Below are 115,343 nucleotides of genomic sequence, written 5' to 3'. Positions count from 1 at the left end.
ATAAAATCTTTTCCTAAACCTGCAAAAGAAGAACTTTCGTCTTTTAAAAGATCTAATACATTTTGAAGCAGTTCTGATGCACTTCTAGAATCAAATCTAGAAACTCCACCCGTTCTTAATACTGCATTTCCTTCTTCAATAACACCATCTTTAAATTCTTTTATTTCGTAATGATTATTGAATCCATCGACAACAGTATCAACATCCAAATAGATATTATTGTCTGTTTCCAAAGCGATGTACGACAAGAAATTACCAAGTGTTTTATTTATAATGTGCTTCTTTTTGTTAATTACTGGAAAGCAATTTGCGGTAAAAGAAACATTATCTAATATTTGAGGAATTAAAGATTCTGGAAAAACCATTTTTACCCAAATAATAGGATTATCATTTCTATTTGTTATCGCTTCAAAACATTTGTACTCTTCACCATATTCACTAATAGGCTTATGTTTTAACGCTCCTTTTAGTGTGTAAAAGTTATCAAAATAGAACTCATTTACCTCCTGCATTATCTCGCTCAAATGCGTGTAATTGCGGTTTATAATGCTTTCTATATCAATATTGTTTATAGGAACATTATATCCCTCTTCTACCGTGATTTGTACATCATCCTGAAAACACTTCATTTGCTTCAGGTAGTAATGAAACATCTCTTTCTGATGCGTGTTTTTAATATCGATGTACAACATTAAATCTTCCAAATCCAACACTTTTGGATTTTTTAATTCAATTCCCATAAACACAATACCAGAAGGAAGAGAATGTTTATAATCACGAATAGCATCTTTATAAAAAAGATTCGAAATTTCGAATAAGTTTCTCTCGTAAGCAATATACTTTACCTCAGCAGACGCTAATTTTACTTCTAATGTCGGTGAAAGTGCAATTTCTTTGGTTATTGGAGCTAAAGGATTATAAATATTATGAATTCTTCTACTTGCCGACATTTGATTCTGCAATGAAACTTTCATATTATTATCTATTGGCAAAGCATGCAAAATAGCTCTTGCTGGCTTTACTCCCGCCGTAACTTCTGGAAACATAATTTCCAAAACCCTTTCTACAACTCTTGTTTTAGAGTCTTCAAGTTCATGGGCTACTTTCTCCAGTTCGTAAGACAATGCATTAAGCATCATTGACACCACAGGATCGAAAGATGTTTCCATCTCAACATCTGAAAAGCCCCATGACCTAGCTGCTCTTTTTAGCACTCTGTCTTTTATTCGATCTTGTCTCATGGTATTATTTTAATTCTACTTTTCTAATAAGCACAAAATTTAAGCAGGATCTGCAAAGAGAGACATTTTAAAATATAAAAAATCTATTTAATTGAAAATGTATATTTATAACGTTTCGATTTTAAACTGTCAACCCTTTCTCTACTATAATATGAAAAAACCTCTATATTGAGACTATCAATACATTCTTTACTTTTCAATTTTTTATTGATTATTTTATTTATTGAATTTATATATCTGTCTAATATTTTTTTTGATTGTGTTATTGAATCTTCTGATATACGAATAGTCATTTCTTGGTTTGCCTTGCATTTTTCAAGGTCAATTTTTGAAATCTCATAAAATATCACTTCAATTTTATCATTTTCTATATCTTTTTTTAATTCTTTCAACTCTTCAGCGACTTCTATAGTCTGCATTCGTTGTGAGCCAGCAGAAATAATTAAACCATATATAAAATAAATTATGACACTTACTGCTATTACAGAAATTATAATTACAAATATTTTTTTCATTATTTTATTTCAATTAAGGGAGGACAATTCGTAAGAATATACTCATCGTTAACCCGATAGCGCGGATTTGCAATCCGTGCCCGCAACAGTTTGACAGAATAAAGATCACTAAAACAAATTATAAACAATTCTTTGTGGGCACGGATTACAAATCCGCGCTACCGTTTCGGAGATAAATCTGCGCGATCGGGTTATCCCCCGCTGGTGCCAGCGTCTCGCTCATGAGTGCAATTAAGTTATTCTTAACAAATATCACGAGCGAGATGCTCATATTATGAAGAGTCTTAGTTTTTTACAACATCAATTCTTCCTGTTTCAGAATCGATCTTTGCTAAATATGCTAAGTGAGGATTTTCAACCCCTCTCTTATCTAAAATAGTGGCATAGCCAATATAATATGATTTTCCTTGAATATAGATTACTTTATTATAATGCTTAAAAAAATCTTCATTAATTTTTAATTTCATTAATTTTTCAAAATTTTCGTCATAAAGCTTATTGGCCATATCAACTTTTATTGAAAAATTTGTTTCAATATCTTTAAAATTTGAATCATTAGGATAATACCTTTTATCATTACACCCAAAAAGTGAAAATATTCCCATTAGAATTATTATTTTTTTCATATCTATCCTTTAAAATCTGTCGATTCTTTTTTTATTACTGAAACTTTCGCCAATTGTCCTAAATGCTCTTTTGAAGTACTAGTAAAAGCTCGTAAATCTTCTAGCAATCCTGAGGGTTTTTGTGTAGTATCTGGTATATTATTTCCTCTAATAATATTAAACGGAAAGGCTTCCTGAATAGCTGTTTTAACCGTCGTCGTGCACTGTTCACCTTTCCAAGGATATGCACTATAAATTTTAAGGTGTTTATATCTCTCCTCCCACCATTTTAACATTTTATTTGCTTCATGTTCTTTTACATAAAATTCTATTTTATGAACTTCCCCATAAATATAAGTACCATAATGTATTATATTTCCATTAACATCTTGAACATCTTTCCACGATAACTGAATATGTTTAAGAGCCATATCTAAAGTGACTTGTTCCGGTTTTATTTTTTTTCTATTTGCAATATGAGTACCCCACCAAGGTTGCCCTGGAGAATTTTTATAACTAGGACGGTCTAAAAACACATTGTCATTTTTATCTCCATCATTATTAAAATCAACATCATATTCATTTTCTGAATATGTCCCAGGGGTATTATTTGGTCCATAATCAAAGTATCTCTCCCCAATAGCCATGGCAGAATGTCCTGCCATACCTAATGCACTCACCGGGTCATTAAAAATTGTATAATACGAATGTGGTAATTCAATGATAACGGTTATTAAAACTTCTTTCTCAAAAATAATTAAATAATCGTCCATATTATAAGGTAACTCAATAACTTCTCCTTTATAAGAACAACTTACATACAATTCTACTTCAGCATCTCCTTCTTCATCAATTAATTTTTGTGTTCCACTCCCTGTTGTCCATTCAATTATTCCTTTGTTGCCTTTTATTGTTAATTTATTATATGGATTTGAAGTACCTTTTATAATTAAATTAAGTTTATCATCAAGATTTAACATTCCATCCCAATCATAGACTGTAAAATTAACTTCTTCACCGTCCTTTATATCTTTTGTTTCCAAATGGAATCTAATTGTATCACCAATATAAGCTTTTTTTATCGGCTTATCTTTGTCATCAGTCCACCAGCCTTTTATAAAATGCGTCCCAGCCGGTATTTCTTCCCAATTCCCTACATAATGCTGTTCCTCAGCATTGTAAACTACTTTCGTTCCCGCAGAATGTGTTATTTCATTAAAGTTCTCTAAATAAGTTTCACTATGAGAAGTAAAACCACCAGACGCAACACGAGTAATAATTCCTCCAGCCATAGTTTAATAAAAGTTAGATTTATCCCCTGAATTACTTTTCATTTGTGATTTGGTATTGAATTTTGTTTCTTTTTCGGTAGTAGAACTTTTAGAACTCCCAATTTCCATCAAATCTTTAGCTTTTGATTTTTTTTCACCTTTAGCCTCTTCAAAAATATTTGCCGCAGATAGAGTATAATCAGCACCCGCATTTTGAGAAATCAAAGCACCTGCACTTTGAAAAATATCTACTCCAGCACTTTCTGTAATATTCATTCCAGCACTTACACTAATATTTTGCGAAGCATTAAAATTGATATTTTGTGCGTTAAGATCAATCGTATTGTTTGCTGTAATACTAATATTACCGCCAACAGTATCCATTACTATCTCGTTACCATTTTTATCGGCAATTATGATGCTTTCGTCTTCGGTAAATTTTATTATGTGTCCGCTTCTGGTATGAATTGCTTTTATATTATTCTGGGCATCAGCATAACCGCTTGAATCTTGTCCGTTATATTGCGCACCAATTACGTAAGGATTTTGGACATTATTGCCTTCAAAACCAATTAAAACTTCTTCTCCGATTTCGGGAACAAAATAAAATCCTTTTCCTGGTCCAGAATAAGGCTGTACCATTCTTATCCAATCTGTAACTGCTGTACCGCTTGCACCATAAAATTCTACTTGTACACGTCCTAATCCTTCAGGATCATTATTATCTTTTACCTGTGCAGGCTGTGTTTCTGCTTTACCGTATACAAAAACATCTGTATAATGTGGAGCCGATACATCGGCAGGAATTGCTTTAAATTCGCAAGAATAATTTCCGTGAACCTGAGAATGGTGTACAACTTCTATAGCAATTAGCTCATGCACTACAGTTTGGTTTACTATTGTAAAAACCTGCCCAAGACCAATTGGAAAATAAGAAATCCCGCTATAATATACACTGTTGGCATCACTACCCGCAGTTTGCAGTTTAATCATTTCCTCTAGTTCTTCTTTATTTGTAGCATTTGCAGTATAAGCACCATTATTTAAATCAGAATTTGCAACCGTTCCCTGATTATAACCTACAATAGCGGCAAAACTATCTTTACTTCCAGAGGAAGTCTTAGCGGCAGCATCACGAAAGGTTGCTACATTTTCATAATTATAACCATTCAGCGAAATTTTATGTGAGCTCATATTAGCTTGTATCTTAAAACTATGTAATGAAGCCCCGTTAATTAACTTGGTCTGACTACTTTTTGTTTGTCCGAACTGCATACGCATTCCGTCAAAATAAAACCATTGCCCATAACGCTTAGCAACTCTTTTTAAGAACTCAAAGCTAGTTTCGTTATATTGCAAAAGGTTTCTAAATTCTCTAAGATAGGTTGATTTAATAGAATCTCTTTGATAAAATTCTCCAGGTCCTTCAGCAAAAATTCCCAGTACGATATCATCCATACTGCGATCTTTAAATGTTCTTGACTTTTTCATATCGTCAATTACAATACTGTGGCTTACGCCAGAAACGTGTAATCCAGCTGGGCTTCCATCAAGATCAATAGAAGAAAGTTCCGTAATGATTCCTTTACTCATTAATCTTATTCCAGTAAGACTTTTAAAGGTAAAAATCACCTCATCACCAAGATAGGTTCTAAGTGCTTTTGCCTGATCGGCCGGATTAATTACTGCTCTACCCGTGTATTGCCAAACAAACGAAAAATGATGATGATCGGCCATTTTTTGAGATAGCTTTAAATCATAATAAACAACGTTTTGGGTAAAACCTCCTATAGTTATATGTACTTGTTCTGAAAAATGTGCCATAATAATGTGTCCTTGTTTTTTAATGAGCTTTTAAACAATTAATCTAACGCAATCCAATTATTTGAAAATTTAGCGTCTCCAAAAGTCAATTCTTTTGCCACTAATTCCATAGTAATTCTCATTGGGATTTCGGTAGTGCTTGTAAATTGCTCATCGTAACCAATACAAAATGCTTTAGTAAACGAAAGCTCTTTCATTTTACTTAATGCATCTCTTCTATAAAAAACAATTTTACCGTCTTTGGTTAAATCTCCATTTAACATCCAAGACAAAAAATGACTATTTTGACTTGCTTCGATAATCATTTTTATAACTCCGCCTTTAGCGTTTCCTGTAGGCTTACTTGTTGTGTCAATTTCTTGTTTGAAACCAATATTAAATTCAAGAACATTATATTCTTCGCCGTCTATATGTAATTTAGATAAAAAACTCATTTGTAGATTTGTTTAGATGATTAATTTAGGAAGTGCGAAAATCCAGCAAATCAAGAATTGAAAACCGGATATTCTAAAAAAGAAAACAAAAAAGGAAGTCCACTTATCGGACTTCCTTTTAGTTTAATTAAGATTGATAAAGTCCAAAGGATTATACCCAAGCATTATCAAATTCTCCTCCACCCATCGAAATTTTACGAGCAGAAATCATAAAAGTTTCAGTTAATGGATTTTCACTGTTATGATCAAAGTTTTCTTTGTACTTAACCATGTAAGCTTCTGTAAACTTTAGCTCTTTTAAAGTAGCATTTGAATCACGTTTGATGAATTTTACTGACCCGTCTTTTCTTTCGAAATTGTTAGTCATCCATTCAAACAATTCAGTACTTCCAGTTGATTCAACCTCGATCATGATTCTTCCTCCACGTGTTACTGTAGATGGGCGCCCAGAAGCATCTGTTTCTTGAGCTAAATCATAACTAACGTTTAATACTTTGTAATCTTTTCCTGCTACTGTTAATGATGTTAAAAACGACATAATGAAAAATTTTTAATTATTAATTTATTTATTTATGCTGTAAATATATAAATAAAATCTTATTATAATAATTTATTTAATAAAACTTTTTTTACAATATATAATTATCAAACTATCAGATATTTAAAAACTAAAAAACATACCATTTTAGCTTATTGAAATAAAAATCGCACTAAAAAAAGCTATTTATAAGATAGCGGTCCAACAAAAAAGTACCCTCTAAAGTCAAAATCACGATTTGTACTTTTAATTGTTGCTTCAATTATTATATCGACTTTCTTTTTTGATCTGCTCACATCATCAACAAAATACATCGTTTCAGATAATTCAACTTTAAGTTCGTTTACTTTTATTCTCTTTTCATGAAAAGCCAAAGACTGTTTCATTGTTTTTGAAATGATTTCTTTTAACGTATTTTCATTCATCAGCAAATCAAAGTCGATTTCCCAGATTTTTGAACCAAACGTTTCATCAAACTTGCACTCACCAAATGTGGTAGTAGCCAGTAAAATGATCTGTTGGGCGATAGAATGCTCAATCGAGGTTTTTTCTAACTCTTTTTTTTGCATTACGCTGTTAAAATCTATTGGAAGTTTGTAAAATGCTCCTTTCATAATTTTGCTTCTTAAATATAAATCAACTTATTAGCTTGGCCTTTTTTATCTGTTTCCATTTCTTTAGAAACTCGTCTGCGTTTAATGATATGCAGTTTAACTGATGGTGTTAGTTTTAGAAATTTTTCTCTGTATAGTATATCGCCAATGAATCTTTGTCCTTTTTTCTCATCAACAACTACAAAATAGCTTATTCCCTTCTCTACTTTTAGCGTATTAATATCACCAGCAAAAAGCTGAATATTTTGTTCTCCTTTCTGAAAACTATAAGTCAGTTTATCTTGATCTAGCTTTCTGTATTTTGAAATTTCATAGGTTTCCATTTCTTCTTTTAAAGGTTCGAAGGGTATATTTTCAAAAAGAAAGTTATTGGGAGCTAAGAATTTTAAACCCAAAAAGCTCCACAATCCTTTTTTCTTTGTTTGCTGTTTATAGAAAAAAGTATCGCGGGTAACTTTATAGATTTCTTTTTCGTTTGTTTTATCATCTGTAACAATCATTTGATAAACAGGAATTTCAATTTCAGCAGGAATTTCGACATCTTTTAAATGTGTATTCAAATAAACTGATCCCACCTCTTGTTCTGAAATTGTGATATTGATACTATGCTTTTTTAAAGCAGAATCTGTTTTTACAATCACTTTCCCTTCTCCGCTTCCTGCATAGAAAACAGAACCGTCGTTATCTGTAAGTCTTAATGAAAGGTTCAATTCTGGAAATGGCATATCTTGATTTTTTATTAGAGATTATATTTGGGTTTGGTCAAATTATGTCAATCGAATTCTATTTTTTCTTTCTCACTTTATAAAGCTTTAAACAGTGTAGATAAAACCTTATATTTTGATTATCAGCTTCTGTAGGACTAAATTCATAGTCTTTTTTAAGTGTGAAAAATTTTATTGTATTGATACTATTTGACATTAATTTCTTGATGTCTCTTCGTGAAAGTTCAAGAGCTGCAGTTCCATCACAATTTACCTTGAAAGTGTTTTTGAGAATATACATTTCTCCATTTTTAAAATAGAGTTCCAGCGGCTGCTCTTGTTTTACACAGACATTATCTGTAAAAATTTTAAAGTATAAATAAATGCTGCCTCTCCTTTTTCCTAACTGAAAAACAGCGTATTCATAATCTTCGTTGTAAACACGAAGTAAAATTGGGGTCGCACTTGCAAATAACTTTCCTGAAAGCAATAAATCGTTTTGCGTAATAGGGCAACTTAAAGTATCAATTTGTTTTACTTTTTGTGCTTTAATCGAACTTGATATGGAAAACAAACCGACTAAAAGTAAAATTTTAAGTACGTTCATGAATTTGAATTATTTGGTTTGATCATTCAAAAGATCAATGTTTTGTTGAAAAAGGAAGCACAATTTTATGTGCTTCCTTTTTTTATTTACTGTACAATTATTTTTGCTCGTAATCTGTATCCCATTCTGTTCCGTCATCTCCTTTGTGTCCATCCATTTTAATAAGGAAGTTTTTAGCAGGGAAATAAGGTTTCATGTGTATATCCATATAAATTCTGTCTTTTTGAATTGGATCTTGCTCGAATCTGCGGATTTCAAAATTCTCGATCAATTTATCTGGACCTGTGATTCCGTCAAGGAAAGCCACAATCTGGTTCATAATCTCTTTACGTGTTTTAGCCGTAAAGTTTTCGAATGCACGACGATTAAGGAAATCCATTAATACTTTAGTTACATAATCAAAAACACGAACTACAGAGTAAGTCTGTAAACCTAAGTTGTCTCCGCTGAATAGTGTTTTAGCAGAAAATGCCATAACTTTTCCGTACTCGTTTACCATTGGAACCAAACCTAAGTTTTCAAGATTTGCGATTTCGCTTTTCTTAAGATCAAATTTTACTCCGTCAACTTCATTAATTCCTCCAAATTTCTTACCTGCAGTAACTTGAGACATTAATGTTTTGTAAATTTTTCCTGCTAATGCTGCAGAAGGCGCAACGTGTAAATCTTCGCTTTCTCCAATTTGATCAAATCTACCACGTCCAACAAGCCAGTTACACGTCATGATTACGTTAGAACGGTAAACATCTCCTCCTGTTAAAGAAGCAGCGTCAAACATTTCCATTACATCATCCGGTTCATCTAAGTGTTCGAAATCTGTAACCAACATTACTTTATTTTCATGCGCAATTTTTGCCCATTTTTCAATCACTTTATTAGAACCTAAATATCCAGGAATTACCAAAATTCCGTAGTTATTTTTAAGGTCTAAACGATCATAATTATCCACTAATTCTGAGTGAATTGCATCAATAAAACGTGTATTGTCAAGATCTTTTAACTGATCAAGTTCAGCATTTACAATCGTAACATTTTTTACTTTATCTGTTTCTGTATTTTTAAAGAATAAAGCTAAAGTTCTGTAAGCCGCTTCAATCTCTCTTGTATCTTCAACAGATTTTGCAAGATTTTTTTGTAACAAAGCTTCAGATTCTTTGCATTTGTCTTCACTTTGTGCTACCATGTCAGTCAAAGCTTCATTATTGCTTAAAACCGAAGTCCAAAGTTCTAATGTCTTTAAAAGCGTTTCTCTTTCTTTGGCTTTGTTTACTTCGCCTAAAAAGATTTTTCTTCTTGCTTTTCTCTCTGGATTAAGATTTTGAACTCCTTCAATCGACATTTCCAGTAAATCAAAACCACCGTATTTAGCTAGTTTTTCAACATTTTTTTCAATCGAAATTCCTTTTACTGCTTTAGGTTCTAATACCGCTGTATCAAGATCTCCTTTATATGCTTCTTTATTTGACATATCTAAAATATTTTAAGATTCTTATTTGTTCTCTTTTAACTCATTGATCAATGCTCCAAGACTTTCTAATAAAGCTTGTTTTGCTTCTCCGTCTTCTAAAGCCGCTTTTAAAATCTTATTTGATTTTAACTGACGGATAATTTTTTGATATTGATCCTTTTCTGTCTCAAGATCAGATAAAAAACTACTTTGTGTAGTAATTCCTTTTATTCCAAAATCTCCTAAATTTTTAAAGTTTAAAGCTTCTACTTTAGTAGCTCCGTCAACAGTTTCAAAATTTACTTTTACTTCTGGTTTAAAGTGTTCAAATGCTTTTTCGATACTTGTAATTCCTTCTACCAATTCAGGTTTTACTGGAGCATCAACTGTTAACTTCTGAGCAACAAGTGTTCTGTTTTGAGGGATTGCAGTGATTGCTTCATCTGCATCTATTTTTACTTCGTTACCTCCAATTCCATAATTTGACAACATAATTTAAATTTTTTAAATGATTGGTTTATTATTTTTTACTCTTATTTCTGTTTATTGATTTTGATAAATCTGACGACATACATCTAAATCTCTGCTTACTTTTTCTAATTCTTCTTTGTATGTTTTGGCCGATTGGTTCAAACTGTCTATTAAGTGAGAATTGTGCGTAAGACTTCTGATCTGCTTTTTGTAATCAATAATATTCTTGTAGGCCAGAATAACATTGTTGTATAATTTTTTATTCTCAGTCGTATCTTTTGGTACTTTCTGATAAATATTCGCAATCATAACATTTGCCAGACGCTGCTGAAAATCGTTATCTACTTTTGGTGAATTAATAGAATCGATTGTCATTCTAATACTATCGATTTTAACCGAAAAGTTAGTCTGATAATCGTATTCTCTTTTCATCATTTCATTCTCTGCTTTCAGCATTTTATTTTCTGCTACTGGCATATAAAAGTTGAACGAAACGGCAAGCAGCATAACGCAAAAAGTGAGGATAAAGGCAATTAAAAAAGCGATAAAGGCTTTCTGGCGTTCTTGTTTATTTAATACTTCCATAATTTATATTACTATTTTACTTTTTAATCTTTGATAAAGAAACCGTGACGTTTTGGATTATGAACGATATCTTTTTTATCTGTTTCTGCCACAAACAATTCGATGTTTTCTTTCTTCTTGCCTATGTAATCCAGTTTGTTTAATGTTTCAAATAACTTCTCTATTCTCGCCAAAGCGTTCATTACCAACGAAGCTGTTTTATCGATATGCACGTGATCGTAACCTGCATTAATAAGAGTGGTAAACATGATCTCCAAATCTCCCTGTGAAATATCGCACCACTCAGCAAAATAATTTAGCAACTCTTCTTTTCCTGCTCCCGATTTCGAGTCGATAAAATTCTTCATCACTCTCGCAAACGATACTACCGAGCCTAGCATTGAAGCTGGATGCTGATGCAGTGAAAACCAACGAAATTGTGTTAGAGTACTTCCCAAATAATATCCGGTATTGTCTGCCAGCTGCATTACAGTCTGCGGTAAAACTCCTGCCTGTTGCCCTCTGTTTATTTTTTGAGAAATCTGAACAGCATAAATTTCAATCTGTCCAAACGAACGGGCGATCTGCGCCTGCATGTCAACTAATTTTGGATGACACGCCACTGTCACTGATGGCGGAATATAATCTTCATCTAAAACTGTAGTGTCTCCAATAAGGACTTTACCAATTGCCAAGTAAAAACCTCCATACCCAATTCCTGAACGGAATTCTTCGGCTTTAATTAAATGCAATTTGTATTCTGGCTGTGTATACGGATATCTTGGCGGAACCTCATCTGGATCTGGCTCTCCAAAAGGGATTCTCTTTTTAGAATTAACCGATATACAGGCTAATAAAACCAATTGTTCTCCGTCTTTTATTTCATAAGTATCTTCTGGATACGGAACCTGAAGATCTAATGTGTCGGTATTGCTTTTACTGATTTCGATTCTTGATCCGTTGGGTGTTATAGCGTGACACTCTTCTACTCGAACACGAAGCAGTTTGTGATTGTCGATTCCTAAAGTAATTTTTGTGGTTTCTTTATTTTGGTTTCCAGAATCCAACAACCCATAACTTATTGGTGTGGTATGAATACCAATTGCATCATTTACCAACTCAGAAACGTTGTCCTGAATAGATAAAAAATGACTCTTATTTATCTTCATCCCATCAATCCAGTTTACGGGAAAATGACTTAATTTTTCTATCATAATTCTATTAGTTTTTATTTTGAAAATGAGAATCTTTCGTTTCTCTTTTGTTTGGTTAGATTTTGATTATTAATGTTGGATTATATTATAACAAGATTTTACGGGTTAAATAGATACAATTGTGCGCAATGAGCCAGGTTTTGAAGACCTGCTTTCTTATATTCTGTCCAATTGACTTGGCATCTTACTTAATTGAATTATCATGTATAAAATTTCAAGGATATGATTTTGAAACAAATCTTCCATTATCAAACTTCTTTATTACATCTACGGGACCTTCGGGAGAATAATTCCAATCACCATCTCTTAATCCATTGACATAAAATCCATCTTGAATTACACTTTTATCATATTCAAATGAATACCTTTTCTCAACCCAGTAACCATTTTTTAAATGATTATTTGTTTTTCCTTTCAATAGATATTTAAAAATTCCTTTTAAACCTAAAATTTCCTTTTCACCCCATTTTTCATCAACTACTTGATTGTCAAAATAATCTAAAAACATACCGTCTTTTAATTGAAAAAATAAGTTTTCGAATGGATTAGGACTTTTAAAACTAATATAAAGTTTGTCTGCTTTTATTTCAGTGATTCTCGAATACTTTACTTCAGAGTTTAATTCTTCATAAACTATCATACTATTATATTCGACATTCAAATTTTCATTTACCAATAAAATACACTTAAAATCAGCATCTTCATAATCTATTTTTATAAAATATGATTTAATTTTAGTTGCATTAATTTCAAAAAATTTATAATCATAAAATTGCAATAGAGTATCATTACTTGAAACAAAAATATCGAACATATAGGGTCTCTCTATTTGTCTCTCTAAGGAATTTTTCAATATGCTTTTTAATTCCTTAATCTTATTCAATTCCTTAATCTTCTCACCAATGGCACTTTTATCTATCGAATCTACTGAATAATTTTCTTGAGTTAACTTTTCGACTTTTACATCATTATTTGATGAATCTTTTGACTTAATATTGGTTTCGGATTTACAATTTTGAAATTGAATAAAAAAAACCAAGTATAATAAGTATTTCATTTTAAATTTCTTTTAATGTTGGCGAATATCCTTGTATATGTAGATGGTCGTTATGATCATTATCTATGTCATTAGTACATTTATTATTCTAATGTTTTCTTTTCTTTCCTAAGATCTATTATAAAAAAAACTTCATTTAGGTTTAGGTTTTATGTGATAAGACATTTAGTAGTATTATCACATTTTATAAATTCAGTTTTTTTTCGACATAAACATATTTTAAATCACTTTTCAAATCAGGGCTAGCTGTTGAATATTTAGCTATTTTATCTTTTTTAAACTTAAATACTAATGTTCCGTTACTTAAAAAAATACTTAAAAAATCTTTTATCTGAGTTATTTCTGAATTTGATCTAGGTTCTTTAATGTAAAATTTATCAACTAAATCATTTTTATTTAATATTATTAAATAATACCAATTTGTACCAATATCTGCTAAAGCTTCAATGATAATTATTTCTATATCTTTATTCATGCTAGATTCATAAGAATATATAGAAAAACCAGGCCCTTCATAATTTGTTCCAGATAAATCAACATCGGTAATTCCAAAGTCTTTTTTTGTTAGCATAAAGCTATTATCTGTCTTATAGGTTAGCCTTGTATCAAAACATATGTAAGATTTTTCAGAAGCGTCTTCTTTAAAAGAGTGTATGATGTCAAATGAAATCTCTTTTTTTACATGAATACTATCCTTTTTTTCAGCAATTGAAGAGACCTTTGTAGAATCATCCAGTTTAATAATTACTTCATTTTTTTTTGAGTAAGATTGGTTCTCCTGCTTACAACCATTTACTATTATTCCAAAAAGTATAAATGATTTTAAAAAAGTTTTGTACATGCAATTTTTCATTTTTTTTTCATTTAATTCCCTCAGCTAACAAAAGCATTGCGCTTTTGCTAGCTAGGGCTTTTCTTTTCAATATGTCAAGAAGCTTAAATATATATTCACTTAAAAACTATTCTTCACATTTTTTTAAACGATTGGATTTTATCATCGCTTTATAATTTTCCCATCATTTTTAATAGTAAAATTTTGCAATGAAGAAGAATTTCCTGTTTCAGTTTTAACAATCAGATTATAATCTTTATCAATTGAAAAAGTAGTCGTCTCTTTGTTTTCTTCATCTTCGGGTTCGTACCATTCTCCTTCTACATATAGATTATCAATTACCCTATTGTTCTTTATTGTGAGTAAATAATATCTGTAATCAAAATCTCCACAATCTTGGGGCACTAAAACAACGTTCACGTCTTCTCTATTAGGTAATGAGATATATCTAAGTTTTTCAGAATTACAATTATATTTTTCAATTCCACTTATAGAATTACAATCGAGAAGATTATATTTCAAAATCTTGGTATCTCTAAATATATAAGGTAATTTAATTTTACTTTCTTTAAAACAGGTTTCAGAAGACTTTATCTCTAAATTTTTATTCTTAATTAAATCAATACTAAATTTTTTAAAAGATTCTTGTGCATCGGGCAAAAGATTCTCTAAAACATTTTCATTTTTGCCTTCAGGTTGTATTTTTATTATATTATTTGAAGTATCATATTTAAAAACATAAACTTCATAATATGTGTCAGATACTTTTTCATTTAAATACATCTCAACCTTGAACTTAACTTTTATTATAGGAGCTTCTGACTGAATACTTTCTGCTGTATAATTCATAGCACATCCTGATCCACAACTTATAACAAAAGACTTATTTATGATATTTTTTGTTTCCTTTGTGTCAGATAGAATTTTAGAATTGTTAATCTTAAGGGTATTCTTTAAATTCTTAGAATCGTGGTTTGATGTATTCTCTTTGCATCCTATAATTAAGATCAATAAGAGACCTAATACTAGATTTTTACTTATTTTCATTTTTTATTGATTGATTAACTTCTAACTTAATTTCTTTTGCTTGAGAATTATATACACTAAAGCTTTACAATAAAAAACGTTAAAAATAGCATTTGTAAAATTTTCATAATTTTTTATTTTAAAATTCCCTCAGCTAACAAAAGCAAAAAACTCTTGCTAGCTGGGGCTTTTCTTTTCAATATGTCAAGGAACCTAATGTTCATTTTAAAAAACTCTCAACCTTTTATTGTATAATTATTTCTTATCGATTTAGAATCTTTATCATAATTAACTTTTAGAGATTATTACCAAAATAGTTTATATGTATCCATTTTAGCTTCTTTTGATTCATCAAGAAAATAAAGAGAATCCCTTTTTATGCTACCATCTTTTTTTACATCGTTATTCATGTACAAGATAATTTCAGTATCAGTTGCAAAATACTTTAGTTGCCAAATTTTATTGTTTTTTACATCCAAATATGAAAGACAAGTATAATTTGGAATTTCTTTATCAACTGTACTTCTATAGAATTCAATAGAATCCTTCTTTTTATCATTTAATAAAGTATATAGAATTATTCTATAATCATTTTTACTTTTCAAAATTTGTTTTACAAACTGATACTTTGCATTGATTACATTGGATTTTTCAAAAGATGAAAATCGGCTTTTATATAAATTATTTTGCTTTTCTAGTACTGAAGAACCATCCTGTTTAGTAATTGACTTAAAATATTTTTCCTTGCCCAAACCTATTGTTGAATCTCCTAAAAAAACATTAATTTGCTCATAATCATCATCTAAAGATTTCTCATTTGCATTCTGAGACAAAACATTACTCTTATAGTATTTGAAATTTTTCCCATTATCTGAAGATGTTTTAATTAGAAGAACATCATTTTCACCCCATGCGATTTGATAAATATTGAAATTTTCAGATATCAGACTTCTGTATTCTTTTAATTTATTCTTCTCATCAAACTTCAATATTCCTAAAAAGCTATTATTAGCTGTATAAACTTGATTATCAAAATATGCTAAATATTGCTTTTTTGAAGACGGTATTGGGTTTTCTATTCTATCATCACCAGAAGAAATTATATTTAATATTTCTCCGTTTGATTTATTCATTAACATAAATTGACTGAAATCTAAACTTTCACTAACCGAATTTCTAGAAAATGCATACATATTTAAAGTTGGATAAAATCCTAAAAAATCATACCAGTTAACTGCACTACCATTTGATTCTACTTTCTTTTCTCTTCTTAACTGAACAATTTTATCATTCGTTTCTACACTATAATATTTTGTATCATAATTTAGAGGAATTTGGATAAGAGATTTTTTTGTTACACTTAATCTCTTGTATTCACTAATAGAAATTTCCTCAATATCTAATTTTGGGAGAGCCTCATATTTATCAGAGAAACCAACTGATTTCTGTTCTATCTTATCAATATTTATAATTGTTTTACTATTACTGTCTTTTTTCTGACAATTAATAAAGTTTAAAAACAGTATTGATATAAGTAATAAGTTTATTTTTTTCATTCTTTTATTATTTTTATAAATTCCCTCAGCTAGCAAAAGTCTAAAACTCTTGCTAGCTGGGGCTTTTCTTTTCAATATGTCAAGGAACCTTGTTATATATCAATATTTGATTTAAACTTTTAGCCTATAATCTCTTTCAAGATTACTTACTTTGTAGATCTTCTAAAAATGTTGGACTAACATTTTCTAGTTTTACAATACCAAAATCTTTTTTAAACCATTTTTTACTTGGAATATTCTCGTCAGGATTATTTTTACTTGTATACTCAATACTATATTGATGAAGATAAAATACTTTATTTTCATATTTAAAGGTTAAATATTCATAAGTAGAATAATCGCTATTGTTCCCGTGTTGCTCTATTGTAAAAAAATTATTTTTAAAGACTATCTTTTCAAATGCAGAATATGGAGAGTTCTTTTTAGCTAGTCTTACTATATTTTGTGTCTCAACTTTATTTTGTTCTCCAGCTATGACTAAAAAACCATAATTAAAATAACCTTCTTCTTCTTCATTAGAAGAGATAATTGAATCGTATAAAACTATTTTCAGTTTTTCCATTGGAGTCGGGCTAAAATACCAAGAATCAATCTCTTTTGTCTTTTCACTTATTTTTACAGAATCATATGAAAGGAGGTTTGAGTCTATAGTTTCTTTACTATCTACGCTTTCTATTGTACTTTTTTTCTTTTCAGAAGTTTCTTTTAAACCTTCGTTTTTTTTACAGCTAATAAAAAAACTAACTAAAAATAAAAGCATAAAACCATTAATGTTTCGAATCATAATTTCCATTTTTTTTATCCCTCAGCTAACAAAAGTCTATAACTTCTGCTAGCTGGGGCTTTTCTTTTCAATATGTCAAGGAGCTTAAATACCTATAATCAAATTTTTAATATTTTACCTGATTCATTAATTTTATAATTAATCACCGTCTCCGATTTAACTTTTCCTTTTACTTGCTCTATTGTTTTCACTTGTATGATATAATTTTTATCAATACTAAAGTTTGTCAATTCTACATTTTCAGGATTTTCAGGATCGTATAATTCACCTTCAACATATAAGTTTGAAACAACGCTATTATCTTTTATCGTCAATAAGAAAAATCTGTATGGATTATCTCCACAATCCAGAGGAACCATAATAAAATTAACGCCTTTAAATTCAGGTAAAACAATAAATCTCAACATTTTACCATCACAAGAAAAATCCTCAAGTCCTTTAACTTTACTTATTTCCATTTCCTTATATGATACGTTTTTAATGTCAATTTTCTCACTATAAGGCAATTGTATATTCGTTGTTTTTATATCATTATCAATTGTTTCAGATACATCTTCATTTGGAATGAAACAGTAATAGCCTTTATCATAAAAAAACAAATGATTATCCACAATAAACATGTTATTGAATGGGAATAGACATCCTTTTTCTGCTAGATCACCGTAAATATTAGATATTTCAATTATATCATTGCCGAAATTAAAATTATAATCTTTTACTAGTTGCTCTCTATTCAGATTTCCATTCTTTGCACTTTTAAAATATTCTGTAAATGTGCTTTTTTTCTGTAATATTTCTCCACTACAAATTAGCTTATTCCCGTTTATAACTTTAATAGAATCAGCACTAATAGAAATTCGAATATCTTTATATGTACTATTATTATTTTGAGAAGAAAAAAACCAAGTTTTGTATTGTGAATTTTCTTTACTACCTACACTTTCTATTGTATTTTTTTTCTTTACAGAAGTTTCTTTTAAGTCTTCGTTTTTTTTACAACTAATAAAAAAACTAACTAAAAATAAAAGTATAAAACCATTAATGTTTCGAATCATAATTTCCATTTATAAATATTTCATAATTTTGTTGTCTCCTTTTTTTGTTCTCTATATCAAGGAACTCTTTTGCTGCCTCTTCGTATTTCTCCTCTAATAAATTTTTATAAAGTTTAGGTGCTTTATTCAAACTTAAAAAATAAGGGCCACAATTAAATAAAAGATCGACTAGAGCATCAAATTCTCTTTGATACAATTTTACAGTAACATCTTTTTGAACAGCTTTTTCAAATACTTTTAAATCTTTTCTAAAAAGCTCTTTTGCTTGTTCTTCCGAAATTCCATTTTTAAATTCGTCTGGAATTGTAATTTGTTCACATTTTTTCTTTTCGATCAAATGCCCATATCCGATAGTACAAAAATCTTTAGAATCATTATAAGGCATTCTTTTATACTTCTCCCAATCTTTCATAAATTTAATTAGTTCATCACTCGCTTTTAATGTTTTAGGATCTACCCTGTTTTTCTCAGAAGTTGATTTTGAACTATTTGAATTGTTAGATATTAAAACTGCTTTACAATTACATGTATTTAAATACCCCGATTCTTTAGCCACTTCGACTATACTTTTACCGTTTAGAGCATTTAAACTTTTGCAAAAATATTTATCTTCAAGATATTGACTATCAAATTGTCTCACATCAACATGTAACCAACTAAACGTGTAATCATATCTTAAAGATCCATCTGGATAATATAATAGATCAATAGGCTCAGTAGAAAAAAGATTGCTATCAGGCCAATTCTTTTGAGCTCCTAAATATTTTATATAAAATTCATCTCGAATATCCCTTAATTTTTGCAAATTTGCTCTTACAGGCCCTCTAATTTCAGTACCGCTCTTGCTAAATTGTATATCAATCGCTTTTCCTTGGTGATTAGTGGTTTTATAGTTTTTAAATCGACATCTATACCCAGATGTCACTTGATCCATTGTGTAAACAGTCTGTTTACTAAAATAAAACTGCAATGCTTTAACACCAAATAATAAGGATCTATGAATACCAGGATATTCATAATTGTGATTTGCTTCATTATGTGGTGAGTCTTTATAAGTTGATTTTCCTGTATGATCTCCAAACCCGCTACACAAATTAGTTTCTCTTATACGTCTCAATTTACTTGTGGTAATCTGCCCTTTTTTACTACAATCGCATTTCATTTGATTCCAAAATCTTGTTGTAATATCAAATTTTTTAGAAAAATCATCTATTGCTAAAAGAACATTTCCACATACTTTACCTGTTTCAGGAACCTTCATATAATCACGCTGAAATTGCTTGATCATTTTTTCTGTTCTATCTGTAAATTTATCGGTAGGAACATTTCCTCCAAATCCAGCCAACCGAATGTTTATTTCTCTTATAAGCTCACTAGCAGGAGAATTTTTATTAATACAATGCTTCTCGCCACAATTTTTTCCGTCATTTTTATCACCTTCACCAGTTTTCGCAACCTTATTCGTAACTTCAACAGGGTCTGGTTTAAAAACTTTAGCATCTACGTCAACTACTTCACTTTTGCTATGTATACTAGTTTGTATAACTTCAACATCAGCAAACAATTCCTGCTCTGCACCTTCTCCAGAAATTCCTCCTTTACTTCTTAATATTTTGTCTAAGTGCACAGTAATTGGAAATATATCACCAGTAATCTTAAATTTTTGATCAACTAATAAATCATTACTTAAATAATCTTCATCGTATAATTTAAAACGAATCTCTTTTCCAATAAGCCCTTGTGAGTCAACCCAAACGATAATTTCTTTTTCCTTATGAGTTCCTTTTATAGGCTGTTTAGCAGAGTTTGTGATATGTACTCTGGTAATTTCTGCTTTAACTTTTGGCGCTGATGAAGATCCCGTGGCTGGTGCTTTAGTTTTTGGCTGTGTCGGTTGTGGTAGAGAAGCTTTGGGTTTAGTAGGTGCTTGCTGCTGTACCGGAACTTTACCTTTAAATGGTGCTACAGGAGTTTCAAGATCATTTACGTTTACATTGTTACTTGCAATTTTATCTTTATTAAAATCTGTTGTAACATAGTATTCATGAATTTTACCCTCATCCTTACTTTTATTTGCAATTTTAGCAAAACTTGGTTTTAGCAAAAAGTCAACGTCTGCTTTACCATTTTTAACAACTCCTGAAAGTGTTTGTATTATATTTTTTTCATTTGCTTTATTATGTCCAGCACCAGCTGCGTCATCTTCCCACAATGTAACAGATACTTTGTGTTTTTCCATATGAAGACAATGAACTCTTGCTTTTAGAGTTTGCCCGTATGAAAGCGCTTTTTTTGGTTTCTGTCCGTTTTTATCAAGCAGTTCTATACTCTCTATTTTTGGTTTTTCGGCGGGATGTGTCGTTACATTAAAACGTGCCACATCTTCTCCTCTTCTTGCCAAAATACGGATGCCTTTTCTTTCTAAACTTTTTTGAAGAAAGGTATAAGAAATTCTTTTTCCTGTTTTATCATTTTCTTTTGTCTTGCGCCATCTTCCATTTTCGAGAATATATATTTCCCATTTTACAGGCTGTTCAAAACTATTACTAGAAGCTGAATTTTGAAAAGGCAGGATACTCGGTAAAAAAGTATTTACTGAATAGAATTCTTCCTTACCTACAACAGGATCCGGATTTCCAATTATTTTAAAATCTGACATACTATTTTATTTTATTTACAAATAGAATCACTCTCTTCTAAACTCTCTTGAAATTTTGATGTATTAACCAGTGGATTTAACTGGTTATTTACTTGCGGTTTAGCCTTTTTCGCATTTTGTTTGCTCCCTTCTGCTTTTTGACCGTGTTTGTCTACTTCTATACAATCTGGCCCTCCAATCGGGCAGGTTCCTTTACTATCTTCAAGCAGAATTTTTCCCTGATTGCTTAAAGTTACTTTTTCGTAAAAAGCACTCCACTTTGTAATTGTGGCCTGACAAGGTAAATAATCACCGCTTCCGTTAGGTTGCATTTTACATTTACCGAAAGTATTTTTCTCTAATGTCTGCCCAATTTCTTTATCAGTAGCAATGAGTTTTTTCTCTGCATCTTTGTCATTAGCATAATGCTTATCCTGCGATTTTACTTTTAATATATCTGTTTTTGGTTCTACGCTAAATTTACATTTTAGTGAAGCTCCCTGAACTACTATATGTTTCTCACTCATTGCCTTACCATTTATGAATATTACATTCGCTAACTACTCTATTTTTAACTCTTTAATTTTGAGTTTCTTCATTCTTTAAAGATTCAATTTGTATGATAACTTTTATTGGTTCATCATACTCGATATTGCATTCTAAATTTATCTTTTCGATACAATAACTATGTTCATCAAGAAAATACGAAGTGTTGATTTTTCCTTTCCAGGGATCAAATCCAAAACTGGCTTCTCCTCCAGAATCTACATAATCTCCTTTTTGTTCTACTTTTACAAAATTTGATTCATCTAAAATCGAATCTATCTTTTGCTGTACCGCAAACTTCGATTCTTCATCTTTTTCTAATGGAAAAAAGACTTCATTTTGAAATGAATAATTTGATGTATAACCAACGTAAATGCCGTTAAAAAAAGCTCTCAAAAAATAATCTGAAGCAAGAGAATCAAATAATGCTTCAGAATTTTCTAAAGCATATTCCGTATGTTCAATATAATTTTCTGCAACCTCACCTTCAAAATAATCCAGAACTTCTTCTTTAGTCTCCTTCCATCGATTTTCTATTTCATCATAATTGTAAATACCAACCCACTTACCAGATTCATCTACCACTATTTTTAAGGGATATAAAACAGCTGCCGTTTTAGCTGCCAGTTCATCCATGATTGTATCTGGTATAATGTTGTTTACATAAATAGATCCTTTATTTATTTCAAACAAATGAAAACTGTTTTTATCCGTTGCTAGCCATTTTACGCTAACTTCCATTTCTATAGTATCAACTTGATCCCCAAAGACAGTTGTATACTGAACTTTATAATCCTTATTAATTCTGTCTGCAACAAAAGGCAATATATGATTACTCGCTAAGGTTACTTTTTGTGCCTTTTTCTCTTCTTTTTCTTTTCTTTCTTCAATATATTTTTCCGGAGCCAGAATCAAAAACTGAGAATAACTTTTAAAATCAGCTTCTATTAAATCTTGAATCTCACAATACATATTATGATACCACCTAAGCTCATCGGCCTCAACGCCAAGATCTCTAGCTACGCTTGCAAGTGTATCTCCTTTTTTGATCTTATAAGTACGGAACTTACCGTATGGGGATTCTTCAGGTTTGTCTTCGTAATACATATTTTCTCAGCAACATTAAACTTCAACCTCTTTTTCTTTATTTTCCATCTTAGGTTCAAACATAAAGTCTTTACCTTTTCCTTCTTTTTTTGTTTGAGTAATTTCTTTCACTCTTTGTCTTTTACAAATAATGACTGAATTTTCAGTGATGCCGTTCATCCCTAAAGTATATTTCGCATCCACATATTTCGCTGTCTGATACCATTTAGGCTGTAAAAAGAAAACCCAATTGTAATTTTCTCCATTATGCTTTAAATCAATTTTACTTTCTGCATTATGCTCATTATATCCTGAAACGGTATGATAAAATAGAGCCCCAAAATCAATTCTAACCGGACCTTTTGATCTAATTGAGGTATATTTTGTATCGCTTTCTTTTTTCTGAATCAATAATGTTATCAGTAGTAAATCCTTCATTTGAACGTTTTCTATCTCAGGAAAAGGATTTTTTCTTTCGGGTATTCTCCAAGTAACATACTCTTTAGGAGGTATCTGCATCATATAATTAAATACCGCATAAACTCCTGTTGGAACGATAAATACCAAGAAGTGAGAACACATTAAAAAAGTCAAGGCAATGCCGTTTAATGCAGTGTAGATAATGACAAATAATACACTTGAGTAAAGTGTTATTAGTAAAGAAAACAACAATTCTATGCCAACAGATCCTTTTTTATTGAATTCATTAAAGTACCATCTGTACAGGTAAACATTAAGGATTCCGAATAAAAGTGATGCTATTTGATAAAATCGAAATTCGTCTGATAACTCTGTGAATAATTTGTTATACCCCAAAAAACCAACAAGGGCATATATCAATACAAATGAGAAAACATAGATGTAAAATTTTCTTTTATACTGTACTGCAAATTCTTTTATTTTATCGCTGAATACCATCGTAAGTATAAAACTCACTGCTATAATCGCTACTAAAAATACAATAAGCCTAATATCAATAAGGGCTAATAAATGCTTTTTTACCATTACTAAATTCGTGTTGTGTACCCTAACACAGGTTCTTTACTAAAATTAAACTCTTCGGTTTCTTCATTAATCAATAAAACTGTTTTTACTTCTACTTCCATCGGAAAGAAATGTTCGCAAAAACAATCTATAAATATTTTTATCTCGCCGTTTTTAAGATAATGCTGATACGGTTTATTCACTATCGGGCCTATTTTTATGGTTAAATTCATCGAATAATCCATGTAATCTTTCCCGGTAATAAAATCAACTCCTAATCTATTTTCGCCTAACTTAATCTGCTCTCCTTCTTCACTATATTCTTTCGAAGTAGTCGTTGTATAAGTTACTTTTTCTTCAATAATACTAGACAAACAATGACAAGCCAATTCTATATCTCCCACTATTTTATACGCGTATGGCAAAAGCTGAATAAACTTTGAAACTAAAATTTCTGGATAAATGTGCGACAATCCCCAAAAATCATAGAAAAATTCCAATGGCTTACTTCCGTTGAGCTGATACAAAAAATTTCTTTCAACACTTTCAATTTTAGTTCGATAATGAAAAATCTCATTCTCAAAAGGAGTAAAAAAAACACGAGCTTCTGCTTCTTGCTTTTTCTGGTGTTTATGCTCCTTAATCATCTGTTTTACAGATTTATCCGCATTATTTTCAGTCAAACTATGAACAAAACCCTCAGGTAATGCATCATACATACTATCTCGCGACAGCCTAATATTAAGATACTCCTGTTTGTCGTAATTATCGTCCTGAATTCCTGCTCCTAGAATATCACTTCTGTAGGCTCGTGAAAACTGTCCATGGTTCGAAATCGTGATTTCGTCTTGTGCCACGGCTTTATTTTCAAGAAGTTCATTAGCAACAACTTCTGCCCTTATATCATAGGAAATACTCTCTATTTCGTACGCAAGCTCCTCAAGACTTTTTTTACTTTTTCTTTCCATCTTCGTTGATTCGTCCTGCGCCTATATATCGTAACTGAAAGTATTCATCATTGAAATTATATATTGCCAAACCCTTGTCTGTACAAGCCAGAATTCGGTCATTATGCAGATACAAGCCAACATCAGATATTGGATGATCTTTATCGTATCTAAAGAAAACTAGATCGCCTTCGGCAAGAAAACTCCTCCCAGTAAAAATCTGGATCGATTTAGATTTCCACATCCCTGCAGGATCTTTAGGAAGAGTAACTTTGTAAACATCACTGTATAAAGACTGTAGAAAATACGAGCAATCGATTCCTTTTTTAGAAAAGCTTTTCTCTTTATACGGGGTGTTCAACCAAGGATCTATGTACGAGTATAATTTATAATTGGTGATTTTATTTGGCATTACAGCCAAAATAATAGAGTATTTCTCTTTGAGAGCTAATACTTCGTCGCTTAAATTCTCGGAGTTATCATTTACGACTGTTTTATTCTTTAAACCTGTTTCGGTCATTTGAGCCTGTTTTTTTAACAGCTCCAGAGAATAATCATATTTGAAGGGAATTTGGGAAATATATTTTTGAGCATGGCATTCTGTAAATAAATGCATCATAAGAATCATTATAACAATCTGCCTCATAAAAAATAATATTAATACGCTCTTTTTAGATAATTAAAAAATAATTGACTTCCCAAAATGGGTCTTTTTTAAAATTTCAGCAACATTAAAAACAAACTTATCGCTCATTTTTCCTTTTTCAACCTTGAGAAAATTCTCATTTTTGGACGTAACTCGTTTATTATGAATTTATTTACATTTTGGAACGAGGTGGTTACAAACCTAACAAAATATTTTGTAAGAATACAAATCTTTTTTGTAAAATTTATAGTATAAAATATAAGTTTTTTAAAATAATAAAAACTACATTTGCTTCCGTTTTTTGTTAAAATTATCTTACATAGTAAAATATTCCAAAATTTAAAAATGAATCAAAAAAATATCGATATTAGGATTGTATTTTTTTTTACCATCCTGTTATTAGCTGGAATCATTGCCTTTATAGTTCAATTTTTTAATCATGTCGATTGTGAAGACGCAAAATTTTACATCTTTTCAGACCAATCGCAATCAGAAGAATCTATAGAATTTTATGATAAAACTCCTAATGCAAAATCATGGGTTTGGGACTTTGGAGACGGATCAGAAAAAGATGTCAGAAAACATACTTTTCACATTTACAAAAACCCAGGGAAATACTATGTTACACTAACAATAAACGGGGGTTGCACCCATACAAAAGAGCTGGTTATAAAAGACAAATTTGCTGCCGATAAAATAGGCACACCAAAGATTATTGCACCTAAAACGATCACCGTTGGACAGCCTGCCTATTTTAAGTCAATTTCTGAAGATGCTAAGACTTGGGAATGGGCATTTGGTGAAAACAAAGGCATAGATGAAACTTCTTCAAACCCAGTCTACAACTTCATTACTCCTGGTGAAAAAACAATTACGTTGGTCATAAATGGCGATTTTAGCCGTGTCGCAAAAAAGATAATTTATGTGCATCCAAGAGTTATAAAAAAGACCAATCCGTTGGATGTTAGTTCGTATGAATTTGAGAAAAAAGCAGAAGCTTTTGCGCTTCCTCGCGGTTCTGTAAAAAAAGATCCTCTGGAAGAAATGTTGCAATACGTACCTGTTGCTCCTAAAGCAAAAACAATAAAAGACAGTACTGCCACAGTCAAAAAAGCACCTAAAATGTCTGAAGATCAGTTTGAGATTTTATTTAAAAAAGTGGCAGAAGGCAGTAAAGTAAAAGATGATTTTGCCGAATTTTTATGTGACGATCTTGATATTCCAGTTGTAAAAAACGACGCAGATTTATTGACTTTTGCTCAATTATGCGCCTCAGTTAAAGGAAAGAAAATTAAAATCGAATCAATACGCTTAAACAAAGACAAACAAACTAACTGCATTAAAGGATTAAATATCAGCTACAAAGTAAAAAAGTATTTGATATGGTCTAAAGATTAAATTGGGTATGGAAGAAGAAAAAAACATTTTCAGTACAGAGCTGTTAAGCGCATTAGAAATTGCCAAAAAGATTGCTAAAACCAATTCAAACAAGTATTACTCAGCTGCTCATTTGCTAAAAGCTATTTTAAATAGAGATTTATCGCTTTTAAAACGACTTGAAGCTATGGGTAAAGATGTGTATTATCTTGATGAATGGGCTGAAGTACGAATTGAAGAAGAGCCTAAAACTGCTAATGTTTTTGATGCTGAACCACACAATCTCATTGACGAAATTATAAAAGAAGCTGAATCTGTTCGAATAGCATTAAATGAAGACGAAATTAGTCTTTATGCTGTTGTAATTGCGATCAGTTCGCCTGGTGTAGCTTTCAATTTTGACCAGATGAAATCTTATCCTATTTCTAGAAATGAATTACTGGAGGATCAGATTGTTATCCCACAAAATAATAACACGGTCAAACAAGAAGTTAAAAAAGGCTTTTTGGGTAAATACTGCATTCATAAAAATCTTGAAAAGAACAAGAAAAGAATACCTGCAATAGGCCGTGAGGCCGAATTAAATACTATTAAAGAAATTTTATGCCGTTTCTCTAAACCAAATGTATTGCTAATTGGTGATCGTGGCATTGGAAAAACCATTTTAATTGATGCTCTGGTCGAAAATGTCATTAATAATAAAATTCCAGACGTATTAGACAAAGTGCAGTTATTCGAACTGGATTTATCTTCTTTAATTGCTGGCGCTTCGTACAAAGGAGAAATTGAAGACCGTTTAAAAAACTGTATTCAGGAGTTAAAACAGTATCCAAAAGCAATTTTAATTATAGAAGAAATACATACTCTTTTAGATAAAAATGGTGGAGATTCTGGAGTTTCTAATGTTTTAAAAGGTGAATTGGCAAAAGGTTTAAACATTATTGCAACCTCGACAATTGATGAATTTACAAAAAGAATCGAAAAAGAGCAAGGGCTTTCAGGTATGTTTGAAATTGTGAAACTGGAAGAATCGGATGATGAAACCTTGTTTCGAATGATTCGTGAATCAATAAAAACATATCAGGAACATCATAAAATACAAATTGATGACGAAACGATTTCTGAATCTATTCGATTATCTAAAAGGTATTTAAAAGAAAAAAGTCTACCAGAATCAGCTATAAATCTGATTGACCATACAATGTCTGTTCTAAAAACTTCTGGTGAAACTTTTTTAAAAGAAAAAGCTGCGCTTGTTAGCAAACTGGAAGCTCTTAAACAAAATGAAAAGGGCTTATCTGAAGAACAATTAATTAAAGAATGCAATTGGTTTTTAACCGATTTAGCAAACAAAACTGCTTTTTTAATGCTTGCTGATGAGGAGAACAATTCTAAAATATTTGAATCTTCTGATGTTATCATCGCTCATATTGAAAACCTTTTGCAAATAATCGAAAAGAGAGCTTTAGACAAACGTGTTCATATTGAGCCTTTTGATTTGTCTCTTATAATTGCACAAAAAACCGGAATTCCGGCAGGCAAGCTAAACGAAGAAGAAAAAAATAAACTTAACACAATTGAAGAGGTTTTAAGCAAAAGAGTGATCGGGCAAGATCATTGCATTGCCACGGTTGCAGGTTCTATTTTAGAATCAAGATCAGGTTTAAGCAAAGCAGGTCAGCCCATTGCATCTTTTTTCTTCTTAGGTCCAACAGGAACTGGAAAAACAGAATTAGCCAAAAGTTTAGCTGAATTTCTTTTTCAAGATGAAAATGCAATTATCAGATTTGACATGTCTGAATTTAAAGAGGAACATTCTGCAGCTCTTCTATACGGTGCGCCTCCAGGATATGTGGGTTATGAAGAAGGTGGTTTGCTGGTCAACAAAATTAGACAGAAGCCCTACTCTATTGTTTTATTTGATGAAATTGAAAAAGCGCATCCATCTGTTTTTGATGTCTTCCTACAGGTTATGGACGAAGGTAAACTTCACGATCGTTTAGGAAAAGAAGGTGATTTTTCGAATGCTATTATACTTTTTACATCGAATATTGGAGCAGATCACATTGTAGAAACCTTTAACAGCGGCGAAATTCCGAGTTCAACTTCTTTAATGGAAATTATGGCAAATTATTTCAGACCTGAGTTTTTAGGACGATTAACTGAAATTATTCCTTTTGCCCCACTTAGTAAAGAAAATGCACTTAAAATATTTGAAATACATCTTAAAAAAGAATTCACTGACTTATTGAAAAACATCAATATCGAAGTCGAAATTCCGATTGAGACTAAAACTTATCTCGCCGAAAACGGATTTAATGCTAAATATGGAGCAAGACCCATTAAAAGCATTATTAGAAGCCACTTGAGAAGACCTTTGGCAAAGAAGCTAATTTCTGGAGAAGTCAAAGATGGCGATATCGTTACGGTAATTATTGAGAATAACGAAGTGAAATGGATTAAAGAAGAAATTGTTCCCGTTGAAAATTAATCGAAGAATCTATCTATAAAAAAACGCTAAGAATTAATTCTTAGCGTTTTCATTTTTTATTCTAAAACCAAGCCTATCTGGCCATCGTCATCTAATTCTGTTTCGACTGGATCGTCTTCTGAAATTTCTGGTCTTTCAGGAACTTCTTCAACAGGTTCTTCATAAGGAAGCGGATCTAATAAGTTTACTTGTTTTAGTTTATCTGTTGTCAACTGATTTCCTAATGCTTTGAAACCTTTTACGGCTATAAAGTCTTCCACATCAATATGTAAATCATCTTTTTGAACCCCTTTTACTTTGGCAAAAACCAATTGTGCAACCGGACGATAATCTGTTGAAACAATCTCTAACTGCGAATTCGGGTGATCGGTAATAAAACTTTCTTCCTTACCTTCGTTTTCTACAAGGAAACGTTTCAAGAAATAGCGCTCTTTTTCTCCATCATAATAAATTGCAGAAATTGGTTTTTTAGGTTTCCATTTTTCCAAAACGATCATATCTTCATCAAAATGAGTCGATAATTCAGGAATAATAACCTTTAATTTACCCGATTGACTAATTACCAATATTTTATCACTTGGTTTAAATTCGCCTAATAATTCTCCTCTTGCATCAACATTTAAACGTTTTACCGTATCATCAAACCAAACTTTTCTTGGCAATAAAGTCGAAATTCCTTTTTCTTTTAATTCAATTTTCTTAATTGGATATTTGGTAACCAAGTTTCCTTTAGAACCACGTCCTTTAATCGCTAAATTAGCAAAATCAATATCAAATTTCAATTTTTTAATCGTTCCAACTTGACGAAGCAAAATAGTCACAACCTCAGCTTCTCCATTTGGATTATGTGAAAAATAAACTACCTGAGAACCGTTTGTTCCATTAGTTAAATCGTAAGCTTTATCACGTGTTACACCCGTAACATTAAAACGTTTTATATAAGATGGCCCCGATTTACCATCGCGGTACATCATATTATAAATGGTGCGTTTATCGTTTTTATCAAAAACTGCGGCGTGTATAATGTCTTTTCCGATAAATGTTTTGGCATCTACTTTTGTGATCATCAATGTTCCGTCTCTTAAAAACACGATAACATCATCAATATCAGAACAATCGCCCACATATTCGTCTTTCTTTAAACTTGTTCCAACAAATCCCTCTTCGCGATTTACGTAAAGTTTTGTGTTTCTTAAAACAACTTTTGTAGCTTCAACGTTATCAAAAACACGAAGTTCTGTTTGGCGTTCACGGCCTTTTCCGTATTTCTCTTTTAATTTCGTAAAATAAGCAATTGCAAAATCTGTTAAATGTTCCAGATTATGCTCTACTTCTTTCATCTCATCTTCTAACTTAGCGATTAAATCATCCGCTTTATCAGAGTCGAAACGCGTAATACGAATCATCGGGATTTGAGTTAATCTCTGTAAATCGTCGTCATTGATTTCTCTAACGAATGATTTTTTGAAAGGCTCAAAACGATCGTATAAATATTTGTAAAGTGATTCTCTGTCTCCGTATAATTTGAAGTCAATATACATTTCTTCACGAATGAAGATTTTCTCCAAAGTAGAAAAGTGCCACTTATTTTTTAATTCTTCTAACTGAATTTCTAATTCCTGACGAAGTAAATCGACTGTTCTTTCTGTTGAAATTTTCAACATTTGAGAAACACCGATAAACAACGGTTTATTATCTTCGATAACACACCCTAAAGGCGCTACAGATGTTTCACAAGCGGTAAAGGCAAATAAAGCGTCAATAGTTTTATCTGGCGAAACACCTGGGAAAAGGTGAATTAAAATCTCAACATCAGCAGCTGTATTGTCTTCGATTTTCTTGATTTTGATTTTACCTTTTTCATTGGCTTTCAAAATACTATCAATTAAACTCGATGTATTGGTCGAAAACGGAATCTGTGTAATCACCAATGTATTTTTGTCTAATTGCGAAATTTTAGCACGCACACGCACACGTCCGCCGCGCATTCCATCGTTATAATTAGAAACGTCGGCAATACCTTGCGTCATGAAATCAGGATAAAGCGTAAACGGTTTTCCCTTTAAGATTTTAATCGAAGCGTCAATTAACTCGTTGAAGTTATGAGGCAAAACTTTTGTTGATAAACCAACTGCGATACCTTCTGCCCCCTGCGCTAAAAGCAATGGGAATTTTACCGGAAGATTGTTGGGTTCTGCACGACGACCATCATACGAAACTCCCCAATCGGTAATTTTTGGAGAATATAAAACCTCCAAAGCAAATTTAGATAAACGTGCCTCAATATAACGCGAAGCTGCTGCTCCATCGCCTGTTAAAATATTACCCCAGTTTCCCTGACAGTCAATTAATAAATCTTTCTGACCAATTTGCACCATTGCATCACCAATACTCGCATCTCCGTGTGGGTGATACTGCATGGTGTGACCAACAACATTGGCAACTTTATTATAACGACCATCGTCCAACTCTTTTAAAGAGTGCATAATACGACGCTGAACAGGTTTAAATCCGTCCTCGATAGCAGGAACTGCACGTTCCAAAATTACATACGAAGCGTAATCCAAGAACCAGTCTTTGTACATTCCGGTTACTTTTGTAATAACGTCTTCGCCTTCTTCATCCTGATTTTCGTAAAAATGCTGCCCTTCAAAATGTTTAGCATCTACGTCAATAATCTCATCGTCATCTCCATTTTGATTGTCATCAATTTGGTTTTCATCCTGATTATTCTCGTCGTCGTTTGGAATTATGTTATCGTCTTCTTCGTCTTTCATATATTTTGTTCAGTATAACTACTAAAAAATTCTTCTTCTTTAATCTTAAACTTCCTCAAGCTCATCAATCTCCACCTTCAAATTCTTGATAATAAACTCTTGTCTGTCTGGTGTATTTTTACCCATATAAAAAGACAATAATTGCTCGATTGAAGTATGTTTATCCATCATAACCGGATCAAGGCGAATGGTGTCTCCAATGAAGTTTTTAAACTCATCTGGCGAAATCTCTCCCAAACCTTTAAATCGGGTGATTTCTGGCTTTGGTTTCAGTTTCTCAATAGCATCTTTTCTTTCTTCTTCAGAATAACAATAAATCGTTTCTTTTTTATTACGAACCCTAAAAAGCGGTGTTTGTAAAATATACAAATGCCCTTCTTTTATTAATTCTGGGAAAAATTGTAAAAAGAACGTAATCAACAGCAAACGAATGTGCATTCCGTCGACATCGGCATCGGTTGCGATTACGATGTTGTTGTAACGTAATTTTTCTAATCCGTCCTCAATATCTAATGCTGCTTGCAGTAAATTGAATTCTTCGTTTTCATACACAATTTTTTTCGTCATTCCGTATGAATTCAAAGGCTTACCACGCAAACTGAAAACCGCTTGTGTATTCACGTCACGCGACTTTGTAATCGACCCAGAAGCCGAATCTCCCTCGGTAATAAAAAGTGTACTTTCTAAGTTTCTTGGGTTTTTGGTATCCGGAAGATGCGCACGACAATCTCTTAATTTTTTATTGTGAAGATTGGCTTTTTTAGCACGATCTGTTGCCAATTTTCTAATTCCAGATAATTCTTTACGCTCACGTTCTGCCTGAAGAATTTTACGCAATAAAGCTTCGGCAGTTGTTGGATTTTTATGAAGGTAATTATCCAGTTTCGTTTTGATGAAATCGTTAACGAAAGTACGAACAGAAACTGCTGGAGTTCCATCATCAGAACCCATATCTGTAGAACCTAATTTTGTTTTGGTCTGAGACTCAAAAACTGGTTCCATCACTTTAATACTAATCGCACTTACAATAGATTTACGAACATCTGATGCTTCGAAATTCTTATTGTAAAACTCACGAATTGTTTTTACAACAGCTTCACGGTAAGCCGCTAAGTGCGTTCCTCCTTGTGTTGTGTTCTGACCGTTTACAAAAGAGTGATATTCTTCGCTGTATTGCGTTTTACTGTGTGTAAGCGCAACCTCGATATCATGCTCCTTTAAATGAATAATTGGGTATTCTAAATCGTCTTCATTAATCGTTTCTTCTAATAAATCACGAAGTCCGTTCTCTGAATAGTATTTTTCTCCGTTGAAAATAATAGTCAAACCATTGTTCAAATAACAATAGTTTTTGACCATTTTGATTACATATTCTAAACGGAATTTATAGTTTTTGAAAATCGTTTCGTCTGGCGTAAAAATTACTTTTGTTCCTTTACGTTTTGTTGTATCGATAACGTCTTCTTCTAGAACCAAATTTCCGGCAGAGAATTCAGCAGCTTTTTGTTTGTCATCACGCACCGATTCTACACGGAAATAATTAGACAAAGCATTTACTGCCTTTGTTCCGACACCATTCAAACCAACCGATTTCTGGAAAGCTTTAGAATCGTACTTTCCACCAGTATTCATTTTCGAAACTACATCGACTACTTTACCCAATGGAATTCCACGTCCGTAATCACGAACAGAAACTGTTTTGTCTTTAATACTTACCTCGATAGTTTTTCCGGCACCCATAACGAACTCATCGATACAGTTGTCTAAAACCTCTTTTAAAAGAATATAAATACCATCATCTGGTGATGATCCGTCCCCTAATTTCCCGATGTACATACCCGGACGCATACGAATATGTTCCTTCCAATCGAGTGAACGAATATTATCTTCGTTGTATTGATTTTGCTCTAGCATAAATGAATTTAGGATTTTTGGCTAATGTACCATTTATCGGTAAAAAATAAAAGCGTATTTCTTTTTTGTTATGAATAATAACAGTTTAAATTCTATTTAAATTGATTTTAAAATAAAACGAACACTAAAAATATAAAAAACTGCTTTTTTAGCAAAAAAATGCTATTTGATTCCCAACACTTGTTTTGCCAATGCAATCATTTCGGGCGTTCCCGTGTTTTTATTTTTTTCGTCAGAAAGTTTAACAACTCCCTGCCAATGTATGTTGTCAGGTTTTGTATCGGTTAATTTTATAACCATATTCATGGCTGGAAGACCAACATCGTTGGTGAAATTTGTCCCGATTCCAAATGACATTTTTATTTTGTCCTGACAGAAATCGACAATCTTTTTTACTTTATCGTAATTTAAAGAATCTGAAAAAACAATAACTTTTGATTTGGGATCAATTCCCATTTTGGTATAATGAGCAATTACTTTTTGGGCAAACTCAATTGGATCGCCGCTGTCATGTCGAACACCATCAAAAAGCTTAGAATATTTTTTATCGAATTGGTTGAAAAATATTTCTGTAGTATAAGTATCCGTTAAAGCGATTCCGAGATCACCGCCATAAACTTTTGTCCAGTTTTCGAGACTTATAAAATTCGCGACCTGAAAACCATATTGCGCGGCATGAAACATAAACCATTCGTGCGCATGTGTTCCTAAAGGACGCTTATTATTGACCATTGCAAAATGCACATTGCTTGTTCCAATAAAACTTTGCCCACCATAAGTGCTCAACGTTTTATTTACTAAGTCGTGAACTTCATAAGAATGGCGACGTCTTGTTCCAAATTCTAAAACTGAAACTCCTAGTTTATTATAGTTTTCAATTTTTTCTTTCGTAAGATTCTTTATGGCTTCATCATTTAAGCGAATCAGATGGCTCGCTTTATAAAACAGTTCTGAAATCAATGCCATTAGTGGCACTTCCCACAAAATTGTTCTATACCAAAATCCTTCTACGGTAACACTGATTTCGGACCCTTCTTGACTGATTTGCACCTCAGAAGGATCAAAACTATATCCCTGGAGAAAATCTAAATAAGTGGGATCCAAATAAGGGCAATAATGGGCCAGATAATTTTTTTCTTCTTTTGTTAAACGAAGATCTGCCATTGCATCTACAGAAACGCGAAGTAGATCTGCAAAACCTTCTGGAAAAATATGTTTACCACGATTTATGAATCCGTAACGGACTTTTGCCTTTGGAAAAAGCTTTATTACAGCATGCTGCATTGTAAATTTGTAGAAATCATTATCTAAAATTGATTTCAAAAAAGTTGTTTCCATAGCATCAAATTCTTTTCATTTCCTGCTAAGATACGGCAATTTCAGAAAAGATAAAATATTGAAGAACTCTAATTTTCTAGACAATTTTAAAAGACACAATACTATCGGTGTCAACAAAAATCGTGATATAATTACCAACATTGCTGTCAATAAGAATTTGAAACTCTAAGCCTCCTCTTTTTTTCTTTGAATTTTGAACTTTAACTGGTTGATTCTTTTTGTTTAAATAAAAAACCTGATTGGATTTGGAAACATTTTTAATTTCGACAGTTATTTTATCTCCATTTTTCACTTCGATTATTCCGGAACTTGGAGTTTTGATTTTATAATCATTTTCGATCGTTTTATTATAAATCAAAGGGCCGTTTAAGAAATCATCTTTGCTTAATCGATCTCCTAAAAATGATCCAGAATCTGGAAAATGTTTGGCAAAAAAATAGTCAGGATCGGTATCAAAATAAATCGGATTAAAATCATTAACCATTCTTCCTTTATTACTATCATAATACCCTTGACCCCAAGTTACATCGATCAAGCGCCATTTTTTATTAATCAAAACCATATTCCAAGCATGGTTTGACGAAGTGTTTTTTCTTCCAATATCAGCCAATCTTGTTTTAGAATCTCCTTTAACAATTTCGCATTTCAAGCCAACTTGTTCTGCCAAATTCTGATACAAAGCAGTAAAGCCTTCACAAACCGCTTTTTTAGAGTTAAAAGTCTTTTGAATAAGGTTATCATTCAATTGTTTTATTTTTCGCTGTTTTTCGGCTTCGGTAGAATAACTGAAACCCTGCACTCTTGGCGGATTCAAATAGGCGTTGTAATCATATCTTATATTAAAAGCAATCCAGCTATAAATAGCGCGTGCACGCTCGGCATCCGAATCAAAATCTTTCTCGATTCTGTCGGCTAGTTTTTCGGTGCTGTCAAAATTTTTTGGATATTTTGCAACTATTTTATCAACTTCGCTAATCTTTTGAGCGAAAGTAAAATTGATAGAAAAAATATTTAATAAAAGGAAAATAAGGGCAATCTTTTTTTGTGGCATTTAAAAATTTGATTTAATAATGTTTTTCAATTCATTATCTAACTCAACGTTAGAAATTTTATTTTCCTGTAAATCAAAATTCGAGCCAAATGCTGGCAATGAGAAACTTCCCTTAATTTCTGCGCCATAACGCGGGAAAAGATTCTGAGCAATTCCTAAAACAGATGCGCCTCCTCTTCCGCCTGGAGAAGTTGCTAATAATAACATTGGTTTATGTTGAAAAACATCTTTTTCAATTCTAGAACTCCAATCGAAAACATTTTTGAAAGCAACAGAATAGTTCCCGTTATTTTCTGCCATTGAAACAACCAGAATGTCAGCTTCTTTAAGCTTTTTTAAAAATGCTTGCGCCACTTCATGCTGACCAATTTCTTTTTCAAGATCTACACTAAATACAGGCATTGCAAAATCGTTAAGATCTAGAACTTCAACGTCTGCATTTTCAAACAAACTTGACGCATAAGTAGCTAAATGTTTATTGATTGACTGTTTGCTGTTACTTCCTCCAAAGGCTATAATTTTCATGGTTTCTCGTTTAGTTATTTTTCTTCAATTGGTTCTTTTTTTGGTCCGTCGATTTCATAAATCTCCTTTGCAATTTCTACAGAATATTCGTTAGGATAGATTTTTCCTCCGTAAGACTTTGCATAGACCTTCGTAAATTCTGCTCCAAAATACAGAATTATTGCCGAATAATAAACCCAAACCAGAATAATAATCACAGAACCCGCTGCACCATATACAGACGCTACTGTCGAACTGCCTAAATAAAATCCAATGGCAAATTTACCAATCATAAAAAGTATTGCCGTAACTCCTGATCCTATAAAAGCATCTTTCCATTTTATTTTTCCGTCTGGTAATGTTCTAAAAATTATAGCAAAAAGCAGTGTAATACTGGCTAAAACAATGACCACGTTCACAATGTAAAATAAGTACACGGTACTTTCTGGAAAATAGACTTTTAAACGTGCACTAAGTAAATCTAAAGTTGTACTTATAAAAAGACTGACCAGCATTAAAAACCCAACTGAAGCAATCATAGAGAATGACATTAATCGATTTTGAATAAATTTCTTAATTCCTTTATCTGGTTTTGCACGAAGTCCCCAAATAAAATTAATAGAACTTTGTATTTCGGCAAAAACTCCCGAGGCTCCAATTAATAGCATTACGATTCCAAAAACGGTTGCAAAAACATTATCGCCAGATAATTGCACATTTTTAATAGCTTCCTGAATTTGAGTAGCAGCGCCATTACCTACCAAACCATTAATTTGTCCGTACAATTCTCCAGTCACCGCTTCTTCTCCAAAAAAGAAACCGCAAATTGTGATAATAATAATTAATAAAGGCGGCAATGCAAATATCGTATAGTACGCCAATGCAGCGCTTAACTTAATGGCATTATCATCGTTAAATTCTAAAAAGGTATTCTTTAAGAGAAACCAAGTTTTGGAGAATATATTTTTGATTTTCATTTGCTGCTTATTTGATATTCTCTCAAATTTACGCAATAATGAAAACTCTTTAATTCTTGCTTTTTAATCGAATTTTACATTTTTTCCATGTCTTGTTTTGAAACTTTTTTATATTCCTGATCATATCCTAGATTTCTAATTTTTAAAATATTTTTAAATTCTTTCTTTGTTGGTTTGATCAAATAAGAAAGTGAATCTAGCATTTTTGATTTTATGGCAGTAACCGAGTCGAATTTCTTCAAGTCTTCTTGTAAATAGAAATTTTTGATTTTAAGAATATCCTTTTCTAATGTAATCGTTTTTATCTTCCAAAAAACAGAATCTCTTATACTTAATACTAACTGGCCGTTAATACGCTTTAATTTCTGATTATATGACAATCTGAATAATGTATCCGTATCTCTTTGAGACAATTCAATAGAATCGCCTTTTTTAAGCACATCAAATTTATCCTTTCTATCTTTAGTAATTAATTTCCCATCGATGAGGTCATATTCAGATTTTAAAGAATCTAATTTTTGTCTGTGAACCTTGAATTTAAAATAATATTCTCTAAAGATTCCATTATCGTCAATTCTTAAAAAAGTAGAATCTGGATTCATATATAGTCCTTTAAATTTAGAGGGAAAGCTATTTAGTTCAGAATCATCAATCGGTTGAGGATTCTCAAAACAAAATGTCAAACCACCAGATTCTGCAGTTGCATCAGCCTTTTTGCAGGAAACAATTAATACAGTTATTGCTATAATTAAAACTGCTTTCTTCATCCCAGGATCATTTATAATGATAGAAAATTCCCTTATCATAAACCGTCCACAAACTCGCTTTTTGATTGGCTGCTTTTAAAGCATTATTTGCCCAAGTGTTGCAAGTATAGAAAAGGCTATAACTTCCTTTGGCTTCATAAAAAGCATCTTTTTTGCCGTAACTGTGACCTTCAATCCATTGTGGATGAGCTGGATCGCTGAAACTATTGGAAATATAATCCACTAAATTTTGATAATTCTCTTTAGAAACTAAAATACGTTTACAATCATCGCCTTCTCTTAATTGCTTAAAAAATGTAGCATGCACCGCAGATGAACTGATTCCGAAAGCAGCTTTGAAGGCTGTGCTGGCTTTTAAATCTGACCATCCTGGTGTTTCGAGATAAAATCCTTTATCACCCCAGCCAAAAGCAATATAATTCATTAACGAATCTTTTGATTGAGTTTGACTGAATTGAATTTCGTTTCGCCAATCTTTAACTTCGTTTTTAATTGGAACTACAATATCGGTATGCACTCCGTTTGAAAGAATGTAAATTGGAATAGCATTTTGTTCTTCGACTTTTGATATATCTGAGTTCACTGTAATTTTAGAAATAATTAAAACAGAAGTAATGTAAAGAGCAAGAAAACTGAAAATTCCGAAAAGTGTCCAGCCTAGAATTTTAAATGATTTTTTTAGCATTTTTATTGGTTGATTTTAGATTAGTAATTGGTTAATTTTTCTCTAACCAATTTTTGAGCCAAAAATTTTGTTTTCTGAAAATGGTAAGCGGATTTTACGGATTCGCTTTCGCGAAAGCGCGAATTTAAACGGATTTTTTATTCTTATTTTTGTCATCCTGAGCGAAGTCGAAGGACATACAAGAAGCTCCGAAAAGTATCAAACAATCTTTGCGTGGGCTTCGACTTCGCTCAGCCTGACAAAACAGAACTTTGATTTTTGGGTATAAAAAAACTGCTGAATCTCTCCAGCAGTTTTAGTCTATTCTCTTTATTCTTTACTCTATTTTCTAAAGAAAAAAATTAAACGTTAAAACGGAAATGCATTACATCACCATCTTTTACAATATATTCTTTTCCTTCAACTCTGAATTTTCCAGCTTCTTTTGCTTTTGCTTCAGAACCGTATTGAACGTAATCATCGTATGAAATTACCTCTGCACGAATAAAACCTTTTTCGAAATCAGTATGAATAACTCCCGCTGCTTGTGGTGCAGTTGCTCCAATATTGATTGTCCAAGCACGAACTTCTTTTACACCAGCTGTGAAATAAGTCTGCTGTTTTAACAACTTATAAGCTGCACGAATTAAAACTGATGCTCCTGGCTCTTCCAATCCCATATCTTCAAGGAAAACCTGACGCTCTTCATAGCTTTCTAATTCTGTAATATCTGCCTCCGCTCCTACTGAAAGAACAATAACTTCAGCTTCTTCGTCTTTTACTAATTCACGAACTTGATCTACATATTTGTTCCCATTTACTGCAGAACTTTCGTCTACGTTACAAACATATAAAACTGGTTTTGCTGTAATTAATTGGAAAGCTTCCATCAAAACTTCTTCATCATTGTTTTGAGGAACAATTGTTCTTGCAGATTTTGCTTGTAAAAGAGCTTCTCTGATTCTATTTAGCAAAGCCTCTTCAGCTTGAGCTTCTTTATTTCCTGTTTTTGCAGCACGTTTTACTTTTTCTAAACGTTTTTCAACAGTTTCTAAATCTTTTAACTGCAATTCGATATCGATAGTTTCTTTATCACGAATTGGATTTACATTTCCATCAACGTGTACAATATTATCATTATCAAAACAACGTAAAACGTGAATAATAGCATTACACTCTCTAATGTTTCCCAAAAACTGGTTTCCAAGACCTTCCCCTTTACTTGCTCCTTTTACCAAACCTGCAATATCTACGATATCTACAGTTGCCATTTGAACGCGCTCTGGTTTTACCAATTCTTCCAATTTGTTAATTCTTGGATCTGGAACGTTTACAACACCAATATTTGGCTCGATTGTACAAAACGGAAAGTTAGCACTCTGCGCTTTTGCATTAGATAAACAATTAAATAATGTTGATTTTCCAACATTTGGCAATCCTACAATTCCTGCTTTCATCTGTTTGTTTCTATTTATTTATTCGACCTCTTAAAAAGGTCTTCAACATTAAACCCTGTTATTTAATGTATTATGATTTACGTGTTTTTCTTTATTTCTGCCAAAATGATATTTTTTGGCTTTAAAATTTTGCAAATATAAGATTTAATAGCTCTTGCACGAAGTAAAAATGTTCAATAATATAATTTTAGCCCTAATCTTAAAAATTTTTAAACACTTTACTAATTTTTTGTTAAAAAAAAGTACTTTTATAAAACTAATCAACAAAAAACAAACCAAAAAACCAAATGCCATGAAAAAGATTGCATTATTACTATTTCTGCTGAATTCAGCGTTTCTTTTTGCACAAAAAGAAGTCTCGGGTATTGTAAAAGACAAATCCGGCGCACCGCTTCCTGGTGTAAATATTGTCGAAAAAGGAACTTCAAATGGTGTTTCTACCGATTTTGAAGGTAGCTATAAAATAAAAGTAAAAGAAGGCGCTACTTTAATTTTCAGTTATGTAGGATTCGCAACGGTCGAAAAAGCAGCTTCTGCCGACAAGATAAACATTGTTTTAGGCGAAAGTGAAGGTCAAGTTTTAAGTGATGTTGTCGTTACAGGATCTAGAAGCACCAAGAGAACTGTTGTAAATTCTGCCGTTCCCATTGACGTTATTAGCGTAAAAGATGTTACAACACAAAGCGGTAAAATTGAAATTAATCAATTACTCCAATATGTTGCTCCGTCTTTTAATGCCAACAAACAATCGGGTTCTGATGGTGCCGATCACGTAGATCCTGCTTCATTAAGAGGTATGGGACCAGACCAGACTTTGGTTTTAATTAACGGAAAAAGAAGGCATCAATCGTCTTTAATTAACTTATTTGGAACAAGAGGTCGTGGAAACACAGGAACAGATTTGAATGCAATTCCAGCTGCTTCTATCAAAAGGATCGAGATTTTGCGCGACGGCGCTTCGGCACAATATGGTTCTGATGCCATTGCTGGAGTAATCAATATCATTACAAACGATAATGTAAACGAATTAACAGGATCTATAACCTACGGTGCTTTTAACACAAATGCAAAAGGCGATTTTCTTCCTGGTACACCAAATACAAAAGGTTTTAGACTAGATAAAGATGGAAACGGAAATTCATACGGAAAAGATCAGGATTTTGATGGTGGTTCTGTAAGAGTTGCTGCTAATTACGGAGTTGCTTTAGGAACTAAAGGCGGTTATGCAAACTTTACAGGTGAGTTTTTGAACAAAAATAAAACCTTAAGACCTGCTTATGATTTTAGAAAAGGTTTTGGTGACGCAAGTATGCATGGAGTAAATTTATTTGCCAATCTTTCTATTCCGATTGCAGACAAAACAGAATTCTACGCTTTTGGAGGAAGTAATTTCAGAGATACAGATGCTTATGCTTTTACCAGAAATGATGGAGAAAGAGTGGTAGAATCAGTTTATCCTGGAGGCTACACGCCAAGAATTACGTCAAAAATTAATGATAATTCAGTTGCTGCCGGAATCAAAACAGAATCTACTGGAGGATGGAAATTTGATTTGAGTAATACTTTCGGAAAAAATAAATTTCAATACGATATTAAAGGAACAATAAATGCTTCTCTTGAAGAAAAATCTCCCCATGAGTTTGATGCTGGAGGACATAGTTTGCTTCAAAACACCACTAATTTTGATATTTCTAAAAGTTATGACAGTGTTCTTGAAGGCTTTAATATTGCTTTTGGAACCGAATTTAGAGTGGAAAAATTTGAAATCTTTGCTGGTGAAGAAGGATCATATACCACTTACGACACCAACGGACAACCTATTACTGATCCTACCACTCAAAGTGCGCCAATTGATCCTATCTCGGGAAATCCTAGACCTGGAAGCTCGCAAGGTTTTCCTGGTTATAGCCCTGCGAATGAAGTAAATGAAAGCCGTACCAACTTCTCTTTATATGCTGATGGAGAATTGGATATCACTAAAGATTTAATGGTAAATGCAGCCGTTCGTTTTGAAAATTACAGTGATTTTGGAAGTACAGTAAATGGAAAATTAGCCTCTAGATTAAAACTCGGCGAACACTTTAATTTAAGAGGTTCTGCAAGTACAGGTTTCCGTGCTCCATCATTAGCACAGATTTATTATAATTTGCGTTTCACCAACTTTAATGCAAGCGGTGCAACTGAAGTTTTATTGGCACCAAATGACAGCGAAATTACAAGAGCTTTCGGAATTGGTAAATTAAACGAAGAAAAAGCAGTAAATGCATCTTTAGGTTTTACAGCATCTTTTGGCGATTTCACTGCAACAATTGACGGTTACTATATTCAGGTAAAAGATCGTATTGTACTTACTGGATATTTTGATGCAAGTGCTTTAAACCTTGGCGTTTCTGAAGCACAGTTTTTTGCCAATGGTGTAGACACGAGCACCCACGGACTTGATGTAGTTTTCTCTTGGAAAAAAGGATTCGATTTTGGCCAGCTTAGTGCCACTTTGGTTGGAAACATCAACGATATGAAAATTGACAAAGTTAAAAACGGCACTCTTGATGAAGCAACTTTCTTCGGAAAACGCGAAAAAGCCTTTTTATTGGCTTCTGCTCCAGACAACAAATTCAGTTTAAACCTAAACTATGCTAAAAACAAATTTGACGCCGGACTAGCTTTTACTCGTTTCAGCAAAGTTGTTTTGGTAGATTATGCAGACGAAGATGATGTTTACAACCCGAGAGTGGTAACCGATTTAACAGTTGGATATCAGTTCACTAAAAGTTTAAAACTAACTATCGGAAGCAACAACTTATTTAACGTATATCCGTCCAAACAAGATGAGCAAGGAAACACAGAAGCTGGAGGATATTGGGATGCTGTACAAATGGGATTCAGTGGTGCTTATTACTATGCAAGACTTGGTTTTACTTTTTAATAATTAACAACGGGCTTCGACTTTGCTCGACCTGACAATTAAATGAGTTCTTTTTTTGTCTTCCTGAGCGAAGTCGAAGGACACGCAAGAAACTCTACAAAGTACATCTCAAATTATATTGGGCTTCGACTTCGCTCAGCCTGACAAACTTTATAAAACAAAAAATCCTGAGTATAACGCTCAGGATTTTTCTTTTCTATTTATTTAATTACAATTTAAACTCTAATGATGCAATAATAGCTTTTTCTTGCTCTGTTGCTGTAAATCCCGAAATATCCCAATAATTGGTCAGGATTTTGTTTTTCTTGTTAAAAAGCGATTTTTCTTTAAAAACATCACTTTCATTATACGTGAAATTTTGTTTGTTGAAACCTGTTGTAACAAAACTATTTCGTACTTGAACATTTTTTGTTTTATCTTTCAAAACAACATTATATCCAATTTCTTCATTCGAACTCAATAAATAATAATCAGTTCCGTCCCATCTATAATTTACTTTGACAAACGATTTTGTAATATTCTTTTCGCCTTCTTTGGTCTTCTCTTCCACTTTATCCAATGTTGCTGGCGTAACTGAAATTGTAAATTCTATTATAATTTTTTTCTCAGGATCGTAAATAATTTCAAAATTATCAATTGCCTCTTTTGCTTTATCCAGCGGAACAACTGACATTATATAATAATCTTTATTTTTTGAATGTCCTTTTGTTGTAAAATCATATTCCTTTTTCGCTTTTGCATCCAACAGCGGATCCAAATACTTAAAGTTAGAGTAATTTTCCATGATATCATTCAAGTCATATCCTTTCAAATCAGCACTAACATCTGTATCTATCAATCCATAAGAACGATTTTGTTCTACTAATAACGTAGTTGTATTGTTTTTATTGAATTGAAAGTTAACTAATCCATCATTATAATAAGAATATTGATTGTCTAGCATGAAAAATTCACGAACATATACTTTTAATCGATGTGCAACGCTAATTTTTTGTTTCGAATTTGAAACTACTTTCTGAAGCATTTTTTGAGGATTTTCCTTTGAGACTACAACTTCGTCTAAGTTTTCCTTTTTATTTTTAAGATAAACTACAAATCCACTTTCTTTTAAAGCGGCCCAACGAACAGTCAGATTTTCATAATTCATTTCTGAAACCTGTATGTTTGATCCTCCGCTCAAAACAAAAGTTATTTTACCATCTGCATTAGTCATTAAAACCTGTTTCGTTTTTAAGACCGTTACAGTGGCATTCTCAATAGGCTGTAGGGTTTCAATGTCTTTTACATAAATAGAATATTCATCATTTTGTGCAAAAACATTCAACTGAAATAATACGACAAATAAAAGTAGCAGTTGCTTCATAGGCGTTGTTATATTTTCAACTAAATTATTGTTTTTTTAACAATAAAGCAACACCTGAAAAAATAAAACATTAGTTACCAACAAACTAACTTTTAAAAATACCTGATATCAGGGGGCAAAAAAAATCCTGAGTTTTACAACTCAGGATCCTATTTTATTTAGTTATTCAGAAATAATTATTCGTTATGCAAAAACGCTTGTCTTTCTAACAAAGTTTCTTCGTCTTCCACATGATTATCATCTGGTACACAACAGTCAACAGGACAAACAGCAGCACACTGCGGCTCATCATGGAAACCTTTACATTCTGTACATTTTCCTGGTACTATATAGTAGATTTCGTCAGAAATTGGAGTTTGAGCGTCATCTGCGTCAACTTCAGTTCCGTCAGGTAATACAATTTTTCCAGAAAGACTTGTTCCGTCTTTATATCTCCAATCATCTGCTCCTTCATATATTGCTGTATTAGGGCACTCTGGTTCGCAAGCCCCACAATTGATGCATTCGTCAGTTATAATAATTGCCATCGTTTATTAGTCTTAAGGTTAAAAGTCTTAAAGTTCTAAAGTCAAAATAAAGGCAAGCATAGCTTTTGACTTTATGACTTTTGACTTTCGACTTAATTATGCTTATTTTTGTGCAAAATTACAATCAAAACAATTCATAAACAAACATTATGACATTAGAAACAAAAAAAAGTGTTTTTGTTGAATTAGGAAAATTTTTAAGTCAGTTTTCTGAAGGTGCTTCTGTGCAAAAATCCGATGTCTTATATAATGATATCTTTTTTGATGATTTCAATAATCTGATTCATTTATCGCAATCTCATAATGGATGGTATACCCCTGAACAGGTTTATTTTTCTATACAATCTTGGGCTGAAGCTTTAACCACTGAAAATATTGACAAATGGCTTTCGGCTTACAAAATAGATCAGAAAGGCGATGCAAAAACTGTTGCTTTGATTTTAGCTGGAAATATTCCGCTAGTAGGCTTTCATGATTTTTTATCTGTTTTAATTACAGGCAACAAAGCTTTAATTAAAACTTCGTCAAACGACCAGCATTTATTGCCATTTTTGGCTAAATACTTAATTGCTGTTGATGAAAATCTGAAAGACAGCATCACTTTCGTGGAAGGAAAACTAGAAAATTTTGATGCCGTAATTGCCACAGGAAGCAATAATACTGCTCGTTATTTTGAATATTATTTTAAAGATAAGCCTTCAATTATTCGTAAAAACAGAAATTCGGCCGCTATTTTAACCGGAAAAGAAACCACTGAAGAATTGGAAGCGCTTGGAGAAGATATTTTTAGATATTTTGGTTTAGGATGCCGAAATGTTTCCAAACTTTTTATTCCGAAAGACTATTCTTTTGACACTTTTTTTCAAGCAATATTTAAATACCAAGACGTTATCCATTACGAAAAATACGCTAATAATTATGACTATAATAAAGCGGTATTTTTAATGAGTAATTTCAAATTATTGGACAACGGATTCTTGACTTTAAAGGAAGACTCAAGTTATGCCTCTCCTATTTCGAGTGTTTTTTATGAATATTATGAAAGCTTAGAAGAACTTAAAAAACGCCTTCAGGACGACACAGACCAAATTCAATGCATTGTTAGCTCCAATCTAACTGCAGATAGTATAGCATTTGGAGAAACGCAAAAACCGCAATTGTGGGATTACGCAGATAATGTCAATACTATAACGTTTTTGTTAACAACAAAGTAATAAATTGTTTAATTATTTCGAATATTTTAACGCTTTTTCGGCTCTTATTACCGAAATTTGCGTCTTTAAAATTTTCGACTATTAACAACAACCATGAAAAAACACAACTACAGCGCAGGACCAAGTATTTTACCTCAGGAAGTTTTTGAGAAGGCATCAAAAGCAATTTTAAATTTTAATGATTCAGGGTTATCGATCCTTGAAATCTCGCACCGAAGCAAAGATTTCGTTGCAGTTATGGAGGAAGCTCGTTCCCTTGCTTTAGAATTATTAGGACTTCAAGGAAAAGGTTATCAGGCTTTATTTTTACAAGGCGGTGCAAGTACAGCATTCTTAATGGCACCCTATAATTTAATGAAAGAAAACGGAAAAGTGGCTTATTTAGATTCAGGAACGTGGGCAACTGCGGCGATCAAAGAAGCTAAACTTTTCGGTGAGACTGTTGTCGTAGCTTCTTCAAAAGAAGACAATTATACTTATGTTCCTAAAGGTTACGAAATTCCAGCTGATGCTGATTATTTCCACTGCACAAGTAACAATACCATCTTTGGAACTCAAATGAAAGAATTCCCAGCAACAAATGTTCCTGTTGTTTGCGATATGAGTTCTGATATTTTTTCACGTGAATTAGATTTCTCTAAATTTGATTTAATCTATGCTGGTGCTCAAAAAAATATGGGTCCTGCAGGAACTACTTTAGTAGTCGTTAAAGAAGAAATCTTAGGCAAAAACGGAAAAACTATTCCAAGTATGCTAGATTATGCTAAACACATTAAAGGAGAAAGTATGTACAATACGCCACCTGTATTTGCTGTTTACGTTTCTCTTTTAACTTTACAATGGATCAAAGAAAAAGGCGGAATTGCTGCTGTTGAAAAATTAAACAACGCAAAGGCAGAATTACTTTATGCTGAAATCGATAGAAACCCATTGTTTAAAGGTGCTGCTGCGGTAGAAGATCGTTCTAACATGAACGTAACGTTCTTATTGAACAATCCTGAACACACTGAAACTTTTGATGCTTTATGGAAAGCGGCAAATATTTCTGGATTGCCAGGACACCGTTCTGTAGGTGGTTACAGAGCTTCTATCTACAACGCTATGCCTATCGAAAGTGTTCAGGTTTTAGTGGATGTAATGAAAGCATTGGAATCTAAAGTTTAGTTTTTTTTCGGTTAATCGTTAATTTGTTTAACTGTTTAATCGTCAAAAAACACCTCCTTTAAAATATCAAAAAAGAAAAATCAAATAGCTGGTTTATCGATTAAACAATTAAACGATTAACCAAATAAACAATAAATACAATGAAAGTATTAGCAAATGACGGAATTTCTAAAAGCGGAATTCTAGCCTTAGAAAAAGGTGGTTTTGAAGTTATCACAACAAAAGTAGCTCAAGAACAAGTAGCTAACTATATAAATGACAATAACATTGACGTAATTTTAGTTCGTAGCGCAACTAAAGTTCGTAAAGATATTATCGATGCTTGTCCTGGAATCAAAATCATCGGACGTGGTGGTGTTGGTATGGACAATATCGATGTGGATTATGCTAAAAGCAAAGGAATTCATGTAATTAATACTCCAGCTTCATCTTCAGAATCTGTTGCTGAATTAGTATTCGGACACTTATTTTCTGGTGTACGTTTTTTACATGATTCTAACAGAAATATGCCTCTTGAAGGAGATTCAAACTTTGATGGTTTGAAAAAAGCTTACGCTAACGGAACTGAATTAAGAGGAAAAACTTTAGGTATTGTTGGTATTGGTCGTATCGGACAAGCTACAGCAAAAATGGCTCTTGGCTTAGGAATGAAAGTTATCGCTGCCGACAGTTTTATTCCAGAAGTAGATGTAAAAGTTGAGTTTTTTGACGGACAATCTATCACAACTAAAATCGTTTCTCAATCTTTAGAGTCTTTATTTAAAGAAGCAGATTTCATTACATTACACGTTCCTGCACAAGATGGATACATCATTGGAGAGAAAGAATTTGAAATCTTGAAAGATGGTGTTGGAATTGTAAACTGTGCTCGTGGCGGTGTTATTGATGAAGTGGCGTTAGTTAAAGCTTTAGATTCAGGAAAAGTTGCTTTTGCTGGTTTAGACGTTTTTGAAAGCGAGCCAAAACCAGAAATGGCAATCTTAATGCACTCTAAAATCTCTTTGACTCCACACATCGGAGCTGCTACTGGAGAAGCGCAAGATAGAATTGGTACTGAATTGGCATCACAAATTATTACTTTGTTGAGCTAGTAAAATAGATTAAATTAGATTAAAGGGATTTACTACAGATAAGTAGTAAATCCCTTTCTTTTTTATACTTTCGCGGACACTTAAAGTATAACTATGAATATACATAAAAAAAGCTCTAGACGTAAATGGATCATTCGACTGATTCTAATGGCAATTGCAATTGCTTTGTTCTGCACTTCTATCTTTGGCAATATATTTTCGCTTATTATTGAAAAAGAATATTTTATACCTGAGCAATCTTCCATTTTTACTTTTAATGAAACAGCTGGCAATGAAGGCTCAAGCGATGTGTGGAGATATGGAGAAGATTACAGCAACTATTACTTCAACCTGAGTACATTTGATAATGATGTGTTATTTTTTCCTAAAAAGAACATTAGTAGTTGTCCTGGATTTAATCCTAAAGATGTTACAACCTGGTGCAAAGTAAAAGATACAAATACTAAGTTTTAAGAATGTCTTTAATTTAAGTCAATATAAATAAGGTTTTAGCGAATTTCTTGAATTTGCCGAACCAAGTAATTAAAAAATAAAGTATCTTTAAATGGATTATTACTGCATTTGTAGTAAATATCTTTCTTTTTTTTATTAATTTTGGCGTGTAATTTTAAACCTTAAATATCATGTTTGAACAATTAACCCAATTAGTACAGCAATACGGAGGCGACGCTGTGGTAAACAATAACGCTGTCCCAAACGAACATAATGAAGCCGTAATAAACGAAACAAGCAGTTCTATTTTTGAAGGATTAAAAAAGATTGTTTCTGAAGGCGGAACAGAGCAAATTGCCGGATTATTTAACGGAAAAACGCCCATTGACAACTCAAACCCTGTTGTACAGCAAATTCAACAGCAATTAAGCGGAAGTCTTGGTCAAAAATTCGGATTAAGCAGCGCCGATTCAAGCGGAGTTGCTTCCAATTTGATTCCACAGATTTTAGGCTCTTTAGTAAATAAAGCAAAAGATCCAAACGATAGCAGTTTTCAAATTTCTGATATTATAAATTCCATTTCAGGAAACAGCGGACAAGCTTCTGGAATTATGGATACTATTTCTAAATACGGAATGCAATTTGGCCTTGACCAAAACAACGACGGAAAAGTTGATGTTGCAGATGTATTAGTAGTTACCAAAAGCAAAGGAGGGATCGCTGGTTTTATTGGAAAGCTATTTGGAAGCAAGTAAGTTTTTCAGCTACAAAGTTACATAGAGTTGAAAGCAACAAAGGCTTTTAAGAAATACTCTAAAAAAGGATTACAAAATTGTAATCCTTTTTTATTTTTATTAGCAAGAAGTTAAACCTTTGTTACTTTGAACCTTTACCCCTCTGAACCTAAAAAAATATTCGTAAATTTAGGCTATGAAAAAATGCATTTCCATATTAATTGTTCTACTTACCATTGTTGCATGTTCTACAGCTTCGCAGAATATTTCCAGCACTGATACTGTATCTGCATCAAATAAAAAGGTAAACGATACCATTAGAATTGCAAACGATTCATTAGAATACGAAGTCATTATAATCGATAACGGATTCTCAACCTGGCTTGCCTCTCGAGCCTATCCACGAAACTATTACTCCTTACAATACCTTGAAAACAAAAACTATTTGTATGTAACAGAATGGAATAATCGTGTTTTACAGCCACAACGTTATAGCCCAAGTCTATACGAAATGTCTATTGATTATCGCCCAGACATTCATTATGGCTACGAAGTAAATTACTTAATTTACAATTACATGATTTATTTTCAAAATACTTACAAACAAAAGCTTTGGGGTTATGTTCCCTCAAGATAATATATTATATTTGTAATCATTACAAATAGCAATGAACAGATTAAAAAAACGCTGGGGAATTACCTCAAATTTACAAGCCATAATTATATTTATCGTTTTTGCCATCACAGGATCGGCATCTGCGTGGCTTTCTAAACCTTTCTGCGTTTGGCTGGGTATTACTAAAGAAGATTTTGGTGGCTGGTTTACACTCATTCGTCTTATTATTATCTTTCCTATCTATCAAGTTTTACTAGTTGCGATTGGAACTATTTTTGGGCAATTTAAATTCTTTTGGAACTTCGAAAAGAAAATGCTTAAAAATATGGGGCTAGGATTTTTATTCAAAGAATAACTTTCCTTTTCATCCTATTTAATTTAAAAACCGTTCTGGTTAAGATAGACTCTTAATCTAAAAATTCTATTTAATTTCATCTTTCCAATCCTTTCTTATTTTTGAAACTGCAGATTAATCAATCCCTGCATTTATCAAACATTACATATTTAAAAAATTGGCATAAAAAAAATAAATAACATTTTTTTTATGCCAATTTTTTATTTAATCACCATACAGAACAGGATGGTGCAGGATAGTTATATTTTAAGTAATAACAAACTTTACAATAGTTAGAAGCATTTATTAAACCTGATAATCAAACAATTAATATTTCTAACAAAAATTATTACTTACTAACCAAACCACAATTTGACATGCTGAAAAATTACTTTAAATCCTCCCTTATGGTGGCGATGATTTGTCTCATTGCATCCGTAAACAAGGTTTTTGCTCAAAATCCGATTGTAAAAATCGACTTTGACCAATCAGGAAGACCGAAAGCCGAAGTAAATGATCCCGATTACACTGCCTGGGTAATCGCTTCTGGAAACACCAGTTCTTATACAGAAAATGGAGTTACTTTTACAATTAGTCGCACCGGAACTAATGGAGACAACTTAGGAACCAATTGGTACAAAGCAGGAATTCAAGCCCCTTATTACGCAAGATTGGTCTGTGACGGACTTACAGTAAAAGGTACAACAGCAAATCTTGGCGCTCAAATCGAACTCAAAATAAGCGGTTTAGCCACAGGAGAACATACATTATTAGCTTTCTTCAACAACGTAGACAGCCCAACCACAAATACCTTTAGCCCAATTGATATTTCTGTCGATGGAAATGTAGTGGTCAATAATTTAATTCCAACCGTAAGAGCAACTAAAACAGCTGATGCCGCGTCTTCTTATTTAAGATTTCAAGCTACAGCAGGAACCGATGTCGTAATTTTAATCGCTGCAGAAACTTCTGGAACAGAAAATGTTAAAAACTTCATTTTTAATGGTTTCGAATTAAACACACCCAATATTTCTCATCAAGCTATAAATCCAGATCCAAAACAAAACAACGAACATGTAGAATTAGTATCTGGCGGAAAATTGCTGCAATGGACTGCTGGGTCGGGAGCTGTTTCGCACAATGTCTATTTCGGAACAGATGCAACAGCGGTTGATAACGCAACGACAGCTTCACCAGAATTTAAAGGAAATCAAGCTTTAGCCAACAATTCTTACCAAGCAAACGGACTGTATACGGGAGCAACTTATTACTGGCGTATTGATGAAGTTTTATCAAATGGAATTGAAAAAGGAAATGTTTGGCGCTTTCGTCCAGCACAGCTTGCTTTTCCTGATGCTGAAGGATACGGCCGTTTTGCACGTGGAGGACGTGGCGGAAAAGTTGTTGCCGTTACTAATCTAAACGACAGTGGCCCAGGAAGTTTTCGTGAAGCCGTTACAAACGATATTGGCCCGAGAACAATTGTCTTTAATACTTCTGGTGTAATTCAATTACAATCGCGCCTAGTTTTAAGCCAGCCTTACGTAACAGTTGCTGGACAAACCGCTCCAGGAAAAGGAATCTGCATTCGTTCTGCTCCTTTTGGCGTAACAGGAAACGATGCTGTCGTACAAAATCTGCGTGTTAGAGTTGGTGCAGGACCTACTTTTGACGGAATGGGATTAACTGGCGCAGACAATAGCATTATCGACCATTGCTCTATCAGCTGGACTATTGATGAATCTTTCAGTTCTAGATCTGGAAAAAACATCACCCTTCAGAGAACACTTATTTCTGAGGCTTTAAATGCAGCAAATCATCAAAATTACCCAGCAGGAACAGAACATGGATATGCTGCTACAATTGGCGGAGATATCGGGAGTTTCCATCATAATCTATTAGCCCATTGCTATGGCAGAAATTGGAGTCTTGGCGGCGGATTGGACGGAAACGGTGCTTATGCAGGAAAAATGGATATTACGAACAATGTCGTTTATAACTGGGGAGGAAGAACCACAGACGGAGGAACCAAAGAAGTTAACTTTGTAAACAACTATTACAAACCTGGCGCTGGTTCAAAAATATTTGTTGCTTTTAATCAGCAAAATGAAGGTGTTGGAACCGGAATGCAACAATGTTATTTTAACGGAAATGTAATGCCTGGTTATTTCGACGAAACCAACCAAACTGCTGGAAGAAAAGCATCAGGAAATACGGTCCCATATAACAACTTTGTAAATACCCCTTTTTTCCCTTCTTATGTAACGACGCAATCAGCTAAAAATGCTTATAAAATTGTTCTTTCTGATGTTGGATGTACCCAGCCAGAATTTGACGAACACGACCAAAGAATCATTTCAGAGACATTAAACGGAACGTATTCTGCAGTTGGAAGTGTAACAGGCAAACCTGGATTTCCAGATAATGAAGCAGATGTTGGCGGTTTCGAAAACTATCCGACTGTAGTGAGAGATGCTAATTGGGATAGCGATCAAGATGGATTGCCAAACTGGTGGGAAAATATTATTGGCACTAATGTAAACTCTGCAATTGGGGATTTTTCAGATGCAAATGCCGATCCTAATTTAGATGGTTATACTCATTTAGACGAGTATTTACAATGGATGTCACTCCCACATTACGAATCTCCAGACGGAACAAAAATTGACATTAATATTCAAAAATTGTCAAGAGGATTTACAAGTGGCGTTTCTTATGCCATCTCCAATGTAGTAAACGGAAATGCAATTCTAAATACAGATGTGGTTGCATTTACACCAACTTCAAACGGATTATGTTCTTTTGAATTTACCGTAACAGATTCTGAAGGTGGTACAATGAAAAGAAAAGTGAATGTTATAAGCGGACAAAGCTTAACATTAGGAACAGACGATAGTATTAAAGAAACAAAAAACAGTGTTTTTAATGTATGGCCAATTCCAAGCAACGGATCTTTCTCTGTTTTTATTCATAATGAAGAAGCAGAAATTTTAGATCTTAAAATCTACGATATTTCCGGAAAAGAATTAGTAAAGCAAAAAATTAAAGGAGGCGTACAAGAAACAATCCAATTGCATTCAAAAGGTGTTTTTTTGATTAAAGTTGTAAATCCGCAGACTAAGAAAACACAATATGTCAAGAAAATAATCATTCAATAGTTAAAACTAAAGCAATTAAAAAAGACGGCCTAAAACCGTCTTTTTTTTATTTTTTCTGAAAGAAATAAGTATAAATCCAAGTCAAAGTAAAAGACGGAATCACATCTGTGAAAGGCAGTATTTCTTCAAGAAAAGTCAAAACACCAGCAACCTTCCCTACTCTTCCCTTATACATTCTCGCCATAATTATTGCCGCAATGGGAGCCCAAACCACATCTGAAAACTCACCCAGAAACGGAATCGAGAAAGAAATCATACCAATTCCATCCAAAACCAACCCTATAAGTAGTTTTGACATTCTGCTATCTTCTGCAACTTCTAAATCTTGCATAACACATTCATTTTTAAGTTAATCGAAATTAAAAATAATTCATGAAATTCTATTATCTCTTTTCTAAATTTAATTTCCATTATTCCCATATCAATTTACGTACCGATTTTAGATTTTAGATTTTCTAAAAGTCGCTTCGCTGCTTTTGGAATTTGGGATTTTGAAATTTGGAATTTGATTTTCACATATTGGAATTTGATTTTGACCATAATCTTCGTTTCTTTGTAAAAACAGTTTCACTACATGATACACGCAAAAAACATACATAAATTTTACGACAAACTTGAAGTTTTAAAAGGAGTCGATTTACATATTAAAAAAGGCGAAATTGTTTCTATCGTTGGTGCTTCGGGCGCTGGTAAAACTACATTACTGCAAATTTTAGGGACACTAGACAAACCAGATCATAATCCCGATTCATCTTTAACCATTAATGGAAAAAATGTACTCGAGTTACAAAACATTAAAAACAATAGCTCAAATCAAGAAAAGGCATTCAAAATCATCACTTGGTTAGGTTCTTTTTATATTATTCTGCTTGCAGGTTTTTTATTGTTTTTTAGAAATAAAATAGAGAATGATATTTTGGGTTATATCAATTGGGGAATATTGCTTATGCCTATTATTTTACTATTAGCGTATTACAATCGTTACTTTAAAAAGAAAAGCAGACAAGACAAAATTTTATCCGATTTCAGAAATTTAAATCTTGGTTTCATTTTTCAATTTCATCAGCTTTTACCTGAGTTTACAGCGCTAGAAAACGTTTGTATTCCGGCACATATTGCAGGCAAAAAGACCGCTGAAACCGAAGAAGAAGCAAAAAAATTGTTGAACTATCTTGGTCTTTCGCACAGAATTAACCATAAACCTAACGAACTTTCAGGAGGAGAGCAACAGCGTGTTGCGGTTGCAAGAGCCTTAATCAATAAACCAGATGTCATTTTTGCCGACGAACCTTCTGGAAATCTGGACACACATTCTGCAGAAAACCTGCACCAATTATTTTTTCAGCTTCGAGACGAGTTCGGACAGACTTTTGTCATTGTAACCCACAACGAAGAATTGGCCAATATGGCTGATAGAAAATTAGTGATGGTCGACGGACAAATTAGCAATTAAGTTAATTAGGAGCTATTTCCTGCTGTCCTTCCAATCTTTTATGCCGAACCCCGGCATAAAAGGATTTTCCCTCCCATCAGGGCTAGGGCACTCGAACACAAAAGAATATTTCATTTAAAATGAACCAAAAAGAACTTAAAGAATTTCTAGACGAAAAAGTCATTCAATATAACAATCAGGATTTTATAGAGAGTGATCCTGTACAGATTCCGCATCTCTTTACTCAAAAAGAAGATATCGAAATTGCGGGTTTTCTTAGCGCTTCTATTGCTTGGGGAAACCGTAAAATGATTATCAAGAATTCGCATAAAATGATGGAATTAATGGGCAACACGCCTTACGATTTCGTTATGTCACATTCTGACGAAGACTTGGCAAGACTAGAAACTTTTGTGCATAGAACTTTCAACGGACATGATTTTGCCGGCTTCATAAAAGGCTTAAAAAACATTTATCAAAACCATAATGGACTGGAAAATGTTTTTGCTAAAAATCAAGAAAAAGACAGTTTGCAGAAAAGCATCAGCGAATTCAAAAAGATATTCTTTGAAACCGATCATTTGGCGCGAACTCAAAAACATATTTCAGATCCATTAAACAATTCGGCAGCAAAAAGAATTAATATGTAAATGCGGGTAATTAGAATGGTATTAATCAAATAAAATTAATTCACTTGGATTCAGTTGTACGCCATCATCTCCAAGCATAGAAGTCATGACATTTGCTCCCTCATAATCAATTAAATCTACTTCTTCGTCAAAAGGAATTCCTTTAAATTCATAAATAGCTCTTAAGTCCTCAATATCTTCAGCAAGTTGCTCTTCACTTAATGCTTTTTCTCGATAGTAGGAATGCCATATCCAATCTAAGGCTTTATAATTTGTCATAAATAAAGATTCTTCGGAGTAATTTTTATACTTGATGACTACAAAATAACAACCTGATTTTTCTTCTTTTTTATGTCTAATTATGATAGTTTCAATTAAAGAATGAACTAATCGTTTAATTTCATCAAATTGAATATCATCAGTATACGTTTCTATTAAAGTTTTAGTTCTCGAATTTCTAGTCTCGTTTTCAACTTCTAAAACTTTCGCCTGTAATTCTTCGATTTCAGAATTTATTCTTATTCTTTTTGCTTTCGATAATTTATAGTCGTTAATAAAAGTTTCATCATCTTCTAATTCAGGGTCTATCAGCAATTTTGCAAGACGGTCAATTTGTTTATTAAGTCCAATTAATTCACTCTTTTTTTGTTCTAATTTTTCTCTAAGTGGAATTGATAAGTTACTTTTTGGAGCTTCAATTAGTAAATCTTTTAAGTTTTTTGTTTTGAATAGATGATGAATAATAAAGTTTTCAAGCTTAGGAAGTGAAATTGCTCGACTATCGTTACAATTTTTATGAGGTGGTCTTTTACCTTTGCATTTATATGAGTTATCATTCCCTTTAGGTCTTTTTTTGCCTAGAACTTCGTTACCACAATGTCCACATGTAATTATTCCATTTAATAAATAATGATACTCAGCTTTTTTACCGACATTTTTAATATTTTTAGGAAGATTATCGTTTACCTTATTCCATAAATCATCCTCAATTATTTGAACATCAATTTTAACCTCAATTCTTTTTTCGATATCATCCTTGTTCCAAATTCGTATACCTTTATAGATAGGATTTTTTAGCATGTCATGAATTACATTTCCTCTCCATTTTACATCGCTTTTTTCAAATTCGATGATGTTCTTGGTAAATTCATTTTTTCGTTTTATTTTTCCTTTAAATTTGTTAAATTTTGTAGGGGCACCTTCAGCGTTTAAAATATTGGCAATAGTATAACTACCAATTCCTTGAAGCGATAATTTGAACATTTTACGAACATATTGAGCTTCTTCTTCAAATATTTCAAAATTATTATCTTCATCACGTTTGTAACCGTAAGGTTTCATACCATGAGTTTTTCCTTTTAAAGTTTTGTTGTAATTAGCTAGTTTTACTTTTCTGGATGTGATTTTAGCATAATAAGAGTTAACTAATGAGATTAAGTTACTTCCTAAAACACTCTCGTCATTACTGAAATCAAATTCAATTCCGTTTGGATAAAATTTACATTCGTGAATAGTACACTCAGCAGAAAAAATATTCCAGACTGCAGAATTACGTTCAATTCTAGATTGGTCTATACAATAAATATTAGATATAATTCCTTTTTTTAAATCAGACATCATATCTGCTAGTGATGGTCTATCTTCAATAGCCAATGTTCCGCTCATGCCTTCGTCAATATAAAATTTATAGTCAACACCCAATTGACTAGCCAATTTTATGCCTCCTTGTTGTTGAGTCTCGATTGAATAATCTGTTCCTTCTTCTTTGTTTTTAGATGTACGACAATAAATAGCAAGCATAAGTGTATTTTTTAACAAACATAATAAATTAGTTAATAAGACTAATTAAGGTAGCATATTAAAAACTTTTAATTTTAACTTTGAATTAAAATTAATCCATGTTTTTAGTCTTTAGCGCTCTCATAATAGTCTCCCATCTTTGTTTCATAATCCGTTTCATAAGGCTTAGCATATTTGATATTTTTTAATCTAAACCATTTATTTGAAGCATTAACCTCAAGATTATATTTTTCAAAAATCTCTGATTTGAGCCAGATTTTAAAGTCATTAAACGCCTTTGGATGCTCTTTGTTATCGCTGATAGAATTTAATTCTTGATTATACTTATCAGTCAAATATTTTTTGACCCATTTTTTAATTTCTCCTAATGTTGATTCTTTTTCAATCATATTCAATATGAAATCAGCAACTTCAGCATTTTCTAATAAATTTACAATTGATAATAAATATTCATTCACATCTGTCGCAATTTCCTCTTCAGGTAGAAGAGTTTCTTTAATTTCTGCAGACTCTTGTACGACTGCATTTTCCAAAACTGATAGTTCTGGTTCTGGTTCTTTTGGATTAAGATTCCCAAACTCTGAAACAGTATAGTGATAAACAATTTTCTTCGTTGGTTTGTCTCTATTAATATCAACTTTTCTCAAGTAGCCACATTCTTCAAGATTACCTAAAGCATCAAAAAAAGTCTGTTTTGTTATACCTAGCCGATTCACATAAAGAGTTTGGGATAAGTTGAATTTGGTATCTGAATCAGATAGTATCATTGTCAATAGTCTAAAAGCTATTGGTGTTAGTCTTTTGTCTAACAAAATTGAATTGTGAATTGTTGTAAATTGCCCGCTTAGGTTTTCTTTACGAATAACTGTTTTGTTTGTCATTTTAATTTTATTTCCTCATTGTTATTTTTTCCTCTTGTGTTTGGTGAGGAAAGCTGATGGACATGACCCCATCAGCAACCAAAATAATCAATCGTTAGATTAATATACATGTTACCAATTAACATCTTAAATCTACAATAATATTAAACAAGTATAATCAAAGTAAAAAAAAAGTCAATCCTATTTCAAATCAATCGTATTATTTTTTAAATATTTCATTGAACCTAACAGACACATCCTTATCTCCGTTGAAATTTAATTTTCTTCCCCAGCGTTGGTATAATTTCTTTACTCTAATTTATTCAATATTGAGTTAATGGTATATTTTTTATACCTTTTATGGGTGTAATTACTATACCATATACTATAATAGTAATATAACACTCCGTGAGGTGAGTGTGAATATATTAAATTAGTATGTGTTCTAGTGAGTATCTTCGTTTATACTCCGATACATCACTAACACATAAGGATAAAGGTTATGTAAACCATTCCAACTAGTCTTAATATAAATTTTTAGTGCTTTTAATTCTTAAACATAACTTATCTCAACTCAAAAATAAGTATAACGAAAATCCATATCTCAACTTGTAAAGCAGAAGCCGAACGATTACCGCATCCAATCTCAACTTGAAGAAATAGACCCAGCCCACGGTACCTTTTTGGTTATTAATAGCGCAAATACACCTCCCTTATTCCCCAATACGCTCCAGTAATCACTCCCTAACAACATATTCCCAATCCTTGTTTTCAGCCCTGTCAGAGCACATTTCATTCCATTGTTACTGGATTAAAATGATAATGCCTTCAAACGCTCAACAAATTTTGAAAATAAAATTATTCAACATTCAAAATCACTCCTTTGATTAGTTAATCCTAATCAAACTTTCTATAAGTTCTCCACGTTTATAATAGACACGATTACCAATTCCATAAGCTTTTAATTTTCCTTTTTTCGTCCAATTCCAAAGACTAGTTAAACTAATTTTTAGCAATAAGCACGCATCTTCTCTAGTTAATAACTCGTCTGGATTTTCTGTTGACGCATTTCCTCTAAAAGCTTCTAATTGTTCATATACAACTTTTTTAATTAATTCCTCCAAATCGCTGGGAGTCAAATTATGTAACATGATTGCGTTTTCCATTTGTAAAAATTTTAATGAATATCTATTTAATTAAAACACTGAATTTTAATAATTTAAGAGTTTAATTCCAAAAAAGAGAGAAAAAAAATCAAAAAAACATACAAAACACACTACATTTATATGCTTACATTAAAATAGTTATTCTCCATTTAATCCTTGATAATGAATATTATAGACAACAAAAGTAGATTGTTACTTGAGGAACTTCAGACCTTAATCAATCCAGATTCTAATATTTACATAAGTTGCAACCATTTTACAGCATTTGCTTTATTTGAATTGTTGGCTATATTTTCACAATCTAAACAAGTACAGATATTATTAAATAATAATTTTGGTACTGAGGATGATTTTCGATTTATTCAAAATGAAGCTGAGAATAAATTAAATCTTTTACTGGACAGAAAGTACAGAATAAACCAAGTAATTGGACTGATTGATAACAAAATTCAAATTAGAAAAGGTATCGTTGCTAACCAGAACATTCTAATTATAGAAACTGAAGGAACAATAAACTCTTTTTCATTAACACCATTGGACTTAGATTCTGTTTGTTTAGGAGTTTTAAACTCTGAAATACCATTATGTATAGTTAATATCAATGAACCTACAAACGCATTTTTACCGTTATTCAAAAATGCTTGGGACTCTAGCAAGACAGTTTTAAACGATAATGTAAAAGCCTTACTAGAAAAAGGAACTTCCAATATATCTCCAGAAGCTATTTACAAATATAGTATCAAAGAAATATTTCAGTATTCAACAATAAATGAAAGAGCAGACGAAAAACTAGAGAGAACAGGTTTTAAAAACACTAAAATCTGGAGTATGCTTTATAATTTTCAAAAAGATGCCGTAATTGGTGCTATTGAAAAATTAGAAACTTATGGAGGTTGTATAATTGCTGATTCAGTTGGATTAGGAAAAACATTTGAAGCTTTAGCAGTAATGTCATATTATCTTTTAAGAAACGACAAAAGAGTCTTGGTTTTAGCACCAAAAAAATTAAGAGAGAACTGGAAAATTTATACTCAATTAAGTGATAGAAGAAATATCCTTGCTGAAGACCGTTTAAATTTTGATGTTTTAAACCATACAGATTTAACCCGAGAAAGAGGAAAATCAGGTGATATTGATTTGGAAATGATTCATTGGGGGAATTATGATTTAGTTGTTATTGATGAATCTCATAATTTCAGGAACAATCCCAATAAGAGAGAGGGAATGACTCGATACAAAAAATTAATGAATGATGTTATAAAAGCAAACATCAAGACAAAAGTATTAATGCTATCGGCTACTCCTGTAAATAATAAAATGAACGATTTAAAAAATCAAGTTTCATTTATTACTGAAGGAAATGATAGAGCTTTTTCACAATATGGCATAGATAGTATCACTCAAGTAATGCGTGATGCCCAAAGAAAATTCACCAATTGGTACAAAAACGGAGACCCAAACAATTTAGATGTTAATGCATTAATGGAAAGTTTAGACGGTTCTTATTTTAGAATTTTAGATATGTTGACTATTGCGAGGTCTCGTAAACATATTGAGAAATACTATGATATGGCTGATATTGGTAATTTCCCAAATAGACTCACACCCTTAACCATTACTCCAGAGATTGACACCAAAGGTCAGTTCAGCAATATCGGACAAATTTATGATGAAATCAGTACATTGACTTTAGCATCCTATACTCCTTTAGCTTATGTAAGAGCAGATAAAAGAGACGAATATGAAGCGAAATATGATATAGAAACGGGCACTGGTGGTGTTTTCAAACAAGTTGACCGTGAGCAGAGTTTAATTTATTTAATGCGTGTTAACCTTCTAAAACGTTTAGAGAGCTCTATCCATTCTTTTAAATTGACTGTTGAAAAATTAATTGCCATCATTGATGAAAATCTAAGGTTAATAGAAAATCATAAATCAGGAGCTTATGATTTGGATTTAGGTATTAATGATATTGAAATTGATGATACTGAGTTAGAAGATTTATTGGTCGGTGGAAAAACGAAAGTATTGATTCAGGATTTAGATAACATCCAATGGAAGCAAGACCTAAAATTGGACAAATCAATTTTAGTTAAATTATTAGGAAATATCAAATTGATTGATGTAGAACGTGATGCAAAACTATTAGAGCTTAAAAATAGAATTGAAGACAAGCTAAACAATCCGATAAACCCCGATAATAAAAAAGTAATTGTATTTACAGCTTTTGCCGATACTGCCAACTATTTGTATGATGAATTACATGATTGGTTGAAAAATAAGCATAAGTTAAATTCTGCATTGGTTACGGGTTCAGGAACTAATAAAACCAATATGCCGAAGTGCAAAACAGATTTGAACACCATTTTGACCAACTTCTCTCCACTTTCTAAAAAGAGGGATGAAATATATCCAGACGAGAAAAATGAAATTGATATTATGTTTTGTACCGATTGTATTTCTGAGGGTCAAAACCTTCAGGATTGTGATTATTTAGTTAATTATGATATTCACTGGAATCCCGTTCGTATCATTCAACGTTTTGGACGTATTGACCGTATTGGTTCTAAAAATGAAAGCATTCAACTGGTAAATTTCTTTCCTTCAATGGAGCTGGATAGCTTTATTGATTTGGTGGCTCGTGTTCAGGGAAGAATGGTGATGCTTGATGTCTCGGCTACTGGAGAGGATAATATTATTTCTCAAGACAGTCGTATGCAGGATTTAGAATATCGCAAACGACAACTAAAACAACTGCAAGACCAAGTGATTGACCTTGAAGATGTGCATGGTAATATATCAATCACTGATTTGACTTTTAATGATTTTAAAATTAATTTGGAACAAAGTACTGATTCCGAATTAGAAGAATTGAAGCACATACCCAAAGCTTCCTACTCCATCGTAAAATCAAATCTTGAACATGTAAAAGAAGGTGTTATTTTTTGTTTAAAAGGAAACAGTGAAGACTTTGCTTCTAAACTTAAAAACAACATCTTATATCCTTTCTTTTTGGTTTATATTAGTATAGATGGAACCGAAATCGTCAAAGCTTCGCAAACAAAAACGGCTTTAGACTATTTCAGAAAATTAGCAATGGGTAATGATAGAATCATTCCAGAATTAATTGCCGAATTTGACAAAGAAACCAAAGCAAATAAAAAAATGGAAGTCTACGCTAATTTGCTAAAAACCGCTATTCACGAAGTCATTGGTGTACAGGAAGAAGTAGGACTGGATTCATTGGCTACTGCTGGAGGAACTAGCTTGTTGAGTTCGGTTATTAATCAGGAAGAAAATTTAGAATTAATCAGCTATCTGATTATTAAATAAGCAATGAGTTTTAGTTACAATAAAATATTAAATATACCTGATAGGGCTATTGTCAGTAAGAAAATAAGCAAAGCTTTCTTTATTAGAAACTTTGAACTGAGTTCAGCTGACAAAAAAATATTGAATGAAATTATCATGATGGAATGGTTAGCAAGTATCAAACCATCCAACTCTAATATTGCTTTATTCCAAAATGAAATCTATATTTTCGAAGAAATTCAAATTATCACTTGTACAGTATCTGAAAATCTTTTGAAAGGTACAATTGATAAAGTGGCTAATTTATTCCAGAAACACATTCCCTATCCAATTGTTTTGGTTATTGAAAATGCAAATGAATTTGTAGTAAATGTTTGTGACAAAAAAATCAATCAAAATGATAAATCGAAACGAACTATTGAGGCTTTTATCAACTCCCCGACTGTTTTAAAATTATATAAAAATGAGTTTGTTACTGCTTTTTTTAAAGCTGTGGATTTTTCAATATTGGACAAAACCAACTTAGAAACAACATATAAAAGTTATACCAGTGCTATTGTTCAATTTCAAACAGCAATGGTTACAGGAACCTTCAATTTAAGAAGTTCTGTAAGAACTGAAGACGACCTAAAACATCTCGAAACTATACAAAGAATCGAAAAAGAAATCATTACTTTGTCGAACCAAATAAAAAAGGAAACACAACTCAATACCAAAGTTTCTTTAAATATTGATATTCAAAGAAAAAGAAACGAAATAGAAAATATAAAAAACTTATTAAATACACTATGAGCATAGAACAAGTAAAAAAAGGTGACGAACTGACTCAAAGTTTAGATATAGTAAATGATAATATTGCACGATTGAAAGAACTTTTTCCTGAAGTACTTACTGAAGGTAAAATTGATTTTAAGGTGCTACAAGATATTTTGGGAAAAGAAATTGAAGACGAAGAGGAATATTACCGTTTTACATGGGCTGGTAAAGCTCAAGCCCGTAGAGAAGCACACAAACCAAGTACAGGAACTTTAAGACCAGCTAAAGATGAAAGTGTAAACTGGGATACTACCGAAAATTTATACCTTGAAGGCGACAATCTTGAAGTACTAAAACTGTTGCAAAAAAGCTACAATAACAAGGTAAAAATGATTTACATTGACCCTCCCTATAATACAGGTAAAGACTTCGTTTATAAAGACAACTACACAGACAACCTTAAAAATTACCAGCAAATTACTGGTCAAGTTGATGATGAAGGAAATAAACTTTCTACTAATTCTGACAGTGATGGACGATATCATTCCAATTGGTTAAATATGATGTATCCTCGCTTGAGTTTAGCTAGAAATTTACTGAAAGACGATGGAGTAATTTTTATGAGTATTGATGATAATGAAGTTGAAAATCTCAAAAAATTAAGTAATGAAATTTTTGGAGAAGATAATTTTGTTGCTCAGTTGATTTGGGAAAGAGCATATTCACCAGTTAATTTGAAAAAACACTTTTCGGAAAATCATGATTTTATTTTATGCTTTGCAAAAAATGTATCTAATTTAATAAATAATGGTTTGAAAAGAAGTGAAGAAGCAAATGCTCGTTATTCAAACCCAGATAATGACTCAAGAGGTATTTGGAAATCAAGTGATTTATCAGTTGGACCAGCTATTCAAGAAAATATTTATGAAATTACTTTACCAACAGGCAGAACAGTATTACCTCCCAAAGGTTACAGTTGGCGCTTAAATAAAGAACGGTTTGATGAATTTTGTGCTGACAATAGAATATGGTTTGGGGCAAACAATGATGCAACACCTTCAATTAAACGTTTTCTATCTGAAGTGAAAGATACAATTACTCCAATGACAATTTGGAAATATTCAGAAGTGGGACATTCTCAAGAAGCAATGCAAAGTCTGAAAAAATTATTTAATGGACAAGCTTATTTTGACTATCCTAAACCTGTAAATTTAATAAAAAGAGAATTAGAATTATATACAAGCTCAGATGACTTGATTGTAGATTTCTTTTCTGGTTCCGCTACTACTGCGCATGCTGTCATGCAACTTAATGCAGAAGACCAAGGAAATCGTAAATTTATCCAAGTTCAATTGCCAGAACCTACTAATGAAAAGAGTGATGCGTTTAAAGATGGCTATAAAAGTATAGTGGAAATTGGTAAAGAACGTATCCGTAGAGCAGGAAATAAAATAGTTGCAGAAGAAACGGAAAGGCTTAATAAGTTAAAATCAAAAAATAGCTTACTTCAGGAAGACAAAGATGAAATCGATAATTTACAAATAGCAATTGATAATTTAGATATTGGCTTCAAAGTTTTTAAACTAGATAGTTCGAACATCAAAGGTTGGGATGGCAATCCAGATAATTTAGTAGATAATTTGTTTGATTCTCAAGACAACATTAAGACAGGTCGTACCGAAGAAGATGTATTATTCGAGATATTATTGAAATACGGTTTAGATTTAACCTTACCTATTGAAGAAAAATTGATAGAAGGGAAAAAAGTATTTAGTGTTGGTTTTGGAGCTTTATTTATTTGTTTAGCCAATAATATTACCAATAAAGTTGCTGAAGGAATTGGTGCATGGAAAGAAGCCTTAAATCCAGAAGCATGTAGAGTAATATTTAAAGATTCTGGTTTTGGAGATGTAGAAAAAACAAACTCCGTGCAAACTTTGAAACGTTTTGGTATTAATGAAATCAAAAGTATATAAGTATGAAAATACAATTTGATAGTTCGTTAAACTACCAACAAGAAGCTATTGAAGCAATCGTTGATATTTTCAGTGGTCAAGAAAAATGCGATTCTAACTTTACGGTCTATTCTCCAGCGTTTTTAGCCAAACAGCAAAATATTGGTTTTACTGATATAGGCTATGGTAATAGATTACTATTGACTGAAGGACAAATTCTAGAAAACACTCAAAGAATTCAACTATCCAATGGATTAAAACCTTCAACAAAAACTGAAGTAGATAGAAAGCATCTTGATTTTACAGTTGAAATGGAAACAGGTACAGGTAAAACTTATGTTTATCTGAGAACCATTGTTGAACTGTATAAAAAATATGGGTTTTCTAAACATATTATTGTAGTTCCTTCTATTCCAATCAAAGAAGGGGTTTATAAATCATTACAAATAACTAGAGAACATTTAAGAGAATTGTATGATAATATCAACTACAATTTCTTTGTTTATGATTCCAGCAAACTAAATGAAGTTAGAGATTTTGCTACTAATGACCGTTTAGAAATTATGGTTATTAATATTGATGCTTTTGCAAAAAGTTTTGAAAAACCAGAAGACGAAAAGAAAAGCGCAAACATCATTCACAGATACAATGACTCATTAGGATATAAACCTTTGGATTTAATCAGAAATACTAATCCAGTCGTGTTTATTGATGAACCCCAAACTACAATAAGTACAGAAACTCGAAAGAAAGCAATTCAAGGTCTAAGCCCGATAGCAATAATAAAATACTCAGCAACTCACCGCAAAGAGGATAAAATCAACATGATGTATAAGCTTGATGCTGTAGATGCTTATGAAAAGAAGTTAGTTAAACAAATTGAGGTTGGTTCCGTTCAAACTGAAGGCATCAACAACAATGCTTATATTAGACTTGTTGATGTTAAGATTTCAAAAGGTTTTCCAATAGCTAAAGTTGAATTGGACATTTTTAAGGACGGAAGTATCAAAAGAAAAACGGTTGATGTAAAGCAAAATCATGATTTAGAACAAATAACAGACAGAGCTGAATACGAAGGCTATATTATAAAAGATATTTATGCAATAGCTGGCAATGAATACATTGATTTCACCAGTAAAGATGAAATAATAAAACTAGGTGAAGCGATAGGAAATGTAGATGATAAGCAAATAAAAACTGCTTTAATTCGTAAGACTATTGAAGAGCATTTAAACAAAGAATTAGTATTAAATCCTCAAGGAATAAAAGTTCTTTCTTTGTTCTTTATTGATTCTGTAAGCAAATACCGCCAATATGATGAAGATGGTAATGTTGCTAATGGTGAGTATGCTGAAATTTTCGAAAAAGAGTATTTGAAGCTAATAGCAAAACCAAAATACGCTAGCTTATTTGGAGAAATAAAAGATGCTGAAGTTGAAGCAAATCAAGTGCATAATGGTTATTTCTCTATTGATAAAAAAGCTAAAAAAAGTAATTCTAAAGACAAATATGAATACTTTAAAGACACAAAAGGGAATACCAACGCAGATGAAGATACTTATAATCTTATTATGCGTGACAAAGAAATGCTTTTGAGCTTTGACTCAAAATTACGTTTCATATTCTCTCACTCTGCATTAAAAGAAGGATGGGATAATCCAAATGTATTCCAGATTTGCACTTTAAAAGATGCTGGTGGTTCGGAAATTAGAAGAAGACAAGAAATAGGTCGTGGTTTGCGTTTATGTGTAAATCAAAAGGGAGAACGTGTATACGGTCATGAAGTGAATACTTTAACCGTCATGGCTACTGAAACCTATGCTGAATTTGTAGATAATTTTCAGAAAGAAATTGAAAAAGAAACGGGGATTAAATTCGGTATTATCGAAAAGCACAGTTTTAGTAGTATTGTCGTTGAAATTGGTGAAGAGCATAATGTATATTTAGGACAAGAAAAATCAGAAGAGCTTTTCAAATACCTAATTGAGAAAGGTTATATCGATGCAAAAGGTAAGGTTCAGGACAAACTAAAAATCGATATTAAAGCCGATAATGTTGTTATTCCTGAAGAGTTCAAAGAACAAGAGAATGTTTTAAATCAAATCCTAAACACTTTAAAAGAAACCGCTGGAAGACTTGAAATAAAAAACCAAGCAGACAAAAAATTAGTTACTGTAAACAAAAGAATTTTAGACAGTCCAGAGTTTAGAGAACTATGGGAAAAAGTAAAATTTAAAACTACTTTCTCAGTAAACTTTGATTCTGACAAATTAGTTAAAGAATGTATTAATGCAATTAATGACCGTTTAAAAATTACAAGAGGAAAACTTATTTATACAAAAGCTTCTATCTCAATTAATGCTGGTGGAGTTGATGCTACAATAAGTCCTAATAGTGAAACAACGAGTATCAAAGATGAAGTAGAAAGATTACCAGACATAGTAAGTTACCTTCAGAATGAAACCCAGCTAACAAGAAAATCGATTGTAACAATTTTAACTGGAATCAATAAATTGGATTATTTCAAAATTAATCCTCAAAAATTCATTGAAGGTTGTATTGATATTATCAACGAACAAATGAATTTACACATCATTGACGGAATTAGTTACAAGAAAATTGGGGATGCAGAATATTACAGCCAAGAACTTTTTGAAAACAAAGAATTGTTTGGTTATCTGAAAAGCAATTTGAAAGAGAGTTCAAAATCTCCATATAATTATGTAGTTTACGATTCTAATGTAGAGTCAAACTTGGCAAAACAATTTGAAAACAGTGATAACATTTCGGTTTATGCCAAACTTCCAGATTGGTTTAAAATCGATACTCCCCTTGGAACCTACAATCCTGACTGGGCTATTATGTGGAAAGACCAAGATGATGAAAAATTATATTTTGTAGTTGAATCCAAAGGTAGTACAGGACTATTTGATTTAAGACCAAAAGAAGCAGGTAAAATTAAATGTGGGAAACGACATTTTAATGCTATTGGCAGTAAAATGATTGTTGCGACTGAACTGGCAGATATTGAAGATTATGCTTTGAATAAATAAAATTTAAGATTTATGGCTAAAAACAATGCGGAAATCCAAACTCACTTTGAGAAATATGAAAAACTATTGGGAGGTGAAAAAAATTGTGAAAAGAAAATAATCGTATTAGATGAAATTAAAAACAATCATTCTGATACGAGATTAAAATCTGCTAAAGTTGAACATCCTACAATCAAAATGGATATGGAACTATTAATAGAATCAAAGGTACATGACAAAAGAAGTTTCAAGTTCAAATTAAGAGCAAAGGATTTGACTGTTGAACCATTTTTCCGTTTTGATTCCGATGGCGTTTCACATTTAAATAAAATACCGTTAACGCCTTTAAATGAGCTTAAAATTGACACCCCTCACTTTCATAAATTTGATAATGAAGGAAGAAATATTGCTTATCAAACAGACTCTTTAAAAAATCCAACTACTCGTGAAATACTTTTAAATGATGTCTCTTTATGTATGGCACATTATTGTGATGAATCTAAAACATATTACAATTCAGAATATATTGAGATAAAACAAACTCCAACTTCTGAATTAGACTTAGATACTGATAGTTTTAATCCACTAAATGGAGTTGATTATGAATAAATATCATGAAATTTACGAGAATATTAAGTTTTGTTTTGACCAATTATGGTCATTTAAATATCGAGGAGCTGAAACGATTGAAATAATTACTCCATATTCAACAACTTCAAATAAGTTTGTCTCTTTATTTCTAACAAAAAGGGACGATAAATTTATTGTTTCCGATGGAGGTTTATTAAATTCAGAGGCATATGAATCGCAAGTTGATTATGATAATCAATATTTATTAAAGATACTTTATCATTATGAAAATCATTATCAAATAAAAACAACAACTGATAAAAAAGGTTGCAAACATTATTATAAAACCACTACTAGTGAAATATTAGTTCCTAACTTAATATATGATTTAGCACAATTCATTTCTATGTGTGTTTCATCAGCAACAGTCGAACTTGATGATTTAAAAGAAAAAGAGGAAAAAGAAACATTTCGGAAAAATGCTAATGCATTTCTTGAATCAATAATTGACAAAGGGGATAGAAAATTTAGAGCTAGTTTGGATAAAGAAAAATATAGAACTGTTAGATTTAGTGCAATTATTGAAAAAAGAAATAGACTTTCATTGATTAGTTATGTGACGGGGTCAAATATTACCAACTATTCAAATAGTATAGCTAGAACAAATTTAAATTTTGAGATTGCCTCAAATTCAAAATACGCCCCTTATATTGATAATAAAATTGTACTGATGAATGATAGTGCAGATGGGTATGCCCCAGTATTATTATCAAATCAGATAAATATTCTTAGACAGCATACTAATAATGAAGAACCGCTTAAATGGTCTGAAAAAGAAAAGCTGAAGGAAATACTAAAGTAAGAAACACATGTTTGCACTTTTTGCCTACTAAAAAGTGGAGACATTAAAAATATGCATTGAAATTTATGTCAAAAAAAATTGTTGTTTTCATAGAAAAAATAAATAAATATCTAAATGCCAATAATCAATTCGTTTATTATTTATTACTTGATTTCCCAGTCATAAATAGTAATGAAGAAATATTTTACGAGCTCATTGAAAGACAGAAGAATGGAGCAAATTCAATGCTTGAAGTAAAAAACGTCACATTTAAAAAAGGTGGAATCCCTAGAGAAGGACACTATTACAATATGCCAACTGTTTTTATCGAAAATAACAACTGGACTACCGATTCAGATGATGGAGAAATTCTCTCAAGTTATATGGCATTGACATATAATGCAAGTGACATAACTCCTAGATTTGAAAGTGCTTTAAGTTATACAACATATTCTCAAGACTCTTCAGCGGGTAATTCAGTAAATTTCACAAGTTATATTAATGACAAAGTAAATAGCGATAAAATTGAGGTTTCTGTTTATGATGTAGGACAAGGAAATTGGAACGAAATATTATTTAATGAAGAATTTCTAATTGTTTACGATTTAGGAGCATCATCTTCGCAAGTTTTTAATAGTACATATAATAGAATAACAACATCTCAGAAAAGAGCAGTAATAATTAATTCGATACTAAAAGAAAATTATTCTTTTAAAAAAATATTAATAATAAGTCACTGGGATATTGACCATTACAATGGTATTTTTGAATTATCTGATGCAGTAATTAGTTCTTTCGATTTTTGTATAGTACCGAAACGAATGGAAAACGATACAATGAGGAGAGCTTTTGATAAATTAAGTAGAAATACAAATGTCTGCGCGATAGAAATGAACCCAAAAGGAACAGGAGCTGGTGCGACAAGTGTTCTGACAGAAATCTGTACTACAAATGTTTTGAAAATTTATAAAGGAACTAATTGTAGTGATAGAAATAAGCGAGGGCTTCTATTATCATTACATGCAAAAAATATCGATTTTATTTTCCCTGGAGACCATCATTATGAACAAATTGACACTTTTCTAATACCTAATTGTAATAACAATGAACTAAATGTTGTTGTACCACATCATGGTGGGCATGCTGGAAAAGTAAGTCTAATAGGTGCATGTACAAAAAATTGTAGCAATTCTATTATTTCATCTGGAAATAAACATGGTCATCCTTTTCCGTACGTTAAAAACGTAATCGAAGCCAAATTTAATTCTATGCATAGAACAGACGGATGTACTTGTCCTAATTGCACATGTACTAGTTCAGATTATCATAGAATAATTTAGGAATTAGGATTCTGATAAATATTATCAAAGATGAGATGCGAGATAAAGATTTATAATGTAAAGTAGTTTGCTATGAATGAATTAGAAGAGATTTACGAGGTCGATAAAAAGGAAACTACCAATGATAATAATACAAGTAAAGTCTTACCTGATATTATTGATGTTGCTACATTGTTGAGTTATTCTAATATTAAGTTTCCAATATATCAACGCCCTTATAAATGGGAAACTAAAAATGTAATACAATTAATTGATGATATTATTGTCCACAAAGACAAATCAGCTTATCGCTTAGGCACAATTGTTATTCATCAAGAAAAAAATAATAAAACCAATATAGTTGAGTACAATATAGTTGACGGTCAGCAACGTACAATCACGCTAATTCTGATAACAAAAGCCATAATAAAAGCTGTTGAAAAGGATGAAATAATTATTCAGAATAAAGTTTTAAAAGAACAAATTGGAAGCATAAAAAACAAGATGGTTGTTCCTTCTTTTAAGAATGAAATTTCAATTACCAACATACAAAACAACTATCGAGAAATTGAACGTTTAGTAGCTTCGATAGATGAAGAAACTATTTCATTTTTATTCAACAAATGTCAGTTTATCAAGTTTGTGCTAAGTGACGTCTCTGAAGCGTTCCAGTTTTTTGATTCACAAAATGCTAGAGGTAAAGACTTAGACCCACATGATTTATTAAAGGCTTATCACTTGAGAGAGTTCGGAGAATCAGAAGAACAACAAAAAAGTAAAGTTATCTCTACATGGGAAAACATGGAAACTAACGAATTGGTTTCATTGTTTGGCGAATATCTATTTCGTGTAAAATCATGGTCAAAAGGGAATTCTGCACGTTTTTTTACCAAAAACGAAACAAACCTTTTCAAAGGTATTACTATCGGTAAAATAGAAAATTACCCCCATACTAAACCTTTATGTATTTCTCACTTTTACGTAGATGGGTACAATCAACATAATGATAGAAATGTTGATTTAAATCTTATGGAATTTCCATTTCAATTAGACCAAACCGTTATCAATGGAAGACGTTTTTTTGAAATGATTACACATTACAAAAGAGTTTTAGATGACTATAAAAACACTTTAGCAAATCATCCAGATTTAGATACAAAAGCCAGAGATATCATTTATGTTATGGAAAACTATGATGGCAGAGGTAGAATTGGTGACAAATATATCAGAATGATGTTTGATTGTTCTCTGATTTATTACATTGATAAATTTGGAAATATTGAACTTTCACGTGCAATCGAGAAATTTTTCATTTGGGCATACAGTCTTAGATTACGACATCAAGCTGTGTACTTAGCTTCTGTAGATAATTATGTTGTTGATGAAATAAATGTGTTTAAGCTAATGAAAGATGCCACAACACCTTTTTCTATTCTTTCAATGTATTTACCTCCAGTGGAAACTGTAAACGCATCAAAAATGGAATTATCTGGAAATCATGAAGGCAACCCTAAAGGAATAAAAGAATTGTTCACTACTCTAAAATACTACTATGCGCAATAATAATATACCTGAATTTTCAATTGAAAAATTATTGGACGGAGATAGTCAATATGTTATTCCTTCATATCAGAGAAATTACGCATGGGGAGAAGAGCAAATTACTCAGTTGATTCAAGACATTATTGACTATATACCGAAAGGAAGTCAGCTACCGATAAATTACTATATCGGAACTTTGGTTGTATATGAAAGAGAGCAAAATAACACAATCGTTTATGAGACTATTGATGGACAACAAAGACTGACAACATTATCAATTTTGACTTCAGTAATCAGGAACAAGCATAACTATGAACTTGATTGGTTTAAAAAGTTGAATTTAGCTTTCGACAGTAGAAAAAATTCAACAGAAACATTGAAAGCTGTTTTTGAAGACCATTTTGAAAACCATAAAGAATATAATACAGGAATTAAGGAAGCATACGAGTTAGCTGATAATATATTAACTAAGAGATTGGATGAAGAAAAAGTTCCAATTAATGCTTTTGCAAAGTTCTTATATGAAAACGTAAAAATTATTCGTGTTCCAGTTCCACATGACACTAATCTCAATCATTATTTTGAGATAATGAATAGTCGAGGGGAACAATTAGAAAAACATGAAGTTTTAAAAGCTGAATTATTATCTGTTCTTAATTTAATTAAAGATGAATATGAAAAGTTAAAGTGTAACAATCTTTTTCATTTAATATGGGAAGCATGTTCTAATATGGAACGATATGTTCAATATGGGTTTAATACAAATCAAAGAAATATCATTTTTGGACATAATGATTGGAATCAGTTTCAGCATCGAAATTTTGATGATTTAAAATCCAAAATTGATTCACATCTAAATTTTTCTTTAGAAAGTGATGCCCCATTAACCATAGATGAAATAATAGCTGGAAAAACTTTTAAATCAGAGCAAAGGGAAACTGATGAAAGTCCAGACCGATTCACATCTGTTATAAATTTTCAGAATTTTTTATTACATGTATTGAGGATACAAGACAAAGAAGATATTCCATTAGATGATAAAAAATTAGTAGATGAATTTAAGAAAAAATTGAAATTACTTAAAGAAGATGAAGAGAAAATTTCATTTGTAAAAGATTATGCATTCAGTCTATTAAAATCAAAATTTCTTTTCGATAGAAATATCATTAAAAGGGAGTTTATTGGTGGAACGGATAAATGGAGTTTAAAAAGACTAAAATGGTACAAAGACAATAAGGTAAGCTATGTTAATACATTTAGTTTGGAAAATAATGAGCAAGCACTGGATGAAAACAGGACTCTATTAATGCTTTTGGCAATGTTTCATATTTCAGCACCTACAATGGTTTATAAATATTGGTTAAATGCTTCTATGTACTATCTTTTTTATCAAGATGAAATCATTGGTTCAGAATATATTAAATATCTTGAAAAGACTGTTAAATCGTTTGTTTTTAAAAGATTCCTTGCGAAAGATTCTAAAGATTATTATCCAATGATTTTTAAACCTGAAACATTAAAAATTCCAGATTGGGACACAGATATAGATGAAGATAAACTCACATTTGGCAAGATTACTAATAACTTATTATTCAACTATATTGATTATTTGCTTTGGAAAAAATTAGCTCACAATGACGCTAAAATAAAAAATTATGATTTTAGTGCTAGAAGCTCTGTTGAACATTACTATCCGCAAACACCAATGGAGGGATTCCCTAAAATGGATGATTTAGGAATTCTGAATTGTTTTGGAAATTTATGTTTAATTAGTCACAGTAAAAATTCACGTTTGAGTAATTTTTCCCCTTCTAATAAAAAAGAATTCTATTTAAAAAATATAGATAGTATTAAACAGTATGTAATGATGGATGATTCTATTAAAGAATGGAATGAAAAAGCAATTACACAACATAATAGCGATATGATTGATTTATTAAAAAGTGAATTAAAGTAAAACTAAAAAACAAATTTTAATTAAAAACAGCATATTTTACTTATAAAAATGTAGTGTTTAGGTGCGTTGTTTTAATTAACAATACCATTTAGTAGATTCAATCCTTTTTCAAACAACCTTTTAGCTTGGTCAACTTCATTTTGGGTGACTGAGCTTCCTTTTGTTGGTACAAACATTTCTCTAATATCAACATCCAAAGCTTCAGCAATTTGTAATAGTAAATTTATTGTCGGTAAATTTTTTTCAGAGTTAATATTACTTATTGTGGTCATACTAACACCAACCTTACTAGCAAGGTCTTCTCTGCTAACACCCTTTTGATTCATTATTTCTTTTAATCTTAGAATTTCCATATTTATATTTTTTACAAATATAACAAAAATAAAGTAAAACTTTATTTTTAGAAAAATAAATGAAGTAATATTTGCTTATTAATAAAACAAAGCTTTACTTTGTATTATATTAATGAAGTAAAACTTGATTTATGATAGCAACTGAATTTAAATCTGAAATTAAAGATATAAAAGAAAACTTAAGAGGTTTAACTCTTCAGTTGGTTACTAAAAATGGTTACAGACCTTATTCTAACTTGAAAGAGTTTGGTAATGCAATTTTGGAAGAGGAAAGAAAAGGAAATGATTTCCGTATTAATCAGGTTTGGACTAAAGCTGGTATTGTTGGGGCAAAATCCATTAAAGCACTTGCTGAACTTTTCAAAACAGAATCAGTAATTGCAATACAATTTGAAAGCTTTTATAATCAAACTTCAACAGAGGGATTTATAAGAGGCTTTGGAGCTTTAGACTAACATTTAATAAAGTACAAAATGGAAACTTCATCAAGAACAATGGAAATCGCAAAAACAATAATAAATCAAATTAACTACGCTGACCGCTCAGCACTTATGGCATGGGGAGCAAATAGCTATTGTGCTATCAGTGAATCTAAGGAATTTGAAGGAGGTGTATCTTTTAAAGTTAATGGATTAGTTCATAAAGGATGGGTTAAAGTTTGCCTGAGATGGATTGATGATTATACAATAATATTCATCAACAAAAATCGTGAAGTAGTCAAGACTTATGAAGGTGCATACTGTGATATGCTGGTTCCTATCATTGATTGGATTTAAGGTAAATAATCTTCAATCTGTGCAAAATTAGATTATAACCATACAGTACACATTAAATAATTTTATCAATTAGTATTTTTAATAAAATAAATTGTGCAATATACACCACCCAAAAATTGCACACTACTCATAAAAAACATCAATTTATACCCTTATGAAAAAAGCTAGATACATCAGACAAAGTACGGCTCAACAATCTAATTTGCGCCAGATGGCAAAAGCCCATCCTGATGAAATACTATTTATTGATACGATAAGTGGTTCTGTTCCATTCAACGAGAGACCACAAGGTAGAAGACTGATGGAAGCCGTTGAAGCGGGAGAGATAAATTACGTCTCTTACCATGCTATTGACAGATGTGGAAGGTCAACTATCAATGTACTTCAAACGCTTCAGTACTTCTATGATAAAAGTGTTGTAGTTAAAATAGATAATTTAGGTTTAGAGTCCATGATTAATGGCAAAGCCAATCCTGTTTTTAATCTAATTACAACAATCCTATCAGAGCTTTCAAGCCTAGAAAAATCTTCACTTTTAGAAAGACAAGCTGAAGGAATTGCTCAAAGTAAGCTTCGTGGGGTCTATAAAGGGCGAGTGAAAGGAACAACTGATTCAGCAGAAGAAACACTATTAAAACATAAGAGAGTGGTTAAGTCTTTAAAAACCAATCCAACTCTTTCACTTAGGCAAATTGCAAAATTGGCTTCCGATAATGATTATAAAGTTTCTGCTAATACAGTAAAAAAAGTAGTTAGCATTCTTCAAAAACAAAATTAAAGCTATGCAAATTAAAATCAAACATCAAGAAGACAGAAAGGAATATATTTTTAATGTTAAAGATGCTGATAATCTTACAACTGGGGAGGTGAATCAGATATGCATCAAAATGGGAGTTAAAGCCCTGTTTGTAAATGGCAAGTATTATAATTTACAAAAGGGCTAATTTTTACAAAATCTATTCTTATTAATCCATAAACGAAAAATCAATAGGAACTCCATAAACCTTTTGACTATTGTCTCTAGGGATGTATTCATTTAAAATCTCATGTACTCTATATCCCAACAGCATTCCATCTTCATCTTTAATTAGTTCTTCGGATAATTTATTTATCGCTTTCCATATCAAATCATTATTGATTAAAGTATCGGTCTCATTGTAGATATTCTCAAAATAATCAAAATCAAATTTTTCTTCATCGATTTTATAATTAACAAATTCCATTTCATCTCTATAATCTGTAAAATCATTCCCTTCTTGAACATCTTTTAAGTTATATAGGTGTCCAATATCTAAAACCAAATCTGAAAATTTAGACTCAGCAATATAACCTGAAAAGCATAATAGTCCATAATTATACATTTCAATATCTAAAGTATCATGAGATTTAAGGAAGTTTCGTGGCGTATAAACAGGGCAGTTAACGATTCCATCTCCATTATTATGAATATTTATACTATCTATACTACAATTCATTAAGTGATATATGATTGCATGACCAGCTTCATGAATAGAAGCAATTTCCCGAGGGCTTGAATCAAAAGAATAATTTTCATTCAAAAATTTTTCGAAGTCATCCATAAACTATGCTTTTAAAAAGATTTTAATTTTAATAAGCGCTAAATATAATAAAGATGAGTCTAAATTAAACTCATTTATCTTAATAACTAATTCTAGAAAAAAGATTTTTTTCAGTATCTCTTCAAAACAACTCTACTAAAAGTATGATTCTCTGGAGAATCCATGACTCCACTTTTTAAATGCCTATTTTAAAAGTGTACACCAACGATTAGGCGTGCGAATATATTTTCATTTTTTACCAGAATTTTCCAAAATCCAAGAAAAAGAATCCAAAATCAAAAAAAAAATTTTTGGATTTTTTTTGACTTAAAAAATAATGAGTTATCATCTTTTCTTAGATATTTATGATAAAGAGAAATATGGAACAAAATGAATTAATCACAATACCTCCAAGTGTATTAGACCAACTTAAAAAGAATATTGATAAGTATATTTTAAAAGATAAAAAACCTGAAGGATTTGACGAGGCTCTTAGGTATGTTGCACTTGAAAAAGCAACAAAATCGCAATTAGCAAAACTTAATTCATTTTCAAATAATCATTCTTTATCTAATGATGAAGACAAAGAGAAAATTGAGGTATTAGATAAAATGATAGTATTTGCGAAGAATTGGACAAAACATGAAAATACGAAAAAGGAGCTTTCAAATAAAATAAGAACAAATACAGACCATCCAACTGGAGCATCTACAAAAAAACAATCTGGACGAGAAGTTGATAGACTCAAACCTAGTCTTTCCTCTGTTAAGCCGTATAAAACAGCTCAAATAAAAGATTCAGCTTTAATGAGTGAATGTTTTCGAATTATTGAGATTATGAAAAGAATTAATTAAGTCGGAATATTTCTATTAGAAAAAAAGAAGAATAAAAATACAGAATATAATCTTTGATAAATAATTTATTATTGTTCCCAAAATGATTAAAAAGCAATCTAGTGAAATTAACATTTTCAACGTATTTTCGTGTTGATAATTTGCGTACTACTTGAGCCGTGAAAATTTATGTTATATTTTAAATAATCAAATATGAATAAAGAACAACAGAATAGATTTTTAATACTTTTTGCGCTTAAAAACTTAAATTATAATGCATCTAAAAACGAAGTGTTAAATTTCATTCTTGAAAATAATATAATAATACTTAATGAAAATGACTTTAAAAATTTACCTTCAAGAACTGAGGAAAAATGGAGAAATGAATTAGCTTTCGTTCGAAGTCACTTAGTTAAAGAAGATTATTTAACAAATAGTAATAAAGATAAATGGGAAGTTACTAATGAGGGAAAAATATATCTTGATGAACTTTCAATATTAGTTTTACAAACGCAGATTTTAATACGAATAAATAAACCTGAAATTATAAGTTATAATGTAGAAAATAGAAGCGTAGTCAATGCAGAACGTGAAATTCAAAAAGTAAAATCAGCAAATTCATTGCATAAAACAGAAAAAGAGAATATTATATTAAGCAGAATTGGACAAGGTATTTACAGAAAGAACTTAATAGATTTATATAAAAATTGCTGTTTAACAAACTATGAGCTAATAAATGTTTTAATTGCATCACATATTAAACCTTGGAAATTCTCAAATAATTTTGAGAGATTGGACAAATTTAATGGACTGTTATTAGCACCTACGTATGATAAAATTTTTGATTTAGGTTACATAACTTTTAAAAATAATGGAAAAATTAAAATTTCAAGCCGACTTATAAATGCAGAAAAATTGGGTATTTATGAAAACATGAAAATTAAAGTTTTCCAAGAATCTAAAAAATATTTAGAGTACCATAGAAAATTCATATTCTTAAAATAAATTACATTGTTTTAGTATAATTGTGCGCAATTTTTAATTTAGTGTAATTTTCTTTTTCATTGTATTTTCGTTTAGCTCAAAATACACTAGTAACTTTAAAATAATTATAATGTAATATTAAATGAATATAATACTTCTTATTCTCAATATTTTAGGGACATTTCTTGTATCGGTTGAAGCAATTAAGTTAGATAATTTAATAAAGTTTCAAAAATATCTTCTTAATTCAAATAAGACATTAAATCCCGATATTCCAGGGGAGGGTTCGGGCAAAACTAGCATTCTAAGCAAAATTGGTTGTTTTGGTTTTTTAGGGAGAATTATGTTGATTTTCTATATTCCAAGTTTTGCTTTTGCATATTTAATATTCAACGCCATAGTCGAAAAATACGGAATTATAATTATCGCAATATTTGGTTCATTTGTAGTTTGGACTGCCTTAATAATATTAATTGAAATTACAATCAAAATACTTAAAAGCATTGTAAAGCATACAGAAAATGGAATGATTGGTATTATTGGATTTCTTATTTTGGTAATTTCATTTGTTTTACAATATTATAGTTCAAAACAATAAACTGCACGTAATAGATTTTTTTGGTATTAAGGGATAAACTAGTCAATTACATTTTTTTTTTCCAAAAAATAATAGTCTTCAATTATATGAAAAATACTTGAAATATTTTTTTTATTTAAATGACTTAATTAAAAAAATTAAAGAGTTGAAAAAAAATATTTATTGACATTGAAACCTTTAGTCTAGGACTAGGAAAAGACTTTTTAAAAAGTCAACATTTTAGTCGTATTTTCGTTTAGCTGAAAATAGTCCTATTTGCAAGTTGCCTTAAGTCCTAATAGTATTGACACTAAAAAAACTTACATAATGAAATATACTTTGGAAGAAAGAATTCAGAAAGTTTACGAAATAGCTAAAGAGGTTTATTTAGGTAACATTTCCGTTTCCCAAGGCGCTCGCATAGTGGCAGATTTTGGACTTAAACAAAGTTCTGCACTTGATTATATATATGCTTATTATAAATTAAGAGAGGGGAAACTTTACACACGGACAATAAACGCTTATGCTACTGATTATTATCTCAAAGAAATTTATTACGAATTTGGAAATATTGGATTGCGAAAAGCACTTCTTTCTCTTGACCAACACATAACATATTATGAACAAACTTCAGGAGCTAAAGTAAAAAAAGGAAGAGAAATTTATAATCGTTATTTCGATTTAGTAAAAGAAAATTATGCGGAAACGGTATTTCCAGACGAAGTAGATAATGAAATAAAATATTTCGAAGGTAAAACTAAACAAATAATTGTTAACAGTTACGAAAGGAATCAATTAGCTAGACAAGAATGCATAGAGCATTTTGGATTAAGTTGTCAAGTTTGTGATTTTAATTTTCAAGAAAAATTTGGTGAATTAGGACGAAATTTTATTCATGTTCACCATTTAATTGACATAGCGACAGTTGGTAAAGAATATTCTGTAAATCCAAAAACAGACTTAATTCCAGTTTGTCCTAATTGCCATGCTATGCTTCACAAAAAAAAACCTGCTTTTTCAATCTTAGAACTAAAACAATTAATTAAATAAAAACTTTAATACCAAGATATGTTTTCATAAATTGACAGGTTTGAGAGAATTACCGTTTAAACGCATTTTTATTTAATCTAAAATGTTTATTTTTTTTAAGTTTTTATGTTAGACAGTCAGGAAAAATTACACCTTATTTTACAGCAAAAATCATATGAATAGAGAAATTTGGAAGAAAAGAAATTTTACTAATAAAAATCCTTTAGATTATAATTGTCCTATATGTAAAATTGGAATATTAAGCATTACCAATTTAAACTCCAAAATAATTCCTGGGCAAGAAGAAATGATAAAATACAATTATCCTCATGGAATTGACTACGTTTTCAGTGGAATATTAGTTTGTAAAAATATTAGTTGCAAAAACGTAGTAGCAATAGTCGGAAGTGTTCTCAAGGACATACAAGATGTGTGTCAAGAATCAAATGGAGAATATGTTGAAGAATATTTTAGTGCTTACTATCCAAAATATTTTTTTCCTCCTTTAAAAATAATAGAAATTTCGCAAAAAGTAAAAAAAGAAGTTGCTGAACAGTTAAATTTATCTTTTTCGCATTTTTTTAATGATTTATCTTCTTGTGCAAACAGAATTAGAAATTCAATTGAGTTAATATTAGATGATTTGGAGGCTCCTAAAAAGTATCGAGATGCTAAAACTAATAAATTAAAAGCTTTTAGGACTTTACATCATCGAATTGAAAATTATCAGAAAAAAACTAAGAATAAAAAAATTGCCAATCTCTTGTTTGCAATAAAAATAATAGGTAACGAAGGAAGTCATATTGGAGATATTACTTTGGATGACGTCTTGGATGCGTATGAATTTTTAGAATCGATATTAGATTTTGTATATGACAAAAAAGAAAAAAACATTCATATAAAAGCATCCGAAATTGTCATGAAAAACAAACCAATGTCTAAGAATCAATAAAAAAACTTAATACCAAGTTTAATCAACTACTTGCAGTGTAAGAACTTATTTGTAATTTTTATCTACAAGTTAAAATATTGAAAATGTTTAAATTTTATACAATACCAACAGAAAATTTACTCGATAAACTAATTGGAGAGCAAGCGTCAATAAAATTATCTTCAGCATTCAATCTTAATGACCCATATGAGTTGAAATTTAATTTGACCATTGACCCACTTGAGCATGGACATGAAGAACAATTTTACAAAAATAATTTAGATTTAAAAAAAGAGGATTTTGAAAATTGGCAAAAAAATAATGGTTCTACTTGGTATATTGAACAAGAGCAAAGAAATGCAATTGCCCAGACAATTTCTTTATGTTCATTTACAGAAAGCAACGACAATAATTTGATGTGGTCGCATTACACTAACAATCATACAGGTATTTGTGTTGAATATAAAATAGAGTTATTTGAATACTTAAAAAAATTAAAAGGTTTTCTTGTATTTTCCAGAGTAAAATACTCTGAAGAACCACCAACGGTCAATAGTTTAGAAAAATCGGAAGTTCAAATTGAAAAAATAATGTTTAATAAACAGTCGGAATGGAATTATGAAAAAGAATTTCGTATCATTTTTATATGTGACAAAGACACTGAGTACATTTCTATTGATAGAAAATTTATTAGAGCTGTTTATATAGGTTCTAGAACGGAACCTGAAATTGAAAAAAAAATATTATCACTTTGCGAAGAAACAAATATTGAAGTTAATTATGCTATAACTGTAGGTAAATCATACAAAATAAATTTTGAAAAGCATACAAAAGGGAAGTTATTTCAAAGGACATTTTGGAAATAAAAAATACTAAAAAACGAACATTTTTATCTTATTGAAATTTAGCGAAATTAACCAGTATAAAAAATACAATGATTGATTGTTTACTTAAATTCCTAATTTAAAACCCTTCAAATATACCTAACCCAAACAAAGCAAAATCATATTTTACAGGGTCTTTAGGGTCAAGAAGTCTTAAATTAGTATCAAGTTCTAATAAAGCTTTTCCATCATTCTGTTTTCTCTCTAAGAGACCTAGTTTGCGTGCTACATTTCCAGAATGAACATCTAGTGGACAGGAAAGTTTAGACATAGGTATGTTTTTCCAGATTCCTAAATCGACCCCTGCATTATCATTCCTCACAAGCCATCTTAAACACATATTAATTCTTTTGGCAACAGAACCTTTTAAGGGGTCAGCTACATGTTTTCGTGTTCTAGATTGATGAGGTATTTCAAAAAATATTTTATTAAACTCGTGAATAGCATGCTGTAATGAATCTTCTGTTTGGTATTTAGTAAAAATTGTTTCTAATCCACCTTTTTTAGAATAGATGTGATTCAAAGCTTTTATAAAATATACAAAATCTTCTGAATTAAAAGTACGATGAACAAAACCCTCTAACCTCTCTAACTGATGGTCATTATGGCTCATTACAAAATCGTAAGGTGAGTTACCTAGTAAGTCCATCATTCTATGACCATTTTTGGTAATCATTTTTCTATTACCCCAAGCAATAGTTGAAGCTAGAAATGCTGAAATTTCTACATCTTCTTTAAGTTTATATCTGTGAGGTATACTAATTGGGTCTGGCTCAATAAAATCAACCGTATTGTACTGTATTACTTTAGAATCGAGAAAATCTTTTATTTCATTTTTATTCATGTTCATTTCCCTCTTTTTTTAGTATAATTACTGAATTTTAAAATTATTAAATTGATATTGATTGTTTATACAATCGCGAATGTTATTTATTCTGTTAATACTTATCCGCATATTGCTTCCCTCAACACGTATTATAGGTGCATTTATTCTGTGAAAAAGCAAAAAAATAAAACTAAAATTATCAATATGATGTTCTAGATAATCTGTTATTTCTTTGTGATATATAAGTGGATATTTAATACCAAAATCATCCCTCTTGATAAGAATTCCAAATCTCTCAATAAAATCTTTGTCTTCAAAAATTGCCAGCATATTTTCAATATCGCTCCACATCAAAAAGCATAAATAACAATAAATGATTAATGATAAGTCATAATGAATCTTAATTAATTCATCTGTTATAATAGCAGTTTCACTATCAAAATATGGCGCAGGCTTTTGAAAAGACTCTATGTGCTTTTTATTAAAAAAAATATTGAAAGGTACATTTTGAAATTGACTAAAAAAATCAAAAATAATTGCATTTTTTGAAATTTCCTCTCTTTGAAAATTTGTATATCCATCTGAATAGTTTCTTTGATACTGTGGGTAATATTCTTGTGTTAAGATACCATAAGCTTTTCGAAGTTTTTTAAAATAATCTACGTCCATTTTTATTTATTAATTTAAAGAAAGGTTTTGTTGGTTTATAAAGCTAATCTACAATAATTATAATCCATCACAAAATCTAAAAATAACACTACCTAAATTAACTCCATCAACATGTACCTACGCTGGATGGTTCGTCAAGATGCAAAAGGTGTCGATTTAGGAATCTGGAAAAGCATTTCTCCTGCCGTTTTATCTTGTCCGCTAGACGTTCACTCTGGAAATGTTGCCCGCAAACTTGGCATTCTTTCGCGAAAGCAAAATGATGCTAAAGCTTTATTAGAATTAGATACCAAATTAAGAAAAATGGATGCGCAAGATCCTGTAAAATACGATTTTGCCTTGTTCGGATTAGGGGTTTTTGAAGGGTTTTAAATTGTTTAAAATCTAAAAATATACGATTGTCAGGCTGAGCGAAGTCGAAGCTCACGCTCCAATCGTAAAGCTCTTCGACTTCGCTCAGAGTGACATTCAAAGTGGTAATACAGCATCAAAAATTACAAATTCCACAAAAAACCACGAATTTAACGTACATTTGCACAAAATTAAAAGCAAATGAGCACTTTCGAAAAATTTAATCTTCCAAAATCATTACAAAAAGCAGTTGACGAATTAGGATTTGTTACGCCTACTCCTATTCAAGAAAAATCTTTTTCTGTAATCATGTCTGGACGTGATATGATGGGAATTGCACAAACCGGAACCGGTAAAACATTTGCTTATTTACTGCCTCTTTTAAAGCTTTATAAATTTACTCATACTAATACGCCAAAAATTGTAATTCTAGTTCCAACTCGTGAGCTAGTGGTTCAAGTGGTTGAAGAAGTAGAAAAACTGACTACCTATATGTCGGTTAAAACGCTAGGTATTTATGGAGGTGTAAACATCAATACGCAGAAAAAGGCCGTTTATGAAGGTGTTGACATTTTAGTTGGAACGCCTGGACGTACTATGGACCTAGCTCTTGATGCTGTCGTTCGTTTTGACGAAACACAAAAATTAGTTATCGACGAGTTTGACGAAATGTTGAATTTAGGTTTCAGACCACAACTGACTTCGCTTTTTGCGATGATGAAAACCAAACGTCAGAACATTCTATTCTCGGCAACGATGACAGATGAAGTTGATGATTTATTAAATGATTATTTCGATTTTCCTGAAGAAGTTACATTGGCACCATCAGGAACTCCGCTTGAAAAAATTACGCAGCTTACTTATAATGTTCCGAATTTCAATACCAAAGTAAATCTTTTAAAATATTTACTGGAAAACGACGAAAGCATGAGTCGTATTTTGGTTTTCGTAAATAATAAAAAGATTTCAGATATGCTTTTCAATCGTATTGATGAGCTTTTTGAAGGACAATTTGGTGTAATTCACTCGAATAAATCTCAAAACTACCGTTTGAGCACAATGGCGGAATTTCAAGAAGGAAATCTTCGCGGCTTAATTACAACCGACGTTATGGCAAGAGGTTTAGATATTTCTAACATCACGCACGTAATTAACTTTGAACTTCCAGAAGAGCCAGAATTGTACATGCACAGAATTGGTCGTACGGGTCGTGCAGACGCAACGGGAACTGCAATTAGTTTTGTTACTCCAAGAGAAGAAGAATTCAAAATTGAAACGGAACTTTTAATGGATCAGGAGCTTAAAATCGCTGATTTCCCTGAAGAAGTCGAAATCTCAGAAAAACTGATCGAAGCTGAAAAAGACAAATTGCCAAGAAAGTTTTTAATGAAAAAACCTAAACTGGAAGGTGATGGTGCTTTTCACGAAAAATCTAAAAAGAACCAAAAAGTCAATCTCGGAGGTCCTTCAAAAACTAAAAAGAAAACTCACGGTTCTGTTAACAGAAATATGTTGAAGACAAGAAACGAGAAGAAGAAAAAAAAATAAGTTTTTTTTTTAGATGCTAAGGTACTAAGTTTTTTTTCTATTACTACATAAAAAAAAGGTAAAGATTCTTTGAATCTTTACCTTTTTTTTAAACTTAGAAGCTTAGTATCTTAGCAACTTAGAACCTTTTTTCTAAATTTTCGTAAACAAAAGTCCTACTGGCGAACATAATTGAATTCTTCTTCCAGTGTCTGTCAGTTTTCCTGTTGCGATATCTCTTTTAAAAATAACGATATCATTAGTATATTGGTGCCCCACTAAAAGGTAATTTCCTGTTGGATCAATCGCAAAATCTCTTGGCCCTTTCCCTAAAGTGCTTTGCTGTTCAACCAATTCTAAAGCTCCTGTTTTAAGGATTTTGTATACTGAAATTGCATTGGCGTCTACACGATCGGTAAGATATAAAAAGTTTCCGTCTGGCGAAAGCTTAATTGCCGCTGCTCCTGTCCCTCCTTTGAAATCTTTTGGAAGAATGCTTGTTTCTGTAACTACCTTCAAACTTCCTGTTTTATCCCAGCTTAATGTTGTCAAAGTTCCATCCAATTCCTGAACTAAATACACAAATTTTCCATCTTTAATGAAAGTCAAATGTCTAGGACCGCTTCCTGGCTTTACATCAACACTTCCTTTTAATGTCAAGATTTCGTTTTTAGCTGCTGGATTATATTTATAAATAAATACTTTATCTAAACCCAAATCATTCGAAAGCACAAACTTTTTATCTGGAGAAAAAACAACCATATGGACATGCGCTTTTTCTTGACGCGCTGCGTTCGGCCCTTTTCCTTCATGCTGGATTAACTGCTGTACTTCAGTAATACTTCCGTCTGTATTTTTCTTAAAAACCGCAATACTACCACCAGAATAATTAGCCGCAATTACATGCTTATCGTCATTTATCAAATGACACGGATCTGCTCCTAAAGCATCATTTTTATTCAACAAATTGGTCTTTCCAGATGCTGAATCATATGAAAATGAACTTACTGTACTTTGTGTTCCATTTTCGTTCACTGCGTAGATAAACTTATTATCTGCAGAGACAGATAAATAACTTGGGCTTACCACATTCTCAGAAGAACTTTTTAATTTATATTCACCAGTAGAAGCATCAAATTCATAAACATAAATACCATTGCTTTGGCAGGTATTGGTATAAGTTCCAACTAATAAATTGAACTTATTTTGAGCTTTAACAGCTGTTATGGATAAAGCGGAAAACAAGATTAAATATATTTTTTTCATAATTTGTTTTTTTTTGAATTAGCTAAAATAAACAATATATCTATTTGAAACAGTCTCTTTATTACAAGAAATTACAAAAGTTACATTTTTTTCACGTATATAAGAAATATAAGCTTTAGACTTTACCAATAATCTCTTAAATGAACTTATATGGTTTAATAATTTTTAATTCGTATTTTTGACCAGCATCTTCGCGAAAAACAAAACGTAGTGAAGTAAATCGAAGCCAGAATGCATTTTAAACATCCCGAAATTCTATACTTTCTGTTTTTATTGATTGTTCCAATTTTGGTTCATTTATTTCAATTAAGACGATTTAAAACTTCTTTTTTCACCAATGTTCGATTCTTAAAAGAACTTGCTATTCAGACTCGAAAGAGTTCTAAAATCAAAAAACGTCTTTTATTAGCAACACGTTTATTATTGCTTGCTTGCGCAATTATTGCGTTTGCACAGCCTTTTTTTGAAGCTACAGATAGCAAAAATGCTTCAAACGAAATGTATATCGTTTTAGATAATTCGTTTAGTATGCAGGCTAAAGGCAAAAAAGGCGAATTATTAAAAAGAGCAGTTCAAGAATTACTCGAAAATACTCCAGAAAACACTCAATTTTCGCTTTTAACAAACACAGAAAACTTTTGGAATACGGATATAAAATCATCTAAAAGCGCTTTGCAGAATCTAAAATACAGCGCAACTTCTTTTGATCTTCAAGCCATTACAGCTAAAATTAAAGCACATAAATCGGCGCATAAAAAAGATATTGTCATTATTACCGATGCCGTTGGTTTAAAAGAAAAAGATATTGCAACTATAGATTTTGAAGAAAAACCTTATTTCATAGTTCCAGAAGCAGAACAGAAAAATAATGTTTCTATTGACAGCGTTTACATTAACCAGACTTTAGAAAACTTCTACGAAATTGGCATTAATTTGTCTGCTTATGGCGAAGATTTCAAACCGGTTTCTACAGCCTTATACAATCAAAATAAACTGATTGCTAAAACAATTATCAATTTTGACACCAAGAAAAAGAAAATCAATTTCACCATTCCAAAAGAAGCTTTTCATGGATATGTTGCAATTGAAGATAACGGTTTAACGTATGACAACAAATTGTTTTTCAGCATTTCTAAAAACAAAAAAACAAACGTTATCAGTATTGGCGAACCTGAAAAAAGCAATTTCTTATCGAGAATTTATACCTCGGCAGAATTCAATTACAACAATTACCCAATTGGCTCTTTAGATTACAATAGTTTAGAAAAACAAAACACGATTATTCTAAACGAATTAATTGATATTCCGCAGGCATTGCAAACGACTTTAAAAGCTTTTGTTTCTAAAGGCGGAAATTTGGTTGTCATTCCGTCTGAGAAAACTTCTCTTTCGAGCTTAAATGCATTATTGGGGAATTTTGGAAAAATTCAATTCGGAAATTTAGAACCCAACAGCAAATTAATCACTAAAATTAATTTCGACCACCCTTTATTTTCAGGCGTTTTTGAAAACAAAATAACCAACTTTCAATATCCAAAAGTAAATAGTTCGTTTGCTGTTTCGAGCTCTTATCCAGCTGTACTTTCATTTGAAGACCAAACTGATTTTGTAACTGCTGTTCAAAATCAGGTTTCTGGAATAACGGTTTTTACCGCGCCAATAAATAGTACAAACTCCAATTTTCAGCAATCGCCTTTAATTGTTCCGTTATTTTATAAAATCGCTCAAAACAATCAGAAAACGGGTGTAAATGCTTTGACAATCGGTAACAATCAGCCTTACTTTGTAGATGTTTTATTAACTAAAGATGCTATCTTGGAAGTTAAAGGAACAGACGATTCATTTATTCCGATTCAGCAGATTTTAAACAATAAAGTCAAATTAACATTCAATGATTTTCCTGAAACCGCTGGAAATTATAGCATTTTTGATAAAAAAGAATGGGTAGAAAATATCAGTTTTAATTACAAAAGAACCGAAAGCGATTTGAGCCAAGTAAACACAAATGTAGTTTCTGATTTCAAAACTGCCGATACCATTTCGACCATTTTTAATACACTACAAACAGAACGAACAGACAGCCAAATTTGGAAATGGTTTGTTATCTTTGCACTGTTATTTTTAGCATTAGAAATGGCAATTATAAAATTTGTAAAATGATTTTTTTACCGTTAAGTCATTAAGATTATTAAGTTTTTACTTTATGGACTTACTTTTTTAATGTTTAGAAAATTAAGTTCTTCTCTTTATTAACTTAATTTCTTAATGATAGTAAATAAAAAACATTTAATGTTTTAATAAAAATAAATATTCAAAATATGAAACTAATCATCAAAAGCGCCAAAATTATCGACTCAAAAAGTCCGTTTCACAATCAGACCGTTGATCTTTTAATTGCAGATGGTGTAATAGAAAAAATAGGCGTTTCTCTTCCAAATGACGATGCAGAAGTAGTACGATTTGATGATCTTCATGTTTCTCAAGGTTGGTTTGACAGCAGTGTCTCGCTGGGCGAGCCAGGTTACGAAGACAGAGAAACGATAGCAAACGGATTGAATGTTGCCGCAAAAAGCGGATTCACTGCAATTGCATTACAGCCCAACTCTTTACCAATTATTGACAATCAATCTCAGGTAAATTTTGTAAAAAATAAAGCAAATGGTTTTGCTACAGAAATCTTCCCTATCGGCGCTTTAACTAAAGCCAGCGAAGGAAAAGATATGGCAGAACTTTTTGATATGAAAAATTCTGGAGCGATTGCTTTTGGAGATTACAACAAAAGCATCGACAATGCTAATATCCTGAAAATCGCTTTACAATATGTTCAAGATTTCGAAGGATTGGTAATCGCTTATTCGCAAGATCCAAACATTAAAGGAAATGGTGTAGCAAACGAAGGAATTGTTTCGACAAGATTAGGCTTAAAAGGAATTCCGAATCTCGCAGAAGAACTGCAAATTTCAAGAAATTTATTTTTATTAGAATATACAGGCGGAAAACTTCACATTCCGACTATTTCTACAGCAAAATCGGTTGAATTAATTAGAGAAGCTAAAGCTAAAGGTTTACAAGTAACTTGTAGCGCATCAGTGCATCATTTGGTTTTAACGGATGAAAAATTAGATGGTTTTGACACTAGATTTAAGGTGACTCCACCACTAAGAACAGAAGTTGACAGACAAGCTTTGCTTAACGGAGTTGCTGACGGAACTATCGACTTGATTACTTCAGACCATAATCCGATTGATATTGAATTCAAAAAAATGGAATTTGATACAGCCAAAAACGGAACTATAGGTTTAGAAAGCGCTTTTGGAGCTTTATTAACGGTTTTACCAGTAGAAACAATTGTAGCAAAATTAACTGCAGCAAGAATCATTTTTGGTTTGGAAAACAATACAATCGAAGAAGGTGCAAAAGCTAATATCACTTTGTTTACAATAGAAGGAAAATCAACTTTTACAAAAGAAAATATTCTTTCAAAATCTAAAAATTCTGCTTTTTTAGGAACTGAAATTAAAGGTTCTGTGTACGGAATTTTAAATCAAAATCAACTAGTTACAAAATAATACAAATGAATAATTCAGTCGAAGAAGGAAAACCAATTGCCATAACGAGTTACATTTTAATCATTGGTGTTTTAATCGCCATGAGCATGAATTCTGAAAACAAAAACAGTTTTGCTTCCTTTCACATCCGTCAAGCTTTAGGTTTATCTTTAACCTTTATTTCTTTAGGAGCAATCATCAGCAATTTTGATAGTTTTTTTATCACTTTCCCAATGTGGATTTGCATTTCAATTCTATGGACTTTTGGAATTTTTAATGCTATTCAAGGACAAACGAGACCTATTCCGCTAGTTGGGGAATTGTTTCAAAAATGGTTTAAAAAAATTGGTTAATTTTTAAAATCCCAAGTTTTAAAAATCCAAATTCCAAAACTGGAATCTGAAATTTGGAACCTTAAGAAACTTTATCAAAGTTTGAAACTTTGACAAAGATCAAGCTGAATACTGAATACTAAAACCTGAACACTAAAAAAATGAATTTATCTTTAGAATATAAAATAAGAGAACCAAAAGTAATTTTAGATAAAAATCCGTTATTGCTTCTATTGCACGGATACGGCAGCAATGAAGCCGATTTATTTTCTTTTGCTTCTGAACTTCCAGACAACTATTACATTATTTCTGCTAGAGCACCTTACGATTTGCAGTATGGCGCTTACGCTTGGTACGCAATTAATTTCGATGCTGATCAAAATAAATTTTCTGATAACGAACAAGCAAAAACTTCTCGTGATGTAATTGCTAATTTCATTGACGAATTGGTTGCCAATTACCCAATTGATGCTAATAATGTAACTTTAATCGGATTCAGTCAAGGGTCTATTTTAAGTTATGCTACAGCACTTTCTTATCCAGAAAAAATTCAAAGAGTGGTAGCAATGAGTGGTTATTTTAATGAAGAAATTATCAAAGAAGGTTTTGAAGATAATGATTTCAAAAACTTAAAATTCTTCGCTTCACACGGAACTGTCGATCAGGTTATTCCAATTGAGTGGGCAAGAAAAACTCCGGCAATTTTAGAGAAATTAAATATTCCTGTTGTTTACAAAGAATATCCAGTTGGACATGGAGTAGCACCTCAGAATTTCTTTGATTTTAAGAATTGGCTGATTGGTTAGTGACCAGTGTTCAGTATTTTAGTTTTCAGCCAATCTAACTTTCTAAATCTAAAAAAATGAGTATTTCAAAACTTGACAATCCCGCATTGATTTTAATTGATATTCAAAAAGGTTTTAACGATGTTTTCTATTGGGGCGGAGACCGAAATAATGTCGACGCAGAAGAAAAAGCGGGTGAACTTTTGGAAATTTGGAGAGCTAAAAAACTGCCTATTTTTCACGTTCAGCATTGTTCTTCAAATCCAAATTCGATTTTAAACGAAACAAATCCTGGAAATGAATTTCAGGATATTGTGAAACCTCTTGAGGGAGAAACAATAATCAAAAAGAATGTCAATAGTGCTTTTATAGGAACGAACCTAAAAGAACTAATTGACAATGCTAATATCACGAATCTTGTTATTGTTGGTTTAACTACAGATCACTGTGTTTCTACAACAACTAGAATGGCTGGTAATTTTGGTTATACAGTATATTTAGTTTCTGATGCAACCGCAACTTTCAATAAAAAAGGTCTAAACGGAGAAGAATTTTCTGCCGAATTAATACATCAGACTGCTTTAGCAAGTTTAAATGAAGAATTTGCTCAGGTAGCAAGCTCTGAGTTTATTAAAGAGGTTATTTAGTGTTCAGTCGCAATCGCAGTTTTCAGTCTTGAATGATGAAAAAAAACTTTGTCAAAGTTTCAAACTTTGACAAAGTTTTAGTCTGTAAACTGGGACTCGATACTGCGACTGAATACTATTCTCCTGTATAAAGAATCTTCTCTCCTTTTTTCAGAACATAACCTTTCCAAGGAATTAACTGCCAATCGCCATTAACCCAAGAATCACCTTCCGATTTTCTTTCTAGAATGATCGATTCTTTCTGAGTATCTAAGAAAAGCTCTGCTTTATTTCCGTCAAAAATTACATAGGAAACCGTAGAATATGTTTTTCCATCTTCAGCATGATTCAACCTTGTGCTATTTTCAAAAATTCGAATACACTCTTTTTTAAGCGTTGACCAAGTATAACCAGCTGAAGCTTTACAGCCATGCGAATCGGAATCTCCTCCAACCACAGCTTCTTTTTGTGGCTCTTTTGGAGCTGTACCAGTTGTGCTAGTATTTTCTTGAGAAACTTTTTTTCCGCAAGAAATTGCACTTGCCATAATCAAAAACAAAAATATCTTTTTCATAATCCTAATTAATTTAAAGGTCAAAAAAAATAGGATTATAAAATCCTATTTTTGATATAACCAAGTTTGATTTACTTCAAAGGTAATATTATCGTCGTTATCAACAAAGTATTTTAACAAGACTTCTCCCCATAATTCTCCATTGCTGTAATCTGCAATGATCCAACGGTGGTTTAAAATTTTTACTTTATTGATGATAAATTTGTTTGGACCGATCTGATCTTGTCCCGTATAAGGATTCCCTTTTGGATTTGCATTGTAATCTAACAGCTTTTCAGTTACAACCGGAATTAGTTTCTCATACAAAATCACTTTTCCGCCAGAAGCACTATTATCAAAGTAATTTTGTGCATTCTCGTTGTGTTCTAAAGAAAAATAATCAGCCTCTGCCAATTGAGTTTTTACTAGATTAATACTATCTCTTAGTTTCTTAGTTGTTTTATCATATCTATTCTGCACAAATTTTACTTCACCGCTGTAGAACGCATAAGTAAAGACATTCATTAAAATGGCAAGAATAAAAAGATAAAGCATTAAGGATTTTTTCATTGTGTGGTATAATTAAATTGTAATTTCTAAATTATCGTAAGCCAAGAAAACATTTTCAGGAAGGCTTTGTTGCACTTCTTCATGAAATCCTAAAACGTGGCTAATATGCGTTAAATACGCTTTTTCGGGCTTAACAAGATTAATAAAATCAAGTGCTTCTTGCAGATTGAAATGAGTATTGTGAGGTTCTACGCGCAAAGCATTTACAACCAAAACTTTCAATCCTTTTAGTTTTTCAATTTCAGATTGTTCGATGGTTTTTACATCTGTCAGATAAGCAAAATCATCTATTCTATATCCAAAAACCTGCAAATCACCGTGCATAGCATTTATCGGAATTGCCACTTTATCGCCAACTGCAAAAGGTGCATTGTTTTGCACTTCGATTGTTTTTACACTTGGTGCCCCTGGATATTTGTTTACCGTTTCGAAAACATAATCAAAACGACGTCTTAGATTATCTAAAACGCGTTGATGTCCATAAATTGGAATTTCTCCCTGTCTAAAATTAAACGGGCGGATATCATCTAAACCAGCAGTATGATCTGCATGTTCGTGCGTAAAGAGAATTGCATCCAATTTTTGGCATCCGCAAGAAAGCATTTGCTGCCTGAAATCGGGACCGCAATCTATTACATAAGAATGCTCACCCCATGTTATCCAAATGGATACACGAAGCCTTTTATCCTTAGCATCAGTGCTTTTGCAAACGGGATGATCGATTCCGATAATTGGAATACCTTGAGAAGTGCCTGTACCTAAAAAATAAACCTTCAATTGAACTTAATTTTTTTACAAAAATAGGATTATTTCTCTTTCATTAGAAGCCTAATTTACTAACTTTGTAACAAATCTATTTAAAACAAAATGGGTACAGAAATAAAACTCAAGGGTGACAAGGTCATCGAACAGATTCCTTCTATAAAAGACAAAGCGTTACGCATTAATTTAAACGAAAATATTTACGGAACATTTGCTGAGATTGGCGCTGGACAAGAGACAGTTAGACACTTTTTCAGATCAGGAGGTTCGTCGGGAACTATTGCAAAAGCGATGTCTGCCTATGATAAAGATTTTAGTGATGCCATTTATGGGACTGAAAGCGACGGAAGATATGTTACTGAAGAGCGACTGAAAAAAATGCTTACACATGAAGGGCAAATCATCGAAGAGCGTCTAAGTCGTGAAAAACACCCTACAAAACTTTTTTTTAGCTACGCTAATACTGTTGCCACAATAGATTTTGCCAAACAATTTAAAGGTCACGGCTGGGTCGGAATTAGATATCAAATTGAACCAGACGAAGCGTATAACGAAATTATCTTACATATTCGTTTTAAAGAAACTGATGCTAGATTACAACAAGAAACACTTGGGATTTTAGGAGTTAACTTAATTTACGGTGCTTTTTACAAATACAATGATCCAAAACGATTACTTCGTTACTTATACGATCACTTAGATAAAGATCAATTAGAGATCGATACCATTAACTTTTCTGGACCTCGTTTTGCCGATGTAGACAACCGTTTAATCAGTTTGCAATTGGTTAAAAACGGAATGACAGATGCCGTAATGTTTAATCCTGAAGGAAAAAACATTCTGCCAGCAGCTATCTTATACAAAAAGAACCTTTTAGCCTTAAGAGGAAGTTTCCGTCCGGTTACTAAAGTAAATATGGACATGTATGAGAAATCATTAGAAATGTTTCTCAAAGAAAATAAAGTTGAAAAAAATAACACTCTGGTTGTTTTTGAAATCACTCTTTCGAATTTACGTTCTGACGGTGAGATTGACGAGCGTGACTTTATGGACAGAGCCGAATTACTTTGTTCTCTTGGCCAAACGGTTATGATTTCGAATTTCCAAGAATACTATAAAGTTGTAGAATACTTCGCCAATTACACCAAAGCTCGTATGGGATTAGCGATGGGCGTAAACAACTTAGTTGATATTTTTGACGAGAAGTATTACCGCCATTTAAGTGGTGGAATCCTAGAAGCTTTCGGTAAATTATTCTATCGTGATATGAAAGTATTCTTATACCCTATGTTAGATGAAGATGGCTCATTAATGAATTCGAACAACTTGAAGGTTCATCCTAGAATGAAAGAATTATATAAATTCTTTAAATTCAACGGAAAAGTGGTTGATATTGAAGATTACGATCCGAATATCTTGGATGTTTTCTCTAGAGAAATCCTAAAAATGATCAATCAAGGTAAACCTGGATGGGAACCAATGCTTCCTCCTGGAATTCCTGAAATTATAAAAGAACATCACCTTTTTGGATATCATCCACAGAAAGAATTAGAACAAAATACATAATAAAAAAAGTCCCTTTATTGGGACTTTTTTTTGTTTCAAGTTTCAGGTTTCAGGTTATTGTTGGAGCGGGTTTTTTTTTACCGCAAAGTTCGCTAAGTTTTTTCGCAAAGCTCGCAGAGAAATTATATAAAGCTTTGTAAAAGTTTTTTAAGTCCTCAAAGTAATGTAATCTATACTTTTAAGCTTTGAGGACTTAAAAAAAACTTTAATTCAAACTGTAAACCTTTGCAAGCTTTGCGAAAAAACTTAGCGAACTTTGCGTTAAAATTAAGTCACAGCAGGCAACTTGAAACTTGAAACCTGAAACTTGAAACAAAAAAATCTCTATTTCAAAATCTGCGAAGCGTGCTCTTTTGTTTTTACTTTTTCGATTACTTCTTCTATAATTCCTTTTTCGTCGATTACGAAAGTGGTTCTATGAATTCCGTCGTATTCTTTTCCCATGAATTTCTTCGGTCCCCAAACTCCAAATGCATTAATAACCGATTTGTCTTCATCTGCAAGTAAAGGAAATGGCAATTCGTATTTTTCTTTGAATTTTATCTGTGCTTTCTCACTGTCTGCACTAACACCAAGAAGTTCATAATTATTTGCTTGAAAACGGTGAAAATTATCTCTTAGATCACAAGCTTCTGCCGTACAGCCAGGCGTACTTGCTTTTGGATAAAAGAAAACAACTAATTTTTTTCCAACATAATCTGCCAGCTTATGTGTTTTTCCGTCTTGATCTGTTCCTGAAAAATTTGGCGCTTTATCTCCTGCTTTTAATGTTGTCATGCCTTTTTTATTTTAGATTTTTGATTTTAGATTTTTGATTTTAGATTATTCACAAATATAACTCACAACTCTTAACTCATAACTTATAATTCATAACTTTTTTCTGCCCCAGATTGAAGTGAAAACCCCGGAATTATGATAGTCTACATTTTTTGTATTTAAAAAGCGACCGAAGGAAGCTCTTTTAAATACTTAAAAATGTGACTAGCATAATGAGGAGTTGAAACGGAAAGCTGGATTAGGCACATCATTAAAATTATACTATTTTTACAACATTAAAAATACGGAAATGAATAAAGAAGCTCGCGTACAATTTGTTATTGATAAATTAAAAGAACTCTACCCTACTATACCTGTTCCGCTTGACCACAAGGATCCATACACGCTTTTGATTGCTGTTTTATTATCTGCACAATGTACCGATGTTCGTGTAAACCAAATTACACCTTTATTATTTGCAAAAGCCGATAACCCGTATGATATGGTTAAAATGTCAGTAGAAGAGATCAAAGAAATTATTCGTCCGTGCGGTTTATCTCCTATGAAATCTAAAGGCATTTATGGTTTATCTGAGATTTTAATTGAAAAGTATAATGGCGAGGTTCCGCAGAGTTTTGAGGCACTTGAAGCTTTACCTGCTGTTGGACACAAAACGGCAAGTGTAGTAATGTCACAAGCTTTTGGCGTGCCTGCATTTCCTGTAGATACGCATATTCATCGCTTGATGCACAGATGGAATTTATCTAACGGCAAAAATGTAGCGCAGACCGAAAAAGATGCCAAAAGATTATTTCCTAGAGATTTATGGAACGATTTACACTTGCAAATTATATGGTATGGCCGAGAATATTCACCCGCTAGAGGTTGGAATCTTGAAAAAGATATTATAACGAAAACTGTAGGTAAAAAATCTCTAATTGAAGAGATGGAAAAAACAGTGTCAAAAAAATAAAGGCGCAAAGATTAAAAACCTCTGCACCTTTGTTACTTTGCAACTTTGCATCTTTTTAAGAAAACTACATTCCTGCTTTTAAAGCATTATATTCTGCATTCATATCAAGCGATCTGTAAACACCTAACAATATTTTTGTAGCATCTGGGTTTTTCGGTTCTAGAACCAATACTTTTTTCAAATACGGAATTGCACTTCGAACAATATCATCTTTCTGAGCATTCAGCTTATCATATTTCTTCATTTCGGCAGGAGTAGTTCCTAATGATGAAATCTCATCTGTCAAATCTTTTTTCATTTGCAACTTCAAATAAGCCAAATTAATATAAGCATCGACATAATTTGGGTCTAGCTCCAGAACATAATTATAAATAGATTCTGCTCTTGGATAATCTTTTTTTTCAAGATAAGCATAAGCTAAATTATTATTTACCTCTATTCTTTTAGAAGGCACAGACTCAGTTCTTGGTTTTTCGTAAAGACCTTGCTGTATCGCAGATTCTCTAGCTTTTGGCGAAATAAAAAGGTCTTCTTCTTTTGTTTTCTTATTTGTGGCAAAGTACAAAACTCCTTTTCCTGAATAATTAATCTTTTTGAGAAGTTCATAGTAAGTCACAGCCGCATTGAAATCTTTGGCATTTATAGATGAAGATGCCGCATTGTATAAGTTTATGGTATCTTTTTTATCAAACAAATATACCTTGTAACTTTTTTCGGCGCTTTCTTTGTATTTTTCGGCTTTAAAATCTGCCATTGCGCCATTTACCAGACTAGCTTTCATGTCTTTTAAAGCCATATTAGCTTTAATTGTCCACTTAAATTTTCCTGATTCGTTCTCGTATAAGAAAACGTCTTGATACGATTGGGATGCCAATGTAAAATTGTTTGCTGCGTCTATGTTTTTTACAGCCAAATCTTTTAAGACATTACCTTTTAAGAAATAGTAATCAGATTTGTCTTCATCAGAAGCATTAAGAATAAGGTATTCTGTTTTAGTTAAAATAGCCAAAGCATCTTGACTATTTCCTTTATCAAATAAAGACTGCGCTTCCTTAATTTTGTCTTTTTGGGCAAATGCGCCAATGCTCATCAATAATAAGCACGACAACACTTTAATGTTCTCTTTCATTTTTACGGTTAAGTTTTGGTGATTAAATGATTTTCTTAGTTCTTTTGAGGCATAATAAAGAGATAATTAAATTGGTTTAAAATTATCTTATTACCATTTTTGAGCAAACATTTTCTGGTCCAAATATTTTCTCAAAAATCAAATGAGCATCAAACTTAACAAAATAAAGCAGGGTAGTTTTTCTTCATAAACGATCTGTTTTGGGGGTTAAATATTTAATTTTTAATGTTTATTTTCTAATTCTTATCTTAAACAACTTTTCAATACGAATAACACTTCACAAAAGCATTTTATTCGAATAAAAAGTTAGTTTTTTAACTAAAATAGAATTAAAAACCAAATAAACATATAAATTCTCATCAAATTTTTAAATTTTAACAAAAAGAGGAGAAAAATGATGTAAAAACCTTATGTTTTTATATCAAAAAAGAGTAGAAATAAAAAAACTCACTACCTGTATATTAAATATACAAACAGTGAGCTCTTAAACCAAAACGACCATTTGGTTTATTTTGATAAACATCCGACAGAACCAGTGGGCTGTTTAGTTAGCTATAATCTCAAAATTTTTATCCTCAATCTTAACTACAGTCAAGGCTCTTGAATAATTCAATAAAAAAGAAACAACTTCTTTTTTAGGTTTAAGATTTTTAGAAGCTAATGCTTTTTTTGAGTAAATTTTCCCCATACTATCAGACTATTTTATACTAATATAACGGGCTTATTATCAAAATAGTATTAGTTGGTTAAAATAATTTGATGTTTATCTATTATTTTTCTCAAATTCATTAGTGCATAACGCATTCTTCCTAATGCTGTATTGATGCTAACGCCTGTTACTTCAGAGATTTCTTTGAAGCTCATATCTTGATACATACGCATTACAAGCACTTCCTTTTGGTCTTCTGGAAGCTCTTCTATTAGCTTTTTCAAATCAAGTTCTACTTGATCTACAATCATTTTACCTTCAATTGTCAAGGTATCGTCTGACATAATAGAGAAGATAGAAAACTCTTCTGTCTCTCTGTACATCGGCATTTTCTTTGTCTTGCGAAAATGATCTACAATTAAATTATGAGAAATACGCATAACCCAAGGCAAAAATTTACCTTCTTCGTTGTACGAATTACTTTTTAAAGTTTTAATTACTTTAATAAATGTATCTTGAAAAATATCATTTGAAATATCTCTATCAGCTATCTTAGAATATATAAATCCATATATCTTAGACTCGTGCCTTTTTATTAATGTTGCAAGTGCAGCTTCACTACCGTCAACATAATTTTTTACTAATAGAGCGTCTGGAGTATGCAGATCAGCCATAATAACTACTTTTTTTAGTTTTAATTTTAAAATTTGGAGTATTTTCTAAAAAGTAGTTTTCTTATATAGGCGTTTCTTTTTTATAGGTTATGTTAATATTGTGACCAAATTTAACAAATTTTAGTTTTAAAAAGCAAATAAAATCATTAATAATTATTAGTAAAACTTTTATTAATGTACCATAAACATAAAATTTACGTACAAACAGCTAAAAATTCATAAAACGAAAGAGGCTTAAAAGCGTTAAAAAACACATCTAAACACCTCAATATTAACGAGATAATATTTACTTATTCATTCAAATCAAAATTCAAATTACAATTTTTTCCCGAAATAAACAGACAATCGTTTAATATTTTTTTGCAGAACAATTTATTTTCATGCAAAAAGCATCTTTTTTAAGTTAAAAATGGGTTCAAAAAAGAATCCTAAAAGATTAAAATAGTTAAGATTTGGAACTAAATCCTTAACTAAATCCAATTCAAAATTGATTACTTTTGTAAAAATTGACTTTTTTATGCAAATTGACCTTTCTAAAATAGATCCAAAATCAAATATTATAATTAAAGGAGCTCAGGTACATAATTTAAAAAATGTAGATGTAGTTATTCCAAGAAATAAACTGGTTGTTATTACAGGTCTTTCAGGATCAGGAAAATCGAGTTTAGCTTTTGACACTTTATATGCCGAAGGACAAAGACGTTACGTAGAAAGTTTATCCTCTTATGCGCGTCAGTTTTTAGGCCGTTTAGACAAACCGAAGGTAGAATACATTAAAGGTATTGCTCCTGCAATTGCTATTGAGCAAAAAGTAAATACAACCAACGCCCGTTCGACTGTAGGAACTTCTACAGAAATTTACGACTACATCAAACTTTTGTTTGCGAGAATCGGACGCACCTACTCTCCTATTTCTGGGCAGGAAGTCAAAAAAAATACCGTTACAGATGTTATTTCCGACGTTAAAAGTCTTCCACTCGATAGCAGATGGCTTCTTCTTGCTCCTATTCATCTTGAAGAAGGCAGACAATTAGAAGATAAACTAAAAGTCCTTTTACAGCAAGGTTTTGCCCGTATCTTGGTTGATAATGAAATGGTTCGTTTAGATGAATTTTCAGCTTCAGATTTACATCAATTAGACAATAAAGATATTTTATTGATCATTGATCGTATTGTTGTAAAAGAGGAAGAAGAATTTTATAACCGTCTGGCTGACGCTGTACAAACTGCTTTTTTTGAAGGAAAAGGAATTTGTTACCTTCAAGAATTAAATGCAGAAAAGAGATTTTCTTATTCTAATAATTTTGAGCTTGACGGAATGACTTTCCTGGAGCCAAATGTGCATTTATTCAGTTTCAACAATCCGTATGGAGCTTGCCCTGTTTGTGAAGGTTATGGAAATATAATTGGCATTGATGCTGATCTGGTTGTTCCGAACACTTCATTATCCATTTATGAAAGTGCGATTTATCCATGGCGCGGCGAAAGCATGAGCTGGTACAAAGATGAATTGGTTAAACATGCTTATAAATTTGATTTCCCAATTCACAAACCTTATTTTCAATTAACAGACGAACAGAAAGATTTAATTTGGACTGGAAATCAGTATTTTCAAGGACTTAATGATTTCTTCAAGGAATTGGAAGAAAAAAATTACAAGATTCAAAATCGTGTAATGCTATCTCGTTACCGCGGAAAAACAAAATGTCATGTTTGTAAAGGAAAACGTCTGCGCGAAGAAGCATCTTACGTAAAAATAAACGGAAAAACGGTTTCTGACTTGGTAGATTTACCGATTAAGCATTTGGTTACTTTCTTCAAAAACATTGAATTAAATCAGTACAAACAGCAAATCGCTAAACGTTTGATGGTCGAAATCAATAATCGTTTATCTTTCTTAACCGAAGTTGGATTGGATTATCTTACTTTAAATAGAAATTCTGCTACACTTTCTGGAGGAGAATCGCAGCGTATTAATCTAGCGACTTCGCTTGGAAGCAGTTTGGTTGGATCGATGTATATTTTGGATGAGCCAAGTATTGGTCTTCATCCAAAAGATTCAGAAAGGCTGATCAAAGTATTGCTTTCTCTTCGTGATCTTGGCAACACCGTAATTGTGGTTGAACATGACGAAGATATTATGAAAGCTGCCGATATGATTATTGATATTGGTCCCGAAGCTGGAACTTTTGGAGGAAAATTGGTTGCACAAGGAACTTATGATGAGATTTTAAAATCTGATTCTTTGACCGCAAAATATTTAAATGGCGATTTAGAAATTTCTGTTCCAAAGAAGAGAAGAAAATTTAAAAATCATATTGACATTATTGGCGCACGCGAAAATAACTTAAAGAATATTAATGTTACTTTTCCACTAGATGTTCTAACTGTTGTTACAGGAGTTTCTGGAAGCGGAAAAAGTACTTTGATTAAGAAAATTTTGTTTCCGGCCGTACAGAAAAAACTAGAAAGCGCCTCTGAAAAAGCAGGACAATTTACTGAAATTTCTGGATCTTTTTCGCAAATTAAACATATTGAGTATGTAGATCAAAATCCGATTGGAAGAAGTTCAAGATCAAATCCAGTTACCTATATCAAAGCATATGATGATATTCGTGATTTGTATGCTAAAGAAAAATTATCAAAAATAAGAGGTTATCAGGCGAAACACTTCTCTTTTAATGTTGACGGAGGACGATGCGAAACTTGTAAAGGTGAAGGCTCTATAAATGTCGAAATGGTCTTTATGGCCGATGTTTCTCTGCCTTGTGAAACTTGTGGCGGAAAACGATTTAAAAAAGAGATTCTAGAAGTTACTTTTGACAATCAAAACATCAATGACATTCTTACCATGACAATTGACGATGCGATTGCCTTTTTCGAAAAAAATAAACAGGCTAAAATCACTCAAAAATTGCAGCCTTTACAAGATGTGGGTTTAGGATATGTTCAATTAGGACAATCTTCTTCTACACTTTCTGGTGGAGAAGCACAGCGTATTAAATTGGCTTCCTTTTTAGTTAAAGGAGCAACAAAAGACAAGGCCTTGTTCGTATTTGATGAGCCAACAACCGGTCTTCATTTTCATGACATTAAAAAACTTTTAGCTTCTTTTGATGCTTTAATAGATAAAGGACATTCGATAATTGTAATCGAACACAACCTTGACTTAATAAAATGTGCCGATTGGATACTTGATTTAGGCCCAGAAGGCGGAGAAAATGGAGGGCATTTATTAGCATCTGGAACTCCTGAAGAGATTGTAAAAGTAAAAGAATCGGTGACGGGAGTTTACTTAAAAGACAAATTATAAATCTTACCCGCTTTTAAATAACAAAGCCATAAATGCAATTGATTAGTTTGCATTTATGGCTTTATATTTTATTTCTCGTTTTTTTAATATTCTTATGCTACCAAACATCTTTCCTCAAAAGGAAGACCATCTTCGTCAATAGCTACTAAAATCTTTTTTTGTTTTGAAGCTTCAAAGGTTAAATACAGCCACGCAAATGACCATAAACCTAGAGTTAAACAAAAAATCAAAAAATTTAAACTGTGATTAACTACTTTTCCTCCTTTTGATAAGACTGCGAAAAGCAATTCATCATTTCTTTCTTCTAAAGTAAATCCATTATGAACTTTGTTTGAAATCATATTAGAAAATACTTGCATGCTTTGTTCCGGGCTGAGATGATTGTACTTCATAATTTCTAATCTACAATTAATTCTGGTTACACTTTTATTCGTAATTTCCTGCAAAAATACTTAATTCTAAAAAATAAAAAAACACTTATATTTAATCATTTTATTAGAAAAAAAACTGCAATTAAGGGAAAGTAGTGCTAAACTTTCATGTTAAAGTTAATTTTTATTCAATTAATTACAAAGTATTCAAGTGTTAAAGTTTTAAATTTAATCACTTGCTATCAATTATTTAACCTTTATTTTTAAAATTAAAAACAGGAGCTTCGTAATCTTCTTTTAAATAATTAGGCGGAATTGTAGTGGTATTCCCGTCTCGTAGAGCACCATAATGTGGTGACATAATCTCTATACCAGCAGTATTAAAAGAATCCTGAATATTCTGATGAAGCGAGGAATAAATACGAGGCTGTTTTGTAGGTTCTTTTGTATAAACATTAATCTGATATGAAACATAAAAATCATCGAGACTCGTTTGCAGAACAAACGGTTTTGGCTCTTTTTCTATCATTTCAGTATTTAGAGCCGCATCTATCAGAGCGGCATATATATCTTTCCAAGGAACATCATATCCAATTGTTACTGTTGTATGAATTAACAATCCGTTTGTGGACTGATTTGTGTTTGCTGAATAATTGGTAGAAGTACTCGATAAAACGGTAGCATTTGGAATCGTAATATCTTCAAATTTTGGCGTTCTAATTCTGGTAACCAAGGCAGTTTTTTCAATTACTTCTCCGCTTACCTCTCCAATTTTAATATAATCCCCAATTTTAAATGGACGCATGTATGTAATAACCAAACCTGCAACCATATTCGCAATGGCATTGGAAGAACCAAGCGAGAATAATACTCCGACAAATACCGAAACTCCCTTGAAAATAGGCGAATCTGAACCTGGCAAATACGGAAAAATTATTACCAGCATGAAAGCGTACATTAGAAGCCTGATGATATTAAATGTCGGTAATGCCCAATCACTATAAAAACCATCAATTTTAATGTTTTCTGATTTTATTTCATAAAAGAAAAACTTAATTACCTTAAGTGAGTATTTAAAAATAATGATAATTACTATGATAGTAAATAGGCTTGGAAGAAAACCAACAAATCCCATAAAAGCAGATTTTGCTGGCGTCAAAATCCATTTTAGCAATGTTGTAGTATAATCTTTTGTCGCTGGAAAAATACTGAACAAGACAGGAAGCGACAGATAAACAATTAAAATAAGCGTTATAATTTTTACAAAACCAAAAAACCGAAGCAATAAAGACTGCTGTTTTCCTGGAGATAATATCTTAATTGAATTGTAACTTACCCCTTTAAAATATTTTGCCCTGTTTTTTACGATATAACCTTTTATATAATTGAAGACTTTCGATATCAAAAATAAAACCAATCCAATTATAAGAGTCAATAGCACCGTGTAACCAATTCGCTTAGGAAGTTGTGAATAGTTTTCATTCTGATAAATTATTGCACTTTTAATCTTACCCAGATTACGCTTGGCAATATTCTCTACAGTACTATTTTCTGCTTTTGCATCAGCATCAAAAACAGACATGATAACCAGATCGCTTTGGTAAATAATATCCATAGAAGCATCTGAAGGAACAATCTTTATAGAATCTTTTTCAAAAAAAGATTCGTTATAAAGTCTTTTAATTTTATTGGCAATATATTCTGCCCGTTCTTTTGCAGAAAAAGAACCTACATTATGATATACTAGAAAAAGTGTATCGTTAAAAGGCTTTACAGGATAACCTTTTAATTTTACTGTCACTGCTTCTTTTTCAGAATTTTTCAGATTTTTGGTCTGGGCCATTACTGAAAAAGAAAACAAAACAAAAAAGAAAGCTAATAAACTGAGTACTTTTATTTTCATATTCTATTAGAAATAAATTAGTTATCCTTTCTAACAAATATAAAAACAAAAAAGATACGATTTTTAAATTACCTTCTTTTTTACAGAAAAATCAGATCAAATTTTAAAACCTAATTTTTTGAAAATTGAATCAATAACATTATTAATATCTGGTGAAATCTTAAACTTATAATTCAAGTACAGATATAAAATAGTTACTAATATTGATTTTAAAGCAATACTGATTAATTGAAAAAATGGGAATTCCCAGAAATAAAACAATAAAAACAATGCAAAGGTTAGGAGCATCGAATGAATAGTCTGTTTTGTAAAAGGGTATAAATGAAGTTTTTTCACCACAAAAAGCAGTTTTGCCAAACTATATAAAGTAATCGATAAAAGTGTTGCAAAGGCAGAACCAAAAATCCCGAAAATCGGAATAAATATCATGTTTAGAATTACAGTTAGAACAACAAGCATTAATCCTAAATACAATACCATACGGTAATATTTGGTATTAAAAATAATAGCATTATTATTGCCTAAAATCAAGTCAAAATACTTAGAAAGACCAATCATAAATACAACTGAAATACCTCCGCTGTACTCTTTTGGAACCAATTCATACAATTGATGAATGTTCACAAAAATACACAGCATTACAAATCCGCCGACGATCTGTAAGTTAATTGACGTCTTTTTGTACAGTAGATTTAATTCATCGTGTTTGTTTTCATGCATTAACTTTGCTGTGATCGGATACACAATCTGATGCATGGCACGGCTCGGCACCGAAATAACCAAAGCGATATAAGTAGCGACTGAATAATATGCAATATTTTCAATCTTCATGTATTGATTCAGCATCAGCTTATCTCCATCTAGAAGCAAATTGGCAACGCTTCCTGACAAGATAATATAAAAAGTATACTCCATTACACTTTTTACATTTTCTGGTATTGTAATCTGGAAATTAGGCTTTTTAATGTAAAATGCATAAAACATTGTGACAATAAAAGCCAGAAAATAAATACCTGCCGTTACATAAACAAACTCAACCAAACTGATCCAGTTGAAATACAATCCGATCAAAGCAAATGTAGAAAGCAATCTTAAGCCAACTTCCTTTATAAAATTTCCAAAAACAGAATGCATATGCACTCTCGCCCAAGCGTAAAATATCTCGAAATAGGCCATGCATATTCCAATAAACGGAATAAGGAGCATGAACTCACGAACAACTGGGTTCTCTTTAGAAACAAAATCGGTTATATCGTCGTAGAAGAAGATGCCGATAAGTCCTAACGGAATACACATTAAAATGGGAAACAGTGCTGTAAAAGACAAAAACTGCTCTCTTTCTTCTTCTGTTTCATACTGCGAATAAAATTTTACAAGCGTATTCTGCATTCCGATTGCAAACAAAGGCATAATTACGTTTGCTGCGGATGTAACATAATTAGTTAATGCATAATAAGTTGCCCCAAGAAAAACGGGATAAAGGTATAATGTATTAATGGCTCCGATACCAAAACCAATGTATGTAATTATAGTGTTTTTAAAAGACTGATTTAAGACAATACCCATTTCTTGAGTTTAGATTGTATTTTATTTTTAAATGATTATCCTCTAATCAGCTGTGCTAATTGTTTGGTTAGGTTTTTTCTTGAATATTGCTGTAAACCAATTCCATGCGATTGTAATTTCCCTTCCAAAAACTGATTAAAAAAGTCCAAAATTACACTTTTTAATTTCGCTTTCTCAGAATAATCAAAAAATACTCCTGTATTGGTCTGCGTAACGATATCGGCAAAGTCTGAACCTTGAGGCCCAATAGCGATTATTGGACGGTTTGAGACCATATATTCGAACAATTTCCCTGGAATAATGCTTTTAGTATCTTCAGAATTAATTTCTATTAAAAGCAAAACCTGAGATTTTCGTTGATGCGCAACGGCTTCTTTGTGAGAAACGTAACCCACCAAATTCAAATAATCATTTAACTGATTTTCTTGAATAGCATCTAGAACTTCTTGGCTTACTGCTCCAATTAATTTTATTTCTAAATGTGTCTTAAATTCTGGAACTTCTTGCAACAACTCAACTAAAACTTCCCATAAAAATGGCGGATTTCTATCGGACAAAAATGAACCGATATGGGCTAAAGTGAATTTAGTGTCTAGCGTCTGTTTTTCGACAGTTTCAACATCATAACCGTTTGTAATTACCGTAATTGGCTTATTGGTAATAGCCTCAAATTCAGCTTTTGTAGTTTTGCTTGTTACAATGATTTCGTCTGCAGAATTAAGCACTTTGCGTTCTAAGTTCTTATGTTCTTTTTCGGCATAAGAAGATAAACGAAGCGCTTTGTGATACCCAATTGTCGTCCAAGGATCACGGAAATCGGCAAACCATTTTACTTTTAATTTCTGTTGTAATTCTAAACCAATTAAGTGTAAACTGTGTGGCGGTCCAGAAGTTACAATGGTATCAATATTATTTTCCTTAATGTATTTTTCTAAATAAGAAACGGATGGTTTTACCCAAAACACACGTGCATCTGGAATAAAAAGATTTCCTCTAACCCAAAGAAATGTTTTATCCAGAAAAGTTTGTTTTTTCTTTTGCGGAAAAATCCCAGAACTGATTTTCTTGGTTTTATTTTTTGAAAAAATAGAAGCCAATTGATATGGCTCCCAAATTTTATTCTTTAGAACGATTACTTTATCTGATATTTCACTTACCAAACCTTCATCAACAATTGGATAAGTCGGGTTTTCTGGAACATAAACTATTGGCTGAACATCAAATTCTGGCAGATATTTTACAAATTTTAGCCAACGTTGTACACCAGGCCCCCCCGCAGGTGGAAAATAATAGGTAATTATTAAAAGTTTTTTTTGTTCCATATTTAAATTACACAGAGATTCACAAAGTCAACACTGAGTATCGCAAAGATTTTTTTTTTAATTATTTTGAGTATCTCTGTGACTTTTTTGCGAATCTTTGCGGTAGAATTTCTCAAAATAAATCCCTCCAGCTAAAAGCAATAGCATTCCAATTGAGCTTATTAACGTAATGGTTCCTCCAGTTTTAATAATCTGAGGCTCGAATTTAAATTCAATAGTATGTTTTCCTGCAGGGATTTCCATAGCTCTTAAAACATAATCAACAGGGAAATGATCTGTCAATTTTCCATCAATATAAGCGTTCCAGCCATTTTTATAATACATTTCAGAGAAAACAGCTAAACCGTCTCCATTATTTTCTGATTTGTATTTGATATAATTTGGCTTATAAGTAACAACTTTAATTGTTCCTGTTGTATCAAAAGCTTTCTTTAATCTCGCATTTTGGAATTTACTTTCATGCTCGTGAACATTGAAAACTGCTACTTTTTTGGTATCCAAAGTATTCAACGCTTTCATTACATCGTCAGGTTTGTTTACCAGTTTTACCGATTCTACAAACCAAGCATTTCCATTAGCATCTGGATTAACAGCAGGAATTTGATTTCCGTCTTTATCCACTTGAATTACATACTTAACATTCAACATATTAAGCACTTCCAGATTATTTTTAGCGATTTGGTAATCGTACAATTGCTGCATTCTTCTTGGTCTTACAGCACTATAACCTCCAATAGTTTTATGGAAGTATGAAGATCTTCCTTGCAATTGCCCTTGAAGATCAAATACACGGTAAACTGAAGTATCTTTTAAAATTTGTGCATCTGCCTGCGTTTCTTGGAAAGGAGCCGCTATCTGAACCGGGCTTACAAAATCTTTGGCAGAAACGTATTTTTTATCTACAAAGAATAAATCAAAAATCATTACTAATCCAACTACAACTAAAGTAGTTGTTTGAGAGAATTTATTCTTTACAAACATCCAAAGCACTACAAATGTCACTATAATTAAGAATCCAGATCTTAGTAAATCTGCATAATACATCGTCATTCTGTCTTCTTTTAAAGCATCAACGAAACCTGGCCCGTAACTTTCTAAGAAATATTGATCACTAGTTCCTGTAAAATGGAAGAAACTTTTAGCTATTAGCAAAATAACAAGTATTCCTAAACCAAAAACGCCTGTTTGCACTAATGCTTTTTGCTGCAATTTTGGCTCATCTTTAGCTTTAAAGAATGATTGTAATCCCATAACGGCTAAAACAGGGAAACATAATTCTAAAATAACCTGAATTGAAGATACAGCTCTAAATTTATCGTAAAGAGGAACATATTCTATAAAAAAGTTGGTCAATAAAGAGAAGTTTTTCCCCCAAGAAAGCACCAAAGTAAAAAGTGCTCCGGTAAGAAAAACATATTTAATCTTTCTTTCGTCTATAAATAAAGCTAAAACTGCTAAAAAGAAAACTACAGCTCCAATATAAGCTGGTGCAGAAACGATTGGCTGATCTCCCCAATACGTTGGCATTCCAGAAACAAAATCCTGAGCTTGAGATGCAGGAACTCCCTGCTCAAGCATAAATGCATACATGCGGCTATCTGTACCCACGTTTTCGTGACTTGAACCTCCAAAAATTCTTGGTGCAATTAAATTTAAACTTTCTGCAATACCATAACTATATTCTGTAATATAATCTGTAGTCATAGAAGCAGTCGTTTCATTTTTAGATCCGTCTGGATTAAAAGTCAACTCGCTTTTATCTCTGATACTGTATTTAGCATATTCGTTGGTTGCCATTAAATTACCTGCATTGGCACCTAAGGCAAAAATCCCTGCAACTAATAAAACTCCACAAGAAATTAGAAGTCCTTTAAAATCTTTTTCTTTAATAAAATTGTAAGCATAATAACCTGAAAGTATCAATAAGAAAATCAATAAATAATAGGTCATTTGGAAGTGATTGGCACTAATTTCTAGTGCTACGGCAAACATGGTGAGCAGACCTCCCTTAATGTACTTCTTCTGAAAGACGAGTATAAAACCAGCAATCACTAAAGGCATATAGGCAATAGCATGCGCTTTAGCATTATGCCCAACCCCTAAAATAATGATCATATAAGTAGATAAACCAAAGGCAATTGAACCTATAAAGGCTTTTAAAGGATCTGTTTTTAAAACCAATAATAAGCCATAAAAACCAAGGAAATATAAAAATAAGTAATCTGCAGGACGCGGAAGAAAACGCAGTACGTCATCAACTTTACCAATAAAATCGTTCGGATAATTTGCTCCAAGCTGATAGGTTGGCATACCTCCAAAAGCAGAGTTTGTCCAATAAGGTTCAGCATTTTCCGTTGCTCTAAAATCGTTTTGCTCTTTTGCCATTCCGGTGTATTGAGCAATATCAGACTGGAAGATTTGTTTTCCTTGCAGAACTGGATAAAAATAAATTAACGAAACAAAAATAAAGCCCAAGATAACAAGGGCATGCGGATAGAACTTATTTACTATTTTCAATTTTGGCTAGTTTGGGTTAAAATGAATCCTAAATTTTCAGGACACAAATCTAATCTATTTCTTCGTAATCAACATACTCTCCCACTTTTTTGGTTTCGCGAGGGTTTTTAGCATTAGCGGTATTAATGATTATTTCATCATTATTATTTGTATATTGTTTGTTCTGATACGTATTGCTTTGATTATACTGCTGTTGCTGTCTTTGAAAATTTTCACTAGCATTTTCTACCGCCTTTTTTACCAATACTGGCAAAAAGATTCTAGCTAAAAATTTAAAAATGTAATAAAAAGCTATAACCCACATGATGGTCTTAAACAAACCTGAAAATGATGCTTCTTGCATAACTATATATTTTTTTCCAAAATTAATAAATCCATTCCTTAAAAATAAAATATGAATCTTAAATAAATAATAAAATATGTACATTTGAAATGCGTTATTATTTTTTAATCCAAAAAAAATTATATGTCCAAAATTAAAAACTTACTTGCCCCGGTACTTTTTTTTATTCCACAACTGTTTTTTGCACAATACACTGATGTTATTAATTCCAACCGCCCAGGAGAAACCATGTCAGCATATGCTGTCGGAAAATCTGTAATTCAGGCCGAACTTGGTGTTTATGGCATTAAAGAAAAACACGATTTATTAGATTATGATGCCAGCGGATTTGGTACAGATTTAACCCTAAGATATGGCGCTTTTTTAGAACAGCTAGAGTTTGTTGTAGATTTACAATATCAGACAGAAAACTTTGATACTCCGTATACTAGTTACAAAAAGAATAATTTCAGACAAACGGTTTTAGGAGCTAAATATCTTATTTATGATCCATACAAAAACTATAAGAGAGAAGTAAACATTTACAGCTATAGAGCCAATCGTAATTTTCAATGGCGCGAATTAATTCCAGCGGTTTCGGTTTTTGCTGGAGCTAATTTTGTTGGCGCAAATAATCCTTACTATTTTTCTCCAGATGGCGAAATTTCACCTAAAGTTTCGTTGATCACGCAAAACTTGCTAGGAGGCGGATCTTGGGTGTTTGTAACTAATATTTTTGCAGATTATATCAGTACAGACTATCCAAGTTACGGATATATATTAACTTTGACGCACGGATTCAATGATAGATGGTCTGGTTTTATTGAAAACCAAGGACATAAAAGTGATTTTTATAGCGATTCAATCCTTCGTGCAGGAGCTGCTTTTTTGCTGTCTTCGAATATGCAGGTTGATGCTTCTATAAGCACAAATTTCAAAAACACACCATCTATTGTATATGGAGGCGTTGGTGTATCATGGCGTTATGACGGATGGTACAAAGAAAAACAAATTGAAAACAAAGCGGCAGATAGAGCTAAAAAGAATCCTGACAACGAGAAAAAAGTTGATTATCAGGAAAAAGAAAGAAAACGTAAAGCAAAATACGAATAAAACATACATAACTAGATCCTTTTTAAGGACTATTAATACCACCTAATGATTACAATTAAAGAAGCCAAAAGCAAGAAAGAATTAACCGAATACATCAAATTTCCTTTCTCATTATACAAGGATAATCCGTATTGGGTACCACCTATTATTTCAGATGAGTTGGAATCTTTTGACAAAACCAAAAATCCTGCATTTGATAATGCTGAAGCTTATTTTTATCTAGCATACAGAGACAATAAAATTGTTGGGCGTATTACTGCCATTATCAATTGGTCTGAAGTAAATAATCAGCATAAAAGAAAAGTTCGCTTTGGATGGTTTGATGTAATTGATGATATTGAAGTCACAAAAGCTCTGCTCGAAAAAGTCTATGAATTAGGAAGAAAACACAACTTAGAGCATGCTGAAGGCCCAATGGGATTCTCGAATCTAGATAAAGTTGGTGTTCTTACTGAAGGTTTTGATCAAGTAGGAACCATGATTACATGGTATAATCACGAATATTATGTGAGACATTTTGAGGAATTAGGCTTTCAAGTTGAAAAGCAATATATTGAGAGTATATTTCCTTTTTCTAATGTTAAACCAGAATTCTTTCAAAAGGCGCAAGAGTTAATCAAGAAACGTTACGGATTAAAAGCGCTTAATTTTACCAAAACAAAAGACATTATGCCTCACGTGGACAAAATGTTTGATTTGTTTAACGAATCTTATGAAAAACTTGCCTCGTTTGTAGCCATTTCTGATGTTCAAAAAGAGTATTTTAAAAAGAAATACATCAGCTTCATTAATCCAGAGTACATCAAATTTGTAGTGGATAAAGACGATAATTTGGTTGCTTTCAGCATTGTAATGCCGAGTTTTGTTGAAGCTTTGCAAAAAATAAGAGGGAAATTATTCCCTTTTGGTTTTCTGCAATTATTAAAAGCGAGAAAACACAGTAAAGATGTTGTTTTCTACCTTATCGGAGTTCATCCTGAGTATCAAAATAAAGGGGTAACGGCTATTATTTTTGATGAATATTACAAAACGTTTTCTGCTAAAGGAATCCAAACTTGTATTAGAACTCCAGAATTATTAGAAAATAATGCCATCCATTTGCTTTGGAAAAACTTTAACCCTATTATTCACTGTCAGAGAAAGACTTATTTGAAGAATCTTTAATTTTAGTTTTCAGTCGCAGTCGAAGTTTTCAGTTTCAGAAAATTAACTATAAAAAAAATCCATTCGCCCCCAAACGAATGGATTTTTCACTTTTATAAAACACATCATTACTCAACTTTACAATCTACTTTTACTAAAGTATTTTTTGCATCAAATTTAAGCTTTGATTTATCTTTAAAAGAAACCTTATTATTAGCGGTTACCACATCGCCGTATCCTTCAATAAAAGTTCCGTCTTTTTGCAGAAAAGCAACTTCTCTTACAGATGAAACTCCTTCCGAATTAAAGGTATAATCAGCAATTAAAGTATCACCTTTCATGTTCCCGATTAAGGTTCCTTCGTTTTTATCTTTTCCAACTAGATTATAGCTAAGTTTTCCGTTTACTTCCTGATGAGAGTTAACATTAAAACTCATTTCTATAATACTTCCGTTAAATCGCCAAGCATAACATTGATCTCCCGCAGGCTCTACAAGTTCAGCTTCTTTTGGCGGACTTGGTGTAATTTGTACTGGCTCTATCGTCGTTGTTTCTTTTTTGCAAGAAGCAAAAACCGACAGGGAAAGTACAGCTATTAGTGTTAGTACTTTTTTCATAATTCTTTATTTTTATTTTGTGATTATGACATAAAGTTACCTTAAATAAAAAAAAATCCATTCGTAGAACAAATGGATTTTTTTACATAATTCCCACTTAAGGAAATCTATTTTTCTAAGAACTTACGAAACGTCAACAGTTGTACGTTCAGCAATTTCTTTATAAGTTCCGTTAACTAATTTCTCACGGATCGCTTCAAATGCTGTTAAAGTCTCTTCGATATCGGCTAAAGTATGAGAGGCAGTTGGAATCATTCTTAACAAAATAATTCCTTTTGGAATAACTGGATAAACCACAATAGAAAGGAAAATTCCGTAATTTTCTCTCAAATCGTTTACCATTACCATTGCTTCCGGAATACTTCCTTCTAAGTAAACTGGCGTAATACAAGTATTGGTATCTCCAATGTTAAAT

General features: G+C 31.7%; 102 protein-coding genes and 4 pseudogenes (2 of these 106 running past the window's edge). 45 read left to right on the top strand and 61 right to left on the bottom strand.

What is annotated here, in order from left to right:
• The 26 genes from NCC77_RS10345 to NCC77_RS10220 form a co-directional block, all read right to left on the bottom strand.
• Nucleotides 1-1,241: the 5' portion of a type VI secretion system baseplate subunit TssF gene (locus NCC77_RS10345; RefSeq protein WP_250835497.1), read on the bottom strand. Its footprint begins 601 nt before the window's first position; 1,241 of the gene's 1,842 nt are visible here — the first part of the coding sequence; it begins with the start codon at nt 1,239-1,241; its stop codon lies beyond the left edge, outside the window.
• 83 nt (nt 1,242-1,324) lie between these two features.
• The gene (locus tag NCC77_RS10340) at nt 1,325-1,756 is read right to left on the bottom strand and encodes a hypothetical protein (RefSeq protein WP_095930965.1); all 432 of its coding nucleotides are present in this window, start codon (nt 1,754-1,756) and stop codon (nt 1,325-1,327) included.
• A gap of 284 nt (nt 1,757-2,040) precedes the next feature.
• Entirely contained in the window at nt 2,041-2,382 is a 342-nt protein-coding gene (locus tag NCC77_RS10335; RefSeq protein WP_250835496.1) for a hypothetical protein, read from the bottom strand.
• Nucleotides 2,383-2,384: 2 nt separating this feature from the next.
• Nucleotides 2,385-3,653 carry a hypothetical protein gene (locus NCC77_RS10330; RefSeq protein WP_250835495.1) on the bottom strand — a complete coding sequence of 423 codons (1,269 nt, stop codon included), beginning with the start codon at nt 3,651-3,653 and terminating at the stop codon, nt 2,385-2,387.
• A gap of 3 nt (nt 3,654-3,656) precedes the next feature.
• On the bottom strand, nt 3,657-5,456 hold the full coding sequence (locus tag NCC77_RS10325; protein ID WP_250835494.1) for a type VI secretion system Vgr family protein: 1,800 nt from the start codon (nt 5,454-5,456) through the stop codon (nt 3,657-3,659).
• 38 nt (nt 5,457-5,494) lie between these two features.
• Nucleotides 5,495-5,890, bottom strand: coding sequence for a type VI secretion system tube protein TssD (gene tssD, locus NCC77_RS10320; RefSeq protein ID WP_095930969.1), 396 nt, complete (start codon nt 5,888-5,890; stop codon nt 5,495-5,497).
• A gap of 151 nt (nt 5,891-6,041) precedes the next feature.
• Nucleotides 6,042-6,428, bottom strand: coding sequence for a type VI secretion system tube protein TssD (gene tssD, locus NCC77_RS10315; protein WP_012025247.1), 387 nt, complete (start codon nt 6,426-6,428; stop codon nt 6,042-6,044).
• Between the two features lie 182 nt (nt 6,429-6,610).
• Nucleotides 6,611-7,042, bottom strand: coding sequence for a GPW/gp25 family protein (locus NCC77_RS10310; RefSeq protein ID WP_250835493.1), 432 nt, complete (start codon nt 7,040-7,042; stop codon nt 6,611-6,613).
• An 11-nt stretch (nt 7,043-7,053) separates the two neighbouring features.
• Nucleotides 7,054-7,767, bottom strand: a complete 714-nt coding sequence (locus tag NCC77_RS10305) for a hypothetical protein (protein ID WP_250835492.1) — start codon at nt 7,765-7,767, stop codon at nt 7,054-7,056.
• A 58-nt stretch (nt 7,768-7,825) separates the two neighbouring features.
• The gene (locus NCC77_RS10300; protein ID WP_250835491.1) at nt 7,826-8,353 is read right to left on the bottom strand and encodes a hypothetical protein; all 528 of its coding nucleotides are present in this window, start codon (nt 8,351-8,353) and stop codon (nt 7,826-7,828) included.
• A gap of 97 nt (nt 8,354-8,450) precedes the next feature.
• The gene (locus NCC77_RS10295; protein WP_250835490.1) at nt 8,451-9,821 is read right to left on the bottom strand and encodes a DUF5458 family protein; all 1,371 of its coding nucleotides are present in this window, start codon (nt 9,819-9,821) and stop codon (nt 8,451-8,453) included.
• Nucleotides 9,822-9,842: 21 nt separating this feature from the next.
• Nucleotides 9,843-10,292 carry a hypothetical protein gene (locus tag NCC77_RS10290; RefSeq protein ID WP_095930974.1) on the bottom strand — a complete coding sequence of 150 codons (450 nt, stop codon included), beginning with the start codon at nt 10,290-10,292 and terminating at the stop codon, nt 9,843-9,845.
• A 51-nt stretch (nt 10,293-10,343) separates the two neighbouring features.
• Nucleotides 10,344-10,856, bottom strand: coding sequence for a type VI secretion system TssO (tssO, locus tag NCC77_RS10285; protein ID WP_095930975.1), 513 nt, complete (start codon nt 10,854-10,856; stop codon nt 10,344-10,346).
• A gap of 23 nt (nt 10,857-10,879) precedes the next feature.
• Nucleotides 10,880-12,049: a hypothetical protein gene (locus NCC77_RS10280; protein ID WP_250835489.1), complete on the bottom strand. Its 1,170-nt coding sequence runs from the start codon at nt 12,047-12,049 to the stop codon at nt 10,880-10,882.
• 214 nt (nt 12,050-12,263) lie between these two features.
• Nucleotides 12,264-13,106 (bottom strand): hypothetical protein, encoded by an 843-nt coding sequence (locus NCC77_RS10275; RefSeq protein WP_250835488.1) that lies wholly within the window; start codon nt 13,104-13,106, stop codon nt 12,264-12,266.
• Between the two features lie 184 nt (nt 13,107-13,290).
• Complete coding sequence (locus NCC77_RS10270; protein ID WP_250835487.1) at nt 13,291-13,959, bottom strand: hypothetical protein; 669 nt, start codon at nt 13,957-13,959, stop codon at nt 13,291-13,293.
• Nucleotides 13,960-14,100: 141 nt separating this feature from the next.
• Nucleotides 14,101-14,985, bottom strand: a complete 885-nt coding sequence (locus NCC77_RS10265) for a hypothetical protein (RefSeq protein ID WP_250835486.1) — start codon at nt 14,983-14,985, stop codon at nt 14,101-14,103.
• Nucleotides 14,986-15,269: 284 nt separating this feature from the next.
• A complete protein-coding gene (locus NCC77_RS10260; RefSeq protein WP_250835485.1) occupies nt 15,270-16,520 on the bottom strand; it encodes a hypothetical protein in 1,251 nt (416 codons plus the stop codon).
• Nucleotides 16,521-16,662: 142 nt separating this feature from the next.
• Complete coding sequence (locus NCC77_RS10255; RefSeq protein WP_250835484.1) at nt 16,663-17,313, bottom strand: hypothetical protein; 651 nt, start codon at nt 17,311-17,313, stop codon at nt 16,663-16,665.
• A gap of 89 nt (nt 17,314-17,402) precedes the next feature.
• The gene (locus NCC77_RS10250) at nt 17,403-18,368 is read right to left on the bottom strand and encodes a hypothetical protein (RefSeq protein ID WP_250835483.1); all 966 of its coding nucleotides are present in this window, start codon (nt 18,366-18,368) and stop codon (nt 17,403-17,405) included.
• Complete coding sequence (locus NCC77_RS10245) at nt 18,343-21,018, bottom strand: glycoside hydrolase family protein (RefSeq protein ID WP_250835482.1); 2,676 nt, start codon at nt 21,016-21,018, stop codon at nt 18,343-18,345. Before NCC77_RS10245 ends, NCC77_RS10250 begins: the two co-directional genes overlap by 26 nt.
• Nucleotides 21,019-21,029: 11 nt before the next feature.
• Entirely contained in the window at nt 21,030-21,524 is a 495-nt protein-coding gene (locus tag NCC77_RS10240; protein WP_250835481.1) for a DUF4280 domain-containing protein, read from the bottom strand.
• 52 nt (nt 21,525-21,576) lie between these two features.
• Nucleotides 21,577-22,650, bottom strand: coding sequence for a LysM peptidoglycan-binding domain-containing protein (locus tag NCC77_RS10235; protein WP_250835480.1), 1,074 nt, complete (start codon nt 22,648-22,650; stop codon nt 21,577-21,579).
• A gap of 15 nt (nt 22,651-22,665) precedes the next feature.
• Nucleotides 22,666-23,634 (bottom strand): TssN family type VI secretion system protein, encoded by a 969-nt coding sequence (locus tag NCC77_RS10230; protein WP_250835479.1) that lies wholly within the window; start codon nt 23,632-23,634, stop codon nt 22,666-22,668.
• 2 nt (nt 23,635-23,636) lie between these two features.
• On the bottom strand, nt 23,637-24,581 hold the full coding sequence (locus NCC77_RS10225) for a type VI secretion system baseplate subunit TssG (RefSeq protein WP_250835478.1): 945 nt from the start codon (nt 24,579-24,581) through the stop codon (nt 23,637-23,639).
• Nucleotides 24,565-25,206, bottom strand: coding sequence for a C40 family peptidase (locus tag NCC77_RS10220; protein WP_250835477.1), 642 nt, complete (start codon nt 25,204-25,206; stop codon nt 24,565-24,567). Before NCC77_RS10220 ends, NCC77_RS10225 begins: the two co-directional genes overlap by 17 nt.
• A 345-nt stretch (nt 25,207-25,551) precedes the next feature.
• Between NCC77_RS10220 and NCC77_RS10215 the strand changes: the two genes are divergently transcribed.
• Both NCC77_RS10215 and NCC77_RS10210 read left to right on the top strand, forming a co-directional pair.
• Nucleotides 25,552-26,604 carry a PKD domain-containing protein gene (locus NCC77_RS10215; protein ID WP_250835476.1) on the top strand — a complete coding sequence of 351 codons (1,053 nt, stop codon included), beginning with the start codon at nt 25,552-25,554 and terminating at the stop codon, nt 26,602-26,604.
• Between the two features lie 7 nt (nt 26,605-26,611).
• The gene (locus NCC77_RS10210; RefSeq protein ID WP_250835475.1) at nt 26,612-29,074 is read left to right on the top strand and encodes an AAA family ATPase; all 2,463 of its coding nucleotides are present in this window, start codon (nt 26,612-26,614) and stop codon (nt 29,072-29,074) included.
• Nucleotides 29,075-29,130: 56 nt separating this feature from the next.
• Here NCC77_RS10210 and NCC77_RS10205 read toward each other — a convergent pair whose 3' ends face one another.
• The 9 genes from NCC77_RS10205 to ychF form a co-directional block, all read right to left on the bottom strand.
• Complete coding sequence (locus NCC77_RS10205) at nt 29,131-31,851, bottom strand: DNA gyrase/topoisomerase IV subunit A (protein WP_250835474.1); 2,721 nt, start codon at nt 31,849-31,851, stop codon at nt 29,131-29,133.
• 45 nt (nt 31,852-31,896) lie between these two features.
• Nucleotides 31,897-33,765 carry a DNA topoisomerase IV subunit B gene (locus tag NCC77_RS10200; protein WP_095931725.1) on the bottom strand — a complete coding sequence of 623 codons (1,869 nt, stop codon included), beginning with the start codon at nt 33,763-33,765 and terminating at the stop codon, nt 31,897-31,899.
• Nucleotides 33,766-33,927: 162 nt separating this feature from the next.
• On the bottom strand, nt 33,928-35,103 hold the full coding sequence (gene pncB / locus NCC77_RS10195; protein WP_250835473.1) for a nicotinate phosphoribosyltransferase: 1,176 nt from the start codon (nt 35,101-35,103) through the stop codon (nt 33,928-33,930).
• Nucleotides 35,104-35,179: 76 nt separating this feature from the next.
• Nucleotides 35,180-36,154 carry a transglutaminase domain-containing protein gene (locus NCC77_RS10190; protein ID WP_250835472.1) on the bottom strand — a complete coding sequence of 325 codons (975 nt, stop codon included), beginning with the start codon at nt 36,152-36,154 and terminating at the stop codon, nt 35,180-35,182.
• Nucleotides 36,155-36,679: an NADPH-dependent FMN reductase gene (locus NCC77_RS10185; protein WP_250835471.1), complete on the bottom strand. Its 525-nt coding sequence runs from the start codon at nt 36,677-36,679 to the stop codon at nt 36,155-36,157. It abuts the gene before it with no gap.
• Nucleotides 36,680-36,693: 14 nt separating this feature from the next.
• Nucleotides 36,694-37,635, bottom strand: coding sequence for a YihY/virulence factor BrkB family protein (locus NCC77_RS10180; RefSeq protein WP_250835470.1), 942 nt, complete (start codon nt 37,633-37,635; stop codon nt 36,694-36,696).
• A 74-nt stretch (nt 37,636-37,709) separates the two neighbouring features.
• Nucleotides 37,710-38,402, bottom strand: coding sequence for a hypothetical protein (locus tag NCC77_RS10175; RefSeq protein WP_250835469.1), 693 nt, complete (start codon nt 38,400-38,402; stop codon nt 37,710-37,712).
• A 7-nt stretch (nt 38,403-38,409) separates the two neighbouring features.
• Complete coding sequence (locus NCC77_RS10170; RefSeq protein WP_250835468.1) at nt 38,410-39,087, bottom strand: TIGR02117 family protein; 678 nt, start codon at nt 39,085-39,087, stop codon at nt 38,410-38,412.
• 341 nt (nt 39,088-39,428) lie between these two features.
• Entirely contained in the window at nt 39,429-40,523 is a 1,095-nt protein-coding gene (gene ychF / locus NCC77_RS10165; RefSeq protein ID WP_012024533.1) for a redox-regulated ATPase YchF, read from the bottom strand.
• A 292-nt stretch (nt 40,524-40,815) separates the two neighbouring features.
• On the opposite strand from ychF, the gene NCC77_RS10160 reads away from it, so the two are divergent.
• Entirely contained in the window at nt 40,816-43,449 is a 2,634-nt protein-coding gene (locus NCC77_RS10160) for a TonB-dependent receptor (RefSeq protein ID WP_250835467.1), read from the top strand.
• A 208-nt stretch (nt 43,450-43,657) separates the two neighbouring features.
• Here the strand turns inward: NCC77_RS10160 and NCC77_RS10155 are convergent, their stop codons facing one another.
• Nucleotides 43,658-44,812: a carboxypeptidase-like regulatory domain-containing protein gene (locus tag NCC77_RS10155; protein ID WP_250835466.1), complete on the bottom strand. Its 1,155-nt coding sequence runs from the start codon at nt 44,810-44,812 to the stop codon at nt 43,658-43,660.
• A gap of 176 nt (nt 44,813-44,988) precedes the next feature.
• Complete coding sequence (locus tag NCC77_RS10150; protein WP_111366760.1) at nt 44,989-45,339, bottom strand: 4Fe-4S dicluster domain-containing protein; 351 nt, start codon at nt 45,337-45,339, stop codon at nt 44,989-44,991.
• 149 nt (nt 45,340-45,488) lie between these two features.
• On the opposite strand from NCC77_RS10150, the gene NCC77_RS10145 reads away from it, so the two are divergent.
• From NCC77_RS10145 to NCC77_RS10110, 8 genes are all read left to right on the top strand, one after another.
• Entirely contained in the window at nt 45,489-46,553 is a 1,065-nt protein-coding gene (locus NCC77_RS10145; RefSeq protein ID WP_250835465.1) for an acyl-CoA reductase, read from the top strand.
• Nucleotides 46,554-46,646: 93 nt separating this feature from the next.
• Entirely contained in the window at nt 46,647-47,717 is a 1,071-nt protein-coding gene (serC, locus tag NCC77_RS10140; protein ID WP_250835464.1) for a 3-phosphoserine/phosphohydroxythreonine transaminase, read from the top strand.
• Between the two features lie 140 nt (nt 47,718-47,857).
• The gene (locus NCC77_RS10135; RefSeq protein ID WP_250835463.1) at nt 47,858-48,808 is read left to right on the top strand and encodes a D-2-hydroxyacid dehydrogenase; all 951 of its coding nucleotides are present in this window, start codon (nt 47,858-47,860) and stop codon (nt 48,806-48,808) included.
• A 93-nt stretch (nt 48,809-48,901) separates the two neighbouring features.
• Nucleotides 48,902-49,261: a hypothetical protein gene (locus tag NCC77_RS10130; protein WP_250835462.1), complete on the top strand. Its 360-nt coding sequence runs from the start codon at nt 48,902-48,904 to the stop codon at nt 49,259-49,261.
• A 170-nt stretch (nt 49,262-49,431) separates the two neighbouring features.
• Nucleotides 49,432-49,995, top strand: a complete 564-nt coding sequence (locus NCC77_RS10125; protein ID WP_250835461.1) for a DUF937 domain-containing protein — start codon at nt 49,432-49,434, stop codon at nt 49,993-49,995.
• A gap of 175 nt (nt 49,996-50,170) precedes the next feature.
• Nucleotides 50,171-50,611, top strand: coding sequence for a DUF6146 family protein (locus tag NCC77_RS10120; RefSeq protein ID WP_250835460.1), 441 nt, complete (start codon nt 50,171-50,173; stop codon nt 50,609-50,611).
• A gap of 31 nt (nt 50,612-50,642) precedes the next feature.
• On the top strand, nt 50,643-50,945 hold the full coding sequence (locus tag NCC77_RS10115) for a DUF6787 family protein (protein WP_248726158.1): 303 nt from the start codon (nt 50,643-50,645) through the stop codon (nt 50,943-50,945).
• A 386-nt stretch (nt 50,946-51,331) separates the two neighbouring features.
• Nucleotides 51,332-54,082, top strand: coding sequence for a T9SS type A sorting domain-containing protein (locus NCC77_RS10110; RefSeq protein WP_250835459.1), 2,751 nt, complete (start codon nt 51,332-51,334; stop codon nt 54,080-54,082).
• 46 nt (nt 54,083-54,128) lie between these two features.
• Here NCC77_RS10110 and NCC77_RS10105 read toward each other — a convergent pair whose 3' ends face one another.
• Nucleotides 54,129-54,413 (bottom strand): hypothetical protein, encoded by a 285-nt coding sequence (locus tag NCC77_RS10105; protein ID WP_095931743.1) that lies wholly within the window; start codon nt 54,411-54,413, stop codon nt 54,129-54,131.
• A gap of 243 nt (nt 54,414-54,656) precedes the next feature.
• On the opposite strand from NCC77_RS10105, the pseudogene NCC77_RS22970 reads away from it, so the two are divergent.
• The 3 pseudogenes from NCC77_RS22970 to NCC77_RS10095 form a co-directional block, all read left to right on the top strand.
• A pseudogene (locus NCC77_RS22970) lies at nt 54,657-54,869 on the top strand (ATP-binding cassette domain-containing protein); the annotation flags it as partial.
• A gap of 216 nt (nt 54,870-55,085) precedes the next feature.
• Nucleotides 55,086-55,535, top strand: a pseudogene (locus tag NCC77_RS22965) (ABC transporter ATP-binding protein); the annotation flags it as partial.
• Nucleotides 55,536-55,654: 119 nt separating this feature from the next.
• Nucleotides 55,655-56,161: pseudogene (locus NCC77_RS10095) on the top strand (DUF2400 domain-containing protein); the annotation flags it as partial.
• Nucleotides 56,162-56,185: 24 nt separating this feature from the next.
• On the opposite strand, the gene NCC77_RS10090 reads toward NCC77_RS10095, so the two are convergent.
• The 3 genes from NCC77_RS10090 to NCC77_RS10080 form a co-directional block, all read right to left on the bottom strand.
• Entirely contained in the window at nt 56,186-57,943 is a 1,758-nt protein-coding gene (locus NCC77_RS10090) for a recombinase family protein (protein ID WP_250835457.1), read from the bottom strand.
• 104 nt (nt 57,944-58,047) lie between these two features.
• A complete protein-coding gene (locus NCC77_RS10085; RefSeq protein WP_250835456.1) occupies nt 58,048-58,824 on the bottom strand; it encodes a MarR family transcriptional regulator in 777 nt (258 codons plus the stop codon).
• Between the two features lie 866 nt (nt 58,825-59,690).
• Complete coding sequence (locus NCC77_RS10080; protein WP_250835455.1) at nt 59,691-59,969, bottom strand: helix-turn-helix domain-containing protein; 279 nt, start codon at nt 59,967-59,969, stop codon at nt 59,691-59,693.
• Between the two features lie 162 nt (nt 59,970-60,131).
• Between NCC77_RS10080 and NCC77_RS10075 the strand changes: the two genes are divergently transcribed.
• The 9 genes from NCC77_RS10075 to NCC77_RS10035 all read left to right on the top strand — a co-directional run bounded on the left by NCC77_RS10075 (nt 60,132) and on the right by NCC77_RS10035 (nt 75,253).
• Nucleotides 60,132-63,302 (top strand): DEAD/DEAH box helicase, encoded by a 3,171-nt coding sequence (locus NCC77_RS10075; RefSeq protein ID WP_250835454.1) that lies wholly within the window; start codon nt 60,132-60,134, stop codon nt 63,300-63,302.
• A 3-nt stretch (nt 63,303-63,305) separates the two neighbouring features.
• Nucleotides 63,306-64,073, top strand: coding sequence for a DUF4391 domain-containing protein (locus tag NCC77_RS10070; RefSeq protein ID WP_250835453.1), 768 nt, complete (start codon nt 63,306-63,308; stop codon nt 64,071-64,073).
• Nucleotides 64,070-66,013 carry a site-specific DNA-methyltransferase gene (locus tag NCC77_RS10065; protein WP_250835452.1) on the top strand — a complete coding sequence of 648 codons (1,944 nt, stop codon included), beginning with the start codon at nt 64,070-64,072 and terminating at the stop codon, nt 66,011-66,013. Before NCC77_RS10070 ends, NCC77_RS10065 begins: the two co-directional genes overlap by 4 nt.
• 2 nt (nt 66,014-66,015) lie before the next feature.
• Nucleotides 66,016-69,045 (top strand): type III restriction-modification system endonuclease, encoded by a 3,030-nt coding sequence (locus NCC77_RS10060; protein ID WP_250835451.1) that lies wholly within the window; start codon nt 66,016-66,018, stop codon nt 69,043-69,045.
• A gap of 12 nt (nt 69,046-69,057) precedes the next feature.
• Nucleotides 69,058-69,633 carry a hypothetical protein gene (locus NCC77_RS10055; protein ID WP_250835450.1) on the top strand — a complete coding sequence of 192 codons (576 nt, stop codon included), beginning with the start codon at nt 69,058-69,060 and terminating at the stop codon, nt 69,631-69,633.
• On the top strand, nt 69,626-70,456 hold the full coding sequence (locus NCC77_RS10050; RefSeq protein ID WP_250835449.1) for a hypothetical protein: 831 nt from the start codon (nt 69,626-69,628) through the stop codon (nt 70,454-70,456). The genes NCC77_RS10055 and NCC77_RS10050 overlap by 8 nt, the downstream gene beginning before the upstream one ends.
• Nucleotides 70,457-70,521: 65 nt before the next feature.
• Nucleotides 70,522-71,775, top strand: a complete 1,254-nt coding sequence (locus NCC77_RS10045) for a ComEC/Rec2 family competence protein (protein ID WP_250835448.1) — start codon at nt 70,522-70,524, stop codon at nt 71,773-71,775.
• Between the two features lie 72 nt (nt 71,776-71,847).
• The gene (locus NCC77_RS10040; RefSeq protein ID WP_250835447.1) at nt 71,848-73,317 is read left to right on the top strand and encodes a DUF262 domain-containing protein; all 1,470 of its coding nucleotides are present in this window, start codon (nt 71,848-71,850) and stop codon (nt 73,315-73,317) included.
• Entirely contained in the window at nt 73,307-75,253 is a 1,947-nt protein-coding gene (locus NCC77_RS10035; RefSeq protein WP_250835446.1) for a DUF262 domain-containing protein, read from the top strand. The genes NCC77_RS10040 and NCC77_RS10035 overlap by 11 nt, the downstream gene beginning before the upstream one ends.
• Before the next feature lie 71 nt (nt 75,254-75,324).
• Here NCC77_RS10035 and NCC77_RS10030 read toward each other — a convergent pair whose 3' ends face one another.
• Nucleotides 75,325-75,606, bottom strand: a complete 282-nt coding sequence (locus NCC77_RS10030; protein WP_250835445.1) for a helix-turn-helix transcriptional regulator — start codon at nt 75,604-75,606, stop codon at nt 75,325-75,327.
• A 131-nt stretch (nt 75,607-75,737) separates the two neighbouring features.
• Between NCC77_RS10030 and NCC77_RS10025 the strand changes: the two genes are divergently transcribed.
• The 4 genes from NCC77_RS10025 to NCC77_RS10010 all read left to right on the top strand — a co-directional run bounded on the left by NCC77_RS10025 (nt 75,738) and on the right by NCC77_RS10010 (nt 77,326).
• Entirely contained in the window at nt 75,738-76,061 is a 324-nt protein-coding gene (locus NCC77_RS10025) for a hypothetical protein (RefSeq protein WP_250835444.1), read from the top strand.
• 18 nt (nt 76,062-76,079) lie between these two features.
• Complete coding sequence (locus NCC77_RS10020) at nt 76,080-76,382, top strand: hypothetical protein (RefSeq protein ID WP_250835443.1); 303 nt, start codon at nt 76,080-76,082, stop codon at nt 76,380-76,382.
• A 154-nt stretch (nt 76,383-76,536) separates the two neighbouring features.
• On the top strand, nt 76,537-77,160 hold the full coding sequence (locus NCC77_RS10015; protein WP_250835442.1) for a recombinase family protein: 624 nt from the start codon (nt 76,537-76,539) through the stop codon (nt 77,158-77,160).
• Between the two features lie 4 nt (nt 77,161-77,164).
• Entirely contained in the window at nt 77,165-77,326 is a 162-nt protein-coding gene (locus NCC77_RS10010; RefSeq protein WP_250835441.1) for a hypothetical protein, read from the top strand.
• Nucleotides 77,327-77,347: 21 nt separating this feature from the next.
• Here NCC77_RS10010 and NCC77_RS10005 read toward each other — a convergent pair whose 3' ends face one another.
• A complete protein-coding gene (locus tag NCC77_RS10005) occupies nt 77,348-77,857 on the bottom strand; it encodes a hypothetical protein (protein WP_250835440.1) in 510 nt (169 codons plus the stop codon).
• Between the two features lie 464 nt (nt 77,858-78,321).
• Here NCC77_RS10005 and NCC77_RS10000 point away from each other — a divergent pair, with 464 nt between their 5' ends.
• The 6 genes from NCC77_RS10000 (at nt 78,322) to NCC77_RS09975 (ending at nt 83,161) form a co-directional block, all read left to right on the top strand.
• Nucleotides 78,322-78,795 (top strand): hypothetical protein, encoded by a 474-nt coding sequence (locus tag NCC77_RS10000; RefSeq protein ID WP_250835439.1) that lies wholly within the window; start codon nt 78,322-78,324, stop codon nt 78,793-78,795.
• Between the two features lie 192 nt (nt 78,796-78,987).
• Entirely contained in the window at nt 78,988-79,779 is a 792-nt protein-coding gene (locus NCC77_RS09995) for an HNH endonuclease (protein WP_250835438.1), read from the top strand.
• A gap of 121 nt (nt 79,780-79,900) precedes the next feature.
• A complete protein-coding gene (locus NCC77_RS09990) occupies nt 79,901-80,356 on the top strand; it encodes a hypothetical protein (protein WP_250835437.1) in 456 nt (151 codons plus the stop codon).
• 306 nt (nt 80,357-80,662) lie between these two features.
• Complete coding sequence (locus tag NCC77_RS09985; protein ID WP_250835436.1) at nt 80,663-81,385, top strand: HNH endonuclease; 723 nt, start codon at nt 80,663-80,665, stop codon at nt 81,383-81,385.
• Between the two features lie 154 nt (nt 81,386-81,539).
• Nucleotides 81,540-82,316, top strand: coding sequence for a DUF8608 domain-containing protein (locus NCC77_RS09980; RefSeq protein WP_250835435.1), 777 nt, complete (start codon nt 81,540-81,542; stop codon nt 82,314-82,316).
• 83 nt (nt 82,317-82,399) lie between these two features.
• Entirely contained in the window at nt 82,400-83,161 is a 762-nt protein-coding gene (locus NCC77_RS09975; RefSeq protein WP_250835434.1) for a DUF2971 domain-containing protein, read from the top strand.
• Between the two features lie 97 nt (nt 83,162-83,258).
• Here the strand turns inward: NCC77_RS09975 and NCC77_RS09970 are convergent, their stop codons facing one another.
• Together NCC77_RS09970 and NCC77_RS09965 are read right to left on the bottom strand one after the other, a co-directional pair.
• Entirely contained in the window at nt 83,259-84,023 is a 765-nt protein-coding gene (locus NCC77_RS09970) for a TIGR02757 family protein (RefSeq protein WP_250836255.1), read from the bottom strand.
• 27 nt (nt 84,024-84,050) lie between these two features.
• Complete coding sequence (locus tag NCC77_RS09965; RefSeq protein WP_250835433.1) at nt 84,051-84,674, bottom strand: hypothetical protein; 624 nt, start codon at nt 84,672-84,674, stop codon at nt 84,051-84,053.
• Nucleotides 84,675-84,779: 105 nt separating this feature from the next.
• Between NCC77_RS09965 and NCC77_RS09960 the strand changes: the two are divergent.
• Nucleotides 84,780-85,046: pseudogene (locus tag NCC77_RS09960) on the top strand (DUF2400 family protein); the annotation flags it as partial.
• 180 nt (nt 85,047-85,226) lie between these two features.
• The gene (locus tag NCC77_RS09955) at nt 85,227-86,573 is read left to right on the top strand and encodes a DEAD/DEAH box helicase (RefSeq protein WP_250835432.1); all 1,347 of its coding nucleotides are present in this window, start codon (nt 85,227-85,229) and stop codon (nt 86,571-86,573) included.
• 132 nt (nt 86,574-86,705) lie between these two features.
• Here NCC77_RS09955 and NCC77_RS09950 read toward each other — a convergent pair whose 3' ends face one another.
• Nucleotides 86,706-87,818: a lactonase family protein gene (locus NCC77_RS09950; protein ID WP_250835431.1), complete on the bottom strand. Its 1,113-nt coding sequence runs from the start codon at nt 87,816-87,818 to the stop codon at nt 86,706-86,708.
• A gap of 231 nt (nt 87,819-88,049) precedes the next feature.
• On the opposite strand from NCC77_RS09950, the gene NCC77_RS09945 reads away from it, so the two are divergent.
• The 5 genes from NCC77_RS09945 to NCC77_RS09925 all read left to right on the top strand — a co-directional run bounded on the left by NCC77_RS09945 (nt 88,050) and on the right by NCC77_RS09925 (nt 93,130).
• Complete coding sequence (locus NCC77_RS09945; RefSeq protein ID WP_250835430.1) at nt 88,050-89,978, top strand: vWA domain-containing protein; 1,929 nt, start codon at nt 88,050-88,052, stop codon at nt 89,976-89,978.
• Between the two features lie 158 nt (nt 89,979-90,136).
• On the top strand, nt 90,137-91,387 hold the full coding sequence (locus tag NCC77_RS09940; protein ID WP_250835429.1) for a dihydroorotase: 1,251 nt from the start codon (nt 90,137-90,139) through the stop codon (nt 91,385-91,387).
• A gap of 5 nt (nt 91,388-91,392) precedes the next feature.
• Nucleotides 91,393-91,719, top strand: a complete 327-nt coding sequence (locus NCC77_RS09935) for a hypothetical protein (RefSeq protein ID WP_250835428.1) — start codon at nt 91,393-91,395, stop codon at nt 91,717-91,719.
• 140 nt (nt 91,720-91,859) lie between these two features.
• On the top strand, nt 91,860-92,504 hold the full coding sequence (locus tag NCC77_RS09930) for an alpha/beta hydrolase (protein ID WP_250835427.1): 645 nt from the start codon (nt 91,860-91,862) through the stop codon (nt 92,502-92,504).
• A gap of 56 nt (nt 92,505-92,560) precedes the next feature.
• Nucleotides 92,561-93,130, top strand: a complete 570-nt coding sequence (locus tag NCC77_RS09925) for a cysteine hydrolase family protein (RefSeq protein ID WP_250835426.1) — start codon at nt 92,561-92,563, stop codon at nt 93,128-93,130.
• A 115-nt stretch (nt 93,131-93,245) separates the two neighbouring features.
• Here the strand turns inward: NCC77_RS09925 and NCC77_RS09920 are convergent, their stop codons facing one another.
• Genes NCC77_RS09920 through NCC77_RS09910 form a run of 3 tightly spaced genes read right to left on the bottom strand, consistent with a single transcriptional unit; the run spans nt 93,246 to nt 95,009 of the window.
• The gene (locus NCC77_RS09920; protein WP_250835425.1) at nt 93,246-93,683 is read right to left on the bottom strand and encodes a hypothetical protein; all 438 of its coding nucleotides are present in this window, start codon (nt 93,681-93,683) and stop codon (nt 93,246-93,248) included.
• 45 nt (nt 93,684-93,728) lie between these two features.
• Nucleotides 93,729-94,232 carry a hypothetical protein gene (locus NCC77_RS09915; protein WP_250835424.1) on the bottom strand — a complete coding sequence of 168 codons (504 nt, stop codon included), beginning with the start codon at nt 94,230-94,232 and terminating at the stop codon, nt 93,729-93,731.
• Between the two features lie 12 nt (nt 94,233-94,244).
• The gene (locus tag NCC77_RS09910; protein WP_250835423.1) at nt 94,245-95,009 is read right to left on the bottom strand and encodes an MBL fold metallo-hydrolase; all 765 of its coding nucleotides are present in this window, start codon (nt 95,007-95,009) and stop codon (nt 94,245-94,247) included.
• Between the two features lie 90 nt (nt 95,010-95,099).
• On the opposite strand from NCC77_RS09910, the gene NCC77_RS09905 reads away from it, so the two are divergent.
• Nucleotides 95,100-96,560 carry a TonB-dependent receptor gene (locus NCC77_RS09905; protein ID WP_248726145.1) on the top strand — a complete coding sequence of 487 codons (1,461 nt, stop codon included), beginning with the start codon at nt 95,100-95,102 and terminating at the stop codon, nt 96,558-96,560.
• Between the two features lie 324 nt (nt 96,561-96,884).
• Here NCC77_RS09905 and bcp read toward each other — a convergent pair whose 3' ends face one another.
• Complete coding sequence (gene bcp / locus NCC77_RS09900; protein ID WP_250835422.1) at nt 96,885-97,337, bottom strand: thioredoxin-dependent thiol peroxidase; 453 nt, start codon at nt 97,335-97,337, stop codon at nt 96,885-96,887.
• Between the two features lie 289 nt (nt 97,338-97,626).
• Here bcp and nth point away from each other — a divergent pair, with 289 nt between their 5' ends.
• Nucleotides 97,627-98,289, top strand: coding sequence for an endonuclease III (gene nth, locus NCC77_RS09895; RefSeq protein ID WP_250835421.1), 663 nt, complete (start codon nt 97,627-97,629; stop codon nt 98,287-98,289).
• A gap of 64 nt (nt 98,290-98,353) precedes the next feature.
• On the opposite strand, the gene NCC77_RS09890 is transcribed toward nth, so the two are convergent.
• The 3 genes from NCC77_RS09890 to NCC77_RS09880 all read right to left on the bottom strand — a co-directional run bounded on the left by NCC77_RS09890 (nt 98,354) and on the right by NCC77_RS09880 (nt 100,741).
• Nucleotides 98,354-99,418: a tetratricopeptide repeat protein gene (locus tag NCC77_RS09890; RefSeq protein WP_250835420.1), complete on the bottom strand. Its 1,065-nt coding sequence runs from the start codon at nt 99,416-99,418 to the stop codon at nt 98,354-98,356.
• A gap of 544 nt (nt 99,419-99,962) precedes the next feature.
• A complete protein-coding gene (locus tag NCC77_RS09885) occupies nt 99,963-100,106 on the bottom strand; it encodes a hypothetical protein (RefSeq protein WP_248726141.1) in 144 nt (47 codons plus the stop codon).
• A gap of 50 nt (nt 100,107-100,156) precedes the next feature.
• A complete protein-coding gene (locus NCC77_RS09880; protein WP_250835419.1) occupies nt 100,157-100,741 on the bottom strand; it encodes an RNA polymerase sigma factor in 585 nt (194 codons plus the stop codon).
• A gap of 517 nt (nt 100,742-101,258) precedes the next feature.
• On the opposite strand from NCC77_RS09880, the gene uvrA reads away from it, so the two are divergent.
• Nucleotides 101,259-104,054, top strand: a complete 2,796-nt coding sequence (uvrA, locus tag NCC77_RS09875; RefSeq protein WP_250835418.1) for an excinuclease ABC subunit UvrA — start codon at nt 101,259-101,261, stop codon at nt 104,052-104,054.
• Between the two features lie 92 nt (nt 104,055-104,146).
• Here uvrA and NCC77_RS09870 read toward each other — a convergent pair whose 3' ends face one another.
• From NCC77_RS09870 to NCC77_RS09845, 6 genes are all read right to left on the bottom strand, one after another.
• Nucleotides 104,147-104,446: a DUF8108 domain-containing protein gene (locus NCC77_RS09870; RefSeq protein WP_250835417.1), complete on the bottom strand. Its 300-nt coding sequence runs from the start codon at nt 104,444-104,446 to the stop codon at nt 104,147-104,149.
• Nucleotides 104,447-104,675: 229 nt separating this feature from the next.
• Nucleotides 104,676-106,328, bottom strand: coding sequence for a mechanosensitive ion channel family protein (locus NCC77_RS09865; protein WP_250835416.1), 1,653 nt, complete (start codon nt 106,326-106,328; stop codon nt 104,676-104,678).
• Between the two features lie 96 nt (nt 106,329-106,424).
• Complete coding sequence (locus tag NCC77_RS09860; RefSeq protein WP_250835415.1) at nt 106,425-107,894, bottom strand: oligosaccharide flippase family protein; 1,470 nt, start codon at nt 107,892-107,894, stop codon at nt 106,425-106,427.
• A gap of 35 nt (nt 107,895-107,929) precedes the next feature.
• Nucleotides 107,930-109,216, bottom strand: a complete 1,287-nt coding sequence (locus NCC77_RS09855; RefSeq protein WP_250835414.1) for a glycosyltransferase family 4 protein — start codon at nt 109,214-109,216, stop codon at nt 107,930-107,932.
• 57 nt (nt 109,217-109,273) lie between these two features.
• A complete protein-coding gene (locus NCC77_RS09850) occupies nt 109,274-111,733 on the bottom strand; it encodes a YfhO family protein (RefSeq protein ID WP_250835413.1) in 2,460 nt (819 codons plus the stop codon).
• A 49-nt stretch (nt 111,734-111,782) separates the two neighbouring features.
• Nucleotides 111,783-112,076, bottom strand: coding sequence for a DUF4834 family protein (locus NCC77_RS09845; protein ID WP_177210233.1), 294 nt, complete (start codon nt 112,074-112,076; stop codon nt 111,783-111,785).
• 123 nt (nt 112,077-112,199) lie between these two features.
• On the opposite strand from NCC77_RS09845, the gene NCC77_RS09840 reads away from it, so the two are divergent.
• On the top strand, nt 112,200-113,168 hold the full coding sequence (locus NCC77_RS09840; protein ID WP_250835412.1) for a transporter: 969 nt from the start codon (nt 112,200-112,202) through the stop codon (nt 113,166-113,168).
• A gap of 45 nt (nt 113,169-113,213) precedes the next feature.
• Nucleotides 113,214-114,332, top strand: coding sequence for a GTP cyclohydrolase (locus NCC77_RS09835; RefSeq protein ID WP_250835411.1), 1,119 nt, complete (start codon nt 113,214-113,216; stop codon nt 114,330-114,332).
• 107 nt (nt 114,333-114,439) lie between these two features.
• Here the strand turns inward: NCC77_RS09835 and NCC77_RS09830 are convergent, their stop codons facing one another.
• Together NCC77_RS09830 and capB are read right to left on the bottom strand one after the other, a co-directional pair.
• Nucleotides 114,440-114,928, bottom strand: a complete 489-nt coding sequence (locus NCC77_RS09830) for a hypothetical protein (protein ID WP_250835410.1) — start codon at nt 114,926-114,928, stop codon at nt 114,440-114,442.
• A 123-nt stretch (nt 114,929-115,051) separates the two neighbouring features.
• On the bottom strand, nt 115,052-115,343 hold the 3' portion of the coding sequence (gene capB, locus NCC77_RS09825) for a cysteate-C-fatty acyltransferase (protein ID WP_095929960.1). 968 nt of this gene lie beyond the right edge of the window; only the last 292 of its 1,260 coding nucleotides appear in the window; the start codon falls outside the window, past its right edge; its stop codon occupies nt 115,052-115,054.

The sequence above is a fragment of the Flavobacterium tyrosinilyticum genome (genome assembly GCF_023656565.1).
GTDB lineage: Bacteria > Bacteroidota > Bacteroidia > Flavobacteriales > Flavobacteriaceae > Flavobacterium > Flavobacterium tyrosinilyticum.
This window is presented reverse-complemented; position numbering and strand designations above follow the sequence as displayed.

Bases quoted from the DNA above. Each gene is read 5' to 3' on its own strand.
- NCC77_RS10340 (WP_095930965.1), bottom strand. From the start codon at position 1,756: ATGAAAAAAATATTTGTAATTATAATTTCTGTAATAGCAGTAAGTGTC.
- NCC77_RS10335 (WP_250835496.1), bottom strand. From the start codon at position 2,382: ATGAAAAAAATAATAATTCTAATGGGAATATTTTCACTTTTTGGGTGT.
- NCC77_RS10330 (WP_250835495.1), bottom strand. From the start codon at position 3,653: ATGGCTGGAGGAATTATTACTCGTGTTGCGTCTGGTGGTTTTACTTCT.
- NCC77_RS10325 (WP_250835494.1), bottom strand. From the start codon at position 5,456: ATGGCACATTTTTCAGAACAAGTACATATAACTATAGGAGGTTTTACC.
- tssD (WP_095930969.1), bottom strand. From the start codon at position 5,890: ATGAGTTTTTTATCTAAATTACATATAGACGGCGAAGAATATAATGTT.
- tssD (WP_012025247.1), bottom strand. From the start codon at position 6,428: ATGTCGTTTTTAACATCATTAACAGTAGCAGGAAAAGATTACAAAGTA.
- NCC77_RS10310 (WP_250835493.1), bottom strand. From the start codon at position 7,042: ATGAAAGGAGCATTTTACAAACTTCCAATAGATTTTAACAGCGTAATG.
- NCC77_RS10305 (WP_250835492.1), bottom strand. From the start codon at position 7,767: ATGCCATTTCCAGAATTGAACCTTTCATTAAGACTTACAGATAACGAC.
- NCC77_RS10300 (WP_250835491.1), bottom strand. From the start codon at position 8,353: ATGAACGTACTTAAAATTTTACTTTTAGTCGGTTTGTTTTCCATATCA.
- NCC77_RS10295 (WP_250835490.1), bottom strand. From the start codon at position 9,821: ATGTCAAATAAAGAAGCATATAAAGGAGATCTTGATACAGCGGTATTA.
- NCC77_RS10290 (WP_095930974.1), bottom strand. From the start codon at position 10,292: ATGTTGTCAAATTATGGAATTGGAGGTAACGAAGTAAAAATAGATGCA.
- tssO (WP_095930975.1), bottom strand. From the start codon at position 10,856: ATGGAAGTATTAAATAAACAAGAACGCCAGAAAGCCTTTATCGCTTTT.
- NCC77_RS10280 (WP_250835489.1), bottom strand. From the start codon at position 12,049: ATGATAGAAAAATTAAGTCATTTTCCCGTAAACTGGATTGATGGGATG.
- NCC77_RS10275 (WP_250835488.1), bottom strand. From the start codon at position 13,106: ATGAAATACTTATTATACTTGGTTTTTTTTATTCAATTTCAAAATTGT.
- NCC77_RS10270 (WP_250835487.1), bottom strand. From the start codon at position 13,959: ATGAAAAATTGCATGTACAAAACTTTTTTAAAATCATTTATACTTTTT.
- NCC77_RS10265 (WP_250835486.1), bottom strand. From the start codon at position 14,985: ATGAAAATAAGTAAAAATCTAGTATTAGGTCTCTTATTGATCTTAATT.
- NCC77_RS10260 (WP_250835485.1), bottom strand. From the start codon at position 16,520: ATGAAAAAAATAAACTTATTACTTATATCAATACTGTTTTTAAACTTT.
- NCC77_RS10255 (WP_250835484.1), bottom strand. From the start codon at position 17,313: ATGGAAATTATGATTCGAAACATTAATGGTTTTATGCTTTTATTTTTA.
- NCC77_RS10250 (WP_250835483.1), bottom strand. From the start codon at position 18,368: ATGGAAATTATGATTCGAAACATTAATGGTTTTATACTTTTATTTTTA.
- NCC77_RS10245 (WP_250835482.1), bottom strand. From the start codon at position 21,018: ATGTCAGATTTTAAAATAATTGGAAATCCGGATCCTGTTGTAGGTAAG.
- NCC77_RS10240 (WP_250835481.1), bottom strand. From the start codon at position 21,524: ATGAGTGAGAAACATATAGTAGTTCAGGGAGCTTCACTAAAATGTAAA.
- NCC77_RS10235 (WP_250835480.1), bottom strand. From the start codon at position 22,650: ATGTATTACGAAGACAAACCTGAAGAATCCCCATACGGTAAGTTCCGT.
- NCC77_RS10230 (WP_250835479.1), bottom strand. From the start codon at position 23,634: ATGGTAAAAAAGCATTTATTAGCCCTTATTGATATTAGGCTTATTGTA.
- NCC77_RS10225 (WP_250835478.1), bottom strand. From the start codon at position 24,581: ATGGAAAGAAAAAGTAAAAAAAGTCTTGAGGAGCTTGCGTACGAAATA.
- NCC77_RS10220 (WP_250835477.1), bottom strand. From the start codon at position 25,206: ATGAGGCAGATTGTTATAATGATTCTTATGATGCATTTATTTACAGAA.
- NCC77_RS10215 (WP_250835476.1), top strand. From the start codon at position 25,552: ATGAATCAAAAAAATATCGATATTAGGATTGTATTTTTTTTTACCATC.
- NCC77_RS10210 (WP_250835475.1), top strand. From the start codon at position 26,612: ATGGAAGAAGAAAAAAACATTTTCAGTACAGAGCTGTTAAGCGCATTA.
- NCC77_RS10205 (WP_250835474.1), bottom strand. From the start codon at position 31,851: ATGAAAGACGAAGAAGACGATAACATAATTCCAAACGACGACGAGAAT.
- NCC77_RS10200 (WP_095931725.1), bottom strand. From the start codon at position 33,765: ATGCTAGAGCAAAATCAATACAACGAAGATAATATTCGTTCACTCGAT.
- pncB (WP_250835473.1), bottom strand. From the start codon at position 35,103: ATGGAAACAACTTTTTTGAAATCAATTTTAGATAATGATTTCTACAAA.
- NCC77_RS10190 (WP_250835472.1), bottom strand. From the start codon at position 36,154: ATGCCACAAAAAAAGATTGCCCTTATTTTCCTTTTATTAAATATTTTT.
- NCC77_RS10185 (WP_250835471.1), bottom strand. From the start codon at position 36,679: ATGAAAATTATAGCCTTTGGAGGAAGTAACAGCAAACAGTCAATCAAT.
- NCC77_RS10180 (WP_250835470.1), bottom strand. From the start codon at position 37,635: ATGAAAATCAAAAATATATTCTCCAAAACTTGGTTTCTCTTAAAGAAT.
- NCC77_RS10175 (WP_250835469.1), bottom strand. From the start codon at position 38,402: ATGAAGAAAGCAGTTTTAATTATAGCAATAACTGTATTAATTGTTTCC.
- NCC77_RS10170 (WP_250835468.1), bottom strand. From the start codon at position 39,087: ATGCTAAAAAAATCATTTAAAATTCTAGGCTGGACACTTTTCGGAATT.
- ychF (WP_012024533.1), bottom strand. From the start codon at position 40,523: ATGAAAGCAGGAATTGTAGGATTGCCAAATGTTGGAAAATCAACATTA.
- NCC77_RS10160 (WP_250835467.1), top strand. From the start codon at position 40,816: ATGAAAAAGATTGCATTATTACTATTTCTGCTGAATTCAGCGTTTCTT.
- NCC77_RS10155 (WP_250835466.1), bottom strand. From the start codon at position 44,812: ATGAAGCAACTGCTACTTTTATTTGTCGTATTATTTCAGTTGAATGTT.
- NCC77_RS10150 (WP_111366760.1), bottom strand. From the start codon at position 45,339: ATGGCAATTATTATAACTGACGAATGCATCAATTGTGGGGCTTGCGAA.
- NCC77_RS10145 (WP_250835465.1), top strand. From the start codon at position 45,489: ATGACATTAGAAACAAAAAAAAGTGTTTTTGTTGAATTAGGAAAATTT.
- serC (WP_250835464.1), top strand. From the start codon at position 46,647: ATGAAAAAACACAACTACAGCGCAGGACCAAGTATTTTACCTCAGGAA.
- NCC77_RS10135 (WP_250835463.1), top strand. From the start codon at position 47,858: ATGAAAGTATTAGCAAATGACGGAATTTCTAAAAGCGGAATTCTAGCC.
- NCC77_RS10130 (WP_250835462.1), top strand. From the start codon at position 48,902: ATGAATATACATAAAAAAAGCTCTAGACGTAAATGGATCATTCGACTG.
- NCC77_RS10125 (WP_250835461.1), top strand. From the start codon at position 49,432: ATGTTTGAACAATTAACCCAATTAGTACAGCAATACGGAGGCGACGCT.
- NCC77_RS10120 (WP_250835460.1), top strand. From the start codon at position 50,171: ATGAAAAAATGCATTTCCATATTAATTGTTCTACTTACCATTGTTGCA.
- NCC77_RS10115 (WP_248726158.1), top strand. From the start codon at position 50,643: ATGAACAGATTAAAAAAACGCTGGGGAATTACCTCAAATTTACAAGCC.
- NCC77_RS10110 (WP_250835459.1), top strand. From the start codon at position 51,332: ATGGTGGCGATGATTTGTCTCATTGCATCCGTAAACAAGGTTTTTGCT.
- NCC77_RS10105 (WP_095931743.1), bottom strand. From the start codon at position 54,413: ATGCAAGATTTAGAAGTTGCAGAAGATAGCAGAATGTCAAAACTACTT.
- NCC77_RS10090 (WP_250835457.1), bottom strand. From the start codon at position 57,943: ATGCTTGCTATTTATTGTCGTACATCTAAAAACAAAGAAGAAGGAACA.
- NCC77_RS10085 (WP_250835456.1), bottom strand. From the start codon at position 58,824: ATGACAAACAAAACAGTTATTCGTAAAGAAAACCTAAGCGGGCAATTT.
- NCC77_RS10080 (WP_250835455.1), bottom strand. From the start codon at position 59,969: ATGGAAAACGCAATCATGTTACATAATTTGACTCCCAGCGATTTGGAG.
- NCC77_RS10075 (WP_250835454.1), top strand. From the start codon at position 60,132: ATGAATATTATAGACAACAAAAGTAGATTGTTACTTGAGGAACTTCAG.
- NCC77_RS10070 (WP_250835453.1), top strand. From the start codon at position 63,306: ATGAGTTTTAGTTACAATAAAATATTAAATATACCTGATAGGGCTATT.
- NCC77_RS10065 (WP_250835452.1), top strand. From the start codon at position 64,070: ATGAGCATAGAACAAGTAAAAAAAGGTGACGAACTGACTCAAAGTTTA.
- NCC77_RS10060 (WP_250835451.1), top strand. From the start codon at position 66,016: ATGAAAATACAATTTGATAGTTCGTTAAACTACCAACAAGAAGCTATT.
- NCC77_RS10055 (WP_250835450.1), top strand. From the start codon at position 69,058: ATGGCTAAAAACAATGCGGAAATCCAAACTCACTTTGAGAAATATGAA.
- NCC77_RS10050 (WP_250835449.1), top strand. From the start codon at position 69,626: ATGAATAAATATCATGAAATTTACGAGAATATTAAGTTTTGTTTTGAC.
- NCC77_RS10045 (WP_250835448.1), top strand. From the start codon at position 70,522: ATGTCAAAAAAAATTGTTGTTTTCATAGAAAAAATAAATAAATATCTA.
- NCC77_RS10040 (WP_250835447.1), top strand. From the start codon at position 71,848: ATGAATGAATTAGAAGAGATTTACGAGGTCGATAAAAAGGAAACTACC.
- NCC77_RS10035 (WP_250835446.1), top strand. From the start codon at position 73,307: ATGCGCAATAATAATATACCTGAATTTTCAATTGAAAAATTATTGGAC.
- NCC77_RS10030 (WP_250835445.1), bottom strand. From the start codon at position 75,606: ATGGAAATTCTAAGATTAAAAGAAATAATGAATCAAAAGGGTGTTAGC.
- NCC77_RS10025 (WP_250835444.1), top strand. From the start codon at position 75,738: ATGATAGCAACTGAATTTAAATCTGAAATTAAAGATATAAAAGAAAAC.
- NCC77_RS10020 (WP_250835443.1), top strand. From the start codon at position 76,080: ATGGAAACTTCATCAAGAACAATGGAAATCGCAAAAACAATAATAAAT.
- NCC77_RS10015 (WP_250835442.1), top strand. From the start codon at position 76,537: ATGAAAAAAGCTAGATACATCAGACAAAGTACGGCTCAACAATCTAAT.
- NCC77_RS10010 (WP_250835441.1), top strand. From the start codon at position 77,165: ATGCAAATTAAAATCAAACATCAAGAAGACAGAAAGGAATATATTTTT.
- NCC77_RS10005 (WP_250835440.1), bottom strand. From the start codon at position 77,857: ATGAATTGTAGTATAGATAGTATAAATATTCATAATAATGGAGATGGA.
- NCC77_RS10000 (WP_250835439.1), top strand. From the start codon at position 78,322: ATGGAACAAAATGAATTAATCACAATACCTCCAAGTGTATTAGACCAA.
- NCC77_RS09995 (WP_250835438.1), top strand. From the start codon at position 78,988: ATGAATAAAGAACAACAGAATAGATTTTTAATACTTTTTGCGCTTAAA.
- NCC77_RS09990 (WP_250835437.1), top strand. From the start codon at position 79,901: ATGAATATAATACTTCTTATTCTCAATATTTTAGGGACATTTCTTGTA.
- NCC77_RS09985 (WP_250835436.1), top strand. From the start codon at position 80,663: ATGAAATATACTTTGGAAGAAAGAATTCAGAAAGTTTACGAAATAGCT.
- NCC77_RS09980 (WP_250835435.1), top strand. From the start codon at position 81,540: ATGAATAGAGAAATTTGGAAGAAAAGAAATTTTACTAATAAAAATCCT.
- NCC77_RS09975 (WP_250835434.1), top strand. From the start codon at position 82,400: ATGTTTAAATTTTATACAATACCAACAGAAAATTTACTCGATAAACTA.
- NCC77_RS09970 (WP_250836255.1), bottom strand. From the start codon at position 84,023: ATGAATAAAAATGAAATAAAAGATTTTCTCGATTCTAAAGTAATACAG.
- NCC77_RS09965 (WP_250835433.1), bottom strand. From the start codon at position 84,674: ATGGACGTAGATTATTTTAAAAAACTTCGAAAAGCTTATGGTATCTTA.
- NCC77_RS09955 (WP_250835432.1), top strand. From the start codon at position 85,227: ATGAGCACTTTCGAAAAATTTAATCTTCCAAAATCATTACAAAAAGCA.
- NCC77_RS09950 (WP_250835431.1), bottom strand. From the start codon at position 87,818: ATGAAAAAAATATATTTAATCTTGTTTTCCGCTTTATCCATAACAGCT.
- NCC77_RS09945 (WP_250835430.1), top strand. From the start codon at position 88,050: ATGCATTTTAAACATCCCGAAATTCTATACTTTCTGTTTTTATTGATT.
- NCC77_RS09940 (WP_250835429.1), top strand. From the start codon at position 90,137: ATGAAACTAATCATCAAAAGCGCCAAAATTATCGACTCAAAAAGTCCG.
- NCC77_RS09935 (WP_250835428.1), top strand. From the start codon at position 91,393: ATGAATAATTCAGTCGAAGAAGGAAAACCAATTGCCATAACGAGTTAC.
- NCC77_RS09930 (WP_250835427.1), top strand. From the start codon at position 91,860: ATGAATTTATCTTTAGAATATAAAATAAGAGAACCAAAAGTAATTTTA.
- NCC77_RS09925 (WP_250835426.1), top strand. From the start codon at position 92,561: ATGAGTATTTCAAAACTTGACAATCCCGCATTGATTTTAATTGATATT.
- NCC77_RS09920 (WP_250835425.1), bottom strand. From the start codon at position 93,683: ATGAAAAAGATATTTTTGTTTTTGATTATGGCAAGTGCAATTTCTTGC.
- NCC77_RS09915 (WP_250835424.1), bottom strand. From the start codon at position 94,232: ATGAAAAAATCCTTAATGCTTTATCTTTTTATTCTTGCCATTTTAATG.
- NCC77_RS09905 (WP_248726145.1), top strand. From the start codon at position 95,100: ATGGGTACAGAAATAAAACTCAAGGGTGACAAGGTCATCGAACAGATT.
- bcp (WP_250835422.1), bottom strand. From the start codon at position 97,337: ATGACAACATTAAAAGCAGGAGATAAAGCGCCAAATTTTTCAGGAACA.
- nth (WP_250835421.1), top strand. From the start codon at position 97,627: ATGAATAAAGAAGCTCGCGTACAATTTGTTATTGATAAATTAAAAGAA.
- NCC77_RS09890 (WP_250835420.1), bottom strand. From the start codon at position 99,418: ATGAAAGAGAACATTAAAGTGTTGTCGTGCTTATTATTGATGAGCATT.
- NCC77_RS09885 (WP_248726141.1), bottom strand. From the start codon at position 100,106: ATGGGGAAAATTTACTCAAAAAAAGCATTAGCTTCTAAAAATCTTAAA.
- NCC77_RS09880 (WP_250835419.1), bottom strand. From the start codon at position 100,741: ATGGCTGATCTGCATACTCCAGACGCTCTATTAGTAAAAAATTATGTT.
- uvrA (WP_250835418.1), top strand. From the start codon at position 101,259: ATGCAAATTGACCTTTCTAAAATAGATCCAAAATCAAATATTATAATT.
- NCC77_RS09870 (WP_250835417.1), bottom strand. From the start codon at position 104,446: ATGAAGTACAATCATCTCAGCCCGGAACAAAGCATGCAAGTATTTTCT.
- NCC77_RS09865 (WP_250835416.1), bottom strand. From the start codon at position 106,328: ATGAAAATAAAAGTACTCAGTTTATTAGCTTTCTTTTTTGTTTTGTTT.
- NCC77_RS09860 (WP_250835415.1), bottom strand. From the start codon at position 107,894: ATGGGTATTGTCTTAAATCAGTCTTTTAAAAACACTATAATTACATAC.
- NCC77_RS09855 (WP_250835414.1), bottom strand. From the start codon at position 109,216: ATGGAACAAAAAAAACTTTTAATAATTACCTATTATTTTCCACCTGCG.
- NCC77_RS09845 (WP_177210233.1), bottom strand. From the start codon at position 112,076: ATGCAAGAAGCATCATTTTCAGGTTTGTTTAAGACCATCATGTGGGTT.
- NCC77_RS09840 (WP_250835412.1), top strand. From the start codon at position 112,200: ATGTCCAAAATTAAAAACTTACTTGCCCCGGTACTTTTTTTTATTCCA.
- NCC77_RS09835 (WP_250835411.1), top strand. From the start codon at position 113,214: ATGATTACAATTAAAGAAGCCAAAAGCAAGAAAGAATTAACCGAATAC.
- NCC77_RS09830 (WP_250835410.1), bottom strand. From the start codon at position 114,928: ATGAAAAAAGTACTAACACTAATAGCTGTACTTTCCCTGTCGGTTTTT.